Annotated in this window: 106 protein-coding genes, 1 pseudogene and 1 riboswitch (1 of these 108 running past the window's edge); of the genes and pseudogenes, 72 read left to right on the forward strand and 35 right to left on the reverse strand. The window is 55.5% G+C overall.

The annotated features are described in order from the left end of the window. The first annotated feature begins 444 nt into the window (after nucleotides 1-444). The 12 genes from flhD to cheZ all read left to right on the forward strand — a co-directional run bounded on the left by flhD (nucleotide 445) and on the right by cheZ (nucleotide 12,308). On the forward strand, nucleotides 445-795 hold the full coding sequence (gene flhD, locus GYRE_RS16775; protein ID WP_038256816.1) for a flagellar transcriptional regulator FlhD: 351 nt from the start codon (nucleotides 445-447) through the stop codon (nucleotides 793-795). 2 nt (nucleotides 796-797) lie between these two features. Continuing rightward, nucleotides 798-1,376 carry a flagellar transcriptional regulator FlhC gene (gene flhC, locus GYRE_RS16780; RefSeq protein WP_006820451.1) on the forward strand — a complete coding sequence of 193 codons (579 nt, stop codon included), beginning with the start codon at nucleotides 798-800 and terminating at the stop codon, nucleotides 1,374-1,376. A gap of 124 nt (nucleotides 1,377-1,500) precedes the next feature. Next, entirely contained in the window at nucleotides 1,501-2,394 is an 894-nt protein-coding gene (motA, locus tag GYRE_RS16785; RefSeq protein WP_006820450.1) for a flagellar motor stator protein MotA, read from the forward strand. Further along, on the forward strand, nucleotides 2,391-3,320 hold the full coding sequence (gene motB, locus GYRE_RS16790; protein WP_006820449.1) for a flagellar motor protein MotB: 930 nt from the start codon (nucleotides 2,391-2,393) through the stop codon (nucleotides 3,318-3,320). The genes motA and motB overlap by 4 nt, the downstream gene beginning before the upstream one ends. Nucleotides 3,321-3,324: 4 nt before the next feature. Continuing rightward, nucleotides 3,325-5,358, forward strand: coding sequence for a chemotaxis protein CheA (gene cheA / locus GYRE_RS16795; RefSeq protein ID WP_038256819.1), 2,034 nt, complete (start codon nucleotides 3,325-3,327; stop codon nucleotides 5,356-5,358). Between the two features lie 20 nt (nucleotides 5,359-5,378). Then, entirely contained in the window at nucleotides 5,379-5,879 is a 501-nt protein-coding gene (cheW, locus tag GYRE_RS16800) for a chemotaxis protein CheW (RefSeq protein ID WP_006820447.1), read from the forward strand. Nucleotides 5,880-6,013: 134 nt separating this feature from the next. Beyond that, entirely contained in the window at nucleotides 6,014-7,678 is a 1,665-nt protein-coding gene (gene tar, locus GYRE_RS16805; protein WP_038256821.1) for a methyl-accepting chemotaxis protein II, read from the forward strand. Between the two features lie 36 nt (nucleotides 7,679-7,714). Further along, nucleotides 7,715-9,313, forward strand: a complete 1,599-nt coding sequence (gene tap, locus GYRE_RS16810) for a methyl-accepting chemotaxis protein IV (RefSeq protein ID WP_038256823.1) — start codon at nucleotides 7,715-7,717, stop codon at nucleotides 9,311-9,313. Between the two features lie 19 nt (nucleotides 9,314-9,332). Beyond that, nucleotides 9,333-10,202: a protein-glutamate O-methyltransferase CheR gene (gene cheR, locus GYRE_RS16815; protein ID WP_038256825.1), complete on the forward strand. Its 870-nt coding sequence runs from the start codon at nucleotides 9,333-9,335 to the stop codon at nucleotides 10,200-10,202. After that, nucleotides 10,199-11,248 (forward strand): protein-glutamate methylesterase/protein-glutamine glutaminase, encoded by a 1,050-nt coding sequence (locus tag GYRE_RS16820; protein WP_006820443.1) that lies wholly within the window; start codon nucleotides 10,199-10,201, stop codon nucleotides 11,246-11,248. The genes cheR and GYRE_RS16820 overlap by 4 nt, the downstream gene beginning before the upstream one ends. A 15-nt stretch (nucleotides 11,249-11,263) precedes the next feature. Continuing rightward, nucleotides 11,264-11,653, forward strand: coding sequence for a chemotaxis response regulator CheY (gene cheY, locus GYRE_RS16825; RefSeq protein ID WP_006820442.1), 390 nt, complete (start codon nucleotides 11,264-11,266; stop codon nucleotides 11,651-11,653). Between the two features lie 10 nt (nucleotides 11,654-11,663). Next, entirely contained in the window at nucleotides 11,664-12,308 is a 645-nt protein-coding gene (gene cheZ / locus GYRE_RS16830; protein ID WP_006820441.1) for a protein phosphatase CheZ, read from the forward strand. A 31-nt stretch (nucleotides 12,309-12,339) separates the two neighbouring features. Here cheZ and GYRE_RS16835 read toward each other — a convergent pair whose 3' ends face one another. From GYRE_RS16835 to GYRE_RS24745, 5 genes are all read right to left on the reverse strand, one after another. Continuing rightward, the gene (locus GYRE_RS16835) at nucleotides 12,340-13,485 is read right to left on the reverse strand and encodes a fimbrial protein (RefSeq protein ID WP_038256828.1); all 1,146 of its coding nucleotides are present in this window, start codon (nucleotides 13,483-13,485) and stop codon (nucleotides 12,340-12,342) included. Continuing rightward, on the reverse strand, nucleotides 13,475-16,021 hold the full coding sequence (locus GYRE_RS16840) for a fimbria/pilus outer membrane usher protein (protein WP_051860974.1): 2,547 nt from the start codon (nucleotides 16,019-16,021) through the stop codon (nucleotides 13,475-13,477). Before GYRE_RS16840 ends, GYRE_RS16835 begins: the two co-directional genes overlap by 11 nt. Next, on the reverse strand, nucleotides 16,021-16,689 hold the full coding sequence (locus tag GYRE_RS16845) for a fimbrial biogenesis chaperone (protein ID WP_051860975.1): 669 nt from the start codon (nucleotides 16,687-16,689) through the stop codon (nucleotides 16,021-16,023). Before GYRE_RS16845 ends, GYRE_RS16840 begins: the two co-directional genes overlap by 1 nt. A 127-nt stretch (nucleotides 16,690-16,816) precedes the next feature. Continuing rightward, complete coding sequence (locus tag GYRE_RS16850; RefSeq protein WP_038256833.1) at nucleotides 16,817-17,392, reverse strand: fimbrial protein; 576 nt, start codon at nucleotides 17,390-17,392, stop codon at nucleotides 16,817-16,819. Nucleotides 17,393-17,555: 163 nt separating this feature from the next. After that, nucleotides 17,556-17,702, reverse strand: a complete 147-nt coding sequence (locus tag GYRE_RS24745; protein WP_167829701.1) for a hypothetical protein — start codon at nucleotides 17,700-17,702, stop codon at nucleotides 17,556-17,558. A gap of 32 nt (nucleotides 17,703-17,734) precedes the next feature. On the opposite strand from GYRE_RS24745, the gene flhB reads away from it, so the two are divergent. The 6 genes from flhB (at nucleotide 17,735) to GYRE_RS16880 (ending at nucleotide 26,262) form a co-directional block, all read left to right on the forward strand. Continuing rightward, entirely contained in the window at nucleotides 17,735-18,883 is a 1,149-nt protein-coding gene (gene flhB, locus GYRE_RS16855) for a flagellar biosynthesis protein FlhB (protein ID WP_006820435.1), read from the forward strand. Then, nucleotides 18,876-20,951 carry a flagellar biosynthesis protein FlhA gene (flhA, locus tag GYRE_RS16860; protein WP_038256835.1) on the forward strand — a complete coding sequence of 692 codons (2,076 nt, stop codon included), beginning with the start codon at nucleotides 18,876-18,878 and terminating at the stop codon, nucleotides 20,949-20,951. Before flhB ends, flhA begins: the two co-directional genes overlap by 8 nt. Then, nucleotides 20,951-21,343, forward strand: coding sequence for a flagellar protein FlhE (gene flhE, locus GYRE_RS16865; RefSeq protein WP_006820433.1), 393 nt, complete (start codon nucleotides 20,951-20,953; stop codon nucleotides 21,341-21,343). Before flhA ends, flhE begins: the two co-directional genes overlap by 1 nt. 259 nt (nucleotides 21,344-21,602) lie before the next feature. Continuing rightward, nucleotides 21,603-23,186: an MFS transporter gene (locus GYRE_RS16870; protein ID WP_006820432.1), complete on the forward strand. Its 1,584-nt coding sequence runs from the start codon at nucleotides 21,603-21,605 to the stop codon at nucleotides 23,184-23,186. A gap of 4 nt (nucleotides 23,187-23,190) precedes the next feature. After that, nucleotides 23,191-24,330 carry a beta-galactosidase BglB gene (gene bglB / locus GYRE_RS16875; RefSeq protein WP_038256838.1) on the forward strand — a complete coding sequence of 380 codons (1,140 nt, stop codon included), beginning with the start codon at nucleotides 23,191-23,193 and terminating at the stop codon, nucleotides 24,328-24,330. Between the two features lie 282 nt (nucleotides 24,331-24,612). Next, nucleotides 24,613-26,262 carry an OFA family MFS transporter gene (locus GYRE_RS16880; protein WP_038256840.1) on the forward strand — a complete coding sequence of 550 codons (1,650 nt, stop codon included), beginning with the start codon at nucleotides 24,613-24,615 and terminating at the stop codon, nucleotides 26,260-26,262. A 69-nt stretch (nucleotides 26,263-26,331) separates the two neighbouring features. Here GYRE_RS16880 and argS read toward each other — a convergent pair whose 3' ends face one another. Beyond that, nucleotides 26,332-28,065, reverse strand: coding sequence for an arginine--tRNA ligase (gene argS / locus GYRE_RS16885; RefSeq protein ID WP_038256843.1), 1,734 nt, complete (start codon nucleotides 28,063-28,065; stop codon nucleotides 26,332-26,334). A gap of 243 nt (nucleotides 28,066-28,308) precedes the next feature. On the opposite strand from argS, the gene GYRE_RS16890 reads away from it, so the two are divergent. Both GYRE_RS16890 and cutC read left to right on the forward strand, forming a co-directional pair. Next, complete coding sequence (locus GYRE_RS16890) at nucleotides 28,309-28,875, forward strand: VOC family protein (protein WP_038256846.1); 567 nt, start codon at nucleotides 28,309-28,311, stop codon at nucleotides 28,873-28,875. 91 nt (nucleotides 28,876-28,966) lie between these two features. Next, nucleotides 28,967-29,710: a copper homeostasis protein CutC gene (cutC, locus tag GYRE_RS16895; protein WP_038256849.1), complete on the forward strand. Its 744-nt coding sequence runs from the start codon at nucleotides 28,967-28,969 to the stop codon at nucleotides 29,708-29,710. Nucleotides 29,711-29,795: 85 nt separating this feature from the next. Here the strand turns inward: cutC and cmoB are convergent, their stop codons facing one another. The 5 genes from cmoB to GYRE_RS16920 are packed head-to-tail and all read right to left on the reverse strand — an operon-like array spanning nucleotide 29,796 to nucleotide 33,368. Next, a complete protein-coding gene (gene cmoB / locus GYRE_RS16900) occupies nucleotides 29,796-30,767 on the reverse strand; it encodes a tRNA 5-methoxyuridine(34)/uridine 5-oxyacetic acid(34) synthase CmoB (RefSeq protein WP_038256851.1) in 972 nt (323 codons plus the stop codon). After that, a complete protein-coding gene (cmoA, locus tag GYRE_RS16905; protein WP_006820423.1) occupies nucleotides 30,764-31,507 on the reverse strand; it encodes a carboxy-S-adenosyl-L-methionine synthase CmoA in 744 nt (247 codons plus the stop codon). Before cmoA ends, cmoB begins: the two co-directional genes overlap by 4 nt. Before the next feature lie 39 nt (nucleotides 31,508-31,546). Continuing rightward, nucleotides 31,547-31,942, reverse strand: a complete 396-nt coding sequence (locus GYRE_RS16910) for an MAPEG family protein (RefSeq protein ID WP_038256855.1) — start codon at nucleotides 31,940-31,942, stop codon at nucleotides 31,547-31,549. Between the two features lie 44 nt (nucleotides 31,943-31,986). Next, a complete protein-coding gene (locus tag GYRE_RS16915; protein ID WP_006820421.1) occupies nucleotides 31,987-32,805 on the reverse strand; it encodes a DUF72 domain-containing protein in 819 nt (272 codons plus the stop codon). Beyond that, complete coding sequence (locus GYRE_RS16920) at nucleotides 32,802-33,368, reverse strand: hydrolase (protein ID WP_006820420.1); 567 nt, start codon at nucleotides 33,366-33,368, stop codon at nucleotides 32,802-32,804. The genes GYRE_RS16915 and GYRE_RS16920 overlap by 4 nt, the downstream gene beginning before the upstream one ends. Nucleotides 33,369-33,613: 245 nt before the next feature. Here GYRE_RS16920 and aspS point away from each other — a divergent pair, with 245 nt between their 5' ends. The 6 genes from aspS (at nucleotide 33,614) to ruvB (ending at nucleotide 38,865) form a co-directional block, all read left to right on the forward strand. Then, nucleotides 33,614-35,386, forward strand: a complete 1,773-nt coding sequence (gene aspS, locus GYRE_RS16925) for an aspartate--tRNA ligase (protein ID WP_038256859.1) — start codon at nucleotides 33,614-33,616, stop codon at nucleotides 35,384-35,386. Nucleotide 35,387: 1 nt separating this feature from the next. Further along, nucleotides 35,388-35,831 (forward strand): dihydroneopterin triphosphate diphosphatase, encoded by a 444-nt coding sequence (gene nudB, locus GYRE_RS16930; RefSeq protein ID WP_006820418.1) that lies wholly within the window; start codon nucleotides 35,388-35,390, stop codon nucleotides 35,829-35,831. Nucleotides 35,832-35,858: 27 nt separating this feature from the next. Continuing rightward, a complete protein-coding gene (locus GYRE_RS16935) occupies nucleotides 35,859-36,599 on the forward strand; it encodes a YebC/PmpR family DNA-binding transcriptional regulator (protein ID WP_006820417.1) in 741 nt (246 codons plus the stop codon). A gap of 34 nt (nucleotides 36,600-36,633) precedes the next feature. Beyond that, nucleotides 36,634-37,155: a crossover junction endodeoxyribonuclease RuvC gene (gene ruvC, locus GYRE_RS16940; protein ID WP_038256862.1), complete on the forward strand. Its 522-nt coding sequence runs from the start codon at nucleotides 36,634-36,636 to the stop codon at nucleotides 37,153-37,155. Nucleotides 37,156-37,234: 79 nt separating this feature from the next. Beyond that, nucleotides 37,235-37,846, forward strand: coding sequence for a Holliday junction branch migration protein RuvA (ruvA, locus tag GYRE_RS16945; protein WP_038256864.1), 612 nt, complete (start codon nucleotides 37,235-37,237; stop codon nucleotides 37,844-37,846). Nucleotides 37,847-37,854: 8 nt separating this feature from the next. After that, nucleotides 37,855-38,865 (forward strand): Holliday junction branch migration DNA helicase RuvB, encoded by a 1,011-nt coding sequence (gene ruvB / locus GYRE_RS16950; RefSeq protein ID WP_006820414.1) that lies wholly within the window; start codon nucleotides 37,855-37,857, stop codon nucleotides 38,863-38,865. Nucleotides 38,866-38,895: 30 nt separating this feature from the next. On the opposite strand, the pseudogene znuB reads toward ruvB, so the two are convergent. Beyond that, nucleotides 38,896-39,683, reverse strand: a pseudogene (znuB, locus tag GYRE_RS16955) (zinc ABC transporter permease subunit ZnuB). After that, a complete protein-coding gene (gene znuC / locus GYRE_RS16960; RefSeq protein ID WP_038256867.1) occupies nucleotides 39,680-40,435 on the reverse strand; it encodes a zinc ABC transporter ATP-binding protein ZnuC in 756 nt (251 codons plus the stop codon). The pseudogene znuB and the gene znuC overlap by 4 nt, the downstream one beginning before the upstream one ends. 78 nt (nucleotides 40,436-40,513) lie before the next feature. Here znuC and znuA point away from each other — a divergent pair, with 78 nt between their 5' ends. From znuA to lpxM, 3 genes are all read left to right on the forward strand, one after another. Next, nucleotides 40,514-41,458: a zinc ABC transporter substrate-binding protein ZnuA gene (gene znuA, locus GYRE_RS16965; protein ID WP_006820411.1), complete on the forward strand. Its 945-nt coding sequence runs from the start codon at nucleotides 40,514-40,516 to the stop codon at nucleotides 41,456-41,458. A 15-nt stretch (nucleotides 41,459-41,473) separates the two neighbouring features. Then, the gene (gene mepM, locus GYRE_RS16970; protein ID WP_038256869.1) at nucleotides 41,474-42,793 is read left to right on the forward strand and encodes a murein DD-endopeptidase MepM; all 1,320 of its coding nucleotides are present in this window, start codon (nucleotides 41,474-41,476) and stop codon (nucleotides 42,791-42,793) included. Between the two features lie 105 nt (nucleotides 42,794-42,898). Further along, entirely contained in the window at nucleotides 42,899-43,885 is a 987-nt protein-coding gene (gene lpxM / locus GYRE_RS16975) for a lauroyl-Kdo(2)-lipid IV(A) myristoyltransferase (RefSeq protein WP_038256871.1), read from the forward strand. Between the two features lie 43 nt (nucleotides 43,886-43,928). On the opposite strand, the gene pyk is transcribed toward lpxM, so the two are convergent. Both pyk and GYRE_RS16985 read right to left on the reverse strand, forming a co-directional pair. Then, complete coding sequence (gene pyk, locus GYRE_RS16980; protein ID WP_006820406.1) at nucleotides 43,929-45,371, reverse strand: pyruvate kinase; 1,443 nt, start codon at nucleotides 45,369-45,371, stop codon at nucleotides 43,929-43,931. Nucleotides 45,372-45,490: 119 nt separating this feature from the next. Further along, nucleotides 45,491-46,360, reverse strand: coding sequence for a MurR/RpiR family transcriptional regulator (locus tag GYRE_RS16985; RefSeq protein WP_006820405.1), 870 nt, complete (start codon nucleotides 46,358-46,360; stop codon nucleotides 45,491-45,493). Between the two features lie 356 nt (nucleotides 46,361-46,716). Here GYRE_RS16985 and zwf point away from each other — a divergent pair, with 356 nt between their 5' ends. From zwf to GYRE_RS17000, 3 genes are all read left to right on the forward strand, one after another. Continuing rightward, nucleotides 46,717-48,192 (forward strand): glucose-6-phosphate dehydrogenase, encoded by a 1,476-nt coding sequence (zwf, locus tag GYRE_RS16990; protein ID WP_006820403.1) that lies wholly within the window; start codon nucleotides 46,717-46,719, stop codon nucleotides 48,190-48,192. A 237-nt stretch (nucleotides 48,193-48,429) separates the two neighbouring features. After that, nucleotides 48,430-50,241, forward strand: a complete 1,812-nt coding sequence (edd, locus tag GYRE_RS16995) for a phosphogluconate dehydratase (protein WP_038256874.1) — start codon at nucleotides 48,430-48,432, stop codon at nucleotides 50,239-50,241. 39 nt (nucleotides 50,242-50,280) lie between these two features. Beyond that, nucleotides 50,281-50,919, forward strand: coding sequence for a bifunctional 4-hydroxy-2-oxoglutarate aldolase/2-dehydro-3-deoxy-phosphogluconate aldolase (locus GYRE_RS17000; RefSeq protein ID WP_006820400.1), 639 nt, complete (start codon nucleotides 50,281-50,283; stop codon nucleotides 50,917-50,919). Nucleotides 50,920-50,965: 46 nt separating this feature from the next. Here GYRE_RS17000 and purT read toward each other — a convergent pair whose 3' ends face one another. Next, nucleotides 50,966-52,144, reverse strand: coding sequence for a formate-dependent phosphoribosylglycinamide formyltransferase (purT, locus tag GYRE_RS17005; RefSeq protein ID WP_038256876.1), 1,179 nt, complete (start codon nucleotides 52,142-52,144; stop codon nucleotides 50,966-50,968). A gap of 166 nt (nucleotides 52,145-52,310) precedes the next feature. Here purT and GYRE_RS17010 point away from each other — a divergent pair, with 166 nt between their 5' ends. Both GYRE_RS17010 and ptrB read left to right on the forward strand, forming a co-directional pair. Then, on the forward strand, nucleotides 52,311-52,967 hold the full coding sequence (locus tag GYRE_RS17010) for a tellurite resistance TerB family protein (RefSeq protein WP_038256878.1): 657 nt from the start codon (nucleotides 52,311-52,313) through the stop codon (nucleotides 52,965-52,967). An 81-nt stretch (nucleotides 52,968-53,048) separates the two neighbouring features. Then, nucleotides 53,049-55,109, forward strand: coding sequence for an oligopeptidase B (gene ptrB, locus GYRE_RS17015; RefSeq protein WP_006820397.1), 2,061 nt, complete (start codon nucleotides 53,049-53,051; stop codon nucleotides 55,107-55,109). Nucleotides 55,110-55,117: 8 nt separating this feature from the next. Here the strand turns inward: ptrB and exoX are convergent, their stop codons facing one another. The 3 genes from exoX to GYRE_RS17030 form a co-directional block, all read right to left on the reverse strand. Beyond that, nucleotides 55,118-55,777 carry an exodeoxyribonuclease X gene (exoX, locus tag GYRE_RS17020; RefSeq protein ID WP_006820396.1) on the reverse strand — a complete coding sequence of 220 codons (660 nt, stop codon included), beginning with the start codon at nucleotides 55,775-55,777 and terminating at the stop codon, nucleotides 55,118-55,120. A gap of 24 nt (nucleotides 55,778-55,801) precedes the next feature. Next, nucleotides 55,802-56,458 carry a carbon-nitrogen hydrolase family protein gene (locus GYRE_RS17025; RefSeq protein ID WP_006820395.1) on the reverse strand — a complete coding sequence of 219 codons (657 nt, stop codon included), beginning with the start codon at nucleotides 56,456-56,458 and terminating at the stop codon, nucleotides 55,802-55,804. 96 nt (nucleotides 56,459-56,554) lie between these two features. Then, complete coding sequence (locus GYRE_RS17030) at nucleotides 56,555-56,785, reverse strand: DNA polymerase III subunit theta (protein WP_006820394.1); 231 nt, start codon at nucleotides 56,783-56,785, stop codon at nucleotides 56,555-56,557. Between the two features lie 133 nt (nucleotides 56,786-56,918). Here GYRE_RS17030 and yobA point away from each other — a divergent pair, with 133 nt between their 5' ends. From yobA to lpxP, 4 genes are all read left to right on the forward strand, one after another. Next, complete coding sequence (gene yobA, locus GYRE_RS17035; RefSeq protein ID WP_038256881.1) at nucleotides 56,919-57,293, forward strand: CopC domain-containing protein YobA; 375 nt, start codon at nucleotides 56,919-56,921, stop codon at nucleotides 57,291-57,293. Nucleotides 57,294-57,295: 2 nt separating this feature from the next. Continuing rightward, nucleotides 57,296-58,165, forward strand: coding sequence for a copper homeostasis membrane protein CopD (gene copD, locus GYRE_RS17040; protein ID WP_006820392.1), 870 nt, complete (start codon nucleotides 57,296-57,298; stop codon nucleotides 58,163-58,165). A gap of 16 nt (nucleotides 58,166-58,181) precedes the next feature. Beyond that, complete coding sequence (locus GYRE_RS17045) at nucleotides 58,182-58,523, forward strand: YebY family protein (protein WP_087943312.1); 342 nt, start codon at nucleotides 58,182-58,184, stop codon at nucleotides 58,521-58,523. Nucleotides 58,524-59,193: 670 nt separating this feature from the next. Continuing rightward, nucleotides 59,194-60,108: a kdo(2)-lipid IV(A) palmitoleoyltransferase gene (lpxP, locus tag GYRE_RS17050; protein WP_038256886.1), complete on the forward strand. Its 915-nt coding sequence runs from the start codon at nucleotides 59,194-59,196 to the stop codon at nucleotides 60,106-60,108. Between the two features lie 21 nt (nucleotides 60,109-60,129). Here lpxP and GYRE_RS24590 read toward each other — a convergent pair whose 3' ends face one another. Together GYRE_RS24590 and GYRE_RS17055 are read right to left on the reverse strand one after the other, a co-directional pair. Continuing rightward, complete coding sequence (locus GYRE_RS24590) at nucleotides 60,130-60,273, reverse strand: Ecr family regulatory small membrane protein (protein ID WP_006820387.1); 144 nt, start codon at nucleotides 60,271-60,273, stop codon at nucleotides 60,130-60,132. 203 nt (nucleotides 60,274-60,476) lie between these two features. Next, nucleotides 60,477-61,421 (reverse strand): VirK/YbjX family protein, encoded by a 945-nt coding sequence (locus tag GYRE_RS17055; protein WP_038256888.1) that lies wholly within the window; start codon nucleotides 61,419-61,421, stop codon nucleotides 60,477-60,479. Nucleotides 61,422-61,601: 180 nt separating this feature from the next. Here GYRE_RS17055 and pphA point away from each other — a divergent pair, with 180 nt between their 5' ends. Further along, the gene (gene pphA / locus GYRE_RS17060) at nucleotides 61,602-62,246 is read left to right on the forward strand and encodes a protein-serine/threonine phosphatase (RefSeq protein WP_038256890.1); all 645 of its coding nucleotides are present in this window, start codon (nucleotides 61,602-61,604) and stop codon (nucleotides 62,244-62,246) included. Here the strand turns inward: pphA and GYRE_RS17065 are convergent, their stop codons facing one another. The 5 genes from GYRE_RS17065 to yebS all read right to left on the reverse strand — a co-directional run bounded on the left by GYRE_RS17065 (nucleotide 62,247) and on the right by yebS (nucleotide 68,289). Then, nucleotides 62,247-62,438: a YdfD/YebW family protein gene (locus GYRE_RS17065; RefSeq protein ID WP_006820384.1), complete on the reverse strand. Its 192-nt coding sequence runs from the start codon at nucleotides 62,436-62,438 to the stop codon at nucleotides 62,247-62,249. Nucleotides 62,439-62,541: 103 nt separating this feature from the next. Further along, entirely contained in the window at nucleotides 62,542-62,781 is a 240-nt protein-coding gene (locus GYRE_RS17070) for a YebV family protein (RefSeq protein ID WP_006820383.1), read from the reverse strand. 114 nt (nucleotides 62,782-62,895) lie between these two features. Next, entirely contained in the window at nucleotides 62,896-64,332 is a 1,437-nt protein-coding gene (rsmF, locus tag GYRE_RS17075) for a 16S rRNA (cytosine(1407)-C(5))-methyltransferase RsmF (protein ID WP_051860991.1), read from the reverse strand. A 77-nt stretch (nucleotides 64,333-64,409) separates the two neighbouring features. Next, nucleotides 64,410-67,037 (reverse strand): PqiB family protein, encoded by a 2,628-nt coding sequence (locus GYRE_RS17080; RefSeq protein WP_006820381.1) that lies wholly within the window; start codon nucleotides 67,035-67,037, stop codon nucleotides 64,410-64,412. Further along, complete coding sequence (gene yebS, locus GYRE_RS17085) at nucleotides 67,006-68,289, reverse strand: membrane integrity lipid transport subunit YebS (protein WP_038256895.1); 1,284 nt, start codon at nucleotides 68,287-68,289, stop codon at nucleotides 67,006-67,008. Before yebS ends, GYRE_RS17080 begins: the two co-directional genes overlap by 32 nt. Before the next feature lie 152 nt (nucleotides 68,290-68,441). Between yebS and GYRE_RS17090 the strand changes: the two genes are divergently transcribed. The 4 genes from GYRE_RS17090 to htpX all read left to right on the forward strand — a co-directional run bounded on the left by GYRE_RS17090 (nucleotide 68,442) and on the right by htpX (nucleotide 72,869). Further along, nucleotides 68,442-68,939: a GAF domain-containing protein gene (locus GYRE_RS17090; RefSeq protein ID WP_038256897.1), complete on the forward strand. Its 498-nt coding sequence runs from the start codon at nucleotides 68,442-68,444 to the stop codon at nucleotides 68,937-68,939. 97 nt (nucleotides 68,940-69,036) lie between these two features. Further along, a complete protein-coding gene (proQ, locus tag GYRE_RS17095; protein WP_006820378.1) occupies nucleotides 69,037-69,726 on the forward strand; it encodes an RNA chaperone ProQ in 690 nt (229 codons plus the stop codon). 19 nt (nucleotides 69,727-69,745) lie between these two features. Next, nucleotides 69,746-71,794, forward strand: a complete 2,049-nt coding sequence (gene prc / locus GYRE_RS17100) for a carboxy terminal-processing peptidase (RefSeq protein WP_006820377.1) — start codon at nucleotides 69,746-69,748, stop codon at nucleotides 71,792-71,794. A gap of 193 nt (nucleotides 71,795-71,987) precedes the next feature. After that, the gene (htpX, locus tag GYRE_RS17105; RefSeq protein WP_038256900.1) at nucleotides 71,988-72,869 is read left to right on the forward strand and encodes a protease HtpX; all 882 of its coding nucleotides are present in this window, start codon (nucleotides 71,988-71,990) and stop codon (nucleotides 72,867-72,869) included. Between the two features lie 51 nt (nucleotides 72,870-72,920). Here htpX and GYRE_RS17110 read toward each other — a convergent pair whose 3' ends face one another. Beyond that, nucleotides 72,921-74,624, reverse strand: coding sequence for an alpha,alpha-trehalase (locus GYRE_RS17110; RefSeq protein WP_038256902.1), 1,704 nt, complete (start codon nucleotides 74,622-74,624; stop codon nucleotides 72,921-72,923). A 402-nt stretch (nucleotides 74,625-75,026) separates the two neighbouring features. Between GYRE_RS17110 and GYRE_RS17115 the strand changes: the two genes are divergently transcribed. Beyond that, complete coding sequence (locus GYRE_RS17115; RefSeq protein WP_038256904.1) at nucleotides 75,027-76,385, forward strand: glycoside-pentoside-hexuronide (GPH):cation symporter; 1,359 nt, start codon at nucleotides 75,027-75,029, stop codon at nucleotides 76,383-76,385. A gap of 54 nt (nucleotides 76,386-76,439) precedes the next feature. Next, a complete protein-coding gene (locus tag GYRE_RS17120; RefSeq protein WP_038256906.1) occupies nucleotides 76,440-77,828 on the forward strand; it encodes a carbohydrate porin in 1,389 nt (462 codons plus the stop codon). Here GYRE_RS17120 and GYRE_RS17125 read toward each other — a convergent pair. Continuing rightward, entirely contained in the window at nucleotides 77,812-78,771 is a 960-nt protein-coding gene (locus tag GYRE_RS17125) for an AraC family transcriptional regulator (protein ID WP_038256908.1), read from the reverse strand. The genes GYRE_RS17120 and GYRE_RS17125 overlap by 17 nt on opposite strands. 112 nt (nucleotides 78,772-78,883) lie before the next feature. Between GYRE_RS17125 and GYRE_RS17130 the strand changes: the two genes are divergently transcribed. Continuing rightward, on the forward strand, nucleotides 78,884-80,086 hold the full coding sequence (locus GYRE_RS17130; protein ID WP_038256910.1) for an MFS transporter: 1,203 nt from the start codon (nucleotides 78,884-78,886) through the stop codon (nucleotides 80,084-80,086). A gap of 30 nt (nucleotides 80,087-80,116) precedes the next feature. On the opposite strand, the gene mgtU is transcribed toward GYRE_RS17130, so the two are convergent. Both mgtU and mgtA read right to left on the reverse strand, forming a co-directional pair. Beyond that, nucleotides 80,117-80,203 carry a magnesium transporter protection protein MgtU gene (gene mgtU, locus GYRE_RS25330; protein ID WP_350338166.1) on the reverse strand — a complete coding sequence of 29 codons (87 nt, stop codon included), beginning with the start codon at nucleotides 80,201-80,203 and terminating at the stop codon, nucleotides 80,117-80,119. Between the two features lie 114 nt (nucleotides 80,204-80,317). Continuing rightward, entirely contained in the window at nucleotides 80,318-83,050 is a 2,733-nt protein-coding gene (gene mgtA, locus GYRE_RS17135) for a magnesium-translocating P-type ATPase (protein WP_038256911.1), read from the reverse strand. Nucleotides 83,051-83,757: 707 nt separating this feature from the next. On the opposite strand from mgtA, the gene ccmA reads away from it, so the two are divergent. From ccmA to eno, 13 genes are all read left to right on the forward strand, one after another. Then, nucleotides 83,758-84,381, forward strand: a complete 624-nt coding sequence (ccmA, locus tag GYRE_RS17140; protein ID WP_038256913.1) for a cytochrome c biogenesis heme-transporting ATPase CcmA — start codon at nucleotides 83,758-83,760, stop codon at nucleotides 84,379-84,381. Further along, nucleotides 84,378-85,037, forward strand: a complete 660-nt coding sequence (gene ccmB / locus GYRE_RS17145) for a heme exporter protein CcmB (protein ID WP_006820366.1) — start codon at nucleotides 84,378-84,380, stop codon at nucleotides 85,035-85,037. The genes ccmA and ccmB overlap by 4 nt, the downstream gene beginning before the upstream one ends. Before the next feature lie 11 nt (nucleotides 85,038-85,048). Further along, nucleotides 85,049-85,795: a heme ABC transporter permease gene (locus GYRE_RS17150; protein ID WP_038256916.1), complete on the forward strand. Its 747-nt coding sequence runs from the start codon at nucleotides 85,049-85,051 to the stop codon at nucleotides 85,793-85,795. Next, nucleotides 85,792-86,004: a heme exporter protein CcmD gene (gene ccmD / locus GYRE_RS17155; protein WP_038256917.1), complete on the forward strand. Its 213-nt coding sequence runs from the start codon at nucleotides 85,792-85,794 to the stop codon at nucleotides 86,002-86,004. Before GYRE_RS17150 ends, ccmD begins: the two co-directional genes overlap by 4 nt. After that, a complete protein-coding gene (ccmE, locus tag GYRE_RS17160) occupies nucleotides 86,001-86,462 on the forward strand; it encodes a cytochrome c maturation protein CcmE (RefSeq protein WP_038256919.1) in 462 nt (153 codons plus the stop codon). Before ccmD ends, ccmE begins: the two co-directional genes overlap by 4 nt. Continuing rightward, entirely contained in the window at nucleotides 86,459-88,414 is a 1,956-nt protein-coding gene (locus GYRE_RS17165) for a heme lyase CcmF/NrfE family subunit (protein ID WP_038256921.1), read from the forward strand. The genes ccmE and GYRE_RS17165 overlap by 4 nt, the downstream gene beginning before the upstream one ends. After that, nucleotides 88,411-88,968, forward strand: coding sequence for a DsbE family thiol:disulfide interchange protein (locus tag GYRE_RS17170; protein ID WP_006820361.1), 558 nt, complete (start codon nucleotides 88,411-88,413; stop codon nucleotides 88,966-88,968). Before GYRE_RS17165 ends, GYRE_RS17170 begins: the two co-directional genes overlap by 4 nt. Next, a complete protein-coding gene (locus tag GYRE_RS17175; protein WP_038256924.1) occupies nucleotides 88,965-89,423 on the forward strand; it encodes a cytochrome c-type biogenesis protein in 459 nt (152 codons plus the stop codon). The genes GYRE_RS17170 and GYRE_RS17175 overlap by 4 nt, the downstream gene beginning before the upstream one ends. After that, nucleotides 89,420-90,286: a c-type cytochrome biogenesis protein CcmI gene (ccmI, locus tag GYRE_RS17180; protein WP_051860976.1), complete on the forward strand. Its 867-nt coding sequence runs from the start codon at nucleotides 89,420-89,422 to the stop codon at nucleotides 90,284-90,286. Before GYRE_RS17175 ends, ccmI begins: the two co-directional genes overlap by 4 nt. A 215-nt stretch (nucleotides 90,287-90,501) precedes the next feature. Continuing rightward, a complete protein-coding gene (locus GYRE_RS17185; protein WP_006820358.1) occupies nucleotides 90,502-91,665 on the forward strand; it encodes a NapC/NirT family cytochrome c in 1,164 nt (387 codons plus the stop codon). An 11-nt stretch (nucleotides 91,666-91,676) separates the two neighbouring features. Beyond that, the gene (torA, locus tag GYRE_RS17190; protein WP_112471390.1) at nucleotides 91,677-94,196 is read left to right on the forward strand and encodes a trimethylamine-N-oxide reductase TorA; all 2,520 of its coding nucleotides are present in this window, start codon (nucleotides 91,677-91,679) and stop codon (nucleotides 94,194-94,196) included. 103 nt (nucleotides 94,197-94,299) lie between these two features. Next, nucleotides 94,300-94,371, forward strand: a riboswitch (Fluoride riboswitch). Nucleotides 94,372-94,412: 41 nt separating this feature from the next. After that, complete coding sequence (locus tag GYRE_RS17195) at nucleotides 94,413-95,375, forward strand: DHHA2 domain-containing protein (protein WP_051860978.1); 963 nt, start codon at nucleotides 94,413-94,415, stop codon at nucleotides 95,373-95,375. A gap of 62 nt (nucleotides 95,376-95,437) precedes the next feature. Next, the gene (gene eno / locus GYRE_RS17200) at nucleotides 95,438-96,724 is read left to right on the forward strand and encodes a phosphopyruvate hydratase (RefSeq protein WP_038256927.1); all 1,287 of its coding nucleotides are present in this window, start codon (nucleotides 95,438-95,440) and stop codon (nucleotides 96,722-96,724) included. Between the two features lie 40 nt (nucleotides 96,725-96,764). Here the strand turns inward: eno and GYRE_RS17205 are convergent, their stop codons facing one another. Continuing rightward, on the reverse strand, nucleotides 96,765-98,093 hold the full coding sequence (locus GYRE_RS17205; RefSeq protein ID WP_038256930.1) for a peptidase: 1,329 nt from the start codon (nucleotides 98,091-98,093) through the stop codon (nucleotides 96,765-96,767). 38 nt (nucleotides 98,094-98,131) lie between these two features. Next, the gene (locus GYRE_RS17210; protein ID WP_038256931.1) at nucleotides 98,132-99,385 is read right to left on the reverse strand and encodes an MASE1 domain-containing protein; all 1,254 of its coding nucleotides are present in this window, start codon (nucleotides 99,383-99,385) and stop codon (nucleotides 98,132-98,134) included. Nucleotides 99,386-99,596: 211 nt separating this feature from the next. Here GYRE_RS17210 and GYRE_RS17215 point away from each other — a divergent pair, with 211 nt between their 5' ends. The 6 genes from GYRE_RS17215 to GYRE_RS17240 all read left to right on the forward strand — a co-directional run bounded on the left by GYRE_RS17215 (nucleotide 99,597) and on the right by GYRE_RS17240 (nucleotide 104,551). After that, nucleotides 99,597-99,929, forward strand: coding sequence for a DMT family transporter (locus tag GYRE_RS17215; RefSeq protein ID WP_071777541.1), 333 nt, complete (start codon nucleotides 99,597-99,599; stop codon nucleotides 99,927-99,929). A 180-nt stretch (nucleotides 99,930-100,109) separates the two neighbouring features. Next, nucleotides 100,110-100,874: a class I SAM-dependent methyltransferase gene (locus GYRE_RS17220; RefSeq protein ID WP_038257114.1), complete on the forward strand. Its 765-nt coding sequence runs from the start codon at nucleotides 100,110-100,112 to the stop codon at nucleotides 100,872-100,874. A gap of 75 nt (nucleotides 100,875-100,949) precedes the next feature. Next, the gene (locus GYRE_RS17225; protein WP_174706371.1) at nucleotides 100,950-101,726 is read left to right on the forward strand and encodes an ABC transporter ATP-binding protein; all 777 of its coding nucleotides are present in this window, start codon (nucleotides 100,950-100,952) and stop codon (nucleotides 101,724-101,726) included. Nucleotides 101,727-101,741: 15 nt separating this feature from the next. Continuing rightward, a complete protein-coding gene (locus GYRE_RS17230; RefSeq protein WP_038256933.1) occupies nucleotides 101,742-102,698 on the forward strand; it encodes an ABC transporter substrate-binding protein in 957 nt (318 codons plus the stop codon). Next, on the forward strand, nucleotides 102,695-103,702 hold the full coding sequence (locus GYRE_RS17235) for a FecCD family ABC transporter permease (RefSeq protein ID WP_038256935.1): 1,008 nt from the start codon (nucleotides 102,695-102,697) through the stop codon (nucleotides 103,700-103,702). Before GYRE_RS17230 ends, GYRE_RS17235 begins: the two co-directional genes overlap by 4 nt. Before the next feature lie 90 nt (nucleotides 103,703-103,792). Then, nucleotides 103,793-104,551 carry a CDP-diacylglycerol diphosphatase gene (locus GYRE_RS17240; RefSeq protein WP_038256936.1) on the forward strand — a complete coding sequence of 253 codons (759 nt, stop codon included), beginning with the start codon at nucleotides 103,793-103,795 and terminating at the stop codon, nucleotides 104,549-104,551. A 97-nt stretch (nucleotides 104,552-104,648) separates the two neighbouring features. Here the strand turns inward: GYRE_RS17240 and GYRE_RS17245 are convergent, their stop codons facing one another. The 3 genes from GYRE_RS17245 to GYRE_RS17255 form a co-directional block, all read right to left on the reverse strand. Continuing rightward, nucleotides 104,649-107,204 (reverse strand): hypothetical protein, encoded by a 2,556-nt coding sequence (locus GYRE_RS17245; protein WP_051860979.1) that lies wholly within the window; start codon nucleotides 107,202-107,204, stop codon nucleotides 104,649-104,651. A gap of 111 nt (nucleotides 107,205-107,315) precedes the next feature. Then, nucleotides 107,316-107,951, reverse strand: coding sequence for a two component system response regulator (locus tag GYRE_RS17250; protein WP_006820342.1), 636 nt, complete (start codon nucleotides 107,949-107,951; stop codon nucleotides 107,316-107,318). Nucleotides 107,952-107,993: 42 nt separating this feature from the next. Beyond that, nucleotides 107,994-110,744 (reverse strand): two component system sensor kinase, encoded by a 2,751-nt coding sequence (locus GYRE_RS17255; protein WP_038256939.1) that lies wholly within the window; start codon nucleotides 110,742-110,744, stop codon nucleotides 107,994-107,996. Nucleotides 110,745-111,003: 259 nt separating this feature from the next. Between GYRE_RS17255 and GYRE_RS17260 the strand changes: the two genes are divergently transcribed. The 7 genes from GYRE_RS17260 to sscA form a co-directional block, all read left to right on the forward strand. Beyond that, a complete protein-coding gene (locus GYRE_RS17260) occupies nucleotides 111,004-111,378 on the forward strand; it encodes a pathogenicity island protein (protein ID WP_038257119.1) in 375 nt (124 codons plus the stop codon). A 7-nt stretch (nucleotides 111,379-111,385) separates the two neighbouring features. Continuing rightward, the gene (locus GYRE_RS17265) at nucleotides 111,386-112,870 is read left to right on the forward strand and encodes an EscC/YscC/HrcC family type III secretion system outer membrane ring protein (RefSeq protein WP_006820339.1); all 1,485 of its coding nucleotides are present in this window, start codon (nucleotides 111,386-111,388) and stop codon (nucleotides 112,868-112,870) included. Further along, complete coding sequence (gene sctD, locus GYRE_RS17270; protein WP_051860981.1) at nucleotides 112,863-114,053, forward strand: type III secretion system inner membrane ring subunit SctD; 1,191 nt, start codon at nucleotides 112,863-112,865, stop codon at nucleotides 114,051-114,053. Before GYRE_RS17265 ends, sctD begins: the two co-directional genes overlap by 8 nt. A gap of 12 nt (nucleotides 114,054-114,065) precedes the next feature. After that, entirely contained in the window at nucleotides 114,066-114,308 is a 243-nt protein-coding gene (locus tag GYRE_RS17275) for an EscE/YscE/SsaE family type III secretion system needle protein co-chaperone (protein WP_006820337.1), read from the forward strand. An 85-nt stretch (nucleotides 114,309-114,393) separates the two neighbouring features. Next, the gene (locus GYRE_RS17280; protein ID WP_237723288.1) at nucleotides 114,394-114,579 is read left to right on the forward strand and encodes a hypothetical protein; all 186 of its coding nucleotides are present in this window, start codon (nucleotides 114,394-114,396) and stop codon (nucleotides 114,577-114,579) included. Nucleotides 114,580-114,597: 18 nt separating this feature from the next. After that, nucleotides 114,598-115,197, forward strand: a complete 600-nt coding sequence (sseB, locus tag GYRE_RS17285; protein WP_006820335.1) for a type III secretion system translocon protein SseB — start codon at nucleotides 114,598-114,600, stop codon at nucleotides 115,195-115,197. Continuing rightward, on the forward strand, nucleotides 115,197-115,343 hold the 5' end (the start) of the coding sequence (gene sscA, locus GYRE_RS17290; RefSeq protein ID WP_038256943.1) for a CesD/SycD/LcrH family type III secretion system chaperone SscA. Its footprint extends 363 nt past the window's final position; only the first 147 of its 510 coding nucleotides appear in the window; the start codon lies at nucleotides 115,197-115,199; its stop codon lies off the right edge, out of view. The genes sseB and sscA overlap by 1 nt, the downstream gene beginning before the upstream one ends.

Genomic DNA, 115,343 nt, shown 5'->3' on the forward strand with positions numbered 1-115,343 from the left:
GTTCCGCTATCGTTTTTGTACGAATGTTATACAGATGCAGTGTAACAAAATGAGTATTCATCATTAAGGAATAGATTTTGATATCAAATGATTAATTAATCATCAATTGAGAACCTCATCTGATGGATTTACGACGGATAATCACCTACATTATGTGACATGGATCACATTTTTTTCAAAAGTTTCACAAGGCCACATTGTATGTGTCAGAACTGACGAGTAGAGTTGCGTCGAATTAGGAAAAATCTTAGTTATTTGTAAGAAATGTTTAAAATTGTCAGGTTATCTTCCCTACATGAGGAAGGCTGACAAAAAGGCAAGGACGCATTGCCTAAGTCAACTATGCATTTTGGCCGTTTCTTTTTTTACCGGGTTTTTTCCGGCGACATCACGGGGTGCGGTCACACCGCATAAAATAATGGTTGGTCATTCGGGATGGGAAAAATGCATACATCCGAGTTGCTAAAACATATTTATGACATCAATTTGTCATACTTACTTCTTGCACAGCGTCTTATCAGTCAGGATAAAGCTTCCGCCATGTTCCGTCTCGGCATCAACGAGGAGATGGCAACAACACTGGGTGAGCTTACACTCCCGCAAATGGTCAAGCTAGCAGAAACAAACCAGTTGGTTTGCCAGTTCCGCTTCGACAGTCATCAAACAATTACTCAGTTGACACAAGAGTCTCGTGTTGACGACCTGCAGCAAATTCACACCGGGATCCTGCTCTCGACCCGCCTGCTGAAAGAAGCCAGCCAGTCTGACGAATCAGCACGTAAGAAAAGGGCCTGACGATGAGTGAAAAAAGCATTGTCCAGGAAGCCCGCGATATTCAGTTGGCTATGGAACTGATTACGCTCGGCGCTCGCTTGCAGATGCTGGAAAGTGAAACTCAGCTGAGCCGTGGTCGTCTGATTCGCCTGTACAAAGAGCTTCGTGGTAGCCCGCCGCCGAAAGGTATGCTGCCGTTCTCCACCGACTGGTTCATGACCTGGGAACAAAACATACATTCATCAATGTTTTGTAATGCCTGGCAGTACCTGTTGAAAACCGGGTTGTGCAGCGGTGTTGACGCCGTTATCAAAGCCTATCGCCTATATCTGGAACAGTGCCCGCAAGAGGAACAGGGGCCATTACTGGCTCTGACTCGTGCCTGGACACTGGTGCGTTTTGTTGAGAGCGGCATGTTAGAACTGTCGCATTGCAACTCCTGTGGGGGGAATTTTATCACCCACGCACACCAGCCGGTCGGTAGCTTTGTCTGCAGTCTGTGCCAGCCGCCATCCCGCGCCGTAAAAAGACGTAAACTTTCTGCCAGTCTTGCCGATATTACTCCACAACTGCTGGATGAACAGATAGGTCAGGCTGTTTGACCTTGACGGCGTGGACAACACTCCAGCAGCGGTAAGCAATTACCGCTGCTTTTTTTTGCCCCTCTGTCAGGTTTTCTCTGACGCTGTTCATTCTTGCCTTAGTCAACACTGGAAGGATGATGTCGTGCTTATCTTATTAGGTTACCTGGTTGTTATCGGTACAGTTTTCGGTGGTTATGCCATGACCGGCGGGCACCTTGGGGCACTTTATCAACCAGCGGAGCTCATTATCATCGGCGGTGCGGGGATCGGGGCGTTTATCGTTGGTAACAACGGTAAAGCTATCAAGGGTACCGTGAAGGCGCTGCCGCTGCTGTTTCGCCGTTCAAAGTACACCAAGTCCATGTACATGGATCTGCTGGCGCTGCTCTATCGCCTGATGGCCAAGTCTCGCCAGCAGGGGATGTTCTCGCTGGAGCGGGATATTGAAAACCCGAAAGAGAGCGAGATTTTTGCAAGCTACCCGCGCATTCTCGCCGACAGCATTATGCTCGATTTTATCGTCGACTATCTGCGTCTCATCATCAGCGGCAACATGAACACCTTCGAAATTGAAGCGCTGATGGATGAAGAAATTGAAACCCATGAAAGCGAAGCCGAAGTGCCGGCGAACAGCCTGGCGCTGGTGGGGGACTCTCTCCCGGCGTTTGGTATCGTTGCGGCGGTCATGGGGGTGGTTCATGCGCTGGCGTCTGCCGACCGTCCGGCCGCAGAGCTGGGTTCGCTGATTGCCCATGCGATGGTGGGGACGTTCCTCGGTATTTTGCTGGCGTATGGTTTTATCTCCCCGCTGGCAAGCGTTCTGCGTCAAAAAAGCGCGGAAACCACCAAGATGATGCAGTGCGTCAAAATCACGTTGCTGTCGAATCTTAACGGCTATGCGCCGCCAATTGCCGTCGAGTTTGGGCGTAAAACCCTGTACTCCAGCGAGCGTCCGTCCTTCATCGAACTGGAAGAGCACGTGCGTGCAGTACGTAACCCGACGGCGCAGCAACAGACTACGACCGAGGACGCATGAAAAATCAGGCGCATCCTATCGTCGTTGTTAAACGGCGCAAACACAAAGGGCATGCGAATCATGCCCACGGATCCTGGAAAATTGCTTATGCCGACTTTATGACGGCGATGATGGCGTTCTTCCTCGTGATGTGGCTCATCTCTATTTCAAGCCCGAAAGAGCTGATTCAGATTGCTGAGTATTTTCGTACCCCGCTGGCGACGGCGATCACCGGCGGTCCTCGGGTATCCAATAGTGAAAGCCCGATCCCTGGCGGCGGTGATGACTTCACCCAGCAGCAGGGGGAAGTGAATAAACAGCCGAATATCGATGATCTGAAAAAACGCATGGAGCAGAGCCGCCTGCAGAAAATTCGTGGCGAACTCGATCAATTGATTGAATCCGATCCGAAGCTGAAAGCGCTGCGTCCACACCTGAAGATCGATCTGGTGCAGGAAGGTCTGCGTATTCAGATTATCGATAGCCAGAACCGGCCCATGTTTAAAACCGGCAGCGCAGAAGTTGAGCCCTATATGCGCGATATTCTGCGTGCCATTGCGCCGGTTCTGAACGAAATACCGAACAAAATCAGCCTCTCGGGTCATACCGATGATTTCCCGTACGCCAACGGCGATCGGGGTTACAGCAACTGGGAACTGTCCGCAGAACGTGCCAATGCGTCACGTCGCGAGCTGGTCGCCGGGGGGCTTGATGATGGCAAAGTGCTGCGCGTAGTCGGGATGGCAAACACCATGCGTCTTAGCGATCGCGGCGGCGACGATGCTATCAACCGTCGTATTAGTTTGTTGGTGCTTAACCAGCAGGCCGAACAGGCGATTTTGCATGAAAATGCGGAAAGCCAGAACGAACCTTTAAGCGTATTACAGCAGCCAGCGGCGGTCCCGCCGGCAGCCGGTCCCACATCGCCACAAGCCATTCAGAGGTGATAGCGTGAGCATGGATATCAGCGATTTTTACCAGACGTTTTTTGATGAAGCCGACGAGCTGTTGGCGGATATGGAGCAACACCTGCTGGATCTGGTTCCAGAAGCACCTGACTCGGAGCAGATGAACGCGATTTTCCGCGCGGCACACTCCATTAAAGGAGGGGCTGGCACCTTCGGATTCACCGTCCTGCAGGAGACCACGCACCTGATGGAAAACCTGCTGGATGACGCGCGGCGCGGTGAGATGCAGCTCAACACCGACATTATCAACCTGTTTTTGGAAACGAAAGATATTATGCAGGAACAGCTCGACGCCTATAAAAGCTCCCAGGAGCCGGATGCTGCCAGCTTTGAATACATCTGCAATGCCCTGCGCCAGCTGGCGCTCGAGGCCAAAGGAGAAAGCGCTGCGCCGGCAGTCAGCGGCGCAAAACTGACCGTGGTCGACGCCGATGACGATGCAGCGGTTAATGCGGATGCCGGAGAAGGCAAACTGCGCATTATCCTGTCACGCCTGAAGCCCGGCGAGCCGGATATGCTACAGGAAGAACTCAGTAACCTTGCGCAGCTGAGCCAGGTGGAAAAAACCGACGATACGCTGGCGGCAACGCTCGACGGCAGCGTCGACCAGGACGATATCGTCGCGGTGCTGTGCTTTGTTATTGAAGCCGATCAGATTGCTTTCGAAACCGCCTCGACGGCCGTTGCCGTTGTTGACGAGCCGGTTGAAGAGAAGACCGCCGAAACCGCGGTTGTGGTTGCGGAGCCTGCGGCTACTGCCCCGACGCTGAAGCCTGCGGCAAAAGATCAGGCGCCAGCAGCACGTGAAAAACCGGCGGCCCGCGCCAGTGAATCCACCAGTATCCGCGTGGCGGTAGAAAAAGTGGACCAGCTGATCAACCTCGTCGGCGAACTGGTTATTACCCAGTCGATGCTGGCCCAGCGTTCAAACGAGCTGGATCCGGTACAACACGGCGACCTCATCACCAGCATGGGCCAGCTGCAACGTAACGCCCGGGATCTGCAGGAATCGGTGATGTCGATTCGTATGATGCCGATGGAATATGTCTTCAGCCGCTTCCCGCGCCTGGTGCGAGACCTGGCCAGCAAGCTGGGTAAACAGGTAGAACTCACCCAGATGGGCAGCTCGACGGAACTTGATAAGAGCCTTATCGAACGCATTATCGATCCGTTAACGCACCTGGTACGTAACAGTCTTGACCACGGCATCGAACTGCCGGAGGCGCGCATGGCTGCCGGGAAATCCGCGGTGGGCAATCTGGTGCTGTCGGCGGAACACCAGGGCGGCAACATCTGTATTGAAGTGACCGACGATGGCGCGGGCCTCAACCGCGAACGTATTCTGGCGAAAGCGATTTCTCAGGGCATGGCGGTCAACGAAAACATGACCGATGACGAGGTCGGGATGCTGATTTTCGCCCCGGGCTTCTCCACCGCCGAGCAGGTGACCGACGTTTCTGGCCGCGGCGTTGGTATGGACGTGGTGAAACGAAACATCCAGGAGATGGGCGGACACGTCGAAATTCAGTCAAGACAGGGGCAGGGAACGACGATTCGCATTCTGCTGCCGCTGACGCTGGCTATTCTCGACGGTATGTCGGTGAAGGTCAGCGGCGAAGTCTTTATTCTGCCGCTCAATGCGGTAATGGAATCTCTGCAGCCGCGTGAAGAAGATCTTCATCCGCTGGCCGGCGGCGAGCGCGTGCTGGAAGTGCGCGGTGAATATCTGCCGCTGGTGGAACTGTGGAAAGTATTCGACGTCGACGGCGCCAATACTGAACCGACGCAGGGGATTGTGGTTATCCTGCAAAGCGCCGGTCGTCGCTACGCGCTGCTGGTGGATCAGCTGATTGGTCAGCACCAGGTGGTAGTGAAAAACCTCGAAAGTAACTACCGCAAAGTGCCGGGTATCTCCGCGGCGACCATCCTGGGTGACGGTAGCGTTGCGCTTATCGTCGATGTCTCCGCGCTGCAGAGCATTAATCGTGAACAACGTGTGGCGTACACAGCCGCCTGAATGAGTTAGAAGGTAATAACATGACCGGTATGAGCACTGTAACAAAACTGGCAGGCGAGCCATCGGGCCAGGAGTTTTTGGTCTTCACGCTTGGCGATGAAGAGTACGGTATCGATATCCTGAAAGTGCAGGAAATTCGTGGCTACGATCAGGTAACGCGTATTGCCAATACCCCGAGCTTTATCAAAGGGGTCACCAACCTGCGCGGCGTTATCGTGCCAATCGTCGACCTGCGCGTGAAGTTCTGCCAGGAAGAGGTGGATTACGATGAGAACACGGTCGTTATCGTGTTAAATCTGAGCCAGCGCGTGGTGGGTATCGTGGTTGACGGCGTTTCTGACGTGCTGTCGCTCGCCGCCGACCAGATCCGTCCGGCGCCGGAGTTTGCCGTCACCCTTTCCACCGAGTACCTGACCGGCCTCGGAGCGCTCGGTGAACGTATGCTGATTCTGGTTAACATCGAGAAGCTGTTGAACAGTGACGAGATGGCCCTGATTGACGCTGCGGCCCACGTTGCCTGACCCAACGCCCCGCTTCGGCGGGGCTTTTTGTCTCTGCCTCAATGTACCAAAGTGCAATTTTCCTTGCTCCCGCCTTTAAAGTTCTTTCCCGGTATGCCGATAACACCGTTAATAAATAATAGAAAAGGTGTTGTATGTTGAACCGTATCCGAGTTGTCACATTGTTGATGTTGGTGCTGGTTGTCTTCGCACTCCTTCAACTGCTATCTGGTGGTTTTTTATTTTCTTCCCTACAACAAAACCAGCAAAGCTTTGTGCTTTCTAACGAACTGCGCACCCAGCAAACTGAATTAAGTAAAACCTGGGAGCTGATGCTGCAAACCCGAATTAACCTGAGCCGCTCGTCCGCCCGCATGATGATGGATGCTGCGAATCAGCAGAGCAGCGCTAAAACAGAACTGCTGAAAAACGCCCGACTGACGCTTGCCGAAGCCGAAAAACATTACGATGCGTTCAGCAAAGCGGCGCAGCCGGAATCGATGAATGAAGTCACCCAGGTAGTGAATTCGCGTTATCAGCAATACCACGCGGCGTTGAGCGAACTGATTGCCTTCCTCGACGGCGGCAACATGGATGCCTATTTTGCCCAACCGACGCAGGGAAGGCAGAACGCACTGGGTGAAGCGATGACCCAATTCGCAGCCCGCAGCGAAGCGCTGTATCAGCAAAACTATACTGCCAGCGGCCAGGACTACCGCTTTGCTCAATGGCAACTGGCGATTCTTGCCGTGGTGCTGGTGGTGGTGCTGATCGCCGTATGGGCCGGAGTACGGCATATCCTGCTGAATCCGCTTGCGAAAGTGATGCATCAGCTGCGCCAGATCGCCAGCGGTGATCTGACCACCTCGCTGTCGCTACCGGGACGCAACGAAATTGCTGAACTGGCGGGCACCGTCAACCATATGCAGCATTCGCTTATCGATACCGTGACCCGGGTGCGTGGAGGTACCGACGCTATTTATACCGGGACCAGCGAAATTGCGCTCGGTAACACCGACCTCTCTTCCCGCACCGAACAGCAGGCGTCGGCGCTCGAGGAGACTGCCGCCAGCATGGAGCAGCTTACCGCCACCGTGAAGCAGAACGCCGATAACGCGCGTCAGGCGTCGCAGTTGGCGAAGAGCGCCTCGGAAACCGCCGATCGCGGTGGCCGGGTGGTCGATGGCGTGGTGAAAACTATGCACGAGATTGCCGGTAGTTCACAGAAAATCGCCGACATTATCAGCGTTATCGACGGTATTGCATTCCAGACCAACATCCTGGCGCTGAACGCCGCCGTTGAAGCCGCCCGCGCCGGCGAGCAGGGGCGTGGTTTTGCGGTCGTTGCCGGGGAAGTCCGTAATCTGGCGAGCCGTAGCGCCCAGGCGGCCAAAGAGATCAAAACCCTGATTGAGGATTCAGTGTCGCGTGTCGATACCGGCTCGACGCTGGTAGAAAGCGCCGGGGAAACCATGCGCGAGATCGTGAATGCGGTAACGCGCGTGACCGACATTATGGGCGAGATTTCGTCCGCCTCTGATGAGCAGAGTCGCGGTATCGATCAGGTCGCGCTGGCGGTGTCGGAAATGGATCGCGTCACCCAGCAGAACGCCGCGCTGGTGCAGGAATCTGCCGCCGCTGCGGCAGCGCTGGAGGAGCAGGCGAGCCGTCTCACTCAGGCCGTGGCCGCTTTCCAGCTGAATCATGCGAAAAGCAAAAAAAATAGTACTTATAAGGTGCAGCAACCGGAAGCCGCGCCGATAACGTTACGTTCGCCTGGTGCTACATCGGGCAGCGACGCTAATTGGGAAACATTTTAATAATTTTGGCATTGTGCCGTGAACCGGGGAATGGGGATGTTTAATCGAATTCGAATCTCGACCACATTATTTGTGATTTTGATTATCTGCGGTCTGTTGCAGGTGGGTAGCAACGGGCTGTCGTTCTGGGCATTCCGCGATGGGTTCCATAGTCTGCAGCAGGTTGAGCACAGTAACGAACAGCGCACACAGCTGGCTCAGATGCGCTCGGTACTGCTGCAGGCAAGCGTGGCGCTGAATAAGGCGGGCACGCTGACGGCACTGAGTTACCCGGCTGATGACGTTAAGTCATTGATTGCTAATGCGCGCGCTGCGCTGCATGAATCAGAAAGTCTGCTGAAGACGTTTGTCGCGGTTCCGGCGATGAATCCGGAAGGCCAGCGCCTGATGGACGAGACGCAAAAAACCTACAGCGCCTGGCACGATGATCTGACGCACCAGCTGACCTGGCTTGAGAATAATCAGCTGTCGGACTTTATGTCGGCGCCGGTGGAGAAATCGCAACAGCAGTTTGATGACAACTTCAGCGCCTGGCAGCAGCACATTAATCTGTTCGTCGATAACGCCGGACGGGAAGGGCAGAGCAACTACCATCGCTCGGCGGTCATATTTGTCACTGTACTCATCCTCGCGGCGCTTATCACCAGTGCATCGCTGTGGTGGTCACGCAAAATGATCGTTCAGCCACTGGCTATCGTCAGCAGCCACTTTGCAAGCATTGCTCAGGGGAATCTGGCGCGTCCGATAGCGGTTTTCGGACGTAATGAAATCTCTGCCATCTTTGCCGGGCTGAAGGCGATGCAGACCGCGCTGCGCGATACGGTAAGCCAGGTGCGTACCGGCAGCTACGCGATGCATACCGGGATTTCGGAGATTGTGGCCGGTAACAACGACCTTTCTTCACGTACCGAGCAGCAGGCGTCGTCGCTTGCGGAAACGGCCGCCAGTATGGAACAGCTTACCGCAACCGTTGGACAGAACGCCGATAACGCGCGTCAGGCATCAAAACTTGCCAGCAACGCCGCCGAAACCGCCCGCCGTGGTGGCGACCAGGCGTCGCACGTGGCGGAGACGATGCAGGGGATCGCGACCAGCTCGCAGAAGATTGGCGACATTATCAGCGTGATAGACGGCATCGCTTTCCAGACCAACATTCTGGCACTGAACGCGGCGGTAGAAGCGGCGCGTGCTGGTGAACAGGGTCGCGGTTTCGCGGTTGTCGCCGGAGAAGTTCGAAACCTGGCAAGCCGCAGTGCCCAGGCGGCCAAAGAGATCAAAACCCTGATTGAAGAATCCGTGGCCCGCGTGCAGGAAGGCTCCGCCCGCGTCGACATGGCGGCGAACACCATGCAGGACATCGTGCAGTCGGTGACCCAGGTGAACGACATCATGGGCGAAATTGCCTCAGCTTCTGACGAACAGCGTCGCGGTATTGAGCAGGTGGCGCTGGCGGTAAGCCAGATGGATCAGGTAACCCAACAAAACGCCTCGCTGGTGGAAGAAGGGGCTGCGGCCACCGACCAGCTGGCAGGTCAGGCCGACAGGCTGACCGCACTGGTGTCGGTCTTCGAAATTGAAGAAAAAAATGTGACTCAGCATGACGTAACGGCTGGGCCTGTACCTGTTGTTTCCTGAGTGGAATTAAGAAGGCGCTATGACATCATCTCTGCCCACAGGGCAATCGTCGTTACTTATGCAGATGACGCAGCGCCTGGCGCTGTCCGACGCGCAGTTTCGTCGGATATGCCAACTGATTTACCAGCGCGCGGGCATCGTGCTGGCCGATCATAAGCGCGATATGGTTTACAACCGCCTGGTGCGTCGCTTGCGGACGCTGGGGCTGGAGGATTTTGGTCACTATCTGGGCATGCTGGAATCGAATCAGGACAATGCGGAGTGGCAGGCGTTTATTAACTCCCTGACCACCAACCTGACGTCCTTTTTCCGTGAAGCCCACCACTTCCCGGTGCTGGCGGAGCACGCCCGTCGTCATCGTGGCGGTGAGTTCCGGGTGTGGAGCGCGGCGGCCTCGACCGGCGAAGAACCGTATTCGATTGCCCTGACGCTTGCCGACACGCTGGGTACGGCGCCGGGACGCTGGAAGGTCTTCGCGAGCGATATCGACACCGAGGTGCTGCAGAAAGCGCAAAGTGGCATCTACCGCCAGGAAGAGCTGAAAACGCTGTCGCAGCAGCAGCTTCAGCACTATTTCATGCGTGGGACCGGCCCGCACAGCGGGCTGGTGCGCGTTCGACAGGAGCTCGCCAATTACGTTGAGTTCTCTTCGTTAAACCTGCTTGACCGTCACTACAACGTGCCGGGGCCGTTTGACGCCATCTTCTGCCGTAACGTAATGATTTATTTTGATAAAACGACTCAGCAAGAGATTCTGCGCCGTTTTGTTCCTCTGCTGAAGCCGGACGGTTTGCTGTTTGCCGGCCACTCAGAGAATTTCAGCAATCTCGTGCGTGAGTTTAGCCTGCGTGGCCAGACGGTTTATGCGCTGAGTAAGGAAAGAGCATGAGTAAAATCAGGGTGTTGTCTGTTGATGACTCAGCGCTGATGCGCCAGATCATGACGGAAATTATCAATAGTCATAGTGACATGGAGATGGTTGCGACAGCGCCGGACCCTCTGGTCGCCCGGGATCTTATCAAAAAATACAATCCGGACGTGCTGACGCTGGACGTTGAAATGCCGCGAATGGACGGTCTGGACTTTCTCGAAAAATTGATGCGTTTGCGCCCGATGCCGGTGGTGATGGTTTCCTCGCTCACCGGGAAAGGCTCCGAAGTGACGCTGCGCGCGCTGGAACTGGGGGCGGTGGACTTCGTGACCAAACCTCAGTTGGGGATCCGTGAAGGCATGCTCGCCTACAGCGAAATGATCGCCGAGAAGGTACGCGCAGCCTCAAGAGCGCGGGTGAATGCGCATAAACCGGCAGTAGCGCCAACTACGCTGAAGGCGGGGCCGCTGCTGAGTTCGGAGAAGCTGATTGCGATTGGCGCCTCCACCGGAGGGACCGAAGCCATTCGCCATGTGCTGCAGCCAATGCCGCTCACCAGCCCGGCGATCCTTATTACCCAGCATATGCCGCCGGGCTTCACCCGTTCTTTTGCCGAGCGTCTGAACAAGCTGTGTCAGATTACGGTGAAAGAGGCGGAAGACGGCGAGCGTGTGCTGCCGGGCCACGCCTACATTGCGCCAGGCGACAAGCATATGGAGCTGTCGCGCAGCGGGGCGAACTATCAAATCAAAATTCACGACGGGCCGCCGGTAAACCGGCATCGCCCGGCGGTTGATGTGCTGTTTCATTCGGTCGCTAAGTTTGCGGGGCGCAACGCGGTGGGGGTCATTCTCACCGGGATGGGCAACGACGGTGCGGCCGGGATGCTGGCAATGCACCAGGCGGGAGCCTGGACGATTGCGCAGAATGAAGCAAGTTGTGTGGTGTTCGGCATGCCGCGTGAGGCCATCAATATGGGTGGCGTCAGCGAAGTGGTCGATCTTAGCCAGGTAAGCCAGCAGATGCTGGCGAAAATCAGTGCCGGACAGGCAATACGTATTTAAGAGGAGTGGAGTTTTATGGCGGATAAAGAGCTTAGATTTCTGGTTGTGGATGACTTTTCCACCATGCGTCGCATCGTGCGTAACCTGCTAAAAGAGCTGGGATTTAACAACGTTGAAGAAGCAGAAGACGGCGTTGACGCGCTGAACAAACTTCAGGCGGGTGGATTTGGTTTTGTTATCTCTGACTGGAACATGCCGAACATGGACGGCCTTGAGCTGCTGAAAACTATTCGTGCCGACGGCGGAATGGCCTCTATGCCGGTACTGATGGTGACCGCAGAAGCCAAGAAGGAAAATATCATTGCTGCAGCGCAGGCCGGCGCCAGCGGCTATGTCGTTAAACCGTTTACCGCAGCAACTCTCGAAGAGAAACTGAACAAGATCTTCGAGAAACTCGGCATGTGAGGGCAGGACGATGATGCAACCCATGATTAAACCTGGAGATGAACATTCCGCTGCGGATATCATCGTCCGCATTGGTAGCCTGACCCGTATGCTGCGTGACAGTCTGCGCGAGCTGGGGCTGGATCAGGCGATTGCAGAAGCGGCAGAAGCGATCCCGGATGCCCGTGACCGCCTGGACTATGTGGTGCAGATGACCGCACAGGCCGCCGAGCGTGCGCTGAACTGTGTGGAGCTGTCGCAGCCGCACCAGAACCAGATGGAGAAGCAGGCGAAAGCGCTGTCTGGCCGTTGGGACGAGTGGTTCGAAAACCCGATTGAGCTTGCCGACGCGCGTGATCTGGTGACGGATACCCGCAGCTATCTGGCAGAAGTGCCGCAGCACACCAGCTTCACCAACGCCCAGCTGCTGGAGATCATGATGGCGCAGGATTTCCAGGACCTTACCGGTCAGGTTATCAAGCGCATGATGGACGTTATCCAGGAGATTGAACGTCAGCTGCTGATGGTGCTGCTGGAGAATATGCCGGAACAGCCAGCAAAGTCGAAGCGTGAAAATGACAGCCTGTTGAATGGTCCGCAGATGGATGCCACCAAAGCTGGCGTGGTCGCAAGCCAGGACCAGGTTGACGACCTGCTCGACAGCCTCGGATTCTGATCCTTCTTAATGGCCCTGACGGGCCATTTTTTTATCGCAGATCCATCTTCAGCGTCACATTACCTTCAAACTTACCCGGCTCGGGGCGCTTTTCCGTCGTCGCGACCGGTGCTGCCTGCAGATGCAGTGCGCCATTCCCCTGGTCATCAACGCCGATGGGTAGCGAGACCTGTCCATCAAGACTGATATTACTGCTGTTGGCATCATACATTCGGACACCAACGTCATCACGGTTAAGCATTTTCGCAATATAGCCGCTACCGCTGTCGGCAACGCCCTGGTCGGCCGTTAGCGTCATTTTGATTTTATCGCTATTACCGATGGCCGGGTTGTCGCAGTGCCAGGTGATGTCGACATCCTTTAACGTATAGCCAGCTGGCGGCTGGCCCTGAGCGATAAACTGGCTGCTGACAATATTGCCAAGTTCAACCTCAATGGTGCTGCCGGCGTTGATGGTGCAGCTGAGCGGGACCGTGATAGTGCCGGTGAGCCAGATATTTGAAACCAGCGTCGCATCGGCGGTGGTACAGCTACTGCCGTCTAAGGCAAGGCAGCTATAGTTTTGCGCCACTATCATTGGTGGAATGGTTTCAACGCCCAGCAGCGGTTTTTTAATATAAAACGTGGCGCGAATGACGTTCCAGTTAAACCTCCGTTTACTGGTTTGCTTACTGTCCGGGCGGGTAGCATCGCTACAGACGCTGGCGCTGCCTTCGGTGGTGTTTAGCTTCGACTCCGGTACTTTACTCATCGAGGTGAGATCCGTCGGATAAGCGTTAATATTCAGTGAGAAGAGATTATTACCATCCGGTGCATCCGCGCTGTCGCTGTAGCCGGTGATATCGATATCGAGCTTATCCGTTAGCTGACCATATCCGGCGACACCGGTGGCCAAAGGACTACCCGCCCAGGTCGTTTCAAAGACAGTGTCGCTGGCTTTCATTTCGGAAGGGCAGCTGCAGTTAGCCTCAATAAAGGCGGGTCCACTGCCGAGCAGATGATTGTTATCACCATAGGTTTTTCCGGCCACGTCGTCGCTGGCCGTCCAGTCAGCGGCATAATTTACCGTGTAGTCCGCAGGGCCGGAAAAGCAGCCACTCAGGGCGCTGGCTTGCGTCGCGCCCGCTACTAGTAGAAGCAGGACACCCGACAGGGGTCGATAGATATTACTGATCATTGATTTTCTCCGGGAAACACACGGCGTGAAGAAGATGGATACCCGCAGGGTTAGGCGTTTCCCGTGAGTCATCCTTTAACGTCAGGGAAGCGTGACACTGTTGATTCTGATGAGTGCCCCATTTAACGCTTAGGGCGGCCTTCTCCCCAAGTCCTGCCAGGTACAGGGTACCGGTATCGTCAACAATGCCGCTCAGGCTGCTGTTGTCGATGGTGGCAAAAGCGCCAAAGGGTACAGGACTACCATTCGCAAGATGCAGGCTAATTAGTGTCCGATAGCCCACGTGGGCATTGATAGTGGCGCTGACCGCAGCATCGTGAGAGGGAATGACCACGATGGTGGTTTCATCGGTATCAACGTCCTGGGGCAGCGAGGTGGTATCGACGCGTACGCTGTTTTCCTGATACGCGGTCAGCGATGGGATAATAGCGTTGCCGGCATAGTCGGTACGAATGCCGCGCTGGTTCTGGAAACGGATACCTTCAGCCCCTTCCGCGTGGACAACGGCAAACTGATCACCGAGCGGTTGTGACAGTGTCACACCATGCGGGTGAGCCACGATAGCCCCGCTGGCGCCGTAGCTGTACTGCTGTGAATTGTCCGTGGCGTAGTAATAGCCTGCGTTCAGATTGGCGTACTGTGAGCGGTAGCTGCCGTAGACGCTGCTGCTATCCGCGCCACCGTGGTTGCTTCTGCTTTGCTGCAACGAATAACTGAGTCTGTCGTCATCAAGTAACGTGCCGTTTAGCGCCAGGTTCTGGTTAGTGCTGCCACCTTTGGTGTTGCTGATGTTGTAGCTTGCCCAGCTTTTCGGTAGCCAGTGGCTGAGCGGGATGCTGATGCCAACGGAAAGCATCTGATCGCTGCCGTCATCGCTGTTTTTGCTGTAGGTATACGCAAGGTGAGTGCCAATGCCATCAAAAGTGCGGCTGATCCCGGCCGACAGGCTACGTTCGGTACGTGAGGTCTGCCAGTAGTTTTGCTGGTAGCCGTTGAGGTAGATGCTGCTGCCGGCAATCACCTGGCTCAGGCTGAGCTGAATGCGGTTGCGCTTGTTGTACTGAAATTGCCATTCGTCGTCTTCGTTCTGGTGCCCGCGCAGGGTGGCGTCGGCAAAGCTGTAATACCCTTGCGTCGAATAACGGTAGCTGGCAAGCGTAAAGCTGGTATTGGTCGGTTCAATTTTCCCGGAGTAAAGCACGCGCCAGGACTGACCGCGCCTGGTATCCAGCGATTCAGGTGAACTTTGCGCCCAGGTGACGTCGGTGGAAAGCGCACCGAACTGACCCAGCATCATACCTACGCCGGTATTCAGCGCGAGATAATGTTCAGCAACGGTACTGCCGCCAAAAAGCGTCAGTGCGTTATTGAGGCCATAAATAGCGCTACCCTGAGTAAACAGCGGATCGTCAGCGCTTTGTCCGCTGTCCGGCCGATAGCGACCGGCAGTGACCTCGAAACGCAGATGCTGCGGGCGCTGCATCACGGCGACGCTTGAATAGGGCTGGATAAACTGGTGTTCGCTGCCGTCGGCTTCTTTTACGGTCACTTCCAGATCGCCGCTGTTGGTGGTGGCGTAGAGGTCGTTGATTTCAAACGCACCTGGGGCAACGTTAGCCTGATAAATGACGTAGCCGTTCTGGCGGACGGAGACTTCCGCATTGCTGCTGGCAATGCCGCGGATCACGGGGGCAAACCCGCGCTGGCTCCAGGGCAGCATTTCATCATCAGATGCGAGATTGACCCCTTTGTAGCGGATACTGTCGAAGACGTCGCCGCGGGTGCTGCTTTCCCCGGCGGTAAACTGTGCCTTGAGCGTATCGATATCGTGCTGCAGCCAGGTGTTGATGTTCTGCCATGACGAGCCGCTGTCGGTGTGATTCCAGGTGGCGTAATGGCGCAGCCGCCATCCGCCAAGATTGACGCCGTTGCGCAGGCTCAGGTACTGGTTGCTGGTGGAGTCTCCGCCGCCACGCTGCTGCATCCCTGAAAGGGAGTAGTCGCTGAACAGTACCGGTACGCCGTCATCCCAGCGCGAAGGGTCTATCTCTCCCCGGTTTTGCGTACCGAGCGCGGCCTGCGGAATACTCAGGTTCAGCGCCATCTGGTTGAAGTCAAAGCTCGCCACCGCGGCGGGAATATAGTCACCAATGGCGCTTTTTAATGGACCGTTTTCTGCAAGTTCACTAAAGGCAGGGTAGCGGTCAATGCGAATATTCCAGCCGCGCAGTATGGCAGGGGTCAGCTGCGGCTGCAGTGAGCCATCAGCGCCATTGATATAGCTGAGTGTGACGTCGGTGACTTTACGATGGTTAATGAACACCGAAGTGGGGTAATTGCCAGGTAGCTGCGCATTAGGGTTCGAAAACAGCGACAGGTTGATATCCTGAGATGAGAGCTGGTCGCCTTCCAGCGCCGAAGGCGGGAAAACATAATCCCGGGCAGTAGCTGTCATCGGCGCCATGAAAAAGATGGCGCTCAGGGCGTGAACGGCAGAGCGAGCAGGGCGCAGTCGATGCTGCTTTGATTTCCCCATCAGCCACGCTCCACTGGAGCGCTATAGCGGGTGGAGGCGTTCCCATAATCGGTAATGCAGTGCCAGACCACCTGGCTGTTGCCCGCGGCCATCGGGAGCGGATGAGAGACCTGCCCCAGAGGTGGAACCATCTCAATATCATCCAGCGCGGTGCTGCCGACCTTGAGCGAATCAAAAATAATGAAATAGCGGCTGTTATTCAGCACGCTGAAGGTGCCTGCATCGCTTTTAAAGTGCAGATTTTTGCACCCTTCGCCAGGCGTTCCGTCCAGCCCCTGTGGGCGCCAGAAGAGCTTCATCCGCATTTTGTAGATAAGGTGCAACACGTTTTTATCCTCTTCATCTTTACCGACGGCGGGGATACTGTGTACGTTGAGATAGAACAGCGACTCTCGGTCTGCAGGCAGCGGTGTACCGTTCCAGGCGATGCGCAGGCTCTGCTCTTTTTGTGGATCTAACCGGAATAACGGCGGGGTGATGATAAAAGGACCGCGGGTTTTTCCATCTCCCGTATCTACCCACGACTGAATTAACCACGGAGACTGGCTGTCTTTATTCGTCAGCGGAAGTGCGACTTCCTTTTTATTTGCTTCATAAATAACACGAGTCCTACCGATCTGTATTCCTGATGAATAACAGTACTGGCTAAATAAAACAGTGACTATCATTAGTAGTATGCGGTTGCACATTTTTAAAACTCGCGCAGTGGTAGATGAAAAAACAAAACCAGCGCAGGCTGGTTTTGTATAACAGTGATGAATTAAATAAATAAACTAATTATTCATTGATGATGTATTAGCGATAAAGAATGTTGACAACCAGATCACCGTCCGCGGCACCGGCGGTAACGTCTTTAGCAAAAGATTTATAACGCGCGTTAAAGTTAGCGTATATGGCGTCTTCGGCGTCGGGAAGTTCGATAGAAACTTGTCCCTCGCTACCGTCGAGTGCAAGCAAATTAGTATCTTCACCATCCGGGCTGATGGCGATGCCAACGCCAGTCGCCGCGGTATCTCCGGAGGTGGTGATCTGCGAGACATTCAACAGACTCGTGCTGCCGGTCAGGCTTGTATCTCCGGTAAAGGTCAGCTGAACGGCGGGTAAACCGGTGCTTTTAAGCGGGCAGTTAATCAGCGTAATAGTAAAGGGTTTCAGCGTCGATTCTTTACCTACGGAATCAAATAAAGAGGTGGGATAAGTACCGAGCGAAACGTTCTTATCACTGGTTCCATCATCACCAGAAATTTCGCAGCTGGGTTCAATAATTTCACCGGTGAAATGTATTGTGCCTGCATTCATTTCCGCAGAATATATATTGCCGCTCATTATACCCAGTAATGCCGCGATGACGATCTTTTTTGTTCTCAGCATAATGCAGTCTCCTTGACAGATAAATTGATAAGATTTTTTTATATAATAACAATCATGGGGGGTATACACGGATAATAAGGAGTGAAAAGACTCGCTGCAGGGTAATTATTAGCAAAAAATGGCAATTCTCTTCTGTTTAATATGATAAGGCGTTTATATATCCCTAATGCAAATATTTAATCGGAGAAACATTCTGGAAATATATTAAATCGGTAAAAAGTGTTTCAGCAGTGAGATTCAGCAAAGCAGGCAATAGGCGGCCTTTTTCCTGCTTTTTCCCGCCATTGCGTGCGCCTGCCTCTGTCATCATGTGCACTACTGGAAGTACTACAGGTTAGCGCCGTGTCAGAAGAAAACGACGACAAAACAGAAGCCCCCACACCCCAACGGCTGGAAAAGGCGCGTGAAGAGGGGCAGATCCCCCGTTCCCGCGAGCTGACCTCTTTCCTGATCCTGTTGGTCGGGGTTTGCGTCATCTGGCTCGGCGGGGAATCTCTGGCGCGCCGACTGGCGGCCTTGCTCTCGGGTGGGCTGCGTTTTGACCATAGCATCGTCAATGACCCCAACCTGATCCTTGGACAGATAATTCTGCTGATCCGTGAAGCGATGCTGGCGCTGCTGCCGCTGATTGTCGGCGTTGTGGTTATCGCTATCGTCGCGCCGATGCTGCTGGGTGGGATTATTTTCAGCCCGAAGTCTATTTCCCTGAAGCTGGACAAACTTAACCCGCTGCCGGGGATTAAACGCATGTTTTCCGCCCAGACGGCGGCGGAGCTGGTGAAGGCGATTCTGAAGTCCATTCTGGTGGGCAGCATCGCGGGCTTTTTCGTCTGGCTGCACTGGCCGGAGATGATGCGTCTCATCAGCGAGTCACCGATGACCGCGATGGGCAATGCGCTCAATATGGTGGGGCTCTGCGCGCTGCTGGTGGCCATAGGCGTGATCCCGATGGTGGGGTTTGACGTCTTCTGGCAAATCCACAGCCATCTGAAAAAACTGCGGATGTCGCGCCAGGATATTCGCGATGAATTTAAACAGAACGAAGGCGATCCGCACGTAAAAGGGCGTATCCGTCAGATGCAACGCGCCGCCGCACGACGTCGCATGATGGCCGATGTGCCAAAAGCTGACGTCATCGTCACCAACCCGACGCACTACTCGGTGGCATTGCAGTATGACGAAAACAAAATGAGTGCGCCAAAAGTGCTGGCCAAAGGAGCCGGTCTTGTGGCGTTACGCATCCGTGAGCTGGCTGCGGAAAACCGCATTCCAACGCTTGAAGCGCCGCCGCTTGCCCGTGCGCTGTACCGGCATGCGGAAATTGGCCAGCAAATTCCCGGTCAACTGTACGCCGCCGTGGCGGAAGTGCTGGCCTGGGTATGGCAACTGAAACGCTGGCGTCTGGCTGGCGGTGTACCACCGAAGAAACCTGAAAATCTGCCAGTGCCTGAAGCACTGGATTTTATGAGTGAGAAGGACACTGATGGCTAATCTGGTCGCAATGCTGCGTCTACCCCCGAATATGAAGTCGACGCAATGGCAGGTTCTCGCCGGGCCAGTGCTGATTCTGCTGATCCTGTCGATGATGGTTCTGCCGTTGCCGGCATTTGTCCTCGACCTGCTGTTTACCTTTAACATCGCGCTGTCGATCATGGTATTGCTGGTGGCGATGTTCACCCAGCGTACCCTCGAATTCGCGGCGTTCCCCACCATTCTGCTGTTTACCACGCTGCTGCGATTGTCGCTCAACGTGGCCTCGACGCGTATCATCCTGATGGATGGACATACGGGCGCGGCGGCGGCAGGGCGCGTGGTAGAGGCTTTCGGTCACTTCCTGGTCGGCGGTAACTTCGCCATCGGTATTGTGGTGTTCATCATCCTCGTCATCATTAACTTCATGGTTATCACCAAGGGTGCCGGGCGTATTGCGGAAGTTGGCGCGCGCTTTGTGCTCGATGGGATGCCGGGTAAACAGATGGCGATCGACGCCGATCTCAACGCCGGCCTTATTGGTGAAGATGAAGCCAAGAAGCGTCGCTCCGATGTTACGCAGGAAGCGGACTTCTACGGCTCGATGGACGGTGCGAGTAAGTTCGTGCGCGGCGATGCCATCGCCGGGATCCTGATTATGGTGATTAACGTCGTCGGCGGTCTGCTGGTGGGCGTGCTTCAGCATGGTCTACCGCTTGGCAAGGCGGCGGAATCCTACACCCTGTTGACTATCGGTGATGGCCTGGTCGCCCAGATCCCGGCACTGGTTATCTCGACGGCGGCGGGTGTTATCGTAACCCGCGTCAGCACCGAGCAGGATGTCGGCGAGCAGATGGTGGGGCAGCTTTTCAATAACCCACGCGTTATGCTGCTGAGCGCCGCGGTTCTCGGCCTGCTGGGCCTGGTTCCGGGGATGCCGAACTTCGTCTTTCTGCTGTTCACCGCTGCGCTGCTGGGTCTTGCCTGGTGGCTCCGTGGCGTGAGACACGCAACCTGCCGAGGTCGTGCCGCTGAAGCGCCGGAGAACACCCAGGCAGTAGAAGCCTCCTGGAATGACGTTCAGCTGGAAGATTCGCTCGGGATGGAAGTAGGCTATCGCCTGATCCCGATGGTGGATTTCCAGCAGGATGGCGAGCTGTTGGGGCGTATCCGCAGTATTCGTAAAAAGTTTGCCCAGGACATGGGCTTCCTGCCGCCGGTGGTGCATATCCGTGACAACATGGATCTGCCGCCAGCACGTTACCGCATCCTGATGAAAGGGGTGGAGATTGGCACCGGGGATGCGTATCCGGGCCGCTGGCTGGCCATTAACCCGGGCACGGCCGCAGGGACTCTGCCAGGTGAGCAGACGGTAGATCCGGCGTTTGGCCTCGCCGCTATCTGGATTGAAAGCGCGCTGAAAGAGCAGGCGCAAATCCAGGGCTACACGGTGGTGGAAGCCAGTACCGTGGTGGCAACGCATCTTAACCATTTAATTAGCCTCTATTCCGCCGAACTGTTTGGGCGCCAGGAAGCACAGCAGCTGCTCGACCGGGTTTCTCAGGAGATGCCGAAGCTCACCGAGGATCTGGTGCCGGGCGTAGTGACGTTAACCACGCTGCATAAAGTGCTGCAAAACCTGCTCGATGAGAAAGTGCCAATCCGCGATATGCGCACCATCCTCGAAGTACTGGCCGAACACGCCCCGATTCAGAGCGATCCGCAGGAACTTACCACGGTGGTCCGTGTGGCGCTTGGACGTGCAATTACTCAGCAATGGTTCCCGGGTACGGGAGAAGTGCAGGTTATCGGGCTCGATACACCACTGGAACGCCTGCTGCTGCAGGCGCTGCAGGGCGGTGGTGGGCTGGAGCCGGGTCTGGCTGACCGACTGCTGGCACAGGCTCAGGAAGCATTGTCACGGCAGGAGATGCTCGGCGCGCCGCCGGTACTGCTGGTGAATCATGCGCTACGTCCGCTGCTGGCTCGCTTCCTGCGTCGTAGCCTGCCGCAGCTGGTGGTGCTGTCAAACCTCGAGCTGTCGGAGAATCGCCAGATCCGCATGACCGCAACGATTGGAGGCAAATAATGCGTAAACTATTATGGTTACTGGCCCTGCCGCTGTGCGTGCATGCTGCAGGTGAGGGCGCCTGGCAGGCGAGCGGCATGGGGGTGACTCTTAACTATCGTGGCGAAGCGGCGTCATCGTCGCCGCTCTCTTCATCTCAGCCGGTTGACGGGCAGATGACGTTAATTGCCTGGCGCTATGAACTCAATGGCCCGACGCCCGCCGGACTTATTGTGCGCCTGTGCTCGCAGGTACGCTGCGTGGAGCTGGATGGCCAAAGCGGCACCACGCAGGGGTTGAACGGTGTCCCGGCCGCTGAACCGCTGCGCTTTGTCTGGGAGGTTCCCGGCGGTGGGCGTATGATCCCGGCGCTGAAAGTGCGCAGCAATGAGGTTATCGTTAACTACCGTTGATCCCCCATCTCCCCTCCGTCGGCAGGCTAAACTGCCGACGCGATCGCATTTTTGCCACCCGGTTTTGATGAAAAAGAAACGCTGTTTTATAAATAAGTGACGCGCGTAATCCCACTCTTTGTAATTTTGCCAGTGAGCGAGCATCGATGGCAAAATCAGAAAGGTATCATGTGCTGCATGCTCTTACTGTAACCCTGTAAGCATGCCCTCCGGCAACGTTACCGGAGTGGGTCCCTAATAAGAAACAGGGTTCACGGCAATGAAAACACGAAAAATTGGCTTAGCGAATTACCTCGCCTACGGATCTGGCGATTTTTTGGGGGCGGGAACCACTGCGCTGACCGCCGCCTGGCTGCTCTATTTCTACACCACGTTTTGCGGGTTATCCCCCATCGAGGCCACCTTTATTTTTGCCACCGCCAGGGTACTGGACGCGGTGGTAAGCCCGTTGATGGGTTTTCTGACCGATAACTTCGGTACGACCTGGGCGGGTAAACGTTTTGGCAGACGTAAGTTCTTTATTCTGCTCGGGATCCCCTGCGTCTTCAGCTACTCCTTTATGTGGGTCGGCGATATGGGATTCTGGTATTACCTGCTGACCTACCTGATTTTTGATGTGGTCTACACCATGATTCTGGTGCCATATGAAACGCTGGTACCGGAGATGACCGACGACTTCAAACAGAAAACCAAGTTCTCCGGCGCGCGTATCTCTATGGCACAGATGTCGGCGATTCTGGCTTCCTTCCTGCCGGGAATTTTGCTCACCCATTTTGGCAAAGACAACGCTATTTCCTTTTTCTATGCAAGCCTGGTCTTCTCTGTTCTGTGTGCGCTGATGCTGACCTTCGTCTGGTGCTTTACCTGGGAACGTCCACGTGAAGACTGGAGCGAAGCCGCGCTGCGCGCCGATGAAGAGAAGAAAAACCTGACTCTCACACAAAGCCTGAATCGCCTGATAATCGAGCTCACTTCGACGTTTCGGGTACGAATTTTCCGCCAGCACCTTGGCATGTATCTCGGTGGCTATATTGCCCAGGACGTGTTCAACGCGGTGTTCACCTATTACGTGGTGTTCGTGCTGATGCAGGAGGCGTCAATGGCGTCGAACCTGCTGGGTACGATGGCCATCTTCCAGTTTGTGGCGGTGATCGCCATGATGCCGCTGTGTATCCGCTTTGGACCGGCTCCGTCGTACCGGATGGTGGTCGTGCTGTTTGGTCTGGCTTCTCTTTCTTATGCAGTGCTGTATTACGCCGGGATGAGCGATATCTATTCGCTGCTGCTGATGGTTTCTGCCGTTGCCGGTCTGGGGCGTGGAGGCATTAACTATGTACCGTGGAATACCTACACCTATATTGCCGATGTGGATGAAGTCATCACCGGCCAACGCCGGGAAGGCATATTTGCCGGGATCATGACCTTAACCCGTAAGGCCTCGCAGGCCGGGGCGGTGATGCTGGTGGGGATCATTATGCAGCTCTCAGGCTTTGTGAGCGGGCAAAAAGTTCAGCCAGCAGAAGTGAGCCATACCATCCTCCTGGTCCTGAGCGTTGGCACCATAGTGGTGCTGGCCTGCGGTTTCCTGGTTTCGCTGCGTTTCAAGCTGAATATGCAAACCCACAGCGTACTGCGTGAAGAGACCATCAAAATGCGTGAATCTGGACGCGTGATGCCGGAAAGCATTACGCCGCAGGCCCGCGCCACGGTCGAGATGCTGGCAGGAATGCCGTATGAATCCCTGTGGGGGAATAACAACATTGGTTATCTGAATCGTCATAACGCGCCGGCGGCAACGCTGAAGACGACGACTCAACTGAATTCGACATTGCACAGAGGTTAACGATATGAAGGTTTGGCCTGTCAAACATAGCCCGCTGTTATGCCAGCCGGAGCGTTTCATCGCCCGGGATGAGCTGAAGGCACTGATCCAGAATGTCACCCATAATCTGGTGAACATTCACGATGCAACCGGTGAGTTTTTATTGCGGCTGGACGATGGGCGGGTTATCGATACCAAAGGCTGGGCGGGCTGGGAGTGGACCCACGGCGTCGGGCTGTACGGTATCTACCAGTACTACCAGCAGACCGGCGATGAAGAGATGCGCGACATCATTGACGACTGGTTTACCGCTCGGTTTGCCGAAGGGGCGACCACCAAAAACGTCAACACTATGTCGCCGTTCCTGACCCTGGCATACCGTTATGAAGAGACGCGCAACCCGCAGTGGCTGCCGTGGCTTGAAAGCTGGGCGGAGTGGGCGATGCATGAGATGCCGCGCACCGAACACGGCGGGATGCAGCATATGACCCTCGCGGAAGAAAACCATCAGCAGATGTGGGACGACACCCTGATGATGACCGTGCTGCCGCTGGCGAAAATTGGCAAGCTGTTGAACCGCCCGCAATATGTGGAGGAGGCGGTGTATCAGTTCCTGCTGCACGTGCAGAATCTGATGGACCGGGAAACCGGGCTGTGGTTCCACGGCTGGAACTACGACGGTAAACACAACTTCGCGCGCGCTCGCTGGGCACGTGGCAACAGCTGGCTCACGATGGTTATCCCGGATTTCCTCGAGCTGGTCGATTTGCCGGAGCATAATGCGGTGCGGCGCTATCTGCTGCAGGTGCTGAATGCCCAGGTCGCCGCGCTGGCGAAGTGTCAGCATGAAAGCGGCCTCTGGCACACGCTGCTTGACGATCCTGAATCCTATCTCGAAGCCTCCGCCACCGCCGGGTTTGCTTATGGGGTACTGAAGGCCGTGCGTATGCGCTATATCCCGGCTGAATATGCCGTTGTGGCTGAGAAAGCGATTCGCGGCATCGTGCAACACGTATCGCCAGAGGGGGAATTACTGCAAACGTCGTTTGGAACCGGTATGGGGAGCGACCTCGAGTTTTATCGCCAGATCCCGCTTACCTCTATGCCGTATGGTCAGGCGATGACTATCCTGTGCTTAACGGAGTATTTGCGGAAGTATTTTTAAGTCGCAACGGATGTACCGCTCGTGTGGCTCACGCGGGCGGTATTACACGCCAGTATCATTTTGAGCACATTATCTATCATTATTATTTTCATTTTCGCAGTGAAAACCTCGAGCATCCCTGCGTTTTAACCTGATCTCACTGTTCTGGCGACGAAACCCTACGCTTGCTCGCTTCAGTCGTCATTTCTGCATGTTTTTTAATCACCTGGTGCCTTTCTTGCTTTGTATGCCTGTCTTCAGCAGCTCCGGCGGCTGGAAAACTACAACTATAAGGACAGCAACATGGTGCAAATAAACGAGAATGCAATTGCTTTACCCGAGTCTCCTCTGGGCCGGTTTTTTGCCAAATCTGGCACGATAGCCACGCCCGGTTATAACCGCTGGCTGGTTCCCCCTGCGGCGCTGGCGGTGCATTTGTGTATTGGTATGGCCTACGGTTTCTCTGTGTTCTGGCTGCCGATGTCGCAGCTGATTGGCGGTAGCGCACCGCTGCAGTGCCCCGTTGAGATGTCGCTCTGGCAACAGTTGTTCACGCAAACCTGTGACTGGAAAATATCTCTGCTGGGCTGGACCTACACGCTATTTTTTGTGTTTCTTGGCTGTTCGGCTGCCGTATGGGGGAGCTGGCTTGAGAAAGTCGGGCCACGGCTGGTGAGCTTCGTCGCGACCCTTTGCTGGTGCGGTGGCCTGGTGCTGGCCAGTATCGCTATCTATTTCCATCAGCTGTGGCTGCTGTGGCTGGGCGCGGGGGTGATTGGCGGAATAGGGCTGGGGCTGGGGTACATATCGCCGGTCTCCACCTTGCTACGCTGGTTTCCCGATAAACGCGGGATGGCCGCCGGGATGGCGATCATGGGCTTTGGCGGCGGGGCGTTAGTGGGCGCACCGCTTGGCAACTGGCTGATGAACTTCTTCTCCGACGGGCAGGGCGGCGGTGTCTGGCAAAGCATTCTGGCACTGGCGGCCATTTATGTGGTGTTCATGCTCTGCGGTACCTTCAGCTATCGTTTGCCGCCGATGGGCTGGCATCCGTCAGGCGAGAAGGCGGAGAAGATCCTGCGCAACAACCCGACGATTCAGGTGCACGTCAGCGTGGCGTGGAGAACGCCGCAGTTCTGGCTGCTGTGGCTGGTGCTGTGGCTCAACGTGACCGCCGGGATTGGTATTCTGGGAATGGCTTCGCCGATGCTGCAGGAGATCTTCGCCGGAAAGCTGCTGGCAACAGATCTCAGCTGGCATGAGTTGAATGCGGAGCAGCTAAAGCGCATTGCGACCATGGCGGCGGGCTTCACCGGGTTACTCAGCCTGTTTAATATTCTGGGGCGCTTTTTCTGGGCGTCGGTCTCGGATGTCTGCGGCAGAAAAATGACCTTCGCGCTAATTTTTGCCCTTGGCGCGGTGCTGTATGGCACGCTGCCGCTCACCAACCACAGTGGCTATGTGGCGCTGTTCGTCTGCGCATTGTGTATTGTGATTTCCATGTACGGCGGCGGCTTCGCAACTATTCCGGCTTACCTGGCGGATGTTTTTGGCTCTCAGATGGTGGGCGCCATTCACGGCCGCCTGTTGACCGCCTGGTCCGCCGCAGGGGTCAGTGGGCCAATTCTTGTGAACTATCTGCGTGAATATCAGATGGCGCAGGGAGTTGCGCCGGAGCGAATCTATGACATTACGCTGCTGGTGCTGACCGGTCTGCTGATCGTTGGTTTTATCTGCAACATGCTGGTGCGCCCGGTTGCCGAAAAATACGGCATGACTGCCGATCAGCAGCAGCAGGCGAAGGGACTTTATACCATCAATAAGAATGCGCAGCTGACCTGGGAGCCGACCCCGGCACCGGTATTGCTGACGCTATGCTGGCTTGCGGTCATTATCCCGTTGCTGTGGGGAATGGGAACGACGCTGCAGCAGGCGGTGAAGTTCTTTATGTAGCGCAGATCCTCAGGGAATAAAAAAGGGGAATGTCCTGAGACATTCCCCTTCGTCGTCTATGAGTCTGACTTACATACGTTCGACGGTTTCGATACCCAGAGTATCAAGACCCAGCTTCAGCGTTTTTGCGGTGAGCAGAGCAAGCTTCAGGCGGCTGTTGCGAATTTCTTCGCTTTCCGCGCTGAGGATTGGGCAGTGCTCGTAGAAGCCAGAGAACAGACCGGCCAGGTCGTAGAGGTAAGCACACATCACGTGCGGTGTACCTTCACGGGCGACCACGTTCAGGGTCTCTTCAAACTGCAGCAGGCGTGCGGCCAGCTGAGCTTCGCGATCTTCTTTGATAACCACCGAAGCGTTGGTCAGCGCGCGCTCTTCAATACCGGCTTTACGGAACACCGACAGCACGCGGGTATAGGCGTACTGCATGTACGGCGCGGTGTTGCCTTCGAAGGCCAGCATGTTGTCCCAGTCGAAGACGTAGTCGGTGGTACGGTTTTTGGACAGATCCGCATACTTCACGGCACCGATACCCACGGCATTCGCCAGTTTCTCCAGCTCGTCTGCCGGCATGTCCGGATTCTTTTCTGCCACCAGGCGACGGGCGCGTTCCAGCGCTTCATCCAGCAGGTCAGCCAGCTTCACGGTACCGCCCGCACGGGTTTTGAACGGTTTGCCGTCCTTGCCGAGCATCATGCCGAACATGTGGTGCTCCAGCGGTACGGAATCCGGTACATAGCCCGCTTTACGCACGATGGTCCACGCCTGCATCAGGTGCTGGTGCTGACGGGAGTCGATGTAGTACAGCACGCGGTCGGCGTGCAGGGTTTCGTAGCGATATTTCGCACAGGCGATATCGGTGGTGGTATAGAGATAGCCGCCATCCTTTTTCTGGATGATAACGCCCATCGCTTCGCCTTCCTTGTTTTTGAATTCATCAAGGAATACGACGGTTGCGCCTTCGCTCTCCACCGCCAGCCCTTTGGCTTTCAGATCGGCAACGATACCCGGCAGCATTGGGTTGTACAGGCTTTCACCCATCACATCGTCACGGGTCAGGGTAACGTTCAGACGATCGTAGGTCAGCTGGTTTTGCGACATGGTAATGTCGACCAGTTTGCGCCACATCTGGCGGAAGTACTCATCACCGCCCTGCAGTTTTACCACGTAGCTACGGGCGCGCTCGGCGAAAGCTTCGTCTTCGTCGTAATGCTTTTTCGCTTCACGGTAGAAGCCTTCGAGATCGGCCAGTTCCATATCACCGGCGTTTTCCTGCTGCTGCTTCTCAAGGTAAGCAATCAGCATACCGAACTGGGTACCCCAGTCGCCGACGTGGTTGGCGCGAATGACTTTGTGGCCGAGGAATTCCTGGGTACGGACTGACGCATCACCAATGATGGTGGAGCGCAGGTGACCAACGTGCATCTCTTTTGCCACGTTCGGGGCAGAGTAGTCGATAACGATGGTCTGCGGTTCCGGACGGGTAACGCCCAGACGCTCGGACCTCAGTGCGGCGTTCACGTGCTCGGCGAGGAACGACGGATCAAGGAAGATATTGATAAAGCCAGGACCGGCGATTTCCACTCGGCTGGCGATACCGTCCAGATTGAGGTGGGTGATAACCTGCTCTGCCAGTTGTCGCGGCGCCATGCCCAGTTTTTTAGCAACTGCCATCACGCCATTGGCCTGATAGTCGCCGAACTGTACTTTTGCTGACTGACGAACCTGCGGTTCGCAATCGGCAGGTGCGCCTGCCGCAATCAGGGCCTGACTAACTTTTTCTGCGAGAAGAGCCTGAATATTCACCGGAATACCTTACGTTAATGGCGCAACACCCTGATTCGGTTCGCGCCGTGATGTGGATAAATTAAGGCGGGAGTATACTGCATTTGCCGGGTGCCGTCAGCACCGCACAGCCCGCTACAGGCGCGGAAATTCGTCGCACGATTAACGAATAACCATTCATTCCCCGGCATTGCGCATCGACGGTTGGTTCCAGACCCACAACAGGGTAGATTAGCGCTTTTCGGCATACTGGCAGAGACAAAAATGACCCACTGGCAAGACGTTGCAGAACTGCATGATATTTCCGCAGATTTATCCCGCTTCACCGAGGCGTTAACAGAACTTTCCACCCGGCTCGGGCTGGATATCGCACCGCTTGATGCCGATCACATTTCGCTGCGCTGCCATCAGAATGCCACCGCCGAGCGCTGGCGCGAAGGGTTTGCTCAGTGCGGAACGCTGCTTTCTGAGAATATCATCAACGGTCGGCCGATTTGTCTTTTCAAACTTCATGAGCCGGTATGCGTAGCGCACTGGCGTTTTACCGTGGTTGAACTGCCGTGGCCTGGCGAAAAGCGCTACCCGCACGAAGGCTGGGAGCACATTGAAATTGTCTTACCGGGCGAGCCAGAAACCCTCAATGCCCGTGCGTTAGCGTTGCTGGCGGACGAAGGGTTATCGCAACCCGGTATTGTGGTCAAAACCAGTTCACCCAAAGGCGAGCGTGAACGCCTGCCAAACCCGACGCTCGCCGTCACCGACGGCAAAGTGACTATCAAGTTTCACCCGTGGTCTATCGAGCAAATCGTCGCCAGCGAACAGCAGGCATAACCACAATGTGAAGTGGCACGATGTTGCACGGTCTGAAGCGTGGCATGATGTTGCGTCGTTGCAGGATGAGCATTAAACACAGGAGAAAGGAATGGCATTGCTGGAAATTTGTTGTTACAGCGTGGCGTGCGCGGTTGAAGCGCAGACTAAGGGTGCAGACCGTATCGAGCTTTGTGCTGCACCGCAGGAAGGCGGGCTGACGCCCTCGTTCGGCGTGCTGAAATCTGCGCGTCAAAAGGTGTCGATTCCGGTTCATCCTATTATTCGTCCACGCGGCGGTGATTTCTGTTATACCGACGGCGAGTTTGCCGCAATGCTGGAAGATGTGCAGCTGGTACGTGAACTTGGGTTCCCGGGACTGGTCATCGGTATCCTTAATGCAGAGGGCGATGTTGATATGCCGCGCATGCGCGAGGTGATGACGGCCGCAGGTCCTCTCGCGGTGACTTTCCATCGTGCGTTTGATATGTGCGCCTTTCCGCTGAAAGCGTTTGAAAACCTGCGGGAATTAGGTGTCGCACGCATTCTGACCTCTGGTCAACAATCGTCTGCGGAAAAAGGACTTTCATTAATTCGGGAACTAATTGCCACCGACAACGCTCCAACCATTATGGCGGGTGCCGGAGTGAGAGCCGGAAATTTACCGCTGTTCCTGGAGGCTGGAGTGAAGGAAGTGCACAGCTCTGCGGGTCAGTGGGTGCCTTCGGTCATGCAGTATCGTAACCCAGGGTTGTCAATGTCGACCGACGCTGACGCTGATGAATATTCCCGATACGCCGTGAACGGCGAGTCGGTGGCGGAGATGAAGGCGATCGTTGCCGGTTATCCCCGCTGATACCAGTTTTACCGCGCATCATGTCGCCCAATATGATGCTTGTTTGTACCAGGCCCCTGCAATTTCAACAGGGGCCTTTTTTTATTTATGGTTTTTTGGCAACGATCACCGCGCGCAGCGGGGCGGGGTAGCCTTCAATGGTTTTCGTCGGGTCTTTTGGATCGAGGAAATCGGCCAGTGATTCGGTCACCATCCACTCGGTGCGACGCTGTTCTTCTGTGCTGGTGACGCACTTATCAACAATCCGCACGTCAACAAAGCCGCACTTCTCAAGCCAGTTCTTCAATGCCGGAGCAGAAGGAATGAAGTAGACGTTGCGCATCTGGGCATAGCGTTCGCCCGGCACCAGTACGGTATTCTCGTCACCTTCAACGACCAGCGTTTCCAGTACCAGTTCGCCTTCGCTGACCAGCTGATCTTTCAACTGCCAGAGGTGTTCCAGCGGGGAACGGCGGTGGTACAGCACGCCCATAGAGAACACGGTATCAAACGCTTTTAGCGCAGGAAGCTGCTCGATGCCGAGCGGCAGCAGGTGTGCGCGCTGATCGTTACCCAGCAGTTTACGCACCGCTTCAAACTGACAGAGGAACAGTTGGGTAGGATCGATACCCACCGCCAGATGCGCCCCGGCGCCAATCATTCGCCACAGGTGATAACCGCTTCCGCAGCCAACGTCGAGGATCGTTCTACCGGTGAGATCGGACAGGTGTGGCAGTACGCGCTCCCATTTCCAGTCGGAGCGCCATTCGGTGTCGATATTCACGCCGTAGAGCGAGAACGGCCCTTTGCGCCACGGCATCAGGTTACGCATCAGGGTGTCGATGCGCTTGACCTGGCCTTCGCTGAGCGGGGTTTCGCTCTCTGCGGTGACGCTGTGCAGCAGGTCCAGCTTATACGGCTGGATCTCTGGTAGGAATTCCACCGCATTCGACCACTGCTTGAACAGTCCGTGCTGAGATTCGCGCTGCCAGGCGCCAATTTGCGCAGGCAGGGTTTCCAGCCAGTGAGACAGCGGGCTTTTGGCTATCTGCTGATAAAAATTGCCAAACTCAATCATGCACTTTCCCCGGCCTTCAGCGCCACCAGTGAACCAAAGTTAAAGCACTGGAACCACAGCTCGCTGTGTTCAAAACCGGCGCTACGCAGACGGGCTTTGTGCGCTTCGACCGAATCGGTCAGCATCACGTTTTCCAGCATGCTGCGCTTCTGGCTGATTTCCAGCTCGCTGTAGCCGTTGGCGCGCTTGAAATCGTGATGCATGTTGAACAGCAGTTCGCCGACGGTGGCATCTTCAAAGCTGAACTTTTCGGACAGCACCAGTGCGCCGCCCGGGTTGAGCCCTTGATAGATTTTTTCCAGCAGCGTCAGGCGCTCGGCGGGCTCTAAAAATTGCAGGGTGAAGTTCAGCACAACCATCGACGCATTTTCGATGGTGATATCACGGATATCGCCTTCAATGACTTCAACCGGTGTTGGCGCTTTATAGGCATCAATATGGCGACGGCAGCGCTCGACCATAGCGGGAGAGTTATCCACCGCGATAATTTTGCAGCCCGGATGAGCAATGTTGCGGCGCACGGAGAGCGTGGCGGCACCCAGGGAGCAGCCAAGATCGTAGACCTGAGTATCAGGCTGCACGAAGCGCTCGGCGAGCATGCCGATCATCGAGATAATATTGGAATAACCCGGCACAGAGCGCTGGATCATATCAGGGAAGACTTCAGCGACCCGTTCGTCGAAGGTCCAGTCGCCCAGACTGGCAATCGGCGCAGAAAAAAGCGTATCGCGGTTGGACATAAGGTGTAATCCGAGAAAACAAAAACGGCGTATTGTGCGCTAACGTAAGGAGAAAACCAACTCCCACGGCATATACCAGAGATTGGCGAGCACCATCAGCGCCAGTGAGCACCAGGTGGCGCTCATCGCGGAGCGGCGCCAGCGGATCAGGCGATGATGATAGCCATAATAATGCATCAGGCGGCCGACAATCAGCATGAGCCCACAGAGGTGAACCATCCAGGTTTCCGCCCCGTTCATCTCCATGAACAGCAGCAGAATAAGGCCGACCGGAATATATTCCACCGCATTACCATGAATGCGGATGGCGCTTTGCAGTTCGCTAAAACCGCCGTCGCCATAGGAAACCCGGTACTGGAATCGCAGGCGAACAACGTCGAAAGAAAACTTAATTAACAACAACGCACCCAGCACGGCATAAAGCGCGCTTACCATACAAACTCCCTTTTAAGCTGGCAGATGGCACTGTCTATCATATATCAGAATAATGAAGATTGCTGTGGAATAGCGGGCGCAGCGCCAAGTTCCGGGAGCGCGCGTTGTAAATCCGGCCATAGTGTATCAACCAGTTCGGGTGCCTGAGCGATGTCCGGGGTATGTAAAAACAGATAAGGCGTCGTACTGTTTGCCCACTGTGGCAGCGTTTTTAGCCATACTGCAAACAGTTCGCGATTTTGCTGCATGTTATCGCTGCCGATAAAGCGCACCATCGGGTTTTCGGCGGTCACGACGGCATGCACCGGCACTTTCGGCTTTTTACGCTGCGCGTCAATAATCGCTTCGCTGTGCGGCAGCGCCTGATGCACCGGGCGGCTGTCGAGTATCACCCGGTTGATGCCGCGCTGGTGCAGACCCTGGTTGAGCGCTTTCTCCTCGGCGCCTTTGGCGAAGAACAGCGGATGGCGTACTTCAACGCCATAGCGGAATGCGTCCGGTAATCCATCGAGAAAATGCCACAGGGCGGGGAGATCCTCCGGGGAAAACCGTGCTGGCAGCTGCAGCCAGTACTGGCCGATGCGCGACTCAAGCGGTGCCATACGGGAGAAGAACTCCTCGGTCAGCTCGCCGCAGTGGCGCAGCGCCGCCTGATGAGAAATGGTCGCCGGAAACTTAAAGCAAAAGCGAAAATCATCCGTAGTCTGCTGGTGCCAGCGCTGGACGATCTCTGCTTTCGGCAGGGCGTAGAGCGTGGTGTTGCCCTCCACACAGTTAAAGTGGCGGGCATACTCTTCGAGGCTGGTGATCCCAAGTCGCACCCATTTCGGGTGCGACCACTGCGGCAATCCGATGTAAATCATAACGCCGCGAGGATCTCCTCTGTGCTGCGGACTCGCGCAATGCGCGGGAAGATGTGGGTCATGCTGCCCAGATGCTGTTCGGCGCTGGCGGCGCTGCAGGCATCTTCCGCGACGATCAGATTGAAGCCCAGTTCCCAGGCGTTGCGGGCGGTAGACTCCACGCCGATATTGGTAGAGATACCGCAAAGAATAATAGTGTCGATACCGCGACGGCGTAGCTGCAGCTCAAGGTCGGTACCGTAAAACGCGCCCCACTGGCGTTTAGTGACTTCGATGTCGCGGTCTTGTTTACCGAGCGCCTGCGGGTAAACCCACCAGTTATCCGGCAGCGCACGGGCAGGGGCCGGGGCATCAACCGGCTGCTTCAACGCTTCGGCGTAGTCAGCCGACCAGCCGACCCGTACCATCACCACGGGGGCACCTTTCTGGCGGCATTTTTCCGCCAGTTTCGCCGCACGAGTGACAACGTCAGAGGCGGTATGTGGGCCACCAGCGAAAGGTAAAATGCCTTCCTGCAAATCGATAACCACCAGCGCGGTGGTGTTGGCGTTCAGTTCTGTCATTGTCAATTCCCGTGTAATCACATTGTTAGGAGGCTAACAATACGGCCTGATGCTTCACCTAAGCGTAACAAATTTTGTTAATTTTTGTGAGAGGGCGCAATAAGCGTACAGCAAACGCGCGTCTGGTATGCATCGCTCTTATCGCGCGGCAGAATTTCCAGTATAATAGCCCCCTTTTTTCATCCAGTTGTGACATCAGCTAAAGCTGCGACAGTTGTGCCGACGGCTAAGTTAAGGGATATCTCATGCGTACAGAATATTGCGGACAGCTTCGACAGTCCCACGTTGGACAGCAGGTGACTCTGTGTGGTTGGGTCAACCGCCGTCGTGATCTCGGTAGCCTCATTTTTATCGACATGCGCGACCGCGAAGGCATCGTACAGGTGTTCTTCGATCCGGATCGTGCGGATGCGTTGAAGTTAGCCTCTGAACTGCGTAATGAGTTCTGCATTCAGGTAACCGGCACCGTACGCGCGCGTGACGAAAAGAACATCAACGCGGAAATGGCGACCGGCGAAATCGAGGTTCTGGCCTCCAGTCTGACTATCATCAACCGTTCAGAATCGCTGCCGCTCGACTCGAATCACGTTAACACCGAAGAAGCGCGTCTGAAGTACCGCTACCTCGATCTGCGTCGCCCGGAAATGGCTCAGCGCCTGAAAACCCGTGCGAAAATCACCAGCTTCGTGCGCCGCTTTATGGACGATCACGGGTTCCTCGATATCGAAACCCCGATGCTGACCAAAGCGACGCCGGAAGGCGCGCGCGACTACCTGGTACCGTCTCGCGTACATAAAGGCAAATTCTACGCGCTGCCGCAGTCACCACAGCTGTTCAAACAGCTGCTGATGATGTCCGGTTTTGACCGCTACTATCAGATTGTTAAATGCTTCCGTGACGAAGACCTGCGTGCTGACCGTCAGCCTGAGTTCACCCAGATCGATGTGGAAACCTCCTTCATGACCGCGCCGCAGGTGCGTGAAGTGATGGAAGCGCTGGTACACCAGCTGTGGCTGGAAGTGAAGGGCGTTGATCTCGGTAAATTCCCGATCATGACCTTTGCAGAAGCCGAGCGTCGTTACGGTTCCGATAAGCCGGATCTGCGTAACCCGATGGAGCTGGTGGACGTTGCTGACCTGCTGAAAAACGTTGAGTTCGCGGTATTCGCGGGCCCGGCAAACGACGCGAAAGGCCGCGTGGCTGCACTGCGCGTACCGGGCGGAGCAAGCCTGAGCCGTAAGCAGATTGATGACTACGGCAACTTTATCAAGATCTACGGCGCGAAAGGTCTGGCTTATATTAAAGTCAACGAACGTGCAAAAGGTCTGGAAGGTATTACCAGCCCGGTAGCGAAGTTCCTGAACGCTGAAATCGTAGAATCTATCCTTGAGCGCACTGGCGCCCAGGACGGCGACATGGTGTTCTTCGGCGCGGATAACAAGAAAGTGGTTGCCGACGCGATGGGCGCACTGCGTCTGAAGCTGGGTAAAGACCTCAGCATCACCGACGAAAGCAAGTGGGCACCGCTGTGGGTTATCGACTTCCCGATGTTTGAAGACGACGGTGAAGGCGGCCTGACCGCAATGCACCACCCGTTCACCTCCGCAAAAGACATGAGCGCGGCAGAGCTGAAAGCAGCGCCGGAAGATGCGGTGGCGAATGCCTACGATATGGTTATCAACGGCTACGAAGTGGGCGGTGGTTCCGTACGTATTCACAGCGGCGAAATGCAGCAAACGGTGTTCGGCATTCTGGGTATCAATGAGCAAGAGCAGCGCGAGAAGTTTGGCTTCCTGCTGGATGCACTGAAATACGGTACTCCGCCGCATGCGGGCCTGGCGTTCGGTCTTGACCGTCTGACCATGCTGCTGACCGGCACCGATAACATCCGTGACGTTATCGCCTTCCCGAAAACCACCGCAGCGGCCTGTCTGATGACAGAAGCACCGAGCGTGGCGAATCCGGCGGCGCTGGCTGAGCTGGGTATCGATGTGGTCAAGAAGGCAGAGAACAACTGATATGGCATATAAGCGTCCCGTTTCTATCCTTGTCGTTATCTATGCCCAGGACACGAAACGGGTGCTGATGCTACAGCGACGCGACGATCCTGAATTCTGGCAGTCGGTAACCGGCAGCCTGGAGGAAGGGGAGTCAGCGTCGTTTGCCGCCGCGCGTGAAGTAAAGGAAGAGGTCGCCATTGACGTGGCGGCTGAACCGCTGGCCTTAATTGACTGTCAGCGTACGGTGGAGTTCGAGATTTTTCCGCATTTACGTCATCGCTATGCGCCGGGCATTGAGCGCAATACAGAATTCTGGTTCTGTCTTGCGCTTCCCCACGAGCGAGAAGTGATCCTGACTGAACATCTGGCTTACCGCTGGGTGGACGCGGCCGATGCCGCCGGGATGACCAAATCGTGGAGCAACCAGCAGGCGATTGAAGAATTTGTAATTCATACCGTCTGAGACAGACGGTTTATTGGAGATATTTTTATGGCAGGTCATAGTAAATGGGCCAACACCAAACACCGCAAGGCTGCTCAGGATGCCAAGCGCGGTAAAATTTTCACCAAAATCATTCGCGAGCTGGTAACAGCAGCGCGTCTGGGCGGCGGCGATGCGGCTTCTAACCCGCGTCTGCGTGCAGCTATCGATAAAGCGCTGTCTAACAACATGACGCGTGACACCCTGAACCGTGCTATCGCGCGCGGCGTTGGCGGTGACGAAGATGCGAACATGGAAACCATCATTTATGAAGGTTACGGTCCTGGCGGCACGGCGGTGATGGTGGAATGCCTCTCCGACAACCGTAACCGTACCGTTGCCGAAGTGCGTCATGCCTTCACCAAAACCGGTGGCAACCTGGGCACCGATGGCTCCGTTGCTTACCTGTTCAGCAAAAAAGGCGTTATCTCCTTCGAAAAAGGGGACGAAGACGTGATTATGGAAGCGGCGCTGGAAGCTGGTGCTGAAGACGTTGTGACCTTTGACGATGGCGCAATCGACGTGTACACCGCCTGGGAAGAGATGGGCGCCGTGCGTGATGCGCTGGAAGCCGCTGGCCTGAAAGCAGACAACGCTGAAGTGTCTATGATCCCGTCGACCAAAGCGGACATGGATGCGGAAACCGCGCCAAAACTGCTGCGTCTTATCGATATGCTCGAAGACTGCGACGACGTGCAGGAAGTTTACCACAATGGTGAAATCTCTGATGAGGTTGCAGCGACTCTCTGATGAGATCGTGTAAACCGTTTACGGGAGACGCGTGATGGCCATTATTCTCGGCATTGACCCGGGCTCACGCGTCACCGGTTACGGCGTGATCCGCCAGGTTGGGCGGCAGTTGACCTATCTTGGTAGCGGCTGTATTCGTACTAAGGTTGATGACCTGCCTTCGCGCCTGAAGCTGATTTACGCCGGGGTGACGGAAATCATCACCCAGTTCCAGCCAGACTACTTTGCCATTGAGCAGGTCTTCATGGCCAAAAACGCCGATTCGGCGCTGAAGCTCGGACAGGCGCGTGGTGTGGCCATTGTTGCGGCAGTGAATCGGGATCTGCCGGTGTTTGAGTACGCTGCGCGGCAGGTGAAGCAGACGGTTGTCGGTATCGGTAGCGCCGAAAAAAGCCAGGTACAGCATATGGTGCGCACCTTGCTTAAATTGCCCGCTAACCCGCAGGCGGATGCCGCCGATGCGCTGGCGATTGCCATTACCCACTGTCATGTCAGCCAGAACGCGATGCAGATAAGTGAATCGCGGCTCAATCTGGCTCGCGGAAGACTTCGCTAATTAAAATCAGGCTGGATATCTATCCAGCCTTTTTCTATTATGTCCCCCAGTAACCCGACTTTTTACGCAGGAGCGTCATGTGATAGGCAGACTCAGAGGCATTATTCTTGAAAAACAACCCCCGTTAGTCCTGCTGGAAGCCGGTGGGGTGGGCTATGAAGTCCATATGCCGATGACCTGTTTCTATGAACTGCCGGAAGTCGGGCAGGAAGCCATCATCTTTACCCAATTTGTGGTGCGTGAAGATGCACAGCTGCTGTTTGGTTTTAATAACAAGCAGGAGCGCACCCTGTTCCGTGAATTGATTAAAACCAACGGCGTTGGGCCAAAACTGGCGCTGGCGATCCTCTCCGGCATGTCGGCGCAGCAGTTCGTCAACGCGGTGGAACGCGAAGAGGCCGCCGCGCTGGTGAAACTGCCGGGCATCGGCAAGAAAACGGCTGAGCGACTCATCGTTGAGATGAAAGACCGCTTCAAAGGTCTGCATGGCGATCTGTTCACCCCGGCGGCCGATCTGGTGCTGACCTCTCCGGCGGGTCCTGGCGCAGACGACGCCGAGCAGGAAGCCGTGGCAGCGCTGGTAGCGCTGGGCTACAAGCCGCAGGAAGCCAGCCGCATGGTCAGCAAGATTGCGAAACCCGATGCCAGCAGTGAAACCCTGATCCGTGAAGCGCTCCGCGCCGCGTTGTGAGGTAAAGAATGATTGAAGCAGACAGGCTGATTTCGGCGGGCAGCAGTAATGTAGAAGAAGTGGCTGACCGCGCCATTCGCCCGAAATTACTGGAAGAGTACATCGGCCAGCCGCAGGTTCGCTCGCAGATGGAGATTTTCATCCAGGCCGCCAAACTGCGCGGCGATGCGCTCGATCATCTGCTGATTTTCGGCCCTCCGGGGTTGGGTAAAACCACGCTTGCCAATATTGTGGCTAACGAGATGGGCGTTAACCTGCGCACGACCTCCGGCCCGGTACTGGAAAAAGCGGGCGACCTGGCCGCGATGCTGACTAACCTTGAACCTCATGACGTACTGTTCATCGATGAAATCCACCGTCTTTCCCCGGTGGTGGAAGAGGTGCTGTATCCGGCGATGGAAGACTATCAGCTGGATATCATGATTGGTGAAGGTCCGGCGGCGCGCTCGATAAAAATCGATCTGCCGCCGTTTACCCTCATCGGCGCCACGACTCGCGCAGGCTCTCTGACCTCACCGCTGCGCGATCGCTTTGGTATCGTGCAGCGTCTTGAGTTTTATCAGGTGCCCGATCTCCAGCACATCGTGGGGCGCAGCGCGCGCTATATGGGGCTTGAAATGAGCGAAGAAGGGGCGCTGGAGGTGGCGCGCCGATCACGTGGTACCCCGCGTATCGCCAACCGCCTGCTGAGGCGCGTGCGTGATTTTTCTGAAGTGCGCCATGATGGCACCATTTCCGCCGATATCGCCGCGCAGGCGCTGGATATGCTCAACGTCGATGCTGAAGGGTTTGATTACATGGACCGCAAGCTGCTGCTGGCGGTGATCGACAAATTCTTCGGTGGCCCGGTGGGGCTCGATAACCTGGCGGCAGCTATCGGGGAGGAGCGCGAAACGATTGAAGACGTGCTTGAGCCGTATCTGATCCAGCAGGGTTTTCTGATGCGTACTCCACGAGGCCGCATGGCGACGGTGCGCGCCTGGGATCACTTCGGGATTAAGCCACCGGAAGCCCCATAAAAAAACACCGGCCAATGCCGGTGTTCGTTTTTATGCGTTGGGCTGTTTCTTCATCATACTGAGAATAAACAGCACCGCTGCGCTGAGGACCACCGAGGGGCCCGCCGGCGTATCATAGAACGCAGAGAAGGTTAATCCTCCCGTTACCGCAATCATACCTGTGACCACCGCAATAGCCGCCATCTGTTCAGGGGTGCGGGCAAAGCGACGAGCGGTTGCCGCCGGGATAATGAGCAGAGAAGTGATTATCAGCGCCCCGACAAACTTCATTGCCACGCCGATGGTCAGGGCCGTCACCAGCATCAGCAGTAACTTTGTGCGCTGCAGCTTCACGCCATCGACGAAGGCCAGGTCGGCGTTGATGGTCATCGCGAGCAGGTTGCGCCACTGCCAGAGCAGAATACCGACCACCACCACCACGCCCAGGGCGATGGAGATAAGATCCTGCGGCGTCACCGCTAGCAGATCGCCGAACAGATACGCCATCAGGTCAACCCGGACGCCAGACATCAGGCTCACTACCACGAGGCCCAGTGACAGGCACTGTGTGCCATAATCCCAAGCAGCGTACCTATCGCCAGATGCGGGCGACGCTCCAGCCACACCAGCCCGGCGGCCAGCAGCAGCGTCACCGCAATAACGGCATAAAACGGATTCACATCCAGCAGCAGGCCAAAGGCGACGCCAAGCAGCGATGCGTGGGCGAGGGTATCGCCAAAATAGGACATTCGACGCCAGACCACAAAGGAGCCCAGCGGGCCCGCGGCGCAGGCGAGCATAATCCCGGCCAGCCAGCCGGGTAACAGCAGTTCAATCATGAGTGACCATTTCCCCGGCGCAGAACAATACGGCCCTGTAAATCGTGGCGGTGGTTGTGATGATGGCGGTAGATCCCCAGTTGCTCAGCACCGCGAGAGCCAAACATCGAAATAAACTCCGGATGCATAGAGACCACTTCCGGGGTGCCGGAACAACAGATGTGCTGATTAAGACACAGCACTTCATCGGTTTTCGCCATCACCAGATGTAAATCGTGAGAGACCATCAGCACCGCGCAGTCGAGCTCGCGGCGCAGCTGGTCAATCAGGTCATACAGTGCCACCTGGCCGTTGACGTCGACACCCTGTGTCGGTTCATCGAGCACCAGCAGCTGGGGGCTGTTAAGCAGCGCCCGTGCGAGCAGCACTCGCTGGGTTTCGCCACCGGAGAGCTTTTGCATGGGGGCATCAACCAGATGACCCGCCTGCACGCGTTTCAGGGCGGGCAGAATGTCTGATTTCCGGGTTCCCGGGCGCAGACGCATAAAGCGGCTGACGGTGAGGGGCAGGGTGGCATCCAGATGCAGCTTCTGCGGAACATAGCCGATGCGTAGATGATTTTCGCGCGTGAGCGTACCGGCCGTGGGGGCGATAAGCCCCAGCACGATACGCACCAGCGTCGACTTACCGGCGCCGTTTGGCCCCAGTAGCGTAAGAATTTTGCCCGGCGCCAGGGCCAGGGAGATATTGGAGAGCACGCGTCGTTGACCAAAATCAACCGACACACTATCCAGTGTTACCAGATTCGTCATTTTAATAAAGGGGTTGCACTCAGTGATGGATGTTATAATATCACATTCCCATCCATCAATACGATTAATTGACGCATTATGTTACATAAAAATACGCTTCTTTGCGCTGGCATTTCTGCTGCTCTTTTGACCAGTGTGGCTATGCCTGTCAATGCCGCCGTGGTTGCCTCACTTAAACCTCTCGGCTTTATCGCTTCAGCCATCGCGGATGGGGTCACCGATACCCAGGTATTACTGCCAGACGGGGCTTCAGAGCATGATTATTCACTACGCCCATCTGATGTAAAACGCTTACAAAACGCAGACTTAGTGGTGTGGATTGGTCCTGAAATGGAAGCCTTCATGGACAAGTCAACGCAGAGCATTGCGCCTGAAAAAAAGGTAACGATTGCGCAGCTTGACGCGGTGAAACCGTTGCTCATGAAAGGGGCCGATGACGACCACGATGAGCACGGTCACGATCACGACAATTCTGAAAAAAGTGACGCACATCACCATCACGGCGACTACAACATGCATTTGTGGCTTTCGCCAGAGATAGCGCGGCTCTCAGCGGTTGCAATCCATGACAAATTAGTGGAACTTATGCCGCAGCGTCGTGCCAAACTGGACGACAACCTGAAAGCGTTTGAGGAAAGTCTGAATCAAACCGATAAGCAGGTCAGCAACGAGCTGGCACCGCTGAAAGGAAAAGGGTATTTCGTTTTTCATGATGCCTATGGCTACTACGAAAAACACTACGGTCTGACCCCACTTGGGCACTTTACCGTAAACCCGGAAATCCAGCCTGGTGCGCAGCGTTTACATGAAATAAGAACACAGTTGGTTGAGCAAAAAGCGACATGCGTTTTTGCTGAGCCACAATTCAGGCCAGCCGTCGTTGAAGCTGTTGCCAGGGGGACTTCCGTGCGCATGGGAACCTTAGATCCTCTTGGAACAAGCATACAGTTGGGTAAAACGAGCTATACGCAGTTTTTGACCCAGCTGGCAAACCAGTACGCGAGCTGCCTGAAGGGAGATTAATGAGGAAGTGAATACGTGCAACAGATAGCCCGCTCTGTCGCCCTGGCATTTAATAATTTGCCGCGACCTCACCGCGTCATGCTGGGGTCGCTGACTGTTCTAACTTTGGCGGTCGCCGTGTGGCGACCGTACGTTTACCACCCTGAATCTGCACCTATCGTCAGAACGATCGAACTGGAAAAGAGCGAAGTCCGTTCACTCTTACCAGAGGCCAGTGAGCCTATCGATCAGGCCCCTCAGGAAGAAGAAGCCATTCCTCAGGATGAGCTGGACGACAAGTCCGCCAGCGACGATGGTGTTCACGAGTATGTTGTCTCTACCGGTGATACCCTCAGCAGTATTCTGAACCAGTACGGCATTGATATGGGCGATATCACCCAGCTTGCCGCCGCCGATAAAGAATTGCGTAATCTTAAAATTGGTCAACAGCTCTCCTGGACCCTGACCGCCGATGGCGATCTGCAGAGTCTGACCTGGGAGATGTCGCGCCGTGAAACCCGTACCTACGAACGCGTTGCCAACGGTTTCAAAATGGACAGCGAGACGCAGGAAGGGGACTGGGTTAACACCACCATGAAAGGCACCGTGGGGGAAAGCTTCGTTGGTAGCGCCCGTGATGCCGGATTAACCAGTAACGAGATTAGCGCTGTCATCAAAGCCATGCAGTGGCAGATGGACTTCCGTAAGCTGAAAAAAGGCGACGAATTCTCGGTGCTGATGTCGCGTGAAATGCTCGACGGCAAACGTGAACAAAGCCAGCTGCTCGGCGTGCGTCTGCGTTCTGACGGTAAAGATTACTACGCTATCCGCGCGGAAGACGGGAAGTTCTACGACCGTAACGCCACCGGTCTGGCGAAAGGTTTCTTGCGTTTCCCAACCGCGCGTCAGTTCCGCGTCTCGTCAAACTTTAACCCACGTCGCCTGAACCCGGTAACGGGTCGCGTTGCGCCGCACCGTGGCGTCGATTTCGCGATGCCTCAGGGGACGCCAGTGCTGGCGGTCGGTGATGGTGAAGTGGTGGTCGCAAAACGTAGCGGCGCTGCCGGGTACTATGTCGCGCTGCGTCATGGTCGTACCTACACCACGCGCTACATGCATCTGCGTAAGCTGCTGGTGAAACCGGGTCAGAAGGTGAAACGTGGCGATCGCATTGCGCTCTCTGGCAATACCGGTCGTTCTACCGGCCCGCATCTGCACTACGAGGTATGGCTCAACCAGCAGGCGGTCAACCCGTTAACGGCGAAACTGCCAATGACCGAAGGGCTGACCGGCGCCGATCGTCGTGATTATCTGGCGCAGGTGAAAGAGGTTGTACCGCAGCTGCGTTTTGATTAATCAGCATTAAGTCTCAGGCCGGTGCCATCAGCACCGGCTTTTTCTTTTGTGCGATAGCGCGCACCTCGCTAAACTATCTCATTATCTTTATTTTTTGCGTCACCTTTGTGGGCCAGGCATGGAACCGAAAAAAATAACATTGAGTTTATCCCTAAGTTTGAAAAGTCCTTTTTACATCCACGCTACTGGGGATCCTGGTTGGGCGTAGTGGCGTTCGCCGGTATTGCGCTGACGCCGCCGTCGGTGCGTGACCCGATTCTCGGCAAGCTCGGCAGGCTGGTTGGCCGCCTGGCGCGCAGCTCTCGCCGTCGCGCACAAATTAACCTGCTGTACTGTTTCCCGGAGAAGAGCGAGCAGGAGCGGGAGGCAATGATTGATGCGATGTATGCCACCGCGCCACAGGCGATGGTGATGATGGCCGAGCTTGGCCTGCGCGATCCGAAGAAAGTAATGCAGCGCGTTGACTGGCAGGGCAAAGAGATCATCGAAGAGATGCAGCGCAACAACGAGAAAGTCATCTTCCTCGTGCCGCATGGCTGGGGAGTGGACATTCCAGCGATGCTGATGGCCTCTGAAGGGCAGATGATGGCGGCGATGTTCCACAACCAGGGGAATCCGGTCTTCGACTACGTCTGGAACACCGTGCGTCGCCGTTTTGGTGGGCGTATGCATGCGCGCAACGACGGTATTAAACCGTTTATCCAGTCCGTGCGTCAGGGCTACTGGGGCTACTATCTGCCGGATCAGGATCACGGCGAGGAGCACAGCGAATTTGTTGACTTCTTCGGTACCTATAAAGCCACGCTTCCGGCAATTGGTCGTCTGATGAAGGTGTGCCGCGCGCGCGTGGTGCCGCTGTTCCCGGTCTATGACGGTAAAACGCATCGCCTGACGGTCGAGATCCGCCCGCCGATGGACGATCTGCTGACCGCCGATGATACGACCATCGCCCGCCGGATGAACGAAGAGGTGGAGATTTTTGTCACTCCGCATCCGGAGCAGTACACCTGGATCTTAAAACTGCTGAAAACGCGTAAGCCCGGCGAGGTGGAGCCCTACCAGCGCAAAGAGCTGTTCCCGAAGAAGAAATAAAAAAAGCGCCCTCGGGGCGCTTTTTGTTATAGCCGATTCAGTCTTACTCGACGGTCATCACGCGGGTGGTGTTGGTGGAGCCGATGGTGCTCATCACATCACCCTGGGTCACAATCACGATGTCGCCAGACATCAGGTAACCTTTGTCGCGCAGCAGGTTCACTGCGTCGTTCGCGGCGGCTACGCCGTCGTTGGGGCTGTTGAACAGCACCGGCGTTACGCCACGATACAGCGCGGTCAGGTTCAGCGTACGCTCGTGACGAGACATGGCGAAGATAGGCAGACCGGAGCTGATACGTGACGTCATCAGCGCGGTACGTCCGGACTCGGTCATCGTGATAATGGCGGTGACGCCTTTCAGATGGTTCGCCGCGTACATGGCCGACATGGAAATCGCTTCTTCCACGTTGTCGAACTGCACATCAAGACGGTGTTTAGAGACGTTGATGCTGGGGATCTTCTCTGCACCCAGACACACGCGCGCCATGGCGGCGACGGTTTCTGCCGGGTACTGGCCCGCAGCGGTTTCTGCCGACAGCATCACGGCATCGGTACCATCAAGCACGGCGTTCGCTACGTCCATAACTTCCGCACGCGTTGGCATCGGGTTGGTGATCATCGACTCCATCATCTGGGTGGCGGTGATAACGGTACGGTTCAGCTGGCGGGCACGGCGAATAAGGGCTTTCTGAATACCAACCAGCTCAGGGTCGCCAATCTCAACGCCGAGGTCACCGCGCGCCACCATCACCACGTCAGAGGCGAGGATGATGTCATCCATGGCGTCCTGGTCGCAAACGGCTTCTGCACGCTCAACTTTAGCCACGATTTTGGCATCGCAGCCGGCTTCATGTGCCAGACGACGGGCATAGTTGAGGTCTTCGCCGCAGCGCGGGAAGGACACGGCCAGATAGTCCACGCCAATCTGTGCGGCGGTTTTGATATCGGCTTTGTCTTTTTCGGTCAGGGCTTCGGCAGAGAGACCACCGCCCAGCTTGTTGATACCTTTATTGTTGGAGAGCGGGCCGCCCACGGTCACTTCCGTGAACACTTTCAGACCCTGAACTTCCAGTACTTTCAGCTGTACGCGACCGTCGTCGAGCAGCAGGATATCGCCGGGTACGACGTCGGCAGGCAGACCTTTGTAGTCGATGCCCACTTTCTCTTTATCGCCTTCGCCTTTACCGAGGCTTGCATCGAGCAGGAACTTATCGCCGATGTTGAGGAAAACTTTGCCTTCTTTGAAGGTAGAAACACGGATCTTAGGTCCCTGCAGATCGCCCAGGATCGCCACGTGACGTCCCAATTTGGCTGCGATTTCACGCACTTTGTCGGCACGTAGCATATGGTCTTCCGGTGTGCCGTGGGAGAAGTTCATCCGGACTACGTTAGCGCCAGCGGCAATAATCTTTTCAAGGTTATTATCGCGGTCGGTTGCCGGGCCCAATGTGGTGACAATTTTGGTTCTGCGAAGCCTTCTGGACATGTAATACTCCGTTGAATAGACAACTTTGGTGTTGCGTGAACAGGAATTCGGTGTTCACCTTAAATTGCACGGTGAGGTAAGTGTACCGAATGTAAAATAAAATGCTTTGTTATCGGCTTTTATTGATTATCGCTGTGTACAAGGAAGTCCTTATCAAAACGCGATTCCCGAAGCGCTTCCTTGACTCGCTTCAAGTTATCTCTGAATTTTGCCCCTCGGCGTAAAGTAAAACCCGTCGCCAGCACATCGATCACCGTCAATTGCGCCAGACGCGAAACCATTGGCATATAAATGTCGGTATCCTCCGGCACGTCGAGGGTAATGGCGAGAGAGGCCTCCCGGGCAAGCGGGGTATTTGCCGAGGTAATCGCAATGACCATGGCATCGTTTTCACGCGCCAGCTGCGCCAGTTCTACGAGGCTTTTAGTGCGTCCGGTATGGGAAATGAGCACGACCACGTCATCGTCAGCGCAATTCATACAGCTCATACGTTGCAAAACGATGTCTTCAGAATAAATCACCGGTACGTTGAAGCGGAAAAATTTGTTCATTGCGTCGTGGGCCACGGCGGCTGACGAACCTAAGCCAAAGAAGGCTATCTTTTTCGCCTGCGTCAGCAGGTCAACCGCGCGATTGACGGCGCTCATATCAAGCGACTGGCGAACGTGATCGAGGCTTGCCATCGCTGATTCAAAAATCTTGCTGGTGTAAGCCTCAACGCTGTCGTCTTCATCGACGTTGCGATTCACATACGGCGTGCCGTTAGCGAGGCTCTGGGCAAGGTGCAGCTTAAAATCGGGGAACCCACGGGTGCCCAGACTTCGGCAAAAGCGGTTCACGGTTGGTTCACTGACGGCGGCCGCCAGGGCCAGTGCCGCAATGCTCGAATGAATGGCATCAGTAGGGGCGGCGAGGATAACTTCCGCCACTTTGCGCTCAGATTTGCTAAGGTGTTCCAGTTGAGACTGGATTTTTTCCAGCATGTTCATTGGTGCAAGACGCTCATCATTGGAAACGATTTCAGTAATGGGTGAAATCAATGGGCTTATTAGCAAGAATATACCCCTGCACAAGGGAGAAAAGCGAAGAACAATGGCAAAATATGTTGTTTTTTTTCATTACATGATCAGAGTCGTGTTTTGGAAACCGCTTTCACGCTGAAAGAACGAACAAAATTAGCCACTTGCCCGAAATCTTCTGGCTTTATTTTTCAAAGGATGCGCTTTAGCGGCGCGGACGATGGATTAGGGTTTCGGGAATGACGTAAACACAGTACAGTGCTGCGTAAGAAAATTACAATGAAGACCTGGCCTGAGCACCAGGAAATCAAACTGAGGAGAACGATATGGCGGTAACGCAAACAGCCCAGGCGTGTGACCTGGTTATTTTCGGCGCCAAGGGTGACCTGGCACGTCGTAAATTGCTGCCTTCCCTGTATCAGCTGGAAAAAGCGGGTCAGATCAACCCCGATACCCGTATCATCGGGGTTGGGCGCGCTGACTGGGATAAAGACGCTTATACCAAAGTGGTGCGGGAAGCCCTGGAAACCTTCATGAAAGAGAAAATCGATGAAGGTTTGTGGGAAACGCTGAGCGGCCGACTGGATTTCTGCAATCTTGACGTTAACGATACCAAATCCTTTTCTCGTCTTGGCAAAATGCTGGATCAGAAAGAGCGCGTCACCATCAACTACTTCGCCATGCCGCCAAGCACCTTCGGCGCTATCTGCAAAGGGCTGGGTGAGGCGAAACTGAATGCCAAGCCGGCGCGCGTGGTAATGGAAAAACCGCTGGGCACGTCGCTTGCAACCTCCCGCGAAATTAACGACCAGGTCGGGCAGTACTTTGAAGAGTGCCAGGTTTACCGTATCGACCACTATCTGGGTAAAGAAACGGTACTGAACCTGCTGGCGCTGCGCTTTGCTAACTCCCTGTTCGTCAATAACTGGGACAACCGCACTATCGATCACGTGGAAATCACCGTGGCGGAAGAGGTGGGTATCGAAGGTCGCTGGGGTTACTTCGATCAGGCCGGTCAGATGCGCGACATGATCCAGAACCACCTGCTGCAGATCCTGTGCATGATCGCGATGTCCCCGCCGTCAGACCTCACCGCCGACAGCATCCGCGATGCCAAAGTGAAGGTGCTGAAGTCTCTGCGCCGTATTGACAGGTCTAACGTGCGTGAGAAAACCGTGCGTGGCCAGTACACCGCCGGATTCGCGCAGGGCAAAAAAGTCCCGGGCTATCTGGAAGAAGAGGGCGCCAACAAGCAGAGCAACACCGAAACCTTCGTGGCTATCCGCGTAGATATCGATGACTGGCGCTGGGCGGGCGTACCTTTCTACCTGCGCACCGGCAAACGTCTGCCGACCAAATGTTCTGAAGTGGTGGTCTACTTCAAGAACCCGGAACTGAACCTGTTCAAAGAGTCCTGGCAGGAGCTGCCGCAGAATAAGCTCACGATTCGTTTGCAGCCGGACGAAGGTGTGGACATTCAGATCCTTAACAAGGTGCCGGGCCTCGATCACAAGCATAACCTGCAAACCACCAAGCTTGACCTGAGCTACTCTGAGACCTTCAATCAAACGCACCTCGCGGATGCTTACGAACGACTGCTGCTGGAAACCATGCGCGGTATTCAGGCGCTGTTTGTGCGTCGTGATGAAGTTGAAGAAGCGTGGAAATGGGTCGACTCCATTACCGAAGCCTGGGCCGCCGATCAGGATGCGCCAAAACCGTATCAGGCAGGGACCTGGGGACCGGTCGCCTCGGTGGCGATGATCACCCGCGATGGCCGCTCCTGGAACGAGTTCGAGTAAGCGAAAATCGCCCTCTGTTACCGGTTATTTTACCGGTAACATGATCTAACACACAATCCAGATCAATATTTGTTCTGTTAAGCTCCGTGCGGATTCACCCACGGAGCTTTTTTTATTACACTGGCTGAAGCGATTTTGCCCCCCTGAGCGACGGCCATCAGGCATTTCAGCAGTGTGACGCATTGCGAAGCGCCTTACTATAACCGAAGCCCGGACATATCAATTTTAGGAGCTTCTATGAATCCGATAATGTTACGCGTAACAAAGCGAATTATTGAGCGCTCACGCGAGACCCGCGCGGCCTACCTTGCCCGAGTCAACCAAGCGAAAACCGAAACTGTGCACCGCTCCCAGCTGGCCTGTGGCAACCTCGCCCACGGTTTTGCGGCCTGCCAGCCCGACGATAAAGCTTCGCTGAAGAGTATGCTGCGTAACAATATCGCCATCATTACCTCCTATAACGATATGCTCTCCGCCCATCAGCCGTATGAGCGCTACCCGGATATTATCCGTAAAGCGCTGCACGGCGTGAATGCGGTAGGTCAGGTCGCCGGCGGTGTACCGGCAATGTGTGATGGCGTCACCCAGGGCCAGGATGGGATGGAGCTGTCACTCCTGAGCCGGGAAGTTATTGCGATGTCGGCGGCGGTTGGGCTGTCGCACAACATGTTTGATGGTGCGCTGTACCTTGGGGTGTGCGACAAAATTGTTCCGGGGCTGGCGATGGCGGCGCTGTCGTTCGGTCATCTGCCGTCTATTTTCGTTCCGTCTGGCCCGATGGCGAGCGGTCTTGCAAATAAAGAGAAGGTACGTATCCGTCAGCTGTATGCGGAAGGCAAGGTCGATCGCATGGCGTTGCTGGAGTCTGAAGCGGCGTCCTATCATGCACCGGGTACCTGTACCTTCTATGGCACCGCTAACACCAATCAGATGGTGATTGAATTTATGGGCATGCAGCTGCCGGGCTCTTCGTTCGTCCATCCGGATGCAGAGCTTCGTGAAGCACTGACCGTCGCGGCGGCGCGCCAGGTGACGCGTATGACCGGAAACGGGAATGCGTGGATGCCGCTTGGCAAGATGTTCGATGAAAAAGTGGTGGTCAACGGTATTGTGGCGCTGCTGGCAACCGGCGGCTCGACCAACCACACCATGCACCTGGTGGCGATGGCCCGCGCTGCTGGGATCATTATTAACTGGGACGACTTCTCTGAGCTTTCCGACGTGGTGCCGCTGATGGCTCGTCTGTATCCAAACGGCCCGGCCGATATCAACCACTTCCAGGCGGCGGGCGGCGTGCCGGTGCTTATCCGCGAATTGCTGAAAGGCGGTTTGCTGCATGAAGATGTTGATACCGTCGCCGGACACGGACTGTCGCGCTATACCCTCGAGCCATGGCTCAACAACGGTGAGCTGGACTGGCGTGAAGGGGCAAGCGCCTCGCTCGACGCCGACGTAATTGCCACTTTCGAAAAGCCATTCTCCCGCCACGGTGGAACCAAAGTGCTGAGCGGTAACCTGGGACGTGCGGTAATGAAGACCTCCGCGGTGCCGGTGGAGAATCAGGTTATCGAAGCCCCGGCGATTGTTTTTGAGAGCCAGCATGACGTGTTACCGGCGTTTGACGCCGGTCTGCTCGATAAAGATTGCGTGGTGGTGGTGCGCCATCAGGGGCCAAAAGCCAACGGCATGCCAGAATTACATAAACTTATGCCGCCATTAGGTGTATTATTGGACCGCCGTTTCAAAATTGCGTTAGTGACCGATGGACGACTCTCCGGCGCGTCGGGTAAAGTCCCGTCAGCCATCCATGTAACGCCAGAGGCTTACGATGGCGGCCTGCTGGCAAAGGTCCGTGACGGGGACATTATCCGCGTTAACGGCCAGACCGGTGAGCTGACGCTGCTGGTGGATGAAGCTGAACTGGCTGCCCGCGAGCCGCATATTCCTGACCTGAGCTCGTCGCGCGTCGGTACCGGCCGCGAAATGTTTAGTGCGCTGCGCGAAAAACTGTCCGGCGCTGAGCAGGGTGCAACCTGCATCACTTTTTAAGACGACACGAATTAACTGTCTGGTGAGAGAAAAACTCTGATGAAAAACTGGAAAACAACTGCCGAAGCAATCCTGACCACTGGCCCAGTGGTCCCGGTTATCGTAGTGAAGAAGCTGGAGCACGCGGTACCGATGGCAAAAGCGCTGGTCGCCGGTGGCGTTCGCGTTCTCGAAGTGACTCTGCGTACCGAATGTGCAATGGACGCCATTCGTGCCATTGCCAAAGAAGTGCCGGATGCGATCGTCGGGGCGGGTACCGTCACTAACGTACAGCAGCTGAAGGACGTCACAGAAGCGGGCGCACAGTTTGCGATTAGCCCAGGGCTGACCGAGCCGCTGCTGAAAGCGGCAACAGAAGGGACCATTCCACTGATCCCGGGTATCAGCACGGTCTCTGAACTGATGCTGGGTATGGACTACGGTCTGAAAGAGTTCAAATTCTTCCCGGCGGAAGCGAACGGCGGGGTGAAAGCGCTGCAGGCGATTGCGGGCCCGTTCGGCCATATCCGTTTCTGCCCGACCGGCGGTATCTCTCCGGCTAACTACCGTGACTATCTGGCGCTGAACAGCGTGCTGTGCATCGGTGGCTCCTGGCTGGTGCCGAACGACGCTCTGGAGAGCGGCGACTACGAGCGCATCACTAAGCTCGCCCGTGAAGCGGTAGAAGGCGCGAAGTAAGCGTGTCATTATTGCCCGGTACTCGTACCGGGCAATCCCATCAATATTAACCCTTCACGACCACCGCCGCCGCTGCTGCTTTCGCGCGCTCAACCGCTTCTTCAACAGAGTCTGCAACGGCCAGCGTCACGCCTAAACGACGAGAACCGTCGATCTCCGGTTTACCGAACAAACGTAACTGCACGCCAGCGCCGGATGCGGCTTCAATATTACCGAATGTGACATTGTCACTTTTAAGGACTGGCAGAATGACCGCTGAGGCTGAAGGGCCGTACTGGCGAATGCCGCCTACCGGCAAACCGAGGAAAGCGCGTACGTGCAGCGCGAACTCGGAGAGATCCTGGGAGATCAGCGTGACCATCCCGGTATCGTGCGGGCGCGGAGAAACTTCGCTGAAGACGACCTCATCACCGCAGACGAAAAGCTCTACGCCAAACAGGCCATAGCCGCCAAGCGCCAGAACAACTTCGCGGGCTATCTCCTGCGCGCGTGCCAGTGCCAGGGGGCTCATCTGCTGCGGCTGCCAGGATTCGCGGTAATCGCCATCTTCCTGACGATGCCCCACCGGCGCGCAGAAATGTACGCCATCCACGGCGCTGACGGTGAGCAGGGTGATTTCGAAATCAAATTTGACGACGCCTTCCACGATAACGCGTCCTGCGCCAGCGCGGCCACCCTGTTGGGCATACTGCCAGGCATCGGCGAGCTGAGATTCTGTGCGGATAAAGCTCTGGCCCTTGCCGGATGAGCTCATCACCGGCTTGACGATGCAGGGCAGGCCAATCGCGTTCACGGCATCGCGGAAAGCGGCTTCGCTGTCGGCAAACTGGTAGCGTGAGGTTGGCAGGGAGAGGGTTTCTGCTGCCAGTCGGCGGATCCCTTCGCGGTTCATGGTGAGCTGTGCGGCCCGGGCGCAGGGCACCACCTTCTGACCTTCACTCTCAAGCGCAACCAGCATATCGGTGGCAATAGCTTCGATTTCCGGGACGATAAAATCGGGCTTCTCCTGTGCCACCAGCGCCTTCAGTGCCTGGCCGTCGAGCATGTTAATTACGTGTGCGCGATGAGCAACGTGCATGGCGGGTGCATCCGCGTAGCGATCGACCGCGATAACTTCGACACCCAGGCGTTGGCACTCGATAGCGACTTCTTTACCCAGCTCGCCAGAACCCAACAACATCACGCGCGTGGCCGCCGGGCGCAGCGCAGTTCCTAATAACGTCATAACCGCAAACCTCCGTAAAAATCTTCGGCGCAGTATAAACGAAAACGTTTGCGTCTGTCTCGTCGCTGTCGTGTGCCGCTGCATTTGCGCATCTTTAGCTGGCGCAGACATTTCCTGACAGGTGCTGGCTTACTCTGAGAGCGTCAACTCAATTCGGGAGGGGAAAATGTCTAACTGGCTCAATCAACTGCAGTCTCTGCTGGGGCAGAAAGCCGCGAGCGTCACCGGTGGTAAAACCGATGGCCTGAATAAACTACTGGTGCCGGGCGCTATCGGCGGGCTGGCCGGTCTGTTACTGGCGAACAAGTCTTCGCGTAAGCTACTGGCGAAATATGGTACTGGTGCACTGCTGGTCGGCGGTGGGGCGGTTGCAGGCTCGGTATTGTGGAATAAGTACAAAACCCAGATGCCGAACGGGCAGCAGGCAGAAACGGCGACCGCACCGCCACCGGTGACATCGCTGGACACCCGCACCGAGCGTCTGATCCTGGCGCTGGTCTTTGCCGCAAAAAGTGATGGTCACATTGATGATAAAGAGCGTGCAGCTATCGAGCAACAGCTGCAGGAGGCTGGTGTAGAGCAGCAGGGGCAGGCGCTGGTGGCGCAGGCCATGGCACAACCGCTGGATCCCAAACGTCTGGCACAGGACGTTAAGAGCGAAGAAGAGGCGCTGGAGCTTTATTTCCTGAGCTGTGCGGCTATCGATATCGATCACTTTATGGAGCGCAGCTACCTTGATGCCCTGGGCGATGCATTAAACATCCCCCGTGCGGTACGCGAAGAGATAGAACAGGATATACAGCGGCAAAAACAAGCACTTTAGTGCGTTTTGCTTCAGGTTTCGCTTGCATCGCCTGTCAGTTTTGCCACCCTTAGGGAATGTAAAACGTAAAAGCACAGCGATATGTTACCGAAAGCAAAAAAAATCCCCCACACCATGACTTTGCATGGTGATACACGCGTTGATAATTACTTCTGGCTGCGCGACGACACCCGTTCGCAGCCGGAGGTGCTCGATTATCTGAAGCAGGAAAACGACTACGGCAAAAAGGTGATGGCCTCCCAGCAGGCGCTGCAGGATCGGGTGCTGAAGGAGATTATCGACCGCATTCCGCCGCAGGAAACCTCTGCGCCCTATACGAAAAACGGCTACCGTTACCGCCATGAATACCAGCCTGGCAGCGAGTACGCGATTTACCAGCGCCAGTCCGTACAAAAGGCGGAGTGGGAAGCGTGGGATGTCCTGGTTGATGGTAATCAGCGGGCGGCGGGCAGCGAGTTCTACACCCTTGGCGGGCTGGTTATTTCACCGGACAACCAGGTCATGGCGCTGGCAGAAGATTATCTCTCTCGTCGTCAGTACGGGGTGCGGTTGCGCCATCTCGGGACCGGTAACTGGTATCCGGAAACGCTGGACAACGTTGAGCCGGGGCTGGTCTGGGGTAATGATTCGCAGACCCTCTACTACGTGCGCAAACATCCCACTACGCTGCTGCCGTATCAGGTCTGGCGGCATACGCTCGGTACACCGATGTCAGCCGACACGCTGGTGTATGAAGAGCAGGATGACATGTTCTACGTCAGCGTGCACAAAACCACCGATCGCCACTTTGTGCTGATCTATCTGGCAAGCTCCACCACCAGCGAAGTGCGGCTGCTGGATGCCGAGCTGCCGGATGCGGAACCGACGGTGTTCCTGCCACGACGCAAAGATCACGAGTACAGCGTCGATCACTATCAGCATCATTTCTACATTCGCTCAAATCGTGAAGGGAAAAACTTCGGCCTGTACCGCTCTGCGGTGCGCGAAGAGAGTCAGTGGGAAACGCTGATCCCGGCGCGGGAAGAGGTGATGCTGGAAGGGTTTACGCTCTTTACCGACTGGCTGGTCGTGGAAGAGCGTCAGCAGGGCCTGACCAGCCTGCGACAAATCAATCGTCATACCCGTGAGTCGACCGGGATAGCGTTTGACGATCCGGCCTACGTGACCTGGGTTGCTTATAACCCTGAGCCTGAAACCTCGCGTCTGCGCTACGGCTACTCTTCGATGACCACTCCGGATACGCTGTTCGAACTGGATATGGATACCGGTGAACGGCGGGTGATTAAGCAGCAGGAGGTGAAGGGCTTTGATGCCAGCCTGTATCGCAGCGAGCACCTGTGGGTGAAGGCGCGGGACGGCGTGGAGGTGCCGGTGTCGCTGGTGTATCATCGGGAGCATTTCCGCAAAGGGCATAATCCGCTGCTGGTTTACGGCTACGGCTCCTACGGTGCCAGCATGGATGCCGATTTTAGCGGTAGCCGCCTGAGCCTGCTCGATCGTGGTTTTGTTTTTGCCATCGCCCACATCCGTGGCGGCGGCGAGCTGGGACAGCAGTGGTATGAAGACGGCAAGTTTCTGCAGAAGATGAACACCTTCAACGATTATCTCGACGTGTGCGATGCCTTACTGGAACAGGGTTATGGCGACCGCGAGCTATGTTTCGGCATGGGCGGTAGCGCCGGAGGCATGCTGATGGGAACGGTGATAAACCTGCGTCCGGAGCTGTTCCGCGGCGTGGTGGCCCAGGTGCCGTTCGTCGACGTAGTGACGACGATGCTGGACGAATCTATCCCGCTTACCACCGGTGAATTTGAAGAGTGGGGCAACCCGCAGGATGCCGAATACTACTTCTACATGAAAAGCTACAGCCCGTACGATAACGTCGAAGCCAAAGCGTATCCGCATCTGCTGGTCACCACCGGATTGCATGACTCACAGGTGCAGTACTGGGAGCCTGCGAAATGGGTGGCGAAACTGCGGGAGCGCAAAACCGACGACAATCTGCTGATGCTATGTACCGACATGGACTCCGGGCACGGAGGAAAATCCGGGCGTTATAAAAGCTACGAAGGGGTGGCGCTGGAATACACGTTTCTGATAGCGCTGGCCCAGCAGACGCTGCCGGGCCAGGCGGAGCGGTAGCAACCAGGCTACTCCCCGAGATAGTGGCGCAGCGTGAGGCGCAGCTCCGGGCTCATACGATCCAGATTATTGAATAGCCAGCGCAGATAACCTGGGTCGTTTTGCGCCACTTCCGCCACCGGCTTGCCACGATATTTGCCAAAGCTAAAGGTGGTCAGCAAGGCAGGGCGGCCGGTCACATCGGCCATGTCGTCCGGCGTCCAGCCTGAGACGTTCATAATATCAATCAGCAGCGCGGCGGTGATGTAGCAGTCATACAGGGCGCGGTGATGGTGCAGGCCCGGCGGCGTCGCGACGTTGAGCTTACGCGACTTGTACAACGCCATATTGCTGTACTTAATGCCTGGCCACAGGCGGCGGGCGAGCTTCATGGTGCAAATCCACTCCCCCTGCATCTCAGGCAACACGCGGCGGTCGAAGCTGGCGTTATGTGCCACGTACCATGGGCTACCCTGATAGCCCGGGATCACTTCTTCAATCCACGGTTTGTCGATAACCATCGCTTCGGTGATGCGGTGGATGGCCATTGCCTGCGGGCTGATTGGCCTGTCCGGGCGAACCAGATGGCTCATAGGATTGGTGATTTGACCGTCGACGACGTCCACCGAGGCAATCTCGACGATCCCTCCTTGCAGGTCGCAGGTTTCCGTATCAATGACGCGCAGCATGGCTCACTCCAGCCAGTAAAACGGTTAGCGTAATGGAATGATGTCGCCTTGCCAACCCCGATCGCTGCGCTGTCCGGTAAGCAATAGCTCACCGCCATCGGCACGAACCACCAGTTGGCCCTGTTCATCCCACAGAGCACTGCCCCCGAGCAACGAGCCGTTGGCGTAGTCGGATTTCAGTACCGCAATCGCGTACTTATGGGCAAAGCGCTGCAGTGATGCGCGGGAAAGCTGCTGATGTGATTCATCCGGACAGTCGCTGGTGGCGAGCAATGAGGCACGCGGGTCGAGATCGTCGGCTGCCGCGTCGTGCGCCAGAACGCTGACCTGGCCTGGAAGTGGGGCCAGGCAGGTGCCTTTTCCCTGTGGGCAGGTTAGCGGCTGCGGGTTGTCCGGTACAAAGATGGCGAGCCCTTTAATAAGCTCATCATTTTGCTGCAGCGGTAAGCCGGTAATGATGGTCATCTGGTGGCGCGTCGCGGCGGCGGCGAGAGGCTGGAGCTCATCGGCATTCGGTGGGGGGCAAAGCGCCGGGCCAGTAAGCGACAGTTCAGGAAATACTAAAATTTCACACGCTGCGCGGGCGGCAGCGTCGATAAAACGTAAATGATGGGCGATATTTTCCGCAACGCTGCGGTTGCGGGGCTCGTACTGAGCAGCAGCAATAGTCCATGCAGTCATAGTGGCATCCTTAACACAAATTTCAGACTCTCATCCTGAGAGGATCCCCTTAAGAATAACAGGGTTAATGTAATTATGTGTAACCGATGGTAATGCTTATTTACTTTTTGGCTCGTAGGGCAGGCGAGAAAGAGATACTGACGCCAGGCGGTGCGCGATTAAGCGCTCGCGAAACCAGCCGCGAAGATGTTCAGGCTGCTCACGCTCTACCACTTCGGCGACCACCGGCATATTGTAACGTTCTTTGAAGACCACTCCGGCGGCGGCAAGATCGACGTTAACTTTATCCATCTCTTCCTGGGGAAGGTTGGCCAGATTGGCGTACATGGCGTTCTCCTCTCAATAACGCAAAATGACTCAGGGTGTCGCAGAATGGCAAATCCATGGTGGGGAGCCTCGACGCACGGATTATACAAGGTTATTCTCTGCATCACATACATAACAAAAAGGAATGAAGAAAATGGGAACAACTGCATCGCGAATTTTATGCGCTTCGGCGCTGATGGCGGCACTGCTCACCAGCACCAGCGTCCTGGCGCACGCGCATCTGAAACATCAGGAGCCCGCTGCGGATGCCGTGGTGACCACCTCGCCAAAGGCCCTGACGCTGAATTTTTCTGAAGGCATCGAAGCCAAATTTAGCGGTCTGACGCTGACCGGTCCAAAAGAGATGAAGACAGCCATCGGCACGGCGACGGTGAATGCCAACGATAATACTCAGCTTGTCGTTGCGCTGAACCAACCGCTGGCGGCGGGCGACTATCGTGTTGACTGGCACGTGGTGTCCGTTGACGGGCATAAAACCAAAGGGCAGTACCATTTCAGCGTGAAATAATCATGCTGACCTCACTGTGGATTGGCCTGCGCTTTGTCCATTTCGTCTCCCTGATGGCGGCGTTTGGCGGAGCCTTGTACAGCGGGTGGTGGGCGCCAGTGAGTTTGCGCCGTCTGCTGAGCCATCGTTATCAGGGGATGATGCGCTTATCGCTTTTCGTAAGCGCGATTTCTGCACTGCTGATGATGATGGTGCAGGGTGGGATGATGGGCGATGGCTGGGGCGACGTTGTGCAGCCGGACATCTGGCTGGCGGTGGCGGGTACCCGCTTCGGTGCGATTTGGGTCTGGCAAATTGCGCTGGCGTGGCTGTCGATTGCGGTATTACTGCTTCGTCCGCACCGGGTGATGCCGGTGTTGCTTATTCTGCTGTGCATACAGCTTATCCTTCAGGCCAGTATCGGCCATGCGGCCATGCGTGAGGGATTACCCGGTACTCTGCAGCGCCTCAATCATGCATTACACTTGCTGTTTGCCGCCACCTGGTTTGGTGGACTTCTCCCTTTCCTCTACTGTTTACGGCTGGCCCAGGGGCGCTGGCGGCAACAGGCTATCTACACCATGATGCGGTTTTCGCGCTACGGCCATCTGGCGGTGGGCGGCGTGATTGCCACGGGTATCATTAATGCGCTGCTCATTCAGGGATCGCTGATCGGTGATTCGGCATGGGGCACTATGCTGTTGGTAAAATGTGCGCTGGTGGCGCTGATGGTGGTAATTGCTTTAATGAACCGGTATGTTCTGGTGCCACGATTTGCCTCAAACCCGCAACACGCGCAGCAGATATTTATCCGTACTACCCAGGCAGAGATCCTGCTGGGGGTGCTGGTTCTGCTCGCCGTCAGTCTGTTTGCAACCTGGGAACCCTTCTGATACGAAGATGACGATGATGATGAAGAAAATAGTGCTTTCACTGCTGTTGTTGACGGCAACCTCTGCGGCGTTTGCTGCACCACAGGTGATTACCGTCAGTCGTTTTGAAATTGGTAAAGATAAATGGGCATTCAACCGCGAAGAGGTGATGCTGACCTGCCGTACCGGCAAGGCGTTGTTCGTTATCAACCCCAGTACTCTGGTGCAGTACCCGTTGAATGATGTGGCTGAGGATCAGGTAGCGAAGGGGCAGGTCAACGCGCAGCCCTTAGACGTGATCCGTATCGAAGATCCACAACATAAAGGGCAGAAAATGAGCCTCACCCCCTTTATTGAGCGCGCAGAGAAGCTCTGTTAGTTCATAAAAATATCTGACTGATTTCCAATAAAAAACCGCGGACTTTCTTTGCGAAAGCCCGCGGTTTTAACATTTCTTTGCCGTTTACCGGTGTTTTTTTTCTGACCACTTTTGTCGCGGACTGGAAAACCTGGCACGGTCATCTATTCTTATAGTGCAAGGCGACTTAGCCTGCATTAATGCCAACTTTTAGCGCACGGCTCTCTCCCAAGAGCCATTTCCCTGGACCGAATACAGGAATCGTATTCGGTCTCTTTTTATCTGCTTTACGCATCAAGGCGTTAGCAGGGGATAGCCTAAAACATCCGAAATTTTCCAAATGACGCTGCTTCGGGCTTTTCTTCTTATACCACAACCGATCTGGCCTTAACATTTCTTTTACACAAAAAATCGACAAAATACGCGCGATTACTACAATTCCGGTGAGGGGTGATATTTTCTGAAAATTACAATCGCGCTCTGTTATTTTTGCGCAAAAGCGCGCATGCTGTGCGCAGCGTAGCTACAGCCTCAGTTTCCGGGTTTTGCGTGGTTTACTTTATGTCACCGTGACGTCAAGTTCGCCGACTGTTTTACTGTCACTCGCTCCATATGTACCGCATAAAGAGTGATGAAGGGATTCGTTTTTCCTTACGCGTTACCTGAATCTATACACTCAGAGTAAACACTGATGTCTGTTGCTTTTGATAAATCGCTGCTCCATCCTCGTCACTGGCTGACCTGGTTCGGACTTGGGCTTCTCTGGCTCATCGTTCAGCTTCCTTACCCGCTGCTCTATCTTCTTGGTTCTTCCCTGGGCCGTGCTTCTCGCCGTTTTCTCAAACGCCGGGAGCGAATTGCTGCCCGCAACATTGAGCTTTGCTTTCCTGACATGGATGCCTGTGCGCGCAACAAAATGGTCGAACAAAACTTCATCTCGTTGGGGATGGGGCTGATAGAGACAGGGATGGCATGGTTCTGGAGCGATGCGCGCGTTAAAAAGTGGTTTGATGTTGAAGGATATGAAAACCTGACCCGTGCACTGGAAGCTAAAAAAGGTGTGATGGTGGTGGGGATCCATTTTATGTCGCTTGAGCTCGGTGGCCGGGTGATGGGGCTATGCCGTCCGATGATGGCGACCTATCGCCAGCACAACAGCCCGCTGATGGAATATGTGCAAACCAAAGGGCGTTTACGTTCCAATAAAGCGATGATCGACAGACGTAACCTGCGTGGTCTGGTTCAGGCACTGAAATCAGGAGAAGCCGTATGGTTCGCCCCCGATCAGGATTACGGCCCGAAAGGCAGCGTGTTCGCTCCGTTCTTTTCCGTGCAGGATGCCGCCACAACTAACGGGACCTACGTGCTGTCGAAGCTCTCCGGCTCGGCACTGTTGACCATCACCATGGTGCGCAAAGCGACGAAAGACGGTTATCGCCTGTATATCAGCGAGGCCATCAATGATTATCCGTCAGAGGATGAATTGAAAGCGGCGTGCTTTATGAATCGGATTATTGAGAAGGAAATCCTGCGGGCACCCGACCAATATCTGTGGGTGCATCGTCGCTTTAAAACGCGCCCGGCGGGCGGCACATCGTTGTACTAACGCTTCCCTGCGCCTGAGCGTTTACTCAGGCGCTTCAATTGCTGGATACAGCCAGGTTTCAATCCAGCTGGATACAATCCACACCTGGTCGCTGAAAATAAACCACAACCCAAACGCCAGAACGGCTACTAACAGTAGCAGCAGCGCAATTTCCGTTTTACTCATAACCGCAGCAACCTGAATCTTTAAGAATGTACGTCGTGTCGAGCCTGAACATGACAGGCGATTGCGGGGGTGCAAACGGCCATGCATAGTTTGTGTGCAATGGACAAGATTAGTTCATTGTGCCGGAGGATTATTTTTACGGCAAGCGAGCGTGCGGGGAGAGGGAAACCCTGCTTCCGGGGTATGAAGCAGGGTTGATAGGGTTAGCGCAGCAGGCTATCCACCTGTTCAGCCAGTGAATCCAGGAGCTGGAAGCGGCGACGGTATTCTGAACGTTTCTTGCTGGCAATCTCTTCAATCGATTTACGTTCAAGCTGCAGCGGCAAACGCCAGCGCCATTTTGTTTCTTTAACGCCTTCGACAGACGACCAGAACTCATCGTAACTGGCATGGAAATGACGGCCCTTGCTCAGGCGATAGCGCAGCGCACGGAACACGTGACCGTTGTCGCTCACGCCAGAGACCGCCGTTATGTTGGTGCGGGATGCCAACAGCCAGATGAACTCCATCAGCAGACGTTTCGGGAACAGGCCGTAGCAGGCGCGGGTGGCGTGCTTAATGACTTCATGTGGCACATCACGGCGCGGCCCCTGCAGACCACCAATCACCAGCTGCCAGCCCGCGGCATCACGGGCCACGCTGAACGTCACGCTGGCGAGCAGCGTCCGGCTGTTATCGTGCAGCCACAGCGTGGTTTCACCTTCGCGTTCGGCTTTGCGGGCGCAGGAGGCGGAGAGCGTAAATACCGCATCGTCCTTACCCTGCAGCTGAAGCAACGGCACTTCGTCAGGCGCGGTCATCGCATCGGCGAGACGGGTGTTGCCCAGCGAATCGACAAACTGATAGTGGCTAATGACGGCGTCCGCACGCTGTGCCGCACTCATGCCGAGCGTTAAATACTGGCGGTGCGGTTTGCTCGGCAGGGTGACCTGCGCATTAAGCAGTTGCATGAAATTCGGGCGCTGCGACAGGCTATCCAGCATCCGGTGCGTCGGGCGATAGAAAAGCAGCGTACGCAGCAAAAATTTCAGCCGATACTCGGTTTTTTTCCAGATGGGCGCGGGTGCGAGCTTCCCGGTCACCAGCGCAGAAACCAGGTTCTGGTGCTGGAGTGGCGCCTGAGCGCTGTGCAGGCTGTTATCTGTCACGGTAAATACCCCTTTATCATTCTGAGAATATTGTAAAGGGGAACGGCCTCTGAATTGTCCTGTGCGCTGATTATATTCCGCTTTTGTTTAACCGCTGTTGAGGTAAAAAGATCACATCGCTTTTTGCTTATCGTAATTAGATATTTATTTCTATACTCAAATTTAGGAGGGGAGTTGATTATGTATCAGCGAATATTGGGTCAACACTGGCGACATATCTGGCTGGTGGGCGATTTACACGGTTGTCATCATTTATTGATGACCAAACTTAAATTGCTGAAATTTCACCCCTATGAAGATCTGATTATTTCCGTCGGTGACCTGATTGACCGTGGGAGTGAGAGTTTCCGCTGCCTGTCGCTGCTACCACACCCCTGGTTCAGAGCCATTCGCGGCAATCATGAGCAAATGGCTCTGGATGCGCTCGACAATAACGATATGTCGCTGTGGTTTTCTAATGGTGGCTACTGGTATCAGCAATTAACGTATGAGGAGCAACTCAAAGTAAAAACGTTATTTCAGCTCTGTCGTGAACTCCCCTATATTATTGAACTACAATGCGAAAACGAAGTGCATATTATTGCGCATGCTGACTACCCTGCCACAGTATACGTCTGGCACCAGCCTGTCGATCGTGAGCAGGTATTGTGGAACCGTGAACGACTGGCCGCACATTTAGCCGGGCGTCATCAGCCTATTCGTGGCGCCGACCATTTCTGGTTCGGCCATACGCCGCTTAATGCTCGCTATGATATTGAGAATCAGCATTATATTGATACCGGCGCGGTATTCGGAGGAGAGCTTACGCTGGTGCAACTCCAGTAGTCAGAAATCGCTGTACTGCTGTGCCGGGTGCCAGAAACTGTCGATATAGTCCTCGACCGGATAGCAGCCTCCATGACGAATGCGCTGATCGCTCATCGCAACCAGACACTGTGCCTCCGTGGCATACACGTCCGCCAGTAAATCCTCGCAGCCACCGTCGAGATAACAGATAAACAAGACCAGTGCGTACATCACATCCTCATTATGCGTCACCCGAGATAAGGGTAGCTGATGATGTGGGTGAGGGAAAATAGCAGGAACAAATAACCCGTCTTAGCGACGGGTTCTTTTTGAGTCAGGCAAGGCGCATGACCCAGGCATCGGACTTACGGTCGTAATGTTTACGGAACAGGACGGAATGTTCACCATCAAGAAACGCCGGCACGCTGGTTTCAGCATCCCAGGCATCAAGCTGCATGCATAAATCCGGGTCAGATTTGCAGGGAATGCTTAACGTTCGTTCACCTTGCTGCTCGCCATGCAGCTCGGCATCATCAATTTCAAAGGCACCGATACGTACGCTGGTTTTGGTCATAATGCTCTCCGTTGAACTGCGGGATTGTGGTACGACCAGTTAGGTCGCCCATTTTTCAGCGTAGTCAACGCAGAGCAGATTGCCAGTCAGAAAATGCGGAAAAGTTGTGCGCCGTCACGCATTGCTGGCAAAAAGCCTTCCGTCACGCACCAGCTCGCGCGGGTAGCTGTTTTTGAGACGCGAACCGACTTTTTTGGCTATCCCCAGCGGGAAACCCTGGAAGGTCACGATAACCTCATCTTCTTTTGGCGGATTTTCCGGATAGACATCGCGCCCGCGATACCACTCTTCCGCTTCGGCGAGGGTGAGCGCGAAGCCGGAGGTGTGGCTTTCAGCTAGCGCTATTATGGCCTCATGCTGCCAGCGAAAACCTTTGTTATGCGTTTCTGCAAGGCGCAGGCCGAGGCGTGAGAAACGTACTTTGCCGATGAGGGGTTCAATTTCTGCCGGGAAGAGCCAGATTTCTTTGTCACGCTGCCATAACGTCAGGGTGCGGTCCCAGCGAAGTCCGGAACGGGCGGCGGCTTCGGTAACGGCGGTACTTTCCCGAGTCTTCATCGGCGTGAACGGGAATTTTCCTACCTTGTAACCTGGCGCGGGTAGCGGTGGGATACTGGCCGTCTTACGCAGGCGGGCAACGAAAAAGCCTTCGCAATCGAAAATCTGCGGGAACACGTGCAGATAACCTTCCGGCGTTAACGCCTGTCCGGCTTCGGCAAACAGCGTTTGTAGTGAGACAACCTCCACCGCCTGCGGATACTGGGCTAAAAGCCACGCCACGACCGCTTCATTTTCATCACGGTTCAGGGTACAGGTGGAATAGACCAGCGTACCGCCCGGGCGTAGGGCGTGAAAGGCGCTGTCGATGAGCTCGCGCTGGGTAGCGGCAATGTCAAGATTGCTGGCGACCGACCAGTTTTTCAGCGCGTCGGGATCTTTGCGCACCACGCCTTCACCGGAGCAGGGGGCGTCGAGCAGAATGGCATCGAAGGCTTCAGGCAGCGCGGCGCCGAACACCCTGCCATCGAAATGGGTCAGGGCGATGTTGCGGATCCCGCAGCGGCTGATATTGGCATGCAATACCTTCACCCGGCTGGCGGAAAATTCGTTGGCGAGAATCGCGCCTTCGTTGTCCATCCGTGCGGCAATCTGCGTGGTTTTGGAACCTGGCGCCGCGGCGACGTCCATCACCCGCTGCGGCTGATTGCCATCGGCAAACAGTGCCGCCACCGGCAGCATTGAGCTTGCCTCCTGAATATAGAACAGACCGCTCAGGTGCTCGGCGGTGCTGCCGAGCGGCAGCGCGTCTTCGTCTTCACGCTCAATCCAGAAACCTTCCGCACACCAGGGGACCGGCGTTAACTGCCAACCATAAGGGGCTACCAGCGCCAGAAAATCGGCGACGGTGATTTTCAGCGTATTGACGCGAATGCTGCGGCGCAACGGACGCTGACAGGCGGCCAGAAAATCGTCGAAGGAGAGTTCCGCGGGCATGGCTGCACGCATCTGGAGGAGAAAGTCATCAGGAAGGAATACGGAATTTTGAGCCACGGGGCGCACCACGAAGAAAAACGGGTGCGCAGTTTAGCACAAACGCTCCGGCCAAAAATACCGGAGCGTTTGCGGAATTAACGCGGCAGGGCGGTGCCCCACTCGCGCCACTCTTTAGGTTCAGCCTCCAGCAGCAGGAAGTGTTTGCCTGCCTGCGCCTTCGGCGCCAGCGGGATCCCCGGCGGCGTCGCAAAGGCGATTCCCCCACGGATAAACTGGTTGAAGGTACCGGTTTTCACCACGCCGCCGGTCAGGCCGAAGTCGAGGCTGTAGCCGGAGGCCAGCCAGAAGACCGAGTTATTACGCACCAGGTGCTGATAACGCTGGCTGATACGCATCTCAATCATCACGCGGTCTGAGAGTGAGCCCAGACGCAGGCCGGTGACCGTACCGACTTCAATCCCGCGGAACAGCACCGGCGTACCCACGCCAAGAGCGCCAGCTTCCGAGGCTTCAACCACAATGCTCAGGCCATCAAGGTAGCGAGAGTCGGTAATGGTGGCTTCCTGAAGTTCGAATTCACGACGCAGGCTACCCTTACCAGGCTCAACGTTGACGTAGGGCTGGAGGATCGTGTCGAGGTGCTCCACGCCGGCCGCTGAAATCTGCGGGGTGATAACCGAGAAACGCGTTCCGCTACGGGCGAAGGTATCGACGTATTCCGGATACAGCACCGCCTTCGCCTGCACTTCATTGCGTGCGGTAATCAGCTCCAGCGACTGGATCTGGCCGATGTCGATGCCGAGGTAGCGGATTGGCATGCCTTCCGCCAGCTTTCCGGCGTCAAAGGTGTGCAGCGTAATCTGCCCCCCGACCGCACGGGCGGCGGTTTCAGTCGGATAAAGCAGGCGGTTATTGCCTTTGTTTGCCCCGGCCCCGGTCAGGTTATCGAAGCTGATAGCCCCTTTCAGCGCACGGGAGAGCGGGGAAGCCTGAACGGTCAGACCGCTGCCGTTGAGCTGTACTTTCGCGCCACCTTCGGCCCAGAACACGCTGTTGCTGGTCAGCAGTTTGCGATACTCCGGCTTGATATGCAGATCGATATCAAAAGCGTTAGCGCGCGGTCGCACGGTGATAACTTCCCCAACCTGGAACTTACGGTACAGCACCACGGATCCGGCCTGCACGTCCGGCAGCGTTTCGGCGGTCAGGGTCAGGGTGGTGGTAGGCAGATCGCCAAGGCTGTTTTCAATCGCCTTTTCCAGATTGGCAAACAGCGGATACTCCTGCTTCAGCGGGCCTTTATCGCCGGGAAGAATACGGATCCCGCCGTTAACCCACTCGCTGGCGCTGGCACCTAAAAATTCGACGCCATCAAGACCGACCTTCACATCAACCCGGCTGTTAACCACAAATTTGCTGTCGCCGTGCACCAGGTCGCGGTACTGCGGTTCAATCGCTACCGCGAACGAAACGCCTTTAGCGGTCAGGGTGCGTTCCAGCACCTGGCCTATCTGAATACCGTGCAGAATGACCGGCTGTCCGGCCTCAATGCCGTAGCTTTCCGGCGCTGAGAGCGTCAGGGTAGCGACGCCGGGATCCTGCAGCAGCGTTTTGCTGGCAGGGAGTACGGCAAAGTGGTCGCGGCTGGCGCCTTCGCCCGGTACCAGCTCAAAGGTGTTGCCGGTCAACAGGGCGCTGACGTTAACGTCGGACAGCGAGAGTTTGGGGGCGCGTAGTTCAATTCGCGTATTTTCACGCAGCAGGTTAACCACGCTGGGATCGACGGTCATCTCACCGGTGACGTCGCCGCCTGGGTTGAGCGTCAGTTTGGTTAACTGGCCCACTTCCAGTCCCTGGTACATCAGGGGGGTGGAGCCCGCTTTCAGGCCGTCACCGTCCGGAAGGGCGAGGGTGATGAGAACCCCGCGCTGGCTGTGCGCCAGGTCGGCATACAGACCAAATTCATCGTTTTGTTGTGCAGCGGTGGAGTCATCGGGCGAGTCAAAGGCGATGGCACCGTTGACCAGCGCCGCCAGGCTCTCCAGCTGAACTTTAGCACCGGTCAGGCCGACATCGGCCTTCACCCCGGAGACGTTCCAGAAGCGGCTCCCTTTTTTCACCAGACTGGTGAAGCGGCGATCGATCAGTACGTCAATGGTGACGCCCTGTTTATCGGTGTTGATCGCGTAGTCGTACACGCGGCCCACCGGAATTTTGCGGAAGTAGACCAGCGAGCCGCTGTTGAGCGAACCCAGATCCGGCGCATGCAGATGAATCATCAGCTCGCCATTATTGATTCGGTATTTTGGCTGAGTGTCGAGAGCGGTAAAGTGCGTTTCCGGGTCGCCTTTACCCGGCATCATGCCGATATAGTTACCGCCGACCAGCGCATCGAGACCGGAAACCCCCGCCAGAGAAGCTTTTGGGGTTACCAGCCAGAACTGCGTATCTTTGCGCAGAGCATCTTTCATATCGCCTTTGATGCTGGCGCTGACGGAAATTTTATTCAGATCTTTGCTCAGGCTGATGTCCTGAACGGTACCGACCTCAACCCCCTGGAAACGAACAGGAGTACGTCCAGGCACGATGCCATCTGCAGACATAAAGTCGATGGTTATCGTATTCCCGCGGTCTTCAAAACTGTTCCAGATTAACCACCCGGCAATCATCAGCGCGATGACCGGTAGCAGCCAGAAAGGTGAGATACGGCGCTTTGTTTTAATTCTCGCTTCAGTCGGCGAAGCGGGCGTTTCCTGACTCATGTGCATCCCAAAGTAATCGGCTGTCCAGCCATTCAACTGCAAGAATAGTCAATATTACCGCCGAGCCGAAATAAAACGCAGCGGGACCCATAGTAAAAGCGAGAAGCTGGTCGCGATTAATCAGCGATGTCATCAGCGAAATAACGAACAGATCGAGCATTGACCAACGGCCAATCCAGGTGATGATTCGCAGCAACAGGATACGCGTTCTTAGTCCTTGTTCACACTTAAAATGGATGCTCACCAGCAAGGTAAACAACACAATGATTTTGGTAAACGGCACCAGAATACTGGCGATAAACACAATCCCTGCCACCGCCACGTTACTGTGGGCGAGCGACAGGATACCGGACATGATGGTGTCCTCCTGACGTGCACCGTTGACGTAGATAATGGAGATGGGCAGCAGGTTGGCCGGGATCAGCAACACAATAGAGGCAATCAGCGCCGCCCAACTTTTTTGCAGGCTGTTCTTACGGCGAAAATGCAGCGGCGTATGGCAGCGACGGCAGCGACCACGGCTGTCCGTGAAGCCGGTATAATGGCAATGCACACACACCTGCAGCGCGGAGTTAAAGCGCGTGGCCGGGCGCTCGGGGTAGAAGCGTTCCCAGAGCTGTTCGACGTTCAGATGAATAAGCGTCAGCAGACTCAGCAGCACCAGGCTGATAAACGCCACGAGGCCGATGCCCGGCTGCAGGAAGGCGTAATCCTGAACTTTGATTGAGGCAACGGCGATACCGACCAGATAGATATCCAGCATCACCCACTCTTTGAGCTTCTCCAGCATTAACAACACCGGCCGTAGATTCATGCCGAGAATGTTGCCGAGCCACAGGTAGGCGATAGACACCACCAGCACTACCGGTGCGCCAACGGTGCAGAAGAAGACCATGCTGGCGGTAATCGGGTCGCCTTGCTTCGTCATCTGCCAGATGCCCTGCAGCAGGTTAGCGTCAATACGGATGCCGAGCAGGTGCAGGCGAAGCAGCGGTTCCTCCCAGGCAAATGGCATCAGCAGCAGCATTGCCAGCGCCATCGCGCCAAGCCTTGTCAGGGACCAGTCGCGACCATCGCGGATTTTGGCATTACACTGTGGGCAGAACGCGCTCTGATGAGATTTCATCAAAGGTAACAAAAACAGCGTATCGCATTCCGGACAGCGTTGATAATGTGCCCTGGGAAGAGGATCGCTGACCGCCTGAACGGTGATTTTTTTAGCGGGCGTTATGTGTGGTGTTTTAAGGGCCATTTATTACATACGCAAATATGAGGTATAAGACTAAGTACTATCTTAACTCATGAATGGATTCATCTTGAGCCCGGCCGCATTTAATGCTTATTTTATAGGGCGATGCCCGGTAGGCTACCGGGTGTGAAGTAAGACAACCAAGTGATTATATAATGAACAAAACAGAATTTTACGCGGATCTGAACCGCGATTTTCAGGCGTTAATGGCAGGCGAAACCAGTTTTCTGGCGACTCTCTCTAATTTGAGCGCGCTGCTGTACGAGCGTCTTGATGAGGTTAACTGGGCCGGTTTTTACCTGCTGGAAGGCGAAACGTTAGTGCTGGGGCCGTTCCAGGGCAAAATTGCCTGCGTACGTATCCCGGTTGGCCGCGGAGTTTGTGGCACCGCGGTGGCAGAAAATCGCATTCAGCGTGTCGATGATGTTCATGCTTTCGCAGGACACATTGCTTGTGATGCGGCAAGTAATGCTGAAATCGTATTGCCGATCAGCGTGAACAATCAGATTATTGGTGTACTGGATATCGACAGCGTCACGTATTCCCGCTTCAACGCAGAGGATGAGCAGGGCTTGCGGGAGCTTGTCGGGCACCTTGAAAAGCTGCTTGCAGACACCGATTATCAAAAATTCTTTGCGCAGGTCGCAGGATAATCAACGGATAACGTAGCATTTAGCGATGGCGTCATTATAATGTCGCCTGTTCATGCCTGCGGCTAGTTGGCTACGTCCGTTGTAATCAGGAAATTTCATGGAAAATCAACCTAAGTTGAACAGCAGTAAAGAAGTAATCGCATTCCTGGCCGAACGTTTTCCGCACTGTTTCAGTGCTGAAGGCGAAGCGCGCCCCCTGAAAGTTGGTATCTTTCAGGATCTCGTTGCACGCGTTGAGGGGGAAATGAACCTCAGCAAAACCCAACTCCGTTCGGCTTTACGCCTGTACACTTCAAGCTGGCGTTACCTGTACGGTATCAAGCCAGGCGCAACGCGTGTCGACCTCGACGGTAACCCATGTGGGGAACTGGACGAGCAGCACGTGCAGCATGCGCGCCAGCAGTTGGAAGAGGCCAAAGCGCGAGTTCAGGCTCAGCGTATGGAGCAGCAGGCGAAGAAACGTGAAGCCGCTGCCGCCGCAGGCGAGCAGGAAGAGACGCCGCGCCGTGAGCGTAAACCACGCCCGCAGACTCGCCGTCCGGAAGGTGCTGAGCGTAAACCTCGTGCTGCTAAACCTGCTGCCAAACCTCAGCGCGCACCGCGTGAAGAGCCGAAACTGACGCCGGTTTCCGATCTCTCCGTGCTGTCCGTTGGGCAATCTCTGAAAGTCAAAGCAGGTAACAATGCTATGGACGCCACTGTACTGGAGATCACCAAAGATGGCGTTCGTGTACAGCTGACTTCTGGTATGTCAATGATTGTACGCGCAGAACACCTGGTGTTCTGAAACGGAGGCCTGGCCAGGCATGAACACATTTTTTAAGCTCACCGCGCTTGCTGGCCTGTTTGCAATAACAGGCCACGCCTTCGCCGTGGACGATATTACGCGCGCTGATCAAATTCCTGTTCTTAAGGAAGAAGCTCAGCACGCGACGGTGAGTGAGCGTGTGACCTCGCGGTTTACGCGTTCCCATTACCGTCAGTTCGATCTCGACAAGGCTTTTTCGGCGAAGATTTTCGACCGTTACCTTAATCTGCTGGATTACAGTCATAACGTACTGCTGGCCAGCGATATCGAACAGTATGCGGCGAAAAAAGGCGAAATCGGTGACGAACTGCGCACCGGCAAGCTCGATGTTTTCTACGACCTGTTCAACCTGGCGCAGAAACGTCGCTTCGAACGCTATCAGTATGCGTTGAAGGTGCTGGAACGTCCGATGGACTTTACCGGCAACGATACCTTCAATCTTGACCGCAGTAAGGCACCGTGGCCAACAACGGAAGCCGAGCTGAATGCCCTGTGGGACGGCAAGGTGAAGTATGACGAGCTGAGTCTGAAACTGGCCGGGAAAAACGATCAGGAAATTCGTGATACGTTGACCCGTCGCTATAAGTCGGCGATCCGTCGTCTGGCGCAGACCAACAGCGAAGATGTGTTCTCGCTGGCGATGACCTCCTTCGCGCACGAAATCGATCCGCATACTAACTATCTTTCTCCGCGCAACACCGAGCAGTTTAATACCGAAATGAGCCTGTCTCTGGAAGGTATTGGCGCCGTGCTGCAGATGGACGACGACTACACCATGATTAACTCCATGGTCGCAGGCGGTCCGGCGGCGAAGAGTAAAGCTATCAGCGTTGGCGATCGCATTGTTGGCGTCGGTCAGACCGGCAAAGCCATGGTGGATGTGATTGGCTGGCGTCTGGATGACGTGGTCGCGCTTATCAAAGGGCCGAAGGGCAGCAAAGTGCGCCTGGAGATCCTGCCTGCTGGTAAGGGCACCAAAACCCGCATCGTGACCCTGACGCGTGAGCGCATTCGTCTGGAAGACCGTGCGGTGAAAATGTCGGTGAAAACCGTCGGCAAAGAGAAAATCGGCGTTCTCGATATTCCTGGTTTCTACGTTGGCCTGACCGATGACGTGAAGGTTCAGCTACAGAAGCTTGAGAAGCAGAACGTGAGCGGCATTATCATCGATCTGCGCAGCAACGGCGGCGGGGCGCTGACCGAAGCGGTATCGCTTTCCGGTCTGTTTATTCCGTCTGGCCCGGTGGTGCAGGTACGTGATAACAACGGCAAGGTGCGTGAAGACAGCGACACCGACGGCGTGGTGTATTACAAAGGCCCGCTGGTGGTACTGGTCGATCGTTTCAGTGCCTCGGCGTCTGAAATCTTCGCTGCGGCGATGCAGGATTATGGCCGCGCGCTGATTGTTGGTGAGCCAACCTTCGGTAAAGGTACCGTTCAGCAGTATCGTTCTCTGAACCGTATCTACGACCAAATGCTGCGCCCTGAATGGCCGGCGCTGGGCTCTGTCCAGTACACCATTCAGAAGTTCTACCGCATCAACGGCGGCAGTACTCAGCGTAAAGGTGTAGTACCGGACATCATGATGCCAACCGGCAGTGAAGAGACGGAAACCGGCGAGAAGTTCGAAGACAACGCGTTGCCGTGGGACAGTATCAATGCGGCGACCTACGTCAAGACCGGCGACATGCAGACCTTCGAACCGGAGCTGCTGAAGCTGCACGATGACCGTATCGCGAAAGATCCGGAATTCCAGTACATCATGAAAGACATTGCGCGCTTCAATGCCCAGAAGGCAAAACGCAATATCGCTTCTCTCAATTACGCTCAGCGTGAGAAAGAGAACGAGGAAGATGATGCGACTCGTCTGGCGCGGATTAACGATCGCTATAAGCGTGAAGGTAAACCACCGCTCAAGAAACTTGATGATTTGCCAAAAGATTATCAGGAGCCAGATCCGTATCTGGATGAAACGGTGAAAATCGCACTGGATCTGGCGAAAGCCGAGAAAGCGCGACCGGCAGAACAACCGGCACCAACAAAATAATCCCCCAACAGGCACAAGCAATTGTGCCTGTTTTTTTTCCTTTCTTATTACATGTAAGTTACACGCATTTTAAATGTAAAGTTGTGTCTTTCTCGTGACTTAGCCGCCGTCAACACTTGAAAATAAGCGTAATGCCCCTACGATGTGGGTAATCGCATAGTGCGTATTGTTAGAACGAGGTTAAAAGAAAATTATGATGCGGATCGCGCTTTTCCTGCTGACCAACCTGGCCGTTATGGTTGTGTTCGGGCTGGTACTGAGCCTGACAGGAATTCAGTCGAGCAGCATGACAGGGCTGTTAATCATGGCTCTGCTTTTTGGTTTCGGTGGTTCTATCGTTTCGCTGATGATGTCGAAATGGATGGCGCTGAAATCAGTGGGAGGTGAAGTCATTGAGCAACCACGCAATGAAACTGAAAACTGGCTGATTAATACCGTGGCACAGCAGGCTCGCCAGGCGGGTATCGCCATGCCACAGGTTGCAATTTACCACGCACCGGATATCAACGCGTTTGCTACCGGCGCGCGGCGTGATGCTTCCCTGGTGGCTGTCAGCACCGGGCTTTTGCAAAACATGAGCCGTGACGAAGCAGAAGCGGTTATCGCCCATGAAATCAGCCATATTGCAAACGGCGACATGGTCACCATGACCCTGATTCAGGGTATTGTTAACACCTTCGTTATCTTTATCTCGCGCGTGATTGCGCAGATTGCGGCAGGTTTCCTCGGCGGCAACCGTGATGAAGGTGAGTCCAGCAACGGCAACCCGCTTATCTACTTCGCGGTCGCCACCGTGCTGGAACTGGTGTTTGGTATTCTGGCGAGCATCATTACCATGTGGTTCTCCCGTCATCGTGAATTCCATGCCGACGCCGGTTCGGCAAAACTGGTGGGTCGCGAGAAAATGATTGCTGCGCTGCAGCGTCTGAAAACCAGCTACGAGCCGCAGGAGGCCAGCAGCATGATGGCGTTTTGTATCAACGGCAAAGCGAAGTCAATGAGCGAGCTGTTCATGACGCACCCGCCGCTGGACAAACGTATTGAAGCACTGCGCAGCGGCGAATATCTGAAATAACCGCCGCCGGAGAAGAACTGAAAAGCGCGTCCATCGCTGGACGCGCTTTTTTTATGCTGCCGGTTTTTTCTCCCCGGCGGCTGGGGTCGGAGCAGGGGCTGCAGGGCGTGCCTGCGGCACGCTGTCACAGGGTTTCTCTTTAGGGCAAATGAGGTCGAGCATTTTCAACGTCACGCCGTTGGTCCAGCCGAAGCCGTCCTGCAGCGGGTACTCACCGCCGCCACCGCCTGTACCGGTGGTCGTGACATCATATTTCTCGACCAGCTTCTGCTCGCGGTCATAGGTGTGCTGGACGTTGGTCAGGAACCGCCAGCTCACCTCCATCGCGATTTTCTCCTTACCGTAGTTCTGCAGGCCCTCTGCTGCGACCCACTGCAGCGGCGCCCAGCCGTTAGGGGCATCCCATTGCTGGCCGCTGTTGACGGTGGTTGTCGCTATCCCGCCCGGCTTCAGCAGCCGTTGTTCGGTCGCTGAGGCGATCTTCGCGGCGCGCTCGCTTGAGGCGGCGTTAACATACAGCGGGAACAGCGCCGCGGCGGTCAGCTGATTACGGACTTTGTGGCTTTTCAGATCGTAATCGGCGTACCAGCCCTCTTTGTCATTCCACAGGTATTTCTCCATCGCTTTCTGACGGGCCGTCGCCAGGGCTTCATATTTCGCGGCGTTAGCGCTGTCGCCTGCGGCCTTGCTGGCGATGGCGATCGTCTTCTCCATTTTGAACATCAGTGCGTTCAAATCGACCGGAACGATGCTGGTGGTGCGAATGGTGGCGAGCTTTTGCGGATCATCCATCCAGCGAGAGCTGAAGTCCCAGCCCGAGGCGGCAGCCGAGCGCAGATCGCGATAAATCTCCGTCGCGGGGCGGTTGGGGTTGCTCTTCGCGGTGTTGACGTCGTCAAGCCACGATTCCGGACGCGGGGTATCGTTGTCATCCCAGTAGCGGTTGAGCACCGCGCCGTCGGCCAGCTTGACGACCCGATGATGGCTTTGCCCCGGCTGCAGGGTATCAACACCCTCCATCCAGTAGTCGTGCTCTTTCATCATTTGCGGCAGATAGGTTTTCAGGGCACTGTCGCCTTCGTGGGTGGCCAGAAGTTCTACCATCAGAGCAAAGAAGGGCGGCTGCGAACGGCTCAGGTAGTAGCTGCGGTTACCGTTTGGGATATGACCCCAGCTGTCGAGCTCAGCGGCAAAGTTAGCCACCATATCGCTGACTTTATCCCAGTGGTCGCTTTCTGCGAGACCCAGCATCGTGAAGTAACTGTCCCAGTAATATACCTCGCGAAAACGCCCGCCGGGCACCACGTAGGGTTTTGGCAGCGGCAGCAGCGAATCCCACTTAGCCACGCTTTCGGTGGAGCGGGTCAGTACCGGCCACAGGCCATCAATGTGCTGGCGCAGCGTCTGATCTTTTGGTGGTACATACTTCTCTTTCTCTGCCGGCAGCGTGAAGTTCACATCAACAAAATGGCGCAGATCAAAACTACTCTGGCTCTTTTGCATCCGATAATCGGCCAGAATCATCAGCGGATCGCTGTTGGGTATCGCGTCGGCAAAGGTTTTCTGATCGGGGAATAGCCTGGCGCTTTGTACGTCGTTAAACAGCGGCCCGAGCAGAACATCCGGCGAAGCGGGAGGGCTGGCAGGGGCATCATCAGCCCGGGTGAGAGGTGCAGCGCTCAGCAGCGCACCACAGAGCGCTATTCGCAGCGCTAATGCCAGTGCATCAGGGCGGCGCAGTACAGGTTTTGTCATCGAGTCTTCTCCTTGTAAAACTGAACAGCGGTGCCGCTGTAAACAACCCTCTGAAAACCTTAGCCGATTTTTTCTTTTCCGGCGTGGCGAACCCCGCATTTTACGCAGAACCAGACAATTTACCCTTGCGTGAGAAAACGGAAGTGCAAGGAAATAAATATATTATAAAACTGCTGTATAAATACTCTGGCTAAATAAGCGGATTCAATAAATAAGAAATCCCTTAGTTGATGTGTGAGGTTGTTATGCAAATAAATAAGCTGCACACAAGATATTTCACGTGCACGATCACACAAAATAAAAAACATAAAATAGTAATCAAAAAACATAATGGATCGTATGTGGTGCTCTGTATGAAATTACTCTCCAGAAAATAGCATTGCCCTTATTAAAGGAGGCGTTATGGAAAATGCACAACGGATCCCAATTCGGGAGAAAATAGGTTACAGCCTGGGGGATGCCGCCAGCCATATTGTATTTGATTCGTCGGTCGCTATTCTTGCTTATTTTTATACCGATATTTATGGTTTGCCCCCGGCGGTCATGGGCACCATGTTTTTACTGGTACGTTTATTAGATGCGGTGACCGATCCGGTGATGGGCGCGATTGCGGATGCCACCCATACCCGATGGGGGCGCTTTCGCCCCTGGCTGCTGGCTATCTGCGTCCCGTTCGCCGTCAGCTGTGTGCTGGTCTACACCATTCCTGACTTCAGCGAAAGCGGGAAAGTCACCTATGCCGTTGCCGCCTATATCTTTATGACGCTGATGTATACCGCCATCAATATTCCCTATTGTTCGTTGGGGGCGGCACTGACCGCCGATCCGGATGAGAATCTGTCGCTGCAGTCGTGGCGTTTTGCCATTACTCCGGTAGGCGGGGCGCTGGGTACCGCCTTTATTCTTCCTCTGGCTGACTATCTGTATCCGGCGGATCGGGCGGCAGGGATCCAGCTGGCGATGGCGATTTTTGGCGCACTGGGATGCCTGATGTTTATCATCTGTTTTTTCACCACCACAGAGCGCGTGCAGCCGATAAAAGAGGAGAATCTCAATATTGCCCGCGATGTCAGGGTGCTGTTTCGCAACGAGCAGTGGCTGATCCTCTCCGTGTATAACTTCACGATGCTGGTGGCGGTTGTCATTCGCGGCGGGGCGGTGGTGTATTACGTGAATACGGTGCTGAACAGAGGCGCGGACATTATCTCCCTGTTTATGCTGGGCGGCATGTTCGCCTCGATGTTTGGCTCTGTCCTGGCGAAGCCGTTCGGCACTCGTTTTTGCAAGGTCAGGCTCTCTTTCTGGGTCAATATTTTCAATGCGTTACTCGGGCTTGCCTGTTTCTGGCTCCCGGTACAGTGGTGGGTGATACCGCTGGCGGCACACGTCATTATTCAGGTCGTGCAGGGAGGTAACGGTGCGCTGCAGTGGTCAATGATTACTGATGCCAATAATTACGGCGAGTGGAAAACGCAGCGGCGTATTACAGGAATGAATATTGCCGCCAATATCTTTGTTATTAAATTAGGGGTTGCCGTCGGTGGTGCCATTCTGGGATGGGTACTGGCTGGCTTTAATTACCAGGCGGGTAGTTCGGTACAAACGGCTACGGCAGTACAGGGTGTGGTGCTGTTATTTTCTGTCATTCCTTCGCTTTTTTATTTATTAGCCGCCCTGGCGATAAAGTTCTACGGCTTGAAAGCATCGGTAATGAATAACGTGGTGAATGATTTGAGAAACGGGGAATTTTGCAAGGATTAATCATTTTCACTGATGGCTTCTTTTTTATTATCAGTAATGACAAGGACTAAAAGTATGAAAATAAAATATATAGCGATGGCTATCGCCGGGCTTTGCTGCGCGCAGGCGTTAGCCACCAATACCTCCAGCGGAATTGAGCAAAAACTTGTGGAGCTGGAAAGCCGCCTGGCGAGCGCAGAGCAACGCGCAGCCAACGCTGAAGCTCAGATACAGGCGCTACAGCAGCAGAGCGTAAAGACCCCACCTTCTGCGACAGTTAGCGTACAGTCGGAACAAGCGGCGGCAGCGGCGCCGCAGGACGTGCTCCCCAAACTGACGCTTTCAGGTTACGGAGACCTGAAAATCTACGGTGACGTCGAATTCAATATGGACGCCGCCAGCCGGACCGGCAGCCTTACCTCTTTACACCCCACGGCTAACAGCGACTGGGCATCGGGTGGCAATGAGCGTTGGGATATCAATGGTCGTATTTTGCTGGGCTTCGACGGCTACCGGCGGATGGATAACGGCTATTTTGCTGGATTCTCAGCGCAGCCGCTCGCCGATATGACCGGTTCGATGAACCTTGATGATGCGGTGTTCTTCTTCGGTCAGGAGAACGACTGGAAGGTGAAAGTCGGGCGCTTCGAGGCGTGGGATATGTTCCCGCTGAATCAGGATACGTTTGTTGAGTATTCCGGTAATACCGCCAACGATCTTTACAGCGACGGCTACGGCTATATCTACATGATGAAAGAGGGGCGCGGACGCAGCGACAGCGGGGGGAGTTTCCTCATGAGTAAAACCCTCGGGAACTGGTATTTTGAAGTGAACACCTTGCTGGAAGACGGCAGCGCACTGTTTGTTGATAAGCAGTATCACGGGGCTGAACTGGTGAACGATAAGAACGTTGCCTATGTGCGCCCGGTGATTGCCTGGCAGAATGGGCGCTTCTCCACGGCAATCGCCATGGAAAGCAACCTTGTCAACAATGCTTATGGCTACCGTGACAGCAGCGGGCGTTGGGTCGATCAGTCCGATCGCACCGGATACGGCTGGACCATGACCTGGAACGGACAACAGACCGATCCGCAGGACGGTGTCGTCGTTAATCTCAGCACCGCGTATCTGGATGCCGTCGACGAAACCGACTTTACCGCCGGGGTGAATGCGCTATGGCATAACGTTGAGTTGGGCTACATTTACGCACATAACAATATCGACCGCTTTGATTCCGCAACCTTTGACGCAGACTGTGGCGGTGACTGCTGGGTGACCGATCCGGGGAGCTACGATATTCATACCATTCATGCCTCTTACCTGTTCCCCAACGTGATGAATATGAAAAACTTCAATATTTATCTCGGGGCTTACGCCTCGTGGGTCGAATCTGACCCGAAAGAGGGGAACGGTAGCGAAGATTCACGCTATGGTGGTCGCGTGCGTTTCAAATATTACTTCTGACCGCTTCACGCATAGCGCCGGGGGGCTGCCCGACGATGCGCTTAAAGGCGCGACTGAAGGCGGCAACAGAGCTGTAGCCCAACTGGAGCGCGACCGTTTCAATCGGTTGCTGCTCCTGGCTGATGTACTGTACGGCAAGGCGCATTCTGAGCTCGCTCAGGTAGCGGGCCGGGGTGCTGCCGGTGGCAGCAAGAAAACGTTCGGCGAAGACCGAGCGTGACGTCCCGGCTTCGCGCGCCAGCGTCTCCACGCTCCAGTTGACGCCCGGCTGCTGGTGCATGGCGTAGATGGCGCGGCTCAGCTTCGGATCGCGCAACACCTGCACCCAGCCGGTAGCGCTGCCGCAGCCGGATTCGACCCAACCGCGTACGATAAGGGCTGCGACCACGTCAGCCAGTCGCGCGAGGATCCCGGCGAACCCGACCTGGCGAGTCAGTGATTCGCGCTCCATCGCCGCCAGCAGCGGGTGAATTTCCGGCCAGGTCGACAGCAGTGAACTTACCAGCATCACCTCCGGCATCGCTCTGACCAGCGGCTGCATCCCGCCGAGTTCGAAATCCATGCAGCCGCTAAAGATAACGGCATTGTCCGTGGCATCGGTCTCAGTCCCGCACTGGCGGATGGCGCAGACCGAGCTGCAGATTGGCTCACTCGGACAGGCGGAAATGGGGGTAACGCTGGCCTCCGCGTCGGACAGCAGCATATGGCTATCCCCGTTGGGGATAAACAGCGCATCGCCGGTATTAAGCATCCACGTTTTGCCGCCTGCGATGCGCAGTAATACCGGGCCACGACTGACAAAGTGAAACTGCGCCCGCCCGGGAGCCTGTTCAAAACCTACGCCAAAGGGCGGGCTGACCTCAATACGGCGGTACTTCACGCCGGATAAGCGCATACCGCGTAAAAGCTCGCTGATTAAATCGGGATGGTGATGAGCGCTCATCGCAACTCCGGACGGATAGTCAATAAATGAAGATTATATGTCATAGATCGTCCACGGGGAACTTTCTATGCTTTGCGACAGTTGTCACATTTTTCTAACGGGAGAGCAACAGATGAATTCCTGCGTCGCACAGAGTGAAGTTATGACGCCCGCAAAACCGGCCTGGCGCGCCGTCTACTCGCTGGGTTTAGGCGTGTTTGGCCTGATAACCGCGGAGTTTCTACCCGCCAGCCTGTTGACCCCGATGGCGTCGAGCCTGGGCGTGAGCGAAGGTATGGCCGGCCAGGCGGTGACCGCTACCGCGCTGGTCGCCCTGGTGAGCGGATTATTGATTGCCGCCGCAACGAAAAATATCGACAGGCGCTGGGTGCTGATGTTCTTTTCAGTGCTACAAATCGTCTCAAGCCTGATGGTCGCGTTTGCGCCTGGACTGCAGGTTCTCCTGCTCGGTCGGCTGCTTCTGGGGGTAGCCATCGGGGGATTCTGGGCGATGTCGACCGCCACCGCCATGCGTCTGGTACCGGCAGATAAAGTGCCGAAGGCGCTGGCGGTGATTTTCTCCAGCGTCTCCGTCGCCACGGTGGTCGCGGCACCGCTCGGCAGCTATCTCGGCGCAATGATTGGCTGGCGCAATGTGTTTCTGCTCTGCACCGTGCCGAGCATCCTGGCGCTGTTGTGGCAGCTGTGGGTATTACCATCAATGCGTCCGGAAAGCAGCGGCAGCCTCAGTACCCTGTTCCGGGTACTGCGTCGCCCGGGGATGATCGGCGGCATGCTGGCGACGATCCTGATTTTTAGCGGTCACTTTGCGTTCTTCACCTATCTGCGACCGTTCCTCGAAACCGTCGGTCAGGCGAGCGTCGAGAGCGTATCGCTGATCCTGCTTGGCTTTGGGGTGGCAAACTTTATTGGGACCTCCGTGGCGGGGTACCTGTTGTCGCGCAGCCTGCGGATGACGCTGGCGCTGGTGCCGTTCGTGATGGGCGTTCTGGCCTTGATGCTGGTGGCGTTTGGCCATCTGGCGGCGATCGACGGCCTGCTGGTAGCGCTATGGGGCTTTGCCTTCGGGCTGGTGCCGGTCGGCTGGTCGACATGGCTTGCCCGAACGGTACCGGATGAAGCTGAAAGCGCGGGGGGGCTGCTGGTGGCGTCTATTCAGCTTGCCATCAGCGCGGGGGCCGCGGGTGGTGGAATGGTGTTCGACCTCAACGGTGCCAGCGGCGTGTTTACCGGCAGCGGGCTGCTGCTGGTGACCGCGATGGTTATCGTCTTCCTTGGCGTGCGGGTCACGCCGCGGGTTCAGGGAGAAGAGTAATAAAAACGGGGGCAGATGTGCCCCCGTGGTTTAGCGTATCCAGATAGTCAGCAAAATAATAACAACCGCGAAGAGGATGACCGTGAGAAACAGTCTGTCTGGGTTATTCTTTCGCATGCTGCCTCCTGTCTATTGCACGATTTGCCACATGCCGAAAAAAAAGACCAGCATACCGACAATCAAAAATATTACTGACATGAGTGGGTCGTTGGGATTCTGCATCGCGACCTCCTAGAACCATTGGCCAAAACGTTTGATGTAAAAGCGCTTCATTCCCTGAGCGACCAGGCAGTAGCAGAGCAGGGTACCCACCAGCCATGGGAAGTAGCTGAGCGGCAGCGGTACCAGACCCACCATCGTGCCGAGCGGCGAGAATGGAATGTAGATACCAATAGCCATGATGCAGAAGGTGGTCAGCAGCACCGGCAGCGTTGCGCGGCTCTGGATGAACGGGATCTTCTGCGTTCTCAGCATGTGCACCACCAGCGTCTGCGACAGCAGCCCTTCAATAAACCAGCCCGACTGGAACAGCGACTGCATTTCGGCGCTGTTCGCCGCAAAGACGTACCACATCAGCGCAAACGTGGTGATGTCGAAAATCGACGACGTCGGGCCAATCCACAGCATGAAGCGACCGATATTCTTCGCATCCCATTTACGCGGTTTGCGCAGGAACTCTTTGTCCATTTTGTCCCACGGCAGCGACAGCTGAGAGATGTCGTACATCAGGTTCTGGATCAGCAGATGAATCGCCAGCATCGGCAGGAACGGGATAAACGCGCTCGCAACCAGTACTGAGAAGACGTTGCCGAAGTTAGAACTGGCGGTCATGTTCAGGTACTTGATGATATTGCCGAAGGTTTCACGGCCTTTAATCACCCCTTCTTCCAGCACCATCAGGTCTTTTTCCAGCAGGATGATGTCGGAAGACTCCTTGGCGATATCCGCCGCGCTGTCGACCGAGATCCCGACGTCGGCATCACGCAGCGCGGGCGCATCGTTAATACCATCGCCGAGGAAGCCCACCGTGTGGCCGTTTTTCTGCAGCATCTTCAGGATCCGCGATTTCTGCAGCGGGGTGAGTTTGGCAAATACCGAACGCACTTCCACTTCGCGGGCGAGCTCGGTATCGCTCAGGTTTTCAATCTGTGGGCCGGTGAGAATGCTGTGTGAATCAATGCCCACTTCATCACAGATCCGTGCGGTGACGACCGGGTTATCGCCGGTCAGCACCTTCACCGCAACGCCGTTATCACGCAGAGCGGTAATGGCTTTGCTGGCGCTCTCCTTCGGTGGATCGAGGAAGGTGAGCATCCCTTCGATAACCAGCCCTTTCTCGTCCTGCGCGTGCAGCGGCTGCAGCGGCGTTTCGCCGTCGAGTTTGCGGGTGGCGAGCAGCAGTACGCGGAAGCCCTGCTCATTGTACTGATGCGTGCGGGCAACCAGCGTGCAGCGGCGCATTTCATCCAGTTCGATGATGTTATTGCCATCGCGCATATGGGTGGCGACGGTGAGCATCTCCTCAACGGCCCCTTTGCAAATCAGCAGGCGCTCGCCCTGGCGGAAATCCTCCACCGCCACAGACACCCGACGACGGACAAAATCAAACGGCAGTTCGTCGAGCTTGCGGAAATGGCTCTGTACGACCGGGGAGATGCGGCCTTCACCGTAGCGCAGAATGGCTCTGTCCATCAGATTGCGTGCACCGCTCTGGCTGTTGCTGTTGAGCCAGGCGAGGGTCAGTACCCGGTGATCCTCCACGCCGTTGCTGTTCAGATGATGCGCCAGAATAATGTTGTCCTGGGTCAGCGTGCCGGTTTTGTCGGTGCACAGCACGTTCATCGCGCCAAAGTTCTGAATAGCGTTCAGGCGTTTAACGATGACTTTGCGACGCGACATCGCGATAGCACCCTTCGCGAGGTTAGAGCTCACGATCATCGGCAGCATTTCCGGGGTTAAACCCACGGCTACCGCCAGCGCAAACAAAGAGGCTTCCACCCAGTCGCCTTTGGTCAGGCCATTAATCAGCAGCACAATCGGCACCATCACCAGCATGAAGCGGATCAGGAGCCAGCTGACGCTGTTCACGCCGCGATCGAAGGCCGTTTGCGTGCGGGTACCGACGATAGATTTCGCGAGCGATCCAAACCAGGTACGACTACCGGTGGCGACCACCAGCGCACGGGCGGTGCCGCTGGTGACGTTGGTCCCCATCAGGCAGATATTGCCCAGCTCCAGCAGATTCTTTGTGTTCGCATCGTCGCTAACCGACTGGCAGTCCTTGCCGCTGACGTTCGCCATCACGTCGTATTTTTCCACCGGTAGAGATTCGCCGCTGAGGATCGACTGGCTGACGAACAGATCTCGCGACTCCAGCAGACGGACGTCTGCGGGGACCAGATCGCCTGCGGAAAGCAGAATGACGTCGCCGGGGACCAGCTCTTCAATCGGGATCTCTTCGCGCACCGCCTGGCTTTCGGCCGGGCCGCGACGCAGTACGGTGGCGGTCGTCCGGACCATCGATTTCAGCGCCTGCGCCGCTTTGTTAGTGCGAAACTCCTGCCAGAAGCGCAGCAGGCCGCTGAGGCTCACCATCACCACAATAATGGTGACTCCGGTGAGATCGGTTTCGTCACCGCTTTCGTGCGGCAGCCAGTAGTCGGTGAAGAAGCTGACCACGGCGAGCGCCATCAGCACATAGATAAAGGGATTATTAAAAGCCTGCAGCAGCTGAATAATAGCCGGTGGCGCCTTGTCGTGGGCAACCTGGTTCCGGCCATAGTCCTGCAGGCGTTCCATGGCCTCGAAGGTGGTTAAGCCTTCGTGGCTACTGTTCATGCGAGCCAGCGACTGTTCTGGCGTATGACGGGCCTCATTTTCGATCGGGAAACGGGTTTTGTGCTGCTTTTCGAGCTCAGCGCTGTGCAGCTTATTTTTGCGGTTTTCAATGTTGATGTCAGTCATAATAATATCCTCGCTCAGGACGTGACATACCCTGCATTAATTCATGCATAATATTTTTTATTATTTAATGGCGCTTATTACTTCAACCCTGAAATAAAGACAACGGGAGGCCGTAACCTGATTTATTCCGGTCTAAGAACCACAGGAATACGCCAGGTTTTTTTAAGCACGCCAGATTTCCTCGTCAGTGAAGACGATTAGCGTTTTTTCCGGGGTGGAGGGAATAATGTATTGGTAAACAGTAACATAACGACACCTCACGAAGTCAACTTCGCGTAACCTGTTTGTGGGGCAATCGTCAGTATGGAGAGATTGCTGCCCGCCGGATTTGGCAAGCAGCGGCAGGAATACGTCGCTTAGCTTGCCTTGTTAATAAATAAAGGGTGACTGTCCAACGTATGACTCCTGATATGAAAGTGAAAGTATTATAGCCAGGAAAATAAATAGATAAAGGAAAAAACACACTCTGGTGACAATTTGTTTAATATTGTTATGTCCTGTATTGCGGCATTCGTACGACAATAACGAGGTTAACCCATACTTTGGACGGACAAACTGCATCAACCTGCCGCGCCATCCTTGTGATCAATGTGTGGCAGATCATAAACAATTGATGATTTTCCACAAACCAGTCAACCCGTCTGTGTTCTTTCGCTATAGTATAAGCTCTTGAATGTATTGCGCGCGGTTACTGGATCGGTTCGCTAATGCTTGAAATAAAAAACATCGCCTGCCATCGGGATGAGAGAACTCTCTTCGAGCGTTTATCATTTTCTGTCCTGCCCGGGAACATGGTACAAATCGCCGGGGGTAATGGTGCCGGGAAAACATCGTTGCTGCATTTATTAACCGGGCTGTCGGCGCCGAACGAAGGGCAAATCTGCTGGCAGGGAAAATCGTTGCCCCGGATCCGCGAAGACTGGCAGCGTCATCTGTTGTGGATTGGCCATCAGCCAGGCATCAAAGGCGCGTTAACCGCGGACGAAAATTTACGTTTTTATCATCCTCAGGCCTCACTTGAAGCGCGCTGGCAGGCGCTGGAACAGGTGGGGCTGTTGGGATTCGAAGATCTCCCCACATCGCAACTTTCCGCCGGTCAGCAGCGGCGGGTTGCGCTGGCGCGTCTGTGGCTAAGCGAAGCCTGCTACTGGATCCTTGATGAGCCTTTCACCTCCCTGGATACCGACGGTATCAGCACCCTGACTCTGCGCATGGAGCAGCACGTGGCGAAGGGGGGGGCGCTGATACTCACCACCCATCAGCCGCTGCGCCCGCTCTCGGTACCGCTTCGGACCGTGATGCTGCGTGAGTATGAGGCGGCGGAGGTATGATCGGGCAGATTTTCAGGCGCGATCTGCGCCTCGCGTTTCGCCATCTGGCGGAAGTGGTCAACCCGCTGTGGTTTTTTCTGATTATCGTCACTTTATTTCCCCTGGCTATTGGCCCGGAGCCGCAGCTCCTGCGGCAAATTGCGCCCGGTATCGTCTGGGTTGCGGCACTGCTGGCGTCGCTGCTGGCGATGGACAGGCTGTTTCGTGATGACTGGCAGGATGGCTCGCTCCAGCAAATGATGCTGATGCCGGTACCGTTATCAATGGTGGTGCTGGCGAAGGTGGCGGCGCACTGGGTGGTCTCCGGGCTGCCGCTGCTGATTATCTCGCCGCTCATCGCCATGCTGTTTGGCCTTTCGGTTGATGAATGGCAGGTGCTGGCGCTGACTCTGCTGCTGGGAACGCCGACCCTGAGTTTTATCGGCGCTATTGGCGTGGGGCTAACCGTTGGCCTGCGGCGCGGTGGTGTTCTGCTGAGCCTGCTGGTGCTGCCGTTAACGATCCCGCTGCTTATCTTTGCTACCGGCGCGGTCAACGCGGCGCAGATGCAGCTGCCGATTGACGGTTATCTGGCGGTGCTCGGCGCGTTTCTGGCGGCAAGCGCCACTTTAAGCCCGTTCGCCACCGCGGCGGCATTACGTATCAGCGTGCAATAGAGGCGATAAACATGTGGAAAGCGTTACATCAACTGGCCATTCCTGAGCGCCTGTACGGTATCTGCGGCCGCTGCATAGCGCCTGCGGCATTGCTCAGCGCGCTGTTGCTGGTGGTGGGCTGTATATGGGGATTTGGCTACGCGCCCGCCGATTATCAGCAGGGTGAAAGCTATCGAATTATGTACCTGCACGTCCCGGCGGCTATCTGGTCGATGGGGATTTATGCCTCGATGGCGATAGCCGCGTTCATCGGCCTGGTCTGGCAGATGAAGATGGCGGAAAACGCGGTGATGGCGATGGCCTTACCCGGTGCGGTGTACACCTTTATCTCCCTGGTAACCGGCTCGGTGTGGGGAAAGCCGATGTGGGGGACCTGGTGGGTGTGGGATGCGCGCCTCACCTCGGAGCTGGTGCTGCTGTTTCTCTATGTCGGAGTGATTGCCCTGTATAACGCCTTCGATGACCGCCGCCTGGCCGGGCGCGCCGCCGGGCTGCTGGTGCTGGTGGGGGTGCTGAACCTGCCGATTATTCACTTCTCGGTGCAGTGGTGGAACACGCTGCATCAGGGCTCGACCAATATGCAGCAGACCATCGATCCCTCGATGCGTATGCCGCTGCGGCTGACGATTTTCGGCTTCCTGTTTCTGTTTATTACCCTGACCCTGATGCGGCTGCGCAACATTATTCTACACCAGGAGCGCCGTCGCCCGTGGGTGGTGCTGCTGGCGAACGGAAAGAAAAAAGAGGTTAACTCATGACGAGTGCGTTTCACTCCTGGAGTGAATTCTGGCAAATGGGCGGTTATGCCTTTTATGTCTGGCTGGCGGTGGCGGTGACGGCGCTGTCGCTGGCGCTGCTGGTGTGGCATACCCGCTGGCAGCGGCGGGCATTGCTGGCCGGGGTACGCCGCCAGCAGGCGCGCGAACGGCGAGTTGCCGCCGCGCGGGTAAAAGGAGCATCACTGTGAATCCACGGCGTAAAACGCGTCTTTGGCTCGCCTGCGGCGTGCTGGCCGGACTGGGGTTGACCGTCGGGCTGGTGCTGTATGCGCTCAGTTCCAATATCGATCTGTTCTACACCCCCGGCGAGGTCATCTATGGTAAACGCGAGAACGGGCGTAAGCCGGAGCCTGGTCAGCGGCTGCGGGTAGGGGGAATGGTCATGCCCGGCAGCGTGCAGCGTGACGCCAGAACGCTGGATGTGACCTTTAAACTGTACGATGCCCGTGGGGTGGTGGCGGTGAGCTACACCGGCATTCTGCCCGCGCTGTTCCGCGAAGGTCAGGGCGTTGTGGCCCAGGGGACGTTGCAGGACGGCACCCACATTCGCGCCAAAGAGGTGCTCGCCAAACACGATGAAAATTACACCCCGCCGGAGATAAAAGAGGCCATGCAGGATAATCACACCGAGGGCGCCCGCCAATGATCCCGGAGATCGGTCACTTTCTGTTATGCCTCGCGCTGGGTATCTCCTGCCTGCTGGGACTGTACCCGGCATGGGGGGCCATGCGCGACGACCGGCGGATGATGGCGCTGGCAAAGCCGCTGGCCTGCGCCATGTTTGCCGCCATCTTCGGTTCGTTTTTGATTCTGGTGTATGCCTTCGTGGTCAACGATTTCACCGTCCAGTACGTGGTCAGCAACTCGAACACGCTGCTGCCGGTCTGGTATCGGGTGGCGGCAACCTGGGGCGCGCATGAAGGTTCGCTGCTGCTGTGGGTGCTGCTGATGAGCGGCTGGACCTTCGCGGTGGCGGCGCTGAGCCGCAACATCCCGCTGGAAGCCTCCTCAAGGGTGCTGGCGGTAATGGGCATGATCTCCTTTTGCTTCCTGGCGTTTATCCTGCTCACCTCCAACCCGTTCGTACGCACGCTGCCGGATTTCCCGATTGAAGGTCGTGACCTCAACCCAATGCTGCAGGATATCGGGCTTATCTTCCATCCGCCGATGCTGTATATGGGCTACGTGGGCTTCTCTGTCGCCTTTGCGTTTGCGATAGCCTCGCTGATGACCGGACGGCTGGACAGCGCCTGGGCGCGCTGGTCACGCCCGTGGACGCTGGCGGCGTGGAGTTTTCTCACCGTCGGCATCGTGCTCGGCTCCGCGTGGGCTTACTACGAGCTGGGCTGGGGCGGCTGGTGGTTCTGGGATCCGGTTGAAAACGCCTCGCTGATGCCGTGGCTGGCGGGCACGGCGCTGATACACTCGCTGTCGGTGACTGAAAAGCGCGGCAGCTTCAAGTCGTGGACCGTACTGTTGGCGATCCTCGCGTTTTCGCTGTGCCTGCTCGGCACTTTCCTCGTGCGGTCCGGGGTGCTGATTTCGGTGCACTCCTTCGCCTCCGACCCGACGCGCGGCATGTTCATTCTCGCACTGCTGGTGATAACCATCGGCGGCTCGCTACTGCTGTTTGCCCTCAAGGGCGGTAAGGTGCGATCACGGGTGCAGCACGAACTGTGGTCGCGGGAGTCGCTGCTGCTGGGTAACAACATTCTGCTGGTGGCGGCCATGCTGGTGGTGCTGCTCGGTACGCTGCTGCCGCTGGTGCATAAACTGCTCGGCCTGGGCAGCATCTCTATCGGCGAACCGTTCTTTAACTCCATGTTTATTGCGCTGATGATCCCGTTCGCGTTGCTGCTGGGTATCGGGCCGCTGGTGCGCTGGCGGCGCGATGAGTTCCATAAGCTGCGTAAACGGCTGCTGATTGCCGCCGGTGTATCGGTGGTGCTGGCGGTCGTCCTGCCATGGCTGCTCCAGGACAGTATTAAGGCGATGACCGTACTCGGGCTCCTGATGTCGTTATGGGCGCTGGTACTGACGGTGATGGAAGTGGTGGAGCGGGCGACCGATCGCCACACGTTCTGGCGCGGGCTCACGCGTCTTGGCCGCAGCCACTGGGGAATGGTGGCCGGGCACGTTGGGCTGGTGGTAACGGTCATTGGCATTGCCTTCAGCCAGAACTACAGCATCGAGCGCGATGTGCGCATGAAGCCGGGTGATAGCGTCGATATTCACCAGTATCACTTTGTTTTCCGTGACGTTCATGACATTACCGGCCCCAACTATATGGGCGGGGCAGGGATTATTGAGGTGACGAAAGCAGGGAAGCACGTCAGCACCCTGCGTGCCGAGAAGCGTATTTACATGAGCAGCCGGATGGAGATGACCGAAGCGGCTATCGACGGCGGCCTGGCGCGGGATCTGTACGCGGCGCTGGGAGAAGAGCTGGATGACGGTAGCTGGGCGGTGCGTCTGTACTATAAACCTTTCGTCCGCTGGATCTGGTTTGGCGGGATGCTGATGGCGCTGGGGGGCGTGCTGTGCATCCTCGACCCACGCTACCGTTTACGTAAATCGCTGCCGGAGGGTGCTCAATGAACCGCAACGTGTTATTCCTGCCGCTGGTGATTTTTCTGCTGCTGGCGGCGGCGCTGATGTGGCAGCTGCTGCGCAACAACGACGGCGATGACCCGAGCATGCTGGAGTCGGCCCTGATTGGCAAACCGCTGCCGCCGTTTCGCCTGGCATCGCTGGAGCAGCCCGACCAGATGCTTGATAACGCGACGCTTATCAATGGTAAACCGTTGCTGATTAACGTCTGGGCCACCTGGTGCCCAACCTGTCGCGCTGAACATCAGTATCTGCGAAGTCTTGCGGCTGACGGTATCCGCATCGTTGGTATCAATTACAAAGATGACCGCCAGAAGGCGGTGACCTGGCTAAAAACGCTCGGCAACCCTTACGTGCAGAACGTGTTTGATGGCGACGGGATGTTCGGGCTCGATCTCGGCGTCTATGGCGCGCCGGAAACCTTCCTCATCGACGGAAAAGGTATTATTCGCTACCGCCACGCGGGGGACGTCAACGCCCGGGTCTGGCAGCAGGAAATCCAGCCGCTATGGGATAAATACAGCAAGGAGGGCGGCGCATGAGGGTTGTGCTAATGATGCTGCTGGCGGGGATGCTGTCGTTTCAGACGCTGGCGGCGATTGATACTTATGCGTTTAAAAATGAAGCGCAGGAGCAGCAGTTTCGCCAACTGACCGGACAGCTGCGCTGCCCGAAATGCCAGAACAATAGCATCGCCGATTCTAATTCGATGATTGCCGCCGACATGCGCAAAAAGGTGTGGCAGCTTATGCAGGAAGGCCAGAGTAATCAGCAGATTATCGATTACATGGTGGCGCGCTACGGGAACTTCGTCACCTACGAACCGCCGGTTACGCCGTCGACGATTATTCTCTGGCTGCTGCCGTCGTTATTCGTGCTGGGGGGCGTGGCGGTGGTGATACGCCTGAGCCGTCGTCCGCGCAAGACTGCGCTGACCCCGCAGGAGCAGGCGCGCCTGCAACGCCTGCTGGATGAAAATAAAAGGACGCCAAAATGATGGCCGCTTTCATCGTCATGTTCGTTCTGCTGCTGGCGACAGTAGGGCTGCTGTTCTATCCCTGGTCCGGCAGGCAGCGCGTCGACCGAAATACCATGAACCATATGATCTACCGTGCGCGGATGCAGGAGCTCGGCGAGGATCTGTCGGCAATTGATGAAACGCAGCAGCAGAAGCTGGTAAACGAACTACGTCTTAACCTGTTGGAAGATTTGCCCGAATCGGCAGAAACCGCTGGTAAACGCGGTGGGGTTTGGGTGTATATTCTCGGAGCGGCCATTCTTACCCTGCTAACGGTAGGGGTATTTGTGCGCACCGGGTCGGTAACCCGGGTGATGGAGTGGCAGCAGGTGGTTGAGCAGACCCCGCAGCTGGTGCAGCGGGTGATGGACTCACAGGGCAAGCCGCTCTCACGTGAAGAGCTGTTCCGTCTGGCGCTGGGGCTGCGAACCCGCCTGCAGCAGTATCCGCAAAATACGGTGAGCTGGATAATGCTGGGGCGCCTGCAGATGGTGCTGAACAATCCGGGTGAGGCGCTGCAGGCGTTTGATAAAGCCAGGGGGTTAGCGCCGCAAAACCCAGAAGCGCAACTGGGATATGTGGAAGCGCTGCTTCATTCCAGCGATCCGAACGATAACCGTGAGGCGCAGCAGCTGCTCGATTCGCTGCTGAAAACCAATCACGACGATGTGCGGGTGCTGAGCCTGGTGGCGTTTAACGCCTTTGAGCATCAGCAATATGACAAAGCGATCGGCGCCTGGCAGTTAATGCTGCAATTGTTACCCGCAGACGACCCGCAGCGGATCATTCTGCTTCGTAGCATTGAGCAGGCGAAAAAAGAACAAGCCGCTACACTGAAATAAGTTCATTGGCCCTCAGGGCCAATGATTTCTTTTTGAAAATTTAACGTACCGTCATTATCGGCGGGTAACACCGTATTATCCGCCGATGGCGCCGGGTATTCGCGAAATTTATTGATTCAGAAGGTGACTGTTATCGCTATAAATATATTTATATAGCGATGGCGGTCTGGCAGGGATTATTGCGTCTTATATACCGATAAGGGTTGAATAATAAAATGAGCAAGCTTTCACTGGAACGTTCTGGCAGGCGAAAAATTATTTTTATTGCGCTGCTGGCGGGCATCATCCTTGGCGTGGTGCTACTGGCGGGGACTTTCACCATTATGCACAAAACCAGCGATACGGCATTTTGTGTTTCCTGCCACACCATGCAGCAACCGCTGGCGGAATATCAGGGCAGCGTCCACTTTCAGAATGATAAAGGTATTCGTGCCGAATGCGCGGACTGTCATGTTCCCCATCAGCCCGTCGATTATATGCTGACCAAAATCGGTGCACTAAAAGATGTGTGGGGGGAAATGACCGGCAAGATTAATACACCGGAAAAATATGAGGCGCATAAGCTGGCGATGGCCCAGAGCGTATGGGCAGATTTGAAAAAGAATGATTCGGCGACCTGCCGCTCCTGCCATAACTACAACGCGATGGATATTCTGGCGCAAACCCCGGAAGCCCGTAAGCAGCACCCGGTGGCTATCAAAGAGGGGCAAACCTGTATTGACTGCCACAAAGGCGTCGCCCACATCCTGCCGAACATGAGCGGCCTGGCGGCGGCCGGTGCCAGCGAGCTGGCAAATGCTGCGGCGAAGACCCCGGCATCTGCCACCACTCTCTACACCATTCAGACCCAGCCGTTCTGGCTCTCCGACAAGGCCGGCGATCATAACGACGGCAACCTGATGGCCTCAACGGAAGTCAAAGTGGTGAAACGCGAAGGCGACATGGTGCAGGCCGACGTGCAGGGCTGGCAGCAGGATGGTGTGACCGAAGCCTTCTATGCCGCGCGCGGCAAACGCATTATGAGCGCCTTGCTTGGCGAAGAGGCACGTAAAAATCTGAAGGTTAACAGCACCGTCACCGACGACGAGACCAAACAGGTCTGGCACGAGGTGAGCCTCCAGGTCTGGCTACCGGCGAAAAACCTGATTGGCGATCAGCAAAAAATCTGGAGTTACGCTTCCGATCTGATGGCCAACAACTGTACCGGCTGCCACGGTCTGACCGAGCTCAACCGCTTTAACGCCAACCAGTGGATCGGGGTGGTGAAAGGGATGTCGGGCCGTACTTCACTGACCCAGGAACAGGTGCGCCTGCTGACGCAATACGTACAAAAACATGCCAGCGACATGCCTGCCGCTGCCGGACAGACCCAACAATAAGGAGAGCCATGATGAAGAAGAATAACGAAACCCGCATGGCTGCTGTCAATGAGCAATCCGCTATGAATGTCACCCGCCGCCGTTTTCTGGCGGGGGCCGGGGCGTTACTGGCGGCACCTGTACTGGCTGGGCTGTGGCCGCGTTCGGCGCTGGCGGAAGCCATCAGTCAGGCATTGCCACAGTTTGTGGCTCTGCGCCAGGCGGAAAGCGGGATCCTCACCGGCGCCCACTGGGGGGCGTTCGAGGCCATCGTCCGCGAGGGCAAAATGGTGGATGTGCGGCCGATAAAAGACGATCCGTATCCGAACGAACTGATAACGATGGCACCGCATCAGGTTCATGCGCCCAACCGTATCAAATACCCGATGGTGCGTAAAAGCTGGCTGGAGGGCGGGGCGAAGGACAGTAAACCAGAGCTGCGCGGGCGCGATGAATGGGTGCGGGTGAGCTGGGACAAGGCCATGCACCTGGTGGCGGCGGAAATCAGCCGTCTGCAAAAAGAGCACGGCCCGTCGTCGATTTATGCCGGTTCTTACGGCTGGAAGAGCGTCGGGATGTTCCACAACCCGCGCACGTTGCTCCAGCGCATGATGAACCTTGCGGGCGGCTTTGTTGGCTACTCCGGCGACTACTCAACCGGGGCCGCGCAGGTGATTATGCCGCACGTGGTCGGTTCGGTTGAAGTGTATGAGCAGCAGACCGCGTGGCCGAACGTTATCGAAAACACCCAACTGGTGGTGATGATTGGCTGCAACCCGATGATCACGTTGAAAAACAGCTGGAACCTGCCCGATCACGTCAGCCAGACCGGCTTTGAGGCGCTGAAGAAAAAAGGCACGCGGATGGTCTGTATCGATCCTGTGCATAGCGACAGCGCCCGCGAGCTGGGCGCCGAGTGGATCAGTCCGCACAGCTACACCGACTGTGCGCTGATGGCGGGGATCGCCCATACGCTGTTGACCGAGAAGCTGCACAATACCGATTTCCTGAAAACCTACACCGTCGGCTTTGATAAGTTTGCGGAATATCTGACCGGCAAGGACGATGGCGTGGTGAAAGACGCGGCCTGGGCGGCGGATATCAGCGGCGTGGATGCAGCGGTTATCCAGCAGCTGGCGCGGGATATGGCGAAAAACCGCACCATGATCATGGGTGGCTGGGGTATTCAGCGCCAGCACCACGGTGAGCAGGCGCACTGGATGATGGTCACCCTGGCCTCGATGCTCGGGCAGATTGGTTTACCCGGTGGTGGCTTCGGCTTCAGCTATCACTACTCGTCCGGCGGCAGCCCAACGGCGCGCGGTGGTATCCTTGCCGGGATTTCGGCAGGCAGCCCGACGTCGCCCGCAGCCAAAACGATCGCTCCGTTCCCGGTGGCGCGTATCGCCGATGTGCTGGCAAATCCAGGAAAAACCATCGACTACAACGGTACTAAAGTCACCTACCCGGACATCAAAATGGTCTACGTGGCGGGGGGCAACACCTTTCACCAGCACCAGGACACCAACAACCTGGTGAAAGCCTGGCAAAGCCCGGAAACGGTGGTGGTCAACGAACCCTACTGGACGGCGACGGCGAAGCATGCCGATATTGTGCTGCCGGTGACCACCACCTATGAGCGCAACGACATGGACATGGGCGGCGACTATTCGCAGCTGTATGTTTTCCCGCTGCATCAGTGTGTGCCGCCGCAGCATGAAGCGAAAAACGACTTCGACGTTTTTGCCGGTATTTCGGAGATCCTCGGCGTTCACGATGCATTCACCGAGGGCAAGGATGAGATGCTGTGGCTGAAGGGGATGTACGACGAGATGAAAACTCAGGCGCGTAACGCCCGGGTGGCGCTGCCGCCGTTCGACATGTTCTGGGCATCGAATAACTATATTCGTTTCCCGATCCCGGAAGAGAATAAACAGTGGGTACGCTTCGCTGATTTTCGTGAAAACCCGCTGCTTAATCCGCTGGGGACGCCGTCGGGTAAAATCGAGATCTACTCGGACGCGATTGCCAAAATGCAATATGACGACTGTAAGGCGATCCCCACCTGGATGCCACCGCACGAGTGGTACCGCGGACCGGAGGCGGAGAAGTATCCACTGTCGCTCAACACCGGACACCCGATCAACCGTCTGCACTCGCAGCTTGATAACACGCCGCTGCGTAAGAAGTATGCCGTGGCGGACAGAGAGGCCATCTGGGTGCATCCGAAAGATGCCAGCGCGCGCGGTATTAATAACGGTGACCTGGTGCGGGCGTTTAACGAGCGCGGGCAGATCCTCGTGGGTGCGGTCGTCACCGACCACGTGCGTGAAGGGGTCGTGCGCATCAGCGAGGGGGCATGGTTCGACCCGGCCGAACCGTCACAGCCCGGCTCGCTGTGTAAGAATGGTAACGTCAACTGCCTGACCTTTGACGTTGGCTCCTCGAGCCTGGCGCAGGGAAACTGCGGGCAGATGAGCCAGCTGCAGATCGAAAAATACACCGGACCGGTGCTGCAAAATACCGCCCACGATGTGCCCGTCGGGGCATAATTTCGGGCGCTGAAAACGAAAAATCCACGCAACGGCGTGGATTTTTTATTGCCAGGCGCGGGAAAAGCGGGTGTTGATTTCTCGCCGTGGTTCCTTTAGGCTTACTCTACAAGGTGATGGTGTTCCACCTTTCCCAACCGCCGGCATTCAGCCGGATGATGACGCCTGATATACAACGTTTATTTTGCCTTCAGGGCATGTATGTCAGGTATCGTTATGAAAAATCAAACTACATTTTCCGCTATTTCTTCAGCGCTTTCCGGTGAAAGCGACGACGTCATTCGTGTTTTTGGTCACCTCAACCCGGACAGCGACAGCATCTGTAGCGCCCTTGTGGTCGCAGACTGGCTTAATGCCACCGGAAGAGCGGCACGTCCTTATCGCCTGGGGGAGTTAACGCCGGAAACCCGCTATATCCTCAACGCCGCCGGGGCGCCACAGCCCGCTCTGTTGACAGAACCGCTGACAGATAAAAAAGTCTGGCTGGTGGATTTCACCGACGTCGAGCAGGGGCCTTCCACGCTCGCCCAGAGCGACGTGGTGGGCATCATTGATCATCACCGTATCGGCACCTTAATCACCAAAAATCCACCAGACTGCTGGATCCGCGCGGTAGGATGCTGCGCCACGATTGTCCTGTCTCTGTTGATGGCAGACAGCCGGGTGGTGCTCAGCACTGCACAAGCCACGCTGCTGCTGGGGGCTATTCTTAGTGATACGGTAGTACTCACCAGCCCCACCACCACGCCTCAGGACAGACAGGCCGTTGCTACGCTGCGCGACAGTATTGGTCAGGATTACGACACTTTCGTCAGCGGCCTTCTGCGGGCGAAAACGTCGCTGCAGGGGCAATCAGCTGCGCAACTGCTACACCGCGATGCCAAGCAGTACCGGATCCACGGCGTCTCCCTCCTGTTGTCACAACTCGAACTGCGCGATATGGCTGATGTTGCCCCCTGTTTGCCAGCGTTGCTGCAGGAGGCCGAACAGACCCGGCAGGCCACTGGCCTTGATATGGTGGTGCTGATGTTGACTGATATTACCCACCGTAACTCCACGCTCTATTTCTCTGAAAACCATTTTATTGAAACCAGCAAGATCTCACTGCTGGGAATGACCAGTCGCAAGAAGGACATTCTGCCGTGGCTGACTGACTGCTTAGCCGTGCAACCGGGGTGAGGCAACACGCCGCATCCATTCCTGTCTCCACATTTTCCCGTTAACTAAAGAAGGGTACTTCCATGAGCTATGAAATTAACCGCGTATTCGCAAGAGAAATTCTCGATTCACGAGGAAACCCGACCGTTGAGGTGGAAGTCTCGGTTCAGGGGGGCATGACAGCCAGAGCATCGGTTCCTTCCGGGGCCAGCACCGGTTCGCGCGAGGCTGTTGAACTTCGCGATGGTGATACGCAGCGCTTCGGGGGCAAAGGCGTGCTGAAGGCGATTGAGAATATCAATACCGGTATCAACACGGCCCTGTGCGGTATCGATGTTCGCCAGCAGAAGGCTATCGATAATTGTCTGATTGCTCTTGATGGGACGGAAAACAAAGGGCGTCTTGGCGCTAATGCCATCCTTGGCGTCTCTCTTGCGGTGGCGCGGCTGGCGGCGCAGCTTTCTGACCTGCCGCTTTATCGTTACCTGGGCGGGGTGGGGGCTAATCTTCTGCCGGTGCCTTGCATGAATATTATCAACGGTGGCGTTCATGCCCGCTGGCAGGGTGCTGACTTCCAGGAGTATATGATTGCCCCGTGGGGAGCGTCCTCCGTTCGTGAGGCGATCCGCTGGGGAAGTGAGGTTTATCAGGCTTTACGTCAGGTGTTGCTGGCGAAAGACTTATCTACCGGCGTCGGTGATGAAGGTGGCTTTGCACCAAAGGTGACCTCGAACCGTCAGCCACTGGAGCTGATTGTTGAGGCGATTCAACGTGCGGGATACACCCCGGGGGAGGATATTGTTATCTGCATTGATCCGGCCTCCAGTGAATTTTACTCCAACGGAAAATACCACCTGCACAGCGAAAGCGTTCAGCTTAGCGCCGAAGAGATGACCCGCTATTATGAGCAACTGGTTAATGAATTCCCGGTAGTGCTGATTGAAGACGGTCTCGCGGAGGATGACTGGGCGGGCTGGAAAATTCTCAGCGACGTTCTGGGCAAAAAGGTGGAGCTGGTTGGTGATGATCTGTTTGTGACCAACGTGAAGTACATTCAGCGAGGGATTGATGAGCATCTCGCCAACGCAGCGCTGATTAAACTTAACCAGATAGGGACGCTGAGCGAAACGATTGCAGCGGTACAGCTCTGCCACGACAACGGCTGGGGGGCGTTTATCTCGCATCGCAGCGGCGAAACGGTAGACAGCTTTATCGCTGATATGACGGTGGGTTTACGCGCCGGTCACCTCAAAACCGGAGCGCCGAGCCGAGGCGAGAGGATTGAAAAGTACAATCAGCTGATGCGTATCGAAGATGAACTTGGTGAAGCCGCCGTATTCGCGGGTAAATCAGCGTTTAACATGCGCTAGCCCCGGGAAGGCCTCCCCACATCCGGTGGGGAGGTTTTGCCTACGACTTCCTGGCGCTCTGGCGTTCACGCCATTTGCCGGAGAGCCTCTGATACCAGGGTTCAGGTACCGGGTCAACAATGCTGCGCAGCGCCCGGGCGTAGTCCATCACCAGCCCTGGCGTCCAGGCCATGGACAGCGCCCGTTTACGCACCTGGGCGGCAATCCACAGTTCAGGCATGAACAGCGTTCGCAGGGTGGCACGCAGGTTCTTGCTCTGCTCCGAAAGCACACCATCCAGCGAGGCCTCTAACGCATACGCGACGCTGCTTGAGCAGTTGCGGTAGGTCAGATTGTAGGTGGTAGTCATCCGGTAGCCCTGCCAGTAACGCAGCAACGCCATCCCGTTGTACTGATGGAAGTGGATCTTGCGGTCAGACTCACACCAGTTTGCCGCTTCGGTGGCGTAGTCCGGCTGGAAAACCCCCGGCACGTTATTATCCTGGGTCGCTTTCAGGATATTGAGAAACTCGGAAGGCGAGCGGTCAATATCGGCTGCCGGATACAGACTGATGTAAACATCCGGAGGCAGCTCAAGCGCAGCATGTCCGGTAGAAATGACGCCATCGGTGTCGACCGCCGCGATGTAGCGGTTGATAACCGGGCGGGGGATCGGTGACGTATTGGCGGTGCCCTCCGGGGTCCAGATATGCACCGTCAATGGTCCACTGAAATCAGTACACCCTTCCTCAAACTGACTGTCGCGCGAAGCAGGGCGCTTTTTGAGATCAAACTGCAGATCGGAAGGGGCCAGCAGTTCGAATATCGACAATCCCTCCCTGACACGTCTCGCCCGGAGCGCCAGTCGCACCGTATTGATGCCGCTAATCAACATCAGCGTGCCCAGAAAAACCGGCACCGTAGCTTTGTAGTGCGTCGGGTACGGGCTGAACATAAAGAACGCAAACAGAATTTGCGCAATGCCGCTCAGGAGCGCGTTTTTCCACAGCGGATACCTGACCACCCACGCGGAGGAGATTACAAACAGGCCGATAACGAAGAAGGCAAAACCAAACACAATGGCCAGCAGCAGGTTGCTGTAGGGCTTATCCGAGAGGATAAGGATCGCCACGAAGCAAAAGATCCCCCCCTTGAAATAGAGTACGGCTTTTTGCGCACCGACGCCGCCGGAGGCGATGCTCAGCGTGACCAGACTTTCAAGCAGCAGCAGGGCACCGAAGGCACGCAAAGGGAACCAGGTCACGCCGTCTAACCCGTCGATAAAAATACTTACGCCGAGCACGCCCCACAACATCCCGATAACCATCAGGTATTTTGCTTTATCTCGTATAAATTCGACGCCGAATAACAAAAGAACAATCTGGATCACGGGCTTTCGCCTCCTGGAACGGGTAATCGAATTTCTACTTAGAGCGCAAGGTGGAACCGGCTGGCCTGCCAGTTACCGACAATAATATCTTCACCGTCGGCGACCATATGCATACTGCTCCGGTCGACCAGCGTCACCCATTGGCCATCGGACACCTGAATACGAAAAATCAATGCCGCGTGTTGGTCGTGCGAGGCAGAAAGCCAGTGTGTGCGCAGTTTATCGCGGTCGCGGGGGTGTACACGTTGCAGCACGTCATCAACGCGGTGTAATTCGCCTGGCTGCATATTGCCCGGCAGCGCCGACAGCGTGTTTTCCCACAGAATTTCGCCTGAGGCAGGAGCCAGACGATAGAAAACGCCATTCCCGCTCGCGTCACGGTTGCGGGTTAAACGTCGCACCACGCGGATGAAGACGACCAGCAGCGCGGCGGCGGAAAGGTAGCTTAATGCCAGCAGTAAGGATTCGGTGTAGGCGAGGCTTTTCAGGAAGAACGGCCCTTTATGCTGATCGGTATAGTAAATTACGATAGCGCCAAGGGTCAGCAGCGCGACGGAACCGCCGAGGCTGCCCCAGAAGAGAGAAAGCAACATCACCGCAGCAATAGGCAAACAGGCTAAGCCAAAATAGAGCGCGGTAGCGTGTTTTGCCACCCAGGGGAGCTCATGGCCAAAAATAATCCCTGCAATTGCACACAGCGCCAGCCAGAGGACAAAGCCAATGCATTTTGACATAACGCTGTTCGCGGCAAATCGTTCATGCTGGTTGAGAAAGCCCATCACAATGGGGGCTGCAAAGAAAATACCCGTGACATCGGCAATAAAGCCGTGCCAGAAGAGGCCGAGCGGTGTCAGACCCTGCGCCACCGCGTAGCCGCTGCCCACAATCAGAGAATCAAGCGCGCTGATGGCAAGCGTGGCGACTATCCACACCAGGATGATATGCAGATCGTCGTGCATACGTGCAAAACGGCGTACCGTCCAGGCGATAGCCACCGTCGAAGGGATCGACAGAAACGCATATAACAAGGAGAGTGCAAAGGTGAGCGGCGTATCCCACTGCTCATCCAGCAGCGCGGTTGCCAGCGTGAAGATAATGATAAGCGCCGGGTAATCACGCCACCGTGCGCTCATAAAAGCGGCAACCGCTACGCCTGCCGGAAACCAGATAATCGCAATCGAAGACGTCGGATCATCAAACTTGAGCGAGGGTAATCCGGCTAAATAAAAAACCAGCCCCCAAAGCAGGAGGATGAATGACTGCTGAAGCCACGTGGGAAATAGCGCTTTCATTGCCGTGTCATAACTCCTGATTGGCACACGCGCGGCGCTGGCACCGCATCTGAATTGAGTATGGGAATAGTATTAATGCTAACAATCATTGGCTGAAAAACAAAGCGGCGAGGGAAATACGGGCATCTCCGGGCCGTTGTATTTAGGTTGAGACTCTGAAACTTGCGACTTGTATAATACCCGACACCTGCCAGCCCAAAGAGACATTATTTTGAATACATACGTTATCCTGGCCATTTCCATTTGCGCCGAAACCCTCGCCACCACGATGATGAAAGCTTCCGAAGGCTTCAGCCGACTGCTGCCCAGTATTGTTGTGGTCGTCGGCTATGCCATTTCATTTTACGGCCTGTCACAGGTGGTGAAGACGATGAATATCGGTATCGCCTACGCCATCTGGGCGGGGATGGGGATATTCCTGGTCTCCATCATGTCGTTCCTGATTTATAAGCAGCGACTCGACTTCCCGGCGATTGCCGGCATGGTGTGTATTGCTATCGGGATTATGGTCATCCAGCTTTTCTCCAAATCGGTGACCCACTAGCTAATTGGGAATGACGCATATTGAAAGAAAATCCACGCTATGGCGTGGTTTTTTTTGCTTCAATTTCCGCAGAATTTACGTGGGATAGGGAAAGTTCTTTATGGTAATAAAAATCATTCTCATTTGATGTTGCGCCATGATATGTTGTCTTCGTGATGCTTGTTTAATGAGGTGAAAATGATGGACGCGACGCAGAAAGCAGGACACACATTTCTGGCAAGTCTTGGCAAAACCCGCCTGCGCCCGGGCGGCGTTGAAGCCACGGAGTGGTTGCTGCAGCAGCCTCCGCTCGATGAGACAACGCTGGTTCTTGAAGTTGCCTGCAACATGGCGACCACCGCGGTTGAGCTGGCCAGCCGCTTTGGTTGTCGGGTCACGGCAATTGATATGGATAAAGTCGCCCTGGAGAAAGCGCGTCGCAACGTGGCGGCCGCAGGGCTGGACAAAAGAATAACCTTACTGGAGGCAAGCGCCACACGGTTGCCGTTTGCTGATGATACGTTTGATGTCGTCATCAACGAAGCGATGCTGACGATGTACGCCGATAAAGCCAAGGCAAAGCTCGTGAGTGAATACTTTCGTGTGCTGAAACCTGGCGGATATCTGCTGACCCACGACATCATGTTTACCGCTGATGCGCTCGGTGAGGGGGATAAAAACCAACTGGAACAGGTCGTGAAATCGAACGTCAGTCCGATGAGCCAGACGGCATGGCAGCAGCTATTCCAACAGGCAGGGTTTCGTCAGGTCGACTGGCGACACGGCGGTATGTCTCTGATGTCTCCTCGTGGATTGATAAGAGATGAGGGGCCAGGGCGGGCGCTGCAGATCGTGTTCAATGGTCTACGTACGCGTGAAAATCGGGCGCGTTTTCTCGGTATGTTCCGTTTCTTCAGGGAGCACCGAAAGCAGCTTAACTATATCGCCTGCTGCTCACGCAAGTAGCCTGGCGTTGCGATAAAGGGGCAATCATGATAAAAGAATTGTTATGTTATAACATATTGATTCAGGGTGAATGCATTGCACGATATCCTCCGCGTTGACGGTGCAAGCCTCAGAGCCCGCACCGGGGAATTGATACTCGACGACATTCATTTCACGCTTTGCGCCGGCGAGAAGCTGGCGGTGATTGGCCCCAACGGGAGCGGCAAATCAAGCCTGCTGCGGACGATTATTGGTGAAACGCGCTTAAACGAAGGGGCCATTTTCTGGAAAGGAAAGCCACTGCGGGGCGTTCCGGTTAGCGAACGCGCCAGAAGCATCGCCTTTCTTTCACAAAATGACGTCCCTGACTTACGCCTGACGCTTGAGGATTATGTCGCGCTTGGACGGCTGCCGCATGCTGAAAACGGCGGTGCCGCTCAAGATCAACGAATCGTGGATGACGCTATCCGGGAGACGGGGATTGCACCGTTGAGGCATTGTCCGTTGGGCAGGCTCTCCGGCGGCCAGCGCCAGCGCGCGGCGCTGGCTCGTGCGCTGGCGCAGTCACCAGAACTGCTGCTGCTTGATGAGCCAACCAACCATCTGGATCCCCCCGCGCGCAGCGCCTTGCTATCGCTGGTGAAAAGTAAAGGCATCGCGGTGATCGCCGTGCTGCATGACCTGACCGTTGCAGAAGCGTTTGCCGACCGGATTCTGGTGATTAACGAAAGCCATCAGGTGATTTGCGATGTTCCGGACGCCGCGCTGCAGACCCGAGTGATTTTCCCGGTGTTTGGCATGACCTGCCTGCACACCGTGCATCCCGTTAGCGGCAAAAAGCTGCGTATTTTTGAAGTTCCCCAATTTGCCTGACAATTAAGAGAAAAGATGAATAAACACCTGCTCACTTTGCTGCTGATTTCCATTAGCCTGCCGGTCATCGCCAACGATTTTCCGGTTACCGTCGATAGCTGCGGCCAACCGCTCACCTTCAATCATGCACCGCAGCGCGCGGTAATCAACGATCTCAATATGGCCGAAATGGCCTTCGCACTCGGCCTGCAGGACAAGATCGTCGGGCTGACGGGAGTCACCGGCTGGTACAAACTGACGCCGGCGTTTAAAGCCGCGATGGGATCTATCCCCGAACTGGCCCCTAAATATCCTTCTCTTGAAACGCTGCTGGCAGCCCAGCCGGACTTTTTCTTTGCGGGCTGGAACTATGGGATGAAAGTCGGAGGGGAGGTCACGCCGCAGACGCTGGCGCCATACGGCATCAAAACCCTGGTGCTGAGCGAGAGCTGTGTGCAGGCCGGTGGGCATCCGCAGAAAGCCAGTATGAATCTGCTTTACGACGATGAGCTAAAGCTTGGCAAAATTTTTGGCAAGCAAAAAGAGGCACAGGCGCTGGTGGAAGGCTGGAAGCATCGGCTGGCGGCGCTTCCTTCGCGTCCTGCAAATCAGGCTCCGCTGAAGGTATTTGTCTATGATTCCGGGGAAGATAAGCCCTTCACCAGCGGTAGATACGGCATGCCGACGGCGATCATTGAGGCTGCGGGCGGCCGTAACGTGATGGCGTCTTTGCCGGCGAACTGGACGACGACCTCCTGGGAGTCGGTGGCGGCGGCGGAACCCGATGTGATTATCCTGCTGGATTACCAGACCGGGGCTGGGGCTGATTCCCTGCGCCGTTTCCTTGAATCTCATCCATTGATGAAGTTAACCCCTGCCGTTTCACAGCACCGCTATCTGAAGCTGCAGTACAGCGAGCTGACGCCAGGTCCGGCAAATATCGGAGCGATTGAGAAACTGGCACGGGTGCTGTACATGGCCGAAGCCAAATGATGCGACCGGCCGCAAGATTTATGTGGTTCGCGCCGCTGTTTATGCTCGCGTTGGGAGTGTTGATGCTGTGGAGTCTGCAGTTGGGCAGCGTCGCGCTATCATGGCAGCAGGTGATGTCGGCGGTAGGATTATTTTCAGCCCCGCTTCCCGACATGTTGAAAACTATCGTGCTGGAGATTCGTTTGCCCCGTGTACTTCTCGGCGCGCTATGCGGTGCGGGGCTTGCGATGACGGGGGCGCTGTTACAAACCACCACGCGTAATGAGCTGGCCGATCCGTTTCTGTTCGGGCTTTCCTCCGGCGCGTCCGCAGGGGCGGTGCTGGTCATAACTCGCTTTGGTGACGCGCTGGGTATCCTGACGTTACCGTTCGCGGCGTTTGCCGGAGGGATCCTCTCCGCGCTGTCGGTGATGATTTTGTTTCGCGTCAGCCGGGTGCGTCGCGCCGAGCAGCTGATCGTCTGTGGCCTTGCGGTGTCGTTTTTATTCAGCGCGTTTACCAGTTATCTGGTATTTTCCGGCGACCAGCGCGCGGCGGGTTCGGTACTGTTCTGGTCGCTTGGCGGCCTGGGGCTTGCACGCTGGGATAACCTCTTCATCCCGCTGGCGAGCTTCGCAATGCTGGTGGGGTTTACCGCGCTGCGCTGGCGGGCGCTGGACGCGCTGCTGGCGGGTGAACAGACCGCCTGGTCGATGGGCGTCAACGTAGGGCGCCTTCGGTCCGAAACCTTTTTCTGCTGCGCGCTGGCAACGGCATTTCTGGTTTCGCTGACCGGGGTGATTGGCTTTGTCGGGCTCATGATCCCTTATCTTTCCCGCCGCCTGGTGGGGGTGAGACATCGTCTGGCGGTACCGATGTGCGGATTGCTCGGTGCGCTGCTGTTGACCGGTGGCGATATGCTGAGCCGTAGCCTGATCCCTAATCAGGAACTGCCTATCGGTATTATCACCGCAGGCCTTGGGGGGGCGTTTATTATTTCATTGCTGCTGCGGGCGGAAAGTTAAGCGGGAGAACCGTCAGACAAATTCTCTGGTAAAATACAAAATCATTACCGACAGATAAAAGGACGTAGCTCTGGCATGTTGAAGAGGAGGATGAGTCACGTTCTTCGTGCAGGAATATTGCTATCAGCTGCGATTCTGTTGACGGGATGCGCCAGGTCAGATGCGCTTTGGGGGGTTGTCGACAAACTTTGTCTGAACAATCACGCGCTTACCAAAAACACCGCGCCTTGCCACAGCATTTATGTGCCGGAAGGCAATGCGCGGGGATTTAGCGTCATTCAGAACCCTCGTTATCCTTACCATTTTATCCTGGTCCCTACCATCAAAGTCTCGGGCATCGAAGATCCTCAGCTGTTTGCGGAAAGTAGCGTTGATTATTTTGGCTACGCTTGGTTGATGCGCTACCTGGTGTCCTGGCAATATGGTGCTCAGGTCCCGGACGATATGCTGGGTATGGCTGTCAATTCTGCGAGTGGTCGTAGCCAGGATCAGCTGCATATTCATCTGACCTGTCTTCGTGAAGATGTGCGCCGCCAAATGCTGGCCGAGCGGCCCTATATTCAGGAACGCTGGACGCCAATGCAGGACAAGCTTCTGAAGAACACCTATTATGCGCGCAAAGTTGTGCAACCTACCGCGATGGGTATTTATCCGGTCAAATCCGTTAGCGACTATTTTCATTTATCGCCGGAACAAATGGCAGAGTGGGGCGTTGCGCTGATCCCAACCCATTGGTCAGGGCAGAAAGGGTTCATCCTTTTAACCACCCGGCGAGGATGGGATAAAGGTAACCGTGCGTCAGTGGAGTCGTTGCTGGATAAAGAATGCAGTATTCTGCCCGCTAAATAATATGCGTATATAAAAAAGAGGGTGATGTATCGTCACCCTCTTTTAGCGCCAGGCTGTAGTGTCTGCCTGTGATTATGCGTTCAGGCTACGTGAGCGGCTAGGCGAGCCTTTCACGGAGCGTTCTGCTGCTAAAGTTATTTTCGTGTTTGATTTCTTTGACTGCGTTGGTGAGTACGTCGCCGTTAGGCAGATAACCTGCCATGGAATTGATAAAGTCTCGCAGATGCTTATATTCCTTTTCTCTTGCAGCCATATATTTTTTATCCCCGTCGGGACCTGCAGCAATCATCCCTTTAAGCAGATTAAGCGCATTATTTGTATCGCTACCTAAACGTGTTGCCAGGCCACTTGTTCTGGTACTCTCTGGGAGTTGTTTAAGCGTTGTCGCGGCCAGTTCCAGTAGAGGGAAGGCTTGCGCCCAGTGCGGTGAGGGGGTGCCATTTGCCTCCGTTGCCTTTGCTAACAGCGGTCCCGGCTCTGAAAATGTTCTCTCCAGATGTTGAACTTCAAGGAGTTTAATTTCAGTGGCGGCCATATTACGTAGCAGGGTTTTTTTCGGTTCTCCGCCGGGTAAGTCCTGCGCCTGAGTTTTCAGGTTGCTGAAGGTTTTCGCCAGGTCTTCTGACCAGGTGGCGTGAAATCTGGCAACTGCGATAATCTTCTCCTGCACATCAGCAAATTCCTTATAAATGGTATCCAGCTCATTGTTCTTTGTCTGCAACGCATTGATATGCGCCATCAGTGCCTGTTTGCGCGGACAATCGCCGATCGCACTCATTTTCCCGGCAAGGTCGTTGACAACATCCTTAATGGCGTACTTATTACCCTCTATATAATGGCCTAATGTGGCTTCTACGGACTCCATGACCTGGTGCTGGGTAATCAGGCCAGCAATGAATCCTTTGAATTCACTCTTGCCCTGTCCAGAAATAGTGAGTTGTTGTACTTCGTCTTTTAATGCCGTTAGTGCCTGAACGGCATTCCCCGACGCCGGGCTTCTTCCTGCCTCCGGCATACTTCCAACGCGTTCTTGCCAGATATCGACCTTACGGCGTAAAAGTCCCTCATTAAGTGCATCAATTTGCAGTTGATAACTCGACTTTCTTTGACTTTCTGGCAACTGAGTGTTCAGGTTTTGTAATTCAGAAATGACCCTTTCCCGCGGAAAATCTAAAACATTGTGATCGGCAAGCGTCAGTCCTTCACTCAGGAGCCGGTCAATTCTGCTGATGGCGATATTTTGCTGATGGACGGTTTCAGCGCGACTGGTCAGTGTCATTTTGTCGGGCGTAAACGGGGGCAGACGGGTGGCCTGTGTCACTATTTTCTCGGTCGTTTTGCTATCCATATCTGACCGGATACTAGGATCACTCAGGAGTTTTGCCATAGCAGTCTCTGCCGCTCCCAGAGGCTGAAGCAACTTCCCGGATGCTTGCTGTGCCTGAGCCTCGATCTCTTCTCTGGCAATGTTGTTTGGGGAGATTTGCCGAATGGCATTGAAAGCGGTATTCAATAGCGTTGTCAGTGGCCCCGTCTCAGCCTGCCTCATGGCGACCTGCAGATTCGAAAACGGCTCCTGGGGGAAGGGTTCGGAGGGCTGGATTTGTGCTTGTAAATCGGCGACCTGGTAGGCCAACCTCAGCTGGGACTGGATTTGTTGCAGACGATGGTCATCTGTCTCCTGGAACAGCGTATCCATGTGTGGTGTGAGCGTGGAAAGAAGGGACAGTTTTGTATTGATGGCGTCCTTGCAGAGAAGACCTCCCTGCAGTAGGTCATCGGCGCATTCCTCAACGAGAGTGTCAACAAACTCATGGTTGAGCCGTTGATGACTTTCCAGCTGCTGCTGCCTGTGGGTATTCAGCGCTACCAGCTCATTGTCGATAAACTCGCTGTGTAACTCGGCGCGTACGTCCGGATCCTGAACGGATCTTAACTGCGTCAGATCCGCTATCAGCTCTTGATAGTGGTCTAACTGCGCTATCTGCTGGTCCAGGCTGCTGATTTCCTTGACGGGCGCTTGCACCAGTACGCGCGATGCTTCCAGTGCTCTGGCCACCTCGAAGCCATGGCTGGTGGCCATCACGGCAGAGGAGGATAACTCAACGCTGCTGCCCCGGGAAATCAACTTTTCCTGATCCAACTGGTACACCCCGGGCTCGCCATTCTTCTTGATCATGTGGTGGGTGAGTACGCTTGAAAGCATCTCGTGATGCATATCAGAATTCGATAATGCTATCTCGGGTAGCGTATGGCCATCTACGCGAATGACCAGATTCAGGTGGCCAGGCGTATGAAGTTGACCCGTCATACCGGAAACGTTATGGCTTATCAGTTCAAATTCCATTGCGCGAACGTGGTCACCTTCCATCAGGTGAATAAGCCTTTCAACCGCCGGCCAGAGCGTTTCTATTGAATGGGTCTTATCGCTCGCGGCCGCCGTTTTTTCGCCGTAAATCATGTTGTAAATATCGCGCAGGTTCTTTTCTTTATCCTCTAAGTTCATCCCTGGCAGGTGATTGAGTAATTTTATAAAGAAATTTTTGAATGCCTCCCAGCCCTCAAGACGAGTAGCTTCTTTCAACTGTCCGGTCAGCATGGCCTGTAATTGTAATTCGTTAACACCAGGGGTGGTTCCGATAGTCATACTCATGAGCGTTTCCTTCTCTTTGTTGGTGAGAAGTTCATCGTATGAGCCCTCCCTGTTAATCACTATCGGGTGAAAGTGGGATACATCCTGTTACATGCACGACGGGGAACGGCGTTATTCTGTTAAACCTAGTCGCCGTGCGCAGATAAGTAATTCGGTGACTTTATGGACGTTGAGTTTTCGCATGACATTTAATCGATGCGTTTCTACGGTTTTAACGCTAATACACAGTCGCTCGCCGATAAGCCGATTGGTAAAACCATCGGCAATCAGTTTGAGAATTTGCCGTTCGCGCGGCGTGAGTATTTCCGTGCTGTCATTTTTGACGCGAAGCGCGGCGTTAATCGCTTCCCGATTTAGCGCCGGATCGATATAACATTTTTTCACCGCGACGCTTTGTAATGCTGCCAGCAGCACCTGGCGACTACTATTTTTCAATACATAACCCAGCGCACCCGCGCTTAGCGTGCGTATTGCCATCGTCTCTTCCATATGGGCGGTATAGGCCAGAATCGCCGTTTGCGGCAGCCGACGACGTAGCTGCGGGATAAGATCCAGCCCGTTAATGCCGGGTAAACCCAGATCGAGCACCACGATATCCGGCTCATGGATGCGGCAGGCGTTGTAAACCTCCAGCCCATCATCAATGTGTGCGACCACGTGAAAGCGTGGGTAGGGGGAGAGCAGGTTAATGATTCCATTAACAATCAGTTCGTGGTCGTCGACCAGCAGGATTCTATGATCGTGCATTGTATTACCTCTTGATAGACGGCCTTGTTGGCCGGCGCTGATTTAAGCGTCCAGTGCTACGTTCAGGGTGTGGCGAAGTTCGGTAATTTCTTCTGCAGCCAGTGCCAGGCCATGCTGCACGCGATTCTCCATATCGATGACGCTGCAAACCAGAGGGCTCAACCCCGCCTGGCCGAGGCACCCTTTTAGGGTATGCAGCAGGGTGCTGGTTTTTGGCAGGGAGCCAAGGTTATGTTCGAGTTCACAAAGCAACAAATGCAGCGAGTGGTGTATTTTGCGGCGCATGGCCGCATCGTCCAGGGGAAGCAGTGCGTGCTCGATGCTGTGATCCTGCTCCTGGAGAGCGATATCGCGTTCCAGCTGGTACTCCGCGGCAATGGAGATCCCATTGGCCAACTGATTGAGAGAGACGGGTTTAGTCAGATAATGCTGCATACCAGCCTCTTTGCAGCGGCTTATCTCCTCTGGCGCCGTATTTGCCGAGAGCGCCATAATCATGCACTGGGCGTCGTGATTTAGTGCGTCACGTCGCCAGAGCCGGGCGCACGTCATGCCGTCCATTTCCGGCATACGAATATCCATTAACACCAGATCAAACCGCTGCTGCCGACCCAGCGCCAGCGCTTCTTCACCGCTCGCCGCGAGGGTAAACTCCTGGCCAAGAGAAGCCAGCATCATGCCAAAAATATCCCGATTGATAGCCGCGTCATCAACCAGCAAAATATGTAGCCTCCAGGGTTGTACCGGAAGCTGGTCGGCGCACTCACTCGCCACGCCAGAAAGCGCGTGGAGTACGGTTTCACGCAGCTTTCCGGGCAGAAAGCACAGATCATCGGCGCTAAATACGCTCTCTTGTCTGGCGATTTCGCACGTTAGCCCCCAGGCGCAGAGCTGGCGATGCAGAACCAGCGGTGCGGCAATCTCGCCCGACAGCGGTTCGGGAGGCTGATATTTGCCAAGCGGCAGCAACAGCGAGAGGCAAGTGCCAAATCCCGGCGTACTGCGTAACTCAAGCCATCCTCCCATCATTCTTGCGAGGGTCGAGGCAATCGTCAGGCCGAGACCCGTTCCCTGACTGTGTCCCTGGCTCTGAAAAAAAGGCTCGAATACGGCTTTTTGATCGGCAAGGGTAATGCCTCGCCCGCTGTCGCTCACGGCGAAAATAAGAAAATCATCGCTACGTTTAACGCTAAGGCAAATCGCGCCCTTATCGGTAAATTTGAGGGCGTTGCCCAGCAGGTTAACCAGGATCTGCCGCAGGCGAGTCCCATCCACCTCGAATATCAACGGTACCCGGTGACCAACAAAGGTTTTCAGTGTTAACCCTTTGCTTTGCCCGGGACCCTGGATGGTATGCATCGCCTGATCCAGCAGCGGGAGTATTGCGGTGTCCTCGACGTGGAGCGAGAGCTGTCCGGATTCAATGCGTGAGAAGTCGAGCAAATTATTGATGATGCTGAGTAACGAAAGGGTGCACTGACTGGCCGTATTGGACAACTGCGACTGTTTTTCACTCATGGGCGTTAATTGCAGAAGTTCGAGAGCCCCCAGCACCCCGCTTAAAGGCGTTCGCAGTTCGTGGCTTATCGTCGTCAGATGGCTACTTTTACGCTTGTTGGCCTGCTCGGCCTGCTGCTTGGCGATCGTCAGTTCGCGGGTGCGTTCGGCGACGGTATTTTCGAGGTTGTCATACTGCTCGTGTAGGGTATCAAGCAGCAAATTATAGGCGCGGGCAATGCTTCCCAGCTCGTCGTGGCGGTTTTCCGGTAACCGGGCGGAGAGGGTGTCTGGCCCGGTTTTCTCAATGATGTTGACGAAGTCCCACAGCGGACGAGCCAGATGGCGGTGAAGCAGCCAGAACAGCATCATCGCCAGCAGTAGCAGGGTAGTCAGGGCAAAAGGCAGCTGCTCCGCTACGATGTTAAGCGCACGTTTTAGCACCCCGCTGGTCGGGTACAGGATAACCTGCTGCCAGCCGGGGCCTTTAAGTTCGCTGCGAAGCACCAGATAGCCCGGGATCTGCTGCCATCCGTCGTGGAGAGGCAGGTTCTGCAATAATTTTTGTAGCGTGTCGCTGTTACTTTCCGCAAGGTCCGAGAAGGGCAGGATCTGATTGTGCTTATCAAGCCAGAGATTGATATCGCTGTCCGAGACGTTGTGGCCATAGGAAAGCAGGTCGTTAAGCTTAACCGCTAAGCCAATCAGGATGTCATGAGAGCCTGCTGCTGCGATAGAGACGCTCCAGCCGGTGCCGGGGATGTATTCTGGTTTACCCCAGAACAGGTTGTCGTGCGTCGCGCGGCGTGGAAATTGCCACAGCTCGTTTTGCCGGCGAATAAAATAGTCGGGCGAATGATCGAGCGGGGGCAAAAGAGAAATACCATAGCGTCGGTCAAGGATAAAACTATCAAGATAGTATGTCTGACCTGCGGTGCCATAAACCTGAATGAAATTCAGATCCTGGGCCTGTTTGTCCTGCGGCGTACAGATGCTGGCATCGACGGGGAAATAGCGACTCTCGCTTTTTGCCACTGGATGCGTGCTCGTAGGCACATAGTGGTAGAGGCCATAGCTCTGGGCGAGCGCCAGCGCATCTCGCTCAGCACCTTCAAATCGATGGTTGCTTAGCCCCACCCGCAGGCGTGACATATGGGATAAATTTTCAATAATCCGTCGGCGATTTTGATTTAGTGAAATATAGGTTGTGGTGAATATAGTAATCAACCAAATGATTAGCAGGCCAACAGATATCAGTAGTGTTAATTTCCCCACCAGGGAGTGCTGATTTTTCATTATTGTTGTCCTTAGGTGGTTTTACAACGCGGAACGTCATCAGGCTTAGTGATGTCAGAATACGAAATTATCGGCCTTATTCTCGATTCAGATAAAAAGTCTAATTAATATAAAGCGTAATAAATGCCGCGAAAAACCATTGTGTGAATTTGTAAGTGAATATGATGGCAAGATGCTGAGGAAAAGGTATCAGGTCTTTTACTGATGTACACCCAGGGGATCCTGAACGAATATGAAAGCTATTCAGGAGGCCCTGCCTATGTTCGATAAATTAAAAAAAATCCCTGCGGTCGAGCACTTACGTATTTCATCTGATAGTGCAATCATGCTGATGAAATTAGATGGCAGAATGGCGCGTGGATATTTGTGTACGCTGTCTTTAGTTTTGGCTATTTTTATTGACAGTATCGATCACTTTCCGCTTGAAACCGTGAGGCATATCACTCTGTTACTTGCTGCCTGCCCGGAAATTCACGATCACGCCTTGCAGTTAATACCTGATGGAGGATGGTTGTGTTGTTATTATGACAAAAATATGTCAGCTGAAAAAATGGCCGTTGAAATTGAAAAACATCTGGCGCTGACACGATATTTGGCAAACATCATTGTTAGTCAAAAAAACAGCAAGATGTGAGGCCAATATGAGAATAAAAAGAATGGTGGTATTTCCTGCGCTGTTTTTTTGTCTGTGTGCTCAGGCGCAAACGCTCGCCTGGAAGGGGACAGATTTTTCGCTGCGTGCCCGGAAAATCTCGCTGGCAGCGGTCTTGCAAAATTTAGCAGAGAACTATGACACGCCGGTGGTCATCGATCCGGCCATTGTGGAAACATTCAGTGGTGCAATACCGCCAGCTCCTCCTGTTGTAATTCTGAATAGATTAACCACGCAATATAACCTGGTGACCTGGCTTGATGGCAATACGCTGTTTGTCTACCCCGCATCACGCGTGGCGCATCGCGTTATTACCCTAAACACGCTGCCTGCCAGCACCTTTATTCGTTATTTGCGTAAACGAGACGTGCCAGAAAAAAGTAGCTGCGAAGCGCGCACCATCCCGGGTGTTAATGCCATCGATATTAGCGGCGTTCCCGCCTGCACCGCGCGCATTACCCAGCTGGCGTCCATGCTGGATGGAGAGATGACCCGCCGCCGGGATGATGCGGTCAGCCTTGTGGTGTACCCGCTCAAATATGCCACCGCGGTGGATGACCATTACCAGTACCGCGATCAAAACGTCGTTGTCCCGGGGATTGTCAGCGTACTGCGCGATATGAGCCGAGGTAGTGCGCCGACCACGAGCAGCAGTTCTGCTGCGACGCAGGGATTACCGATGTTTTCTGCCGATCCGCGACAAAACGCCGTCATTGTGCGGGATCGCTCGGTCAATATGGCGGGTTACCGCAAACTCATCGGTGAGCTGGATAGAAGGCCTCAGATGATAGAAATCTCGGTCACGATTATTGATGTTGATGCCGGGGACGTCAGCCAGCTCGGTATTGACTGGAGCGCCGCGCTTTCTCTGGGCGGCGGTTCCATCTCCTTTAACGGCCCGGACAGTAGCGCCGGAGGGGGATTCTCCACCGTCATTAGCAACACGCCCAGCTTTATGGCGCGGCTGGTGGCGCTCGAGAAAAATTCCCACGCCTATATTTTGTCGCAACCGTCGGTGGTGACGCTCAATAACATTCAGGCGGTGCTGGATAAAAACATCACGTTTTACACCAAACTGCAGGGCGATAAAGTCGCAAAACTTGAATCCATCACCACGGGGTCGCTCCTCAGGGTCACCCCACGGCTGCTGGAGGAGCAGGGCAAGCAGAATATCATGCTGAGTCTCAATATCCAGGACGGGCAGCAAAACCCGCCGTTGAGTCAGGATGAACCTTTACCGGAAGTACAGAACTCAGAGATAGCCTCTCAGGCCACCCTCCATCCCGGGCAGAGTCTGCTGCTGGGGGGCTTTAAGCAGGATAAACAGATGCAGGCGCAGAACAAGATCCCGCTGCTTGGCGATATTCCGATTATTGGGCATTTGTTCCGCAACGATCTTAACCAGACCCATAGCGTTATCCGTCTGTTTCTCATCAAAGCCACCGTAGCCAATAGCGACAGCAGCCATGGATAGCGAGTGGAAAATCCGTTTACTCGGCGGGGTACTGCACGGCCGTGAAGTCTGGCTGGCGGATGGGCATCTTTCGGTCGGAGAGCGCGGCTGCGATCTCTGTATTCCGTTGTGCGGCGGCGACAGACTGGGATTCACCGCAACACCGGAAGGACTATTGATCAACACCGGGGGTGCTCCGGTGCGGGTCAATGGTCGGCGGCATCAGCCCGACAAGCCATTACCCGAAGAGGGCGTGGTGCAGGCTCTGGGGCTGACGATGGCGTTTGGCCAGCACCACGCCAATTTATCTCGCTACCCGCTTCGTCGAACAAGCCCAGCCCTGTTCTGGGGGATGGCGCTTGCGTGTCTGATACTGATGGGGGCCAGTGGATTGGTCCTGCTTTGTGGCGGGAACCCACCGCCGCCGCCGCCGATGACCTCCCGGGTGGCAGAACTGCTGCAGCAAAACGGGTTGACGCAGATCGCCGCAACCTGGGAAAAGGATGGCACGCTTCGGCTCTCTGGCTACTGTGAAAAGAGCGACAGGCTGCAAAGCGTGCGCCTGAGGTTGGGCGCATGGGGAGTGCTGTATCAGGATAATGTGGTGTGCACCGATCAGCTTATCAGGCAGGTGCGAGATGTCCTGACCCAGGCGGGGTATGACGAGGTAGAACTCACAAGCCACGCACCGGGCGAGATTAGCATTAACGCCGATATCATGATGGGCAAGCGCTGGGCGGGTATCCAGCAGCAGCTGACGACGATCCCCGGCCTGCAACATCTGCATATCGACAACCTTCATGAAACCCAAATCAATGCGTTGATCGCCAGCCTGTTGCAGCAGAGGCTGGCGGAAAAAGTCAGTGTGACCTCAGTCGGTCAGGCGTTCGTCATCAGCGGCGTACTGAATATGAATGAGCAGCAATCTTTAAACCATCTGCTGGCGCAATTACGCCAGCAATTCCCCGGGATTGCGTTGAGCTACCAGAATGTGGCGTCGTCCGGGGAGGGCAGTCAGCGCTTCCCCTCGCCGATTGCCGCTATTGTCCATGGTCAGCAGGGGCTCTACCTGCTGCTGGAAGATGGCGAGCGCCTGAGGACGGGGAGCCAGCTACCGCAGGGAGGCGAAGTCGTTGCCCTGACCGACGCGGCGGTGGCGCTCAGATTTCCTGACGCATTGATTAACTATTCTTTCAATTTTTGAGCCTATAACACGATGCCAACGCTGACTTATTTAGAAGATAGTGTGCGCGATTCGATTAACCAGGCGCAGGACAGATTAAAAATATTGCAGACAGCAAAAATACGGTTATTGCAGTCGATGAAAGGACCGGCCACCCAGGAGCAATATCAGCAGTTCACCCTATTGTTGGAAGCGGTGATTCAGGCCGAAGATATTATCAAGGTGATCGCATATCGCTATCACAATCAACCTGTAAAACCTGATGATGAAAACTAATATTGCGGCTGAACAAAAAAGAATGGAGCGAGAATATTCCCGACTGTGTCAGTGCTATTCAAACTTCACCAGGCTGAAGCTGGCGATGGCTGAACTCGTGGCGCGTGCCGCAACTGACCCTGCCGCCGCGAAAAAACTTAACGACCTGCAGGCTCTGATGCCTCAGGGTATCGCGGGGCTGGAACGTCAGGCCGGGAAGGATATGCAAGCGTTGAACGTTGCCCTAAAGCAACTGCAATCGCGACTTAAAAATATGGTTAATGACCAATAGTGCTACTGAGGTGAAAATATGAGTGGAAATCTATCAGTAGGTCATCGTTTTGACTTTAACACCCCGGGTTTAACAACGTCGAATATCAAGTTGGGCGCAGGTGATGATAATACCGTTGCGGATGATCAGGATATTAATAATCCATTCGCCTACGGTTTTTCGGTACTTGATAATTTGCAATTGGTTTTGCAAAAAATTGCCAACGCGCTTTTTGGCAAAATAAATACCAGCACCGATCGTGCGCGCAATACACAGGATATGTCTAATCGAATGGATGAGGTTATTGCCGACGCCGCAAAAGGTGATGATAAAACCCGTAAACCGGTACCCGATGAGGTCGTCAAATATATGCGCGACAACGGCATTCTCGTCGATGGTATGTCGATTGACGATTACATCAGCAAGCATGGTGGTACAGATGGCCTGGATAAGGGCTCGCTGCAGGCGGTCAAAGCGGCTCTTGATAACAGCGCGAATCGCGATACCGACCTGATGACCCAGGGACAACTCAGCATTCAGAAAATGACCCAGGAGATCAATGCGGTTGTCACCCAGATGACCGGATTACTCAGCAAATGGGGTGACTTACTCAGCATGATTGCACAGAAGATGTACTGATGATGAAAACGGACGGTCGGGATTCAGACATCGTGCTGCGATTTTTTCAGCAGGGCGGCGCATTGCGGATGCTTTTTGCTACGGATATCAGTGCTGATTTGGAAGTTTTGCAGCGTTATGCGCGGCAATTGGCAAGCGCAGGGGAA

Origin of the sequence: Yokenella regensburgei ATCC 49455, assembly GCF_000735455.1 — a bacterium.
GTDB classification, from domain to species: domain Bacteria; phylum Pseudomonadota; class Gammaproteobacteria; order Enterobacterales; family Enterobacteriaceae; genus Yokenella; species Yokenella regensburgei.

Bases quoted from the DNA above. Each gene is read 5' to 3' on its own strand.
- flhD (WP_038256816.1), top strand. From the start codon at position 445: ATGCATACATCCGAGTTGCTAAAACATATTTATGACATCAATTTGTCA.
- flhC (WP_006820451.1), top strand. From the start codon at position 798: ATGAGTGAAAAAAGCATTGTCCAGGAAGCCCGCGATATTCAGTTGGCT.
- motB (WP_006820449.1), top strand. From the start codon at position 2,391: ATGAAAAATCAGGCGCATCCTATCGTCGTTGTTAAACGGCGCAAACAC.
- cheW (WP_006820447.1), top strand. From the start codon at position 5,379: ATGACCGGTATGAGCACTGTAACAAAACTGGCAGGCGAGCCATCGGGC.
- tar (WP_038256821.1), top strand. From the start codon at position 6,014: ATGTTGAACCGTATCCGAGTTGTCACATTGTTGATGTTGGTGCTGGTT.
- tap (WP_038256823.1), top strand. From the start codon at position 7,715: ATGTTTAATCGAATTCGAATCTCGACCACATTATTTGTGATTTTGATT.
- cheR (WP_038256825.1), top strand. From the start codon at position 9,333: ATGACATCATCTCTGCCCACAGGGCAATCGTCGTTACTTATGCAGATG.
- GYRE_RS16820 (WP_006820443.1), top strand. From the start codon at position 10,199: ATGAGTAAAATCAGGGTGTTGTCTGTTGATGACTCAGCGCTGATGCGC.
- cheY (WP_006820442.1), top strand. From the start codon at position 11,264: ATGGCGGATAAAGAGCTTAGATTTCTGGTTGTGGATGACTTTTCCACC.
- cheZ (WP_006820441.1), top strand. From the start codon at position 11,664: ATGATGCAACCCATGATTAAACCTGGAGATGAACATTCCGCTGCGGAT.
- GYRE_RS16835 (WP_038256828.1), bottom strand. From the start codon at position 13,485: ATGATCAGTAATATCTATCGACCCCTGTCGGGTGTCCTGCTTCTACTA.
- GYRE_RS16840 (WP_051860974.1), bottom strand. From the start codon at position 16,021: ATGGGGAAATCAAAGCAGCATCGACTGCGCCCTGCTCGCTCTGCCGTT.
- GYRE_RS16845 (WP_051860975.1), bottom strand. From the start codon at position 16,689: ATGATAGTCACTGTTTTATTTAGCCAGTACTGTTATTCATCAGGAATA.
- GYRE_RS16850 (WP_038256833.1), bottom strand. From the start codon at position 17,392: ATGCTGAGAACAAAAAAGATCGTCATCGCGGCATTACTGGGTATAATG.
- GYRE_RS24745 (WP_167829701.1), bottom strand. From the start codon at position 17,702: ATGATGACAGAGGCAGGCGCACGCAATGGCGGGAAAAAGCAGGAAAAA.
- flhA (WP_038256835.1), top strand. From the start codon at position 18,876: ATGGCTAATCTGGTCGCAATGCTGCGTCTACCCCCGAATATGAAGTCG.
- flhE (WP_006820433.1), top strand. From the start codon at position 20,951: ATGCGTAAACTATTATGGTTACTGGCCCTGCCGCTGTGCGTGCATGCT.
- GYRE_RS16870 (WP_006820432.1), top strand. From the start codon at position 21,603: ATGAAAACACGAAAAATTGGCTTAGCGAATTACCTCGCCTACGGATCT.
- bglB (WP_038256838.1), top strand. From the start codon at position 23,191: ATGAAGGTTTGGCCTGTCAAACATAGCCCGCTGTTATGCCAGCCGGAG.
- GYRE_RS16880 (WP_038256840.1), top strand. From the start codon at position 24,613: ATGGTGCAAATAAACGAGAATGCAATTGCTTTACCCGAGTCTCCTCTG.
- GYRE_RS16890 (WP_038256846.1), top strand. From the start codon at position 28,309: ATGACCCACTGGCAAGACGTTGCAGAACTGCATGATATTTCCGCAGAT.
- cutC (WP_038256849.1), top strand. From the start codon at position 28,967: ATGGCATTGCTGGAAATTTGTTGTTACAGCGTGGCGTGCGCGGTTGAA.
- cmoB (WP_038256851.1), bottom strand. From the start codon at position 30,767: ATGATTGAGTTTGGCAATTTTTATCAGCAGATAGCCAAAAGCCCGCTG.
- cmoA (WP_006820423.1), bottom strand. From the start codon at position 31,507: ATGTCCAACCGCGATACGCTTTTTTCTGCGCCGATTGCCAGTCTGGGC.
- GYRE_RS16910 (WP_038256855.1), bottom strand. From the start codon at position 31,942: ATGGTAAGCGCGCTTTATGCCGTGCTGGGTGCGTTGTTGTTAATTAAG.
- GYRE_RS16915 (WP_006820421.1), bottom strand. From the start codon at position 32,805: ATGATTTACATCGGATTGCCGCAGTGGTCGCACCCGAAATGGGTGCGA.
- GYRE_RS16920 (WP_006820420.1), bottom strand. From the start codon at position 33,368: ATGACAGAACTGAACGCCAACACCACCGCGCTGGTGGTTATCGATTTG.
- aspS (WP_038256859.1), top strand. From the start codon at position 33,614: ATGCGTACAGAATATTGCGGACAGCTTCGACAGTCCCACGTTGGACAG.
- nudB (WP_006820418.1), top strand. From the start codon at position 35,388: ATGGCATATAAGCGTCCCGTTTCTATCCTTGTCGTTATCTATGCCCAG.
- GYRE_RS16935 (WP_006820417.1), top strand. From the start codon at position 35,859: ATGGCAGGTCATAGTAAATGGGCCAACACCAAACACCGCAAGGCTGCT.
- ruvC (WP_038256862.1), top strand. From the start codon at position 36,634: ATGGCCATTATTCTCGGCATTGACCCGGGCTCACGCGTCACCGGTTAC.
- ruvB (WP_006820414.1), top strand. From the start codon at position 37,855: ATGATTGAAGCAGACAGGCTGATTTCGGCGGGCAGCAGTAATGTAGAA.
- znuC (WP_038256867.1), bottom strand. From the start codon at position 40,435: ATGACGAATCTGGTAACACTGGATAGTGTGTCGGTTGATTTTGGTCAA.
- znuA (WP_006820411.1), top strand. From the start codon at position 40,514: ATGTTACATAAAAATACGCTTCTTTGCGCTGGCATTTCTGCTGCTCTT.
- pyk (WP_006820406.1), bottom strand. From the start codon at position 45,371: ATGTCCAGAAGGCTTCGCAGAACCAAAATTGTCACCACATTGGGCCCG.
- GYRE_RS16985 (WP_006820405.1), bottom strand. From the start codon at position 46,360: ATGAACATGCTGGAAAAAATCCAGTCTCAACTGGAACACCTTAGCAAA.
- zwf (WP_006820403.1), top strand. From the start codon at position 46,717: ATGGCGGTAACGCAAACAGCCCAGGCGTGTGACCTGGTTATTTTCGGC.
- edd (WP_038256874.1), top strand. From the start codon at position 48,430: ATGAATCCGATAATGTTACGCGTAACAAAGCGAATTATTGAGCGCTCA.
- GYRE_RS17000 (WP_006820400.1), top strand. From the start codon at position 50,281: ATGAAAAACTGGAAAACAACTGCCGAAGCAATCCTGACCACTGGCCCA.
- purT (WP_038256876.1), bottom strand. From the start codon at position 52,144: ATGACGTTATTAGGAACTGCGCTGCGCCCGGCGGCCACGCGCGTGATG.
- GYRE_RS17010 (WP_038256878.1), top strand. From the start codon at position 52,311: ATGTCTAACTGGCTCAATCAACTGCAGTCTCTGCTGGGGCAGAAAGCC.
- ptrB (WP_006820397.1), top strand. From the start codon at position 53,049: ATGTTACCGAAAGCAAAAAAAATCCCCCACACCATGACTTTGCATGGT.
- exoX (WP_006820396.1), bottom strand. From the start codon at position 55,777: ATGCTGCGCGTCATTGATACGGAAACCTGCGACCTGCAAGGAGGGATC.
- GYRE_RS17025 (WP_006820395.1), bottom strand. From the start codon at position 56,458: ATGACTGCATGGACTATTGCTGCTGCTCAGTACGAGCCCCGCAACCGC.
- GYRE_RS17030 (WP_006820394.1), bottom strand. From the start codon at position 56,785: ATGTACGCCAATCTGGCCAACCTTCCCCAGGAAGAGATGGATAAAGTT.
- yobA (WP_038256881.1), top strand. From the start codon at position 56,919: ATGGGAACAACTGCATCGCGAATTTTATGCGCTTCGGCGCTGATGGCG.
- copD (WP_006820392.1), top strand. From the start codon at position 57,296: ATGCTGACCTCACTGTGGATTGGCCTGCGCTTTGTCCATTTCGTCTCC.
- GYRE_RS17045 (WP_087943312.1), top strand. From the start codon at position 58,182: ATGATGAAGAAAATAGTGCTTTCACTGCTGTTGTTGACGGCAACCTCT.
- lpxP (WP_038256886.1), top strand. From the start codon at position 59,194: ATGTCTGTTGCTTTTGATAAATCGCTGCTCCATCCTCGTCACTGGCTG.
- GYRE_RS24590 (WP_006820387.1), bottom strand. From the start codon at position 60,273: ATGAGTAAAACGGAAATTGCGCTGCTGCTACTGTTAGTAGCCGTTCTG.
- pphA (WP_038256890.1), top strand. From the start codon at position 61,602: ATGTATCAGCGAATATTGGGTCAACACTGGCGACATATCTGGCTGGTG.
- GYRE_RS17065 (WP_006820384.1), bottom strand. From the start codon at position 62,438: ATGTACGCACTGGTCTTGTTTATCTGTTATCTCGACGGTGGCTGCGAG.
- GYRE_RS17070 (WP_006820383.1), bottom strand. From the start codon at position 62,781: ATGACCAAAACCAGCGTACGTATCGGTGCCTTTGAAATTGATGATGCC.
- GYRE_RS17080 (WP_006820381.1), bottom strand. From the start codon at position 67,037: ATGAGTCAGGAAACGCCCGCTTCGCCGACTGAAGCGAGAATTAAAACA.
- yebS (WP_038256895.1), bottom strand. From the start codon at position 68,289: ATGGCCCTTAAAACACCACACATAACGCCCGCTAAAAAAATCACCGTT.
- GYRE_RS17090 (WP_038256897.1), top strand. From the start codon at position 68,442: ATGAACAAAACAGAATTTTACGCGGATCTGAACCGCGATTTTCAGGCG.
- proQ (WP_006820378.1), top strand. From the start codon at position 69,037: ATGGAAAATCAACCTAAGTTGAACAGCAGTAAAGAAGTAATCGCATTC.
- prc (WP_006820377.1), top strand. From the start codon at position 69,746: ATGAACACATTTTTTAAGCTCACCGCGCTTGCTGGCCTGTTTGCAATA.
- htpX (WP_038256900.1), top strand. From the start codon at position 71,988: ATGATGCGGATCGCGCTTTTCCTGCTGACCAACCTGGCCGTTATGGTT.
- GYRE_RS17110 (WP_038256902.1), bottom strand. From the start codon at position 74,624: ATGACAAAACCTGTACTGCGCCGCCCTGATGCACTGGCATTAGCGCTG.
- GYRE_RS17115 (WP_038256904.1), top strand. From the start codon at position 75,027: ATGGAAAATGCACAACGGATCCCAATTCGGGAGAAAATAGGTTACAGC.
- GYRE_RS17120 (WP_038256906.1), top strand. From the start codon at position 76,440: ATGAAAATAAAATATATAGCGATGGCTATCGCCGGGCTTTGCTGCGCG.
- GYRE_RS17125 (WP_038256908.1), bottom strand. From the start codon at position 78,771: ATGAGCGCTCATCACCATCCCGATTTAATCAGCGAGCTTTTACGCGGT.
- GYRE_RS17130 (WP_038256910.1), top strand. From the start codon at position 78,884: ATGAATTCCTGCGTCGCACAGAGTGAAGTTATGACGCCCGCAAAACCG.
- mgtU (WP_350338166.1), bottom strand. From the start codon at position 80,203: ATGCGAAAGAATAACCCAGACAGACTGTTTCTCACGGTCATCCTCTTC.
- mgtA (WP_038256911.1), bottom strand. From the start codon at position 83,050: ATGACTGACATCAACATTGAAAACCGCAAAAATAAGCTGCACAGCGCT.
- ccmA (WP_038256913.1), top strand. From the start codon at position 83,758: ATGCTTGAAATAAAAAACATCGCCTGCCATCGGGATGAGAGAACTCTC.
- ccmB (WP_006820366.1), top strand. From the start codon at position 84,378: ATGATCGGGCAGATTTTCAGGCGCGATCTGCGCCTCGCGTTTCGCCAT.
- GYRE_RS17150 (WP_038256916.1), top strand. From the start codon at position 85,049: ATGTGGAAAGCGTTACATCAACTGGCCATTCCTGAGCGCCTGTACGGT.
- ccmD (WP_038256917.1), top strand. From the start codon at position 85,792: ATGACGAGTGCGTTTCACTCCTGGAGTGAATTCTGGCAAATGGGCGGT.
- GYRE_RS17165 (WP_038256921.1), top strand. From the start codon at position 86,459: ATGATCCCGGAGATCGGTCACTTTCTGTTATGCCTCGCGCTGGGTATC.
- GYRE_RS17170 (WP_006820361.1), top strand. From the start codon at position 88,411: ATGAACCGCAACGTGTTATTCCTGCCGCTGGTGATTTTTCTGCTGCTG.
- GYRE_RS17175 (WP_038256924.1), top strand. From the start codon at position 88,965: ATGAGGGTTGTGCTAATGATGCTGCTGGCGGGGATGCTGTCGTTTCAG.
- ccmI (WP_051860976.1), top strand. From the start codon at position 89,420: ATGATGGCCGCTTTCATCGTCATGTTCGTTCTGCTGCTGGCGACAGTA.
- GYRE_RS17185 (WP_006820358.1), top strand. From the start codon at position 90,502: ATGAGCAAGCTTTCACTGGAACGTTCTGGCAGGCGAAAAATTATTTTT.
- torA (WP_112471390.1), top strand. From the start codon at position 91,677: ATGAAGAAGAATAACGAAACCCGCATGGCTGCTGTCAATGAGCAATCC.
- GYRE_RS17195 (WP_051860978.1), top strand. From the start codon at position 94,413: ATGAAAAATCAAACTACATTTTCCGCTATTTCTTCAGCGCTTTCCGGT.
- eno (WP_038256927.1), top strand. From the start codon at position 95,438: ATGAGCTATGAAATTAACCGCGTATTCGCAAGAGAAATTCTCGATTCA.
- GYRE_RS17210 (WP_038256931.1), bottom strand. From the start codon at position 99,385: ATGAAAGCGCTATTTCCCACGTGGCTTCAGCAGTCATTCATCCTCCTG.
- GYRE_RS17220 (WP_038257114.1), top strand. From the start codon at position 100,110: ATGGACGCGACGCAGAAAGCAGGACACACATTTCTGGCAAGTCTTGGC.
- GYRE_RS17230 (WP_038256933.1), top strand. From the start codon at position 101,742: ATGAATAAACACCTGCTCACTTTGCTGCTGATTTCCATTAGCCTGCCG.
- GYRE_RS17235 (WP_038256935.1), top strand. From the start codon at position 102,695: ATGATGCGACCGGCCGCAAGATTTATGTGGTTCGCGCCGCTGTTTATG.
- GYRE_RS17240 (WP_038256936.1), top strand. From the start codon at position 103,793: ATGAGTCACGTTCTTCGTGCAGGAATATTGCTATCAGCTGCGATTCTG.
- GYRE_RS17245 (WP_051860979.1), bottom strand. From the start codon at position 107,204: ATGAGTATGACTATCGGAACCACCCCTGGTGTTAACGAATTACAATTA.
- GYRE_RS17250 (WP_006820342.1), bottom strand. From the start codon at position 107,951: ATGCACGATCATAGAATCCTGCTGGTCGACGACCACGAACTGATTGTT.
- GYRE_RS17255 (WP_038256939.1), bottom strand. From the start codon at position 110,744: ATGAAAAATCAGCACTCCCTGGTGGGGAAATTAACACTACTGATATCT.
- GYRE_RS17260 (WP_038257119.1), top strand. From the start codon at position 111,004: ATGTTCGATAAATTAAAAAAAATCCCTGCGGTCGAGCACTTACGTATT.
- GYRE_RS17265 (WP_006820339.1), top strand. From the start codon at position 111,386: ATGAGAATAAAAAGAATGGTGGTATTTCCTGCGCTGTTTTTTTGTCTG.
- sctD (WP_051860981.1), top strand. From the start codon at position 112,863: ATGGATAGCGAGTGGAAAATCCGTTTACTCGGCGGGGTACTGCACGGC.
- GYRE_RS17275 (WP_006820337.1), top strand. From the start codon at position 114,066: ATGCCAACGCTGACTTATTTAGAAGATAGTGTGCGCGATTCGATTAAC.
- GYRE_RS17280 (WP_237723288.1), top strand. From the start codon at position 114,394: ATGGCTGAACTCGTGGCGCGTGCCGCAACTGACCCTGCCGCCGCGAAA.
- sseB (WP_006820335.1), top strand. From the start codon at position 114,598: ATGAGTGGAAATCTATCAGTAGGTCATCGTTTTGACTTTAACACCCCG.